74 protein-coding genes and 2 riboswitches are annotated in these 91,415 nt (G+C 71.5%); of the genes, 52 read left to right on the forward strand and 22 right to left on the reverse strand.

All coding sequences use genetic code 11. The annotated features are described in order from the left end of the window. Both AB0I73_RS19825 and AB0I73_RS19830 read right to left on the reverse strand, forming a co-directional pair. Window positions 1–651 (reverse strand): maltotransferase domain-containing protein (locus AB0I73_RS19825; protein WP_363039043.1); only part of this gene is annotated, 651 nt, incomplete at its 3' end. Between the two features lie 284 nt (window positions 652–935). After that, a complete protein-coding gene (locus AB0I73_RS19830) occupies window positions 936–2,207 on the reverse strand; it encodes a S8 family peptidase (RefSeq protein WP_363039045.1) in 1,272 nt (423 codons plus the stop codon). Window positions 2,208–2,513: 306 nt separating this feature from the next. On the opposite strand from AB0I73_RS19830, the gene AB0I73_RS19835 reads away from it, so the two are divergent. Continuing rightward, window positions 2,514–5,192, forward strand: coding sequence for a glycosyltransferase family 1 protein (locus AB0I73_RS19835; RefSeq protein WP_363039047.1), 2,679 nt, complete (start codon window positions 2,514–2,516; stop codon window positions 5,190–5,192). Between the two features lie 42 nt (window positions 5,193–5,234). Here the strand turns inward: AB0I73_RS19835 and AB0I73_RS19840 are convergent, their stop codons facing one another. The 4 genes from AB0I73_RS19840 to AB0I73_RS19855 all read right to left on the reverse strand — a co-directional run bounded on the left by AB0I73_RS19840 (window position 5,235) and on the right by AB0I73_RS19855 (window position 11,674). Next, window positions 5,235–5,756 carry a DUF1990 domain-containing protein gene (locus AB0I73_RS19840; RefSeq protein WP_109381237.1) on the reverse strand — a complete coding sequence of 174 codons (522 nt, stop codon included), beginning with the start codon at window positions 5,754–5,756 and terminating at the stop codon, window positions 5,235–5,237. Between the two features lie 135 nt (window positions 5,757–5,891). Beyond that, window positions 5,892–7,580 carry a M4 family metallopeptidase gene (locus tag AB0I73_RS19845; protein WP_363039050.1) on the reverse strand — a complete coding sequence of 563 codons (1,689 nt, stop codon included), beginning with the start codon at window positions 7,578–7,580 and terminating at the stop codon, window positions 5,892–5,894. Window positions 7,581–7,967: 387 nt separating this feature from the next. Beyond that, the gene (locus tag AB0I73_RS19850) at window positions 7,968–9,830 is read right to left on the reverse strand and encodes an ABC transporter ATP-binding protein (RefSeq protein WP_363039052.1); all 1,863 of its coding nucleotides are present in this window, start codon (window positions 9,828–9,830) and stop codon (window positions 7,968–7,970) included. Next, window positions 9,827–11,674, reverse strand: a complete 1,848-nt coding sequence (locus AB0I73_RS19855; protein WP_363039053.1) for an ABC transporter ATP-binding protein — start codon at window positions 11,672–11,674, stop codon at window positions 9,827–9,829. The genes AB0I73_RS19850 and AB0I73_RS19855 overlap by 4 nt, the downstream gene beginning before the upstream one ends. A gap of 205 nt (window positions 11,675–11,879) precedes the next feature. On the opposite strand from AB0I73_RS19855, the gene AB0I73_RS19860 reads away from it, so the two are divergent. The 4 genes from AB0I73_RS19860 to AB0I73_RS19875 are packed head-to-tail and all read left to right on the forward strand — an operon-like array spanning window position 11,880 to window position 15,663. Further along, window positions 11,880–12,821 carry an ABC transporter ATP-binding protein gene (locus tag AB0I73_RS19860; RefSeq protein WP_363039055.1) on the forward strand — a complete coding sequence of 314 codons (942 nt, stop codon included), beginning with the start codon at window positions 11,880–11,882 and terminating at the stop codon, window positions 12,819–12,821. After that, window positions 12,818–13,579, forward strand: a complete 762-nt coding sequence (locus tag AB0I73_RS19865) for an ABC transporter permease (protein WP_363039057.1) — start codon at window positions 12,818–12,820, stop codon at window positions 13,577–13,579. The genes AB0I73_RS19860 and AB0I73_RS19865 overlap by 4 nt, the downstream gene beginning before the upstream one ends. 16 nt (window positions 13,580–13,595) lie before the next feature. Beyond that, on the forward strand, window positions 13,596–15,008 hold the full coding sequence (locus AB0I73_RS19870; protein WP_363039059.1) for a sensor histidine kinase: 1,413 nt from the start codon (window positions 13,596–13,598) through the stop codon (window positions 15,006–15,008). Further along, entirely contained in the window at window positions 15,001–15,663 is a 663-nt protein-coding gene (locus tag AB0I73_RS19875; protein WP_363039061.1) for a response regulator transcription factor, read from the forward strand. Before AB0I73_RS19870 ends, AB0I73_RS19875 begins: the two co-directional genes overlap by 8 nt. A 41-nt stretch (window positions 15,664–15,704) precedes the next feature. Here AB0I73_RS19875 and glgX read toward each other — a convergent pair whose 3' ends face one another. Beyond that, window positions 15,705–17,987: a glycogen debranching protein GlgX gene (gene glgX, locus AB0I73_RS19880; protein ID WP_363039063.1), complete on the reverse strand. Its 2,283-nt coding sequence runs from the start codon at window positions 17,985–17,987 to the stop codon at window positions 15,705–15,707. A 254-nt stretch (window positions 17,988–18,241) separates the two neighbouring features. Between glgX and AB0I73_RS19885 the strand changes: the two genes are divergently transcribed. The 4 genes from AB0I73_RS19885 (at window position 18,242) to AB0I73_RS19900 (ending at window position 22,627) form a co-directional block, all read left to right on the forward strand. Next, window positions 18,242–19,477 (forward strand): Ig-like domain-containing protein, encoded by a 1,236-nt coding sequence (locus tag AB0I73_RS19885; protein ID WP_363039065.1) that lies wholly within the window; start codon window positions 18,242–18,244, stop codon window positions 19,475–19,477. A 314-nt stretch (window positions 19,478–19,791) separates the two neighbouring features. Then, a complete protein-coding gene (locus tag AB0I73_RS19890; RefSeq protein ID WP_363039067.1) occupies window positions 19,792–20,961 on the forward strand; it encodes an Ig-like domain-containing protein in 1,170 nt (389 codons plus the stop codon). A 121-nt stretch (window positions 20,962–21,082) separates the two neighbouring features. Then, window positions 21,083–21,850: an enoyl-CoA hydratase-related protein gene (locus AB0I73_RS19895; protein ID WP_363039069.1), complete on the forward strand. Its 768-nt coding sequence runs from the start codon at window positions 21,083–21,085 to the stop codon at window positions 21,848–21,850. Between the two features lie 273 nt (window positions 21,851–22,123). Then, window positions 22,124–22,627 carry an ATP-binding protein gene (locus tag AB0I73_RS19900; RefSeq protein ID WP_258308562.1) on the forward strand — a complete coding sequence of 168 codons (504 nt, stop codon included), beginning with the start codon at window positions 22,124–22,126 and terminating at the stop codon, window positions 22,625–22,627. A 23-nt stretch (window positions 22,628–22,650) separates the two neighbouring features. Here AB0I73_RS19900 and AB0I73_RS19905 read toward each other — a convergent pair whose 3' ends face one another. Both AB0I73_RS19905 and AB0I73_RS19910 read right to left on the reverse strand, forming a co-directional pair. Next, window positions 22,651–23,208, reverse strand: coding sequence for a glycoside hydrolase family 25 protein (locus AB0I73_RS19905; RefSeq protein ID WP_363039071.1), 558 nt, complete (start codon window positions 23,206–23,208; stop codon window positions 22,651–22,653). 174 nt (window positions 23,209–23,382) lie between these two features. Then, window positions 23,383–23,787: a cold shock domain-containing protein gene (locus tag AB0I73_RS19910; RefSeq protein ID WP_363039073.1), complete on the reverse strand. Its 405-nt coding sequence runs from the start codon at window positions 23,785–23,787 to the stop codon at window positions 23,383–23,385. 405 nt (window positions 23,788–24,192) lie between these two features. Between AB0I73_RS19910 and AB0I73_RS19915 the strand changes: the two genes are divergently transcribed. Beyond that, window positions 24,193–25,053 carry an SGNH/GDSL hydrolase family protein gene (locus AB0I73_RS19915; protein WP_363039075.1) on the forward strand — a complete coding sequence of 287 codons (861 nt, stop codon included), beginning with the start codon at window positions 24,193–24,195 and terminating at the stop codon, window positions 25,051–25,053. A gap of 37 nt (window positions 25,054–25,090) precedes the next feature. On the opposite strand, the gene AB0I73_RS19920 is transcribed toward AB0I73_RS19915, so the two are convergent. The 4 genes from AB0I73_RS19920 to gcvT form a co-directional block, all read right to left on the reverse strand. Beyond that, entirely contained in the window at window positions 25,091–26,458 is a 1,368-nt protein-coding gene (locus AB0I73_RS19920; RefSeq protein WP_363039077.1) for an L-serine ammonia-lyase, read from the reverse strand. A 176-nt stretch (window positions 26,459–26,634) separates the two neighbouring features. Beyond that, window positions 26,635–27,909: a serine hydroxymethyltransferase gene (glyA, locus tag AB0I73_RS19925; RefSeq protein ID WP_363039079.1), complete on the reverse strand. Its 1,275-nt coding sequence runs from the start codon at window positions 27,907–27,909 to the stop codon at window positions 26,635–26,637. Window positions 27,910–27,923: 14 nt separating this feature from the next. Then, on the reverse strand, window positions 27,924–28,301 hold the full coding sequence (gene gcvH, locus AB0I73_RS19930) for a glycine cleavage system protein GcvH (protein ID WP_363039081.1): 378 nt from the start codon (window positions 28,299–28,301) through the stop codon (window positions 27,924–27,926). A gap of 187 nt (window positions 28,302–28,488) precedes the next feature. Continuing rightward, window positions 28,489–29,616, reverse strand: a complete 1,128-nt coding sequence (gene gcvT, locus AB0I73_RS19935; RefSeq protein ID WP_363039083.1) for a glycine cleavage system aminomethyltransferase GcvT — start codon at window positions 29,614–29,616, stop codon at window positions 28,489–28,491. 189 nt (window positions 29,617–29,805) lie between these two features. Next, window positions 29,806–29,903: riboswitch (glycine riboswitch) on the reverse strand. A gap of 217 nt (window positions 29,904–30,120) precedes the next feature. Between gcvT and AB0I73_RS19940 the strand changes: the two genes are divergently transcribed. The 11 genes from AB0I73_RS19940 (at window position 30,121) to AB0I73_RS19990 (ending at window position 42,145) form a co-directional block, all read left to right on the forward strand. Next, window positions 30,121–30,786 carry an AAA family ATPase gene (locus AB0I73_RS19940; RefSeq protein ID WP_363039085.1) on the forward strand — a complete coding sequence of 222 codons (666 nt, stop codon included), beginning with the start codon at window positions 30,121–30,123 and terminating at the stop codon, window positions 30,784–30,786. Between the two features lie 82 nt (window positions 30,787–30,868). Beyond that, on the forward strand, window positions 30,869–31,660 hold the full coding sequence (locus AB0I73_RS19945) for an enhanced serine sensitivity protein SseB (RefSeq protein WP_363039087.1): 792 nt from the start codon (window positions 30,869–30,871) through the stop codon (window positions 31,658–31,660). A gap of 181 nt (window positions 31,661–31,841) precedes the next feature. Continuing rightward, window positions 31,842–32,591 carry an enhanced serine sensitivity protein SseB C-terminal domain-containing protein gene (locus AB0I73_RS19950; protein ID WP_109381241.1) on the forward strand — a complete coding sequence of 250 codons (750 nt, stop codon included), beginning with the start codon at window positions 31,842–31,844 and terminating at the stop codon, window positions 32,589–32,591. A gap of 418 nt (window positions 32,592–33,009) precedes the next feature. Continuing rightward, window positions 33,010–34,680, forward strand: coding sequence for an ABC transporter substrate-binding protein (locus tag AB0I73_RS19955; protein ID WP_363039089.1), 1,671 nt, complete (start codon window positions 33,010–33,012; stop codon window positions 34,678–34,680). A 108-nt stretch (window positions 34,681–34,788) separates the two neighbouring features. Further along, window positions 34,789–35,793 (forward strand): ABC transporter permease, encoded by a 1,005-nt coding sequence (locus tag AB0I73_RS19960; RefSeq protein WP_363039091.1) that lies wholly within the window; start codon window positions 34,789–34,791, stop codon window positions 35,791–35,793. A gap of 1 nt (window position 35,794) precedes the next feature. Further along, window positions 35,795–36,754 (forward strand): ABC transporter permease, encoded by a 960-nt coding sequence (locus tag AB0I73_RS19965; protein WP_363039093.1) that lies wholly within the window; start codon window positions 35,795–35,797, stop codon window positions 36,752–36,754. 6 nt (window positions 36,755–36,760) lie between these two features. After that, window positions 36,761–37,762 carry an ABC transporter ATP-binding protein gene (locus tag AB0I73_RS19970; RefSeq protein WP_363039094.1) on the forward strand — a complete coding sequence of 334 codons (1,002 nt, stop codon included), beginning with the start codon at window positions 36,761–36,763 and terminating at the stop codon, window positions 37,760–37,762. After that, a complete protein-coding gene (locus tag AB0I73_RS19975; protein ID WP_363039096.1) occupies window positions 37,759–39,066 on the forward strand; it encodes an oligopeptide/dipeptide ABC transporter ATP-binding protein in 1,308 nt (435 codons plus the stop codon). Before AB0I73_RS19970 ends, AB0I73_RS19975 begins: the two co-directional genes overlap by 4 nt. Window positions 39,067–39,151: 85 nt before the next feature. Beyond that, the gene (locus AB0I73_RS19980) at window positions 39,152–39,811 is read left to right on the forward strand and encodes a trimeric intracellular cation channel family protein (RefSeq protein ID WP_363039098.1); all 660 of its coding nucleotides are present in this window, start codon (window positions 39,152–39,154) and stop codon (window positions 39,809–39,811) included. A gap of 76 nt (window positions 39,812–39,887) precedes the next feature. Next, window positions 39,888–40,751: a thioesterase family protein gene (locus AB0I73_RS19985; RefSeq protein ID WP_363039100.1), complete on the forward strand. Its 864-nt coding sequence runs from the start codon at window positions 39,888–39,890 to the stop codon at window positions 40,749–40,751. A 224-nt stretch (window positions 40,752–40,975) separates the two neighbouring features. Continuing rightward, complete coding sequence (locus AB0I73_RS19990; RefSeq protein ID WP_363039102.1) at window positions 40,976–42,145, forward strand: cysteine desulfurase family protein; 1,170 nt, start codon at window positions 40,976–40,978, stop codon at window positions 42,143–42,145. A gap of 53 nt (window positions 42,146–42,198) precedes the next feature. After that, window positions 42,199–42,372, reverse strand: a riboswitch (TPP riboswitch). A gap of 84 nt (window positions 42,373–42,456) precedes the next feature. Here AB0I73_RS19990 and AB0I73_RS19995 read toward each other — a convergent pair. Continuing rightward, window positions 42,457–43,122 (reverse strand): peptidoglycan recognition family protein, encoded by a 666-nt coding sequence (locus AB0I73_RS19995; protein WP_363039104.1) that lies wholly within the window; start codon window positions 43,120–43,122, stop codon window positions 42,457–42,459. A gap of 59 nt (window positions 43,123–43,181) precedes the next feature. Between AB0I73_RS19995 and mnmA the strand changes: the two genes are divergently transcribed. Beyond that, window positions 43,182–44,330: a tRNA 2-thiouridine(34) synthase MnmA gene (gene mnmA / locus AB0I73_RS20000; RefSeq protein ID WP_363039106.1), complete on the forward strand. Its 1,149-nt coding sequence runs from the start codon at window positions 43,182–43,184 to the stop codon at window positions 44,328–44,330. A gap of 214 nt (window positions 44,331–44,544) precedes the next feature. Here the strand turns inward: mnmA and AB0I73_RS20005 are convergent, their stop codons facing one another. The 3 genes from AB0I73_RS20005 to AB0I73_RS20015 all read right to left on the reverse strand — a co-directional run bounded on the left by AB0I73_RS20005 (window position 44,545) and on the right by AB0I73_RS20015 (window position 46,332). Then, window positions 44,545–44,925: a hypothetical protein gene (locus tag AB0I73_RS20005; protein ID WP_363039108.1), complete on the reverse strand. Its 381-nt coding sequence runs from the start codon at window positions 44,923–44,925 to the stop codon at window positions 44,545–44,547. Window positions 44,926–45,148: 223 nt separating this feature from the next. After that, window positions 45,149–45,928, reverse strand: coding sequence for an alpha/beta fold hydrolase (locus AB0I73_RS20010; protein ID WP_363039110.1), 780 nt, complete (start codon window positions 45,926–45,928; stop codon window positions 45,149–45,151). Between the two features lie 80 nt (window positions 45,929–46,008). Beyond that, window positions 46,009–46,332: a DUF427 domain-containing protein gene (locus AB0I73_RS20015; protein ID WP_363039112.1), complete on the reverse strand. Its 324-nt coding sequence runs from the start codon at window positions 46,330–46,332 to the stop codon at window positions 46,009–46,011. Between the two features lie 76 nt (window positions 46,333–46,408). Here AB0I73_RS20015 and AB0I73_RS20020 point away from each other — a divergent pair, with 76 nt between their 5' ends. The 10 genes from AB0I73_RS20020 to gatB all read left to right on the forward strand — a co-directional run bounded on the left by AB0I73_RS20020 (window position 46,409) and on the right by gatB (window position 58,198). Continuing rightward, complete coding sequence (locus AB0I73_RS20020; RefSeq protein ID WP_363039114.1) at window positions 46,409–47,212, forward strand: class I SAM-dependent methyltransferase; 804 nt, start codon at window positions 46,409–46,411, stop codon at window positions 47,210–47,212. After that, complete coding sequence (locus AB0I73_RS20025; protein WP_363039116.1) at window positions 47,209–47,748, forward strand: TIGR00730 family Rossman fold protein; 540 nt, start codon at window positions 47,209–47,211, stop codon at window positions 47,746–47,748. Before AB0I73_RS20020 ends, AB0I73_RS20025 begins: the two co-directional genes overlap by 4 nt. A 26-nt stretch (window positions 47,749–47,774) precedes the next feature. After that, entirely contained in the window at window positions 47,775–48,464 is a 690-nt protein-coding gene (locus tag AB0I73_RS20030; protein ID WP_363039118.1) for an SDR family oxidoreductase, read from the forward strand. 58 nt (window positions 48,465–48,522) lie between these two features. Continuing rightward, window positions 48,523–49,530, forward strand: coding sequence for a methionine synthase (locus AB0I73_RS20035; protein WP_363039120.1), 1,008 nt, complete (start codon window positions 48,523–48,525; stop codon window positions 49,528–49,530). A gap of 14 nt (window positions 49,531–49,544) precedes the next feature. Further along, a complete protein-coding gene (gene ligA / locus AB0I73_RS20040; protein ID WP_363039122.1) occupies window positions 49,545–51,740 on the forward strand; it encodes an NAD-dependent DNA ligase LigA in 2,196 nt (731 codons plus the stop codon). A gap of 259 nt (window positions 51,741–51,999) precedes the next feature. Then, window positions 52,000–54,390: a bifunctional diguanylate cyclase/phosphodiesterase gene (locus AB0I73_RS20045; RefSeq protein WP_363039124.1), complete on the forward strand. Its 2,391-nt coding sequence runs from the start codon at window positions 52,000–52,002 to the stop codon at window positions 54,388–54,390. Between the two features lie 249 nt (window positions 54,391–54,639). Beyond that, window positions 54,640–54,936 (forward strand): Asp-tRNA(Asn)/Glu-tRNA(Gln) amidotransferase subunit GatC, encoded by a 297-nt coding sequence (gene gatC / locus AB0I73_RS20050; protein WP_031117542.1) that lies wholly within the window; start codon window positions 54,640–54,642, stop codon window positions 54,934–54,936. 5 nt (window positions 54,937–54,941) lie between these two features. Continuing rightward, entirely contained in the window at window positions 54,942–56,435 is a 1,494-nt protein-coding gene (gene gatA, locus AB0I73_RS20055) for an Asp-tRNA(Asn)/Glu-tRNA(Gln) amidotransferase subunit GatA (RefSeq protein WP_363039126.1), read from the forward strand. Continuing rightward, entirely contained in the window at window positions 56,432–56,671 is a 240-nt protein-coding gene (locus AB0I73_RS20060; protein ID WP_055628595.1) for a hypothetical protein, read from the forward strand. The genes gatA and AB0I73_RS20060 overlap by 4 nt, the downstream gene beginning before the upstream one ends. 15 nt (window positions 56,672–56,686) lie before the next feature. Further along, window positions 56,687–58,198 (forward strand): Asp-tRNA(Asn)/Glu-tRNA(Gln) amidotransferase subunit GatB, encoded by a 1,512-nt coding sequence (gatB, locus tag AB0I73_RS20065; RefSeq protein WP_363039128.1) that lies wholly within the window; start codon window positions 56,687–56,689, stop codon window positions 58,196–58,198. A gap of 70 nt (window positions 58,199–58,268) precedes the next feature. Here the strand turns inward: gatB and AB0I73_RS20070 are convergent, their stop codons facing one another. Continuing rightward, window positions 58,269–59,072, reverse strand: a complete 804-nt coding sequence (locus AB0I73_RS20070; RefSeq protein ID WP_363039130.1) for a methyltransferase domain-containing protein — start codon at window positions 59,070–59,072, stop codon at window positions 58,269–58,271. Between the two features lie 186 nt (window positions 59,073–59,258). On the opposite strand from AB0I73_RS20070, the gene AB0I73_RS20075 reads away from it, so the two are divergent. The 6 genes from AB0I73_RS20075 (at window position 59,259) to AB0I73_RS20100 (ending at window position 66,590) form a co-directional block, all read left to right on the forward strand. Continuing rightward, window positions 59,259–59,663, forward strand: a complete 405-nt coding sequence (locus tag AB0I73_RS20075) for a hypothetical protein (RefSeq protein ID WP_363039132.1) — start codon at window positions 59,259–59,261, stop codon at window positions 59,661–59,663. 279 nt (window positions 59,664–59,942) lie between these two features. Continuing rightward, window positions 59,943–62,198 carry an MMPL family transporter gene (locus tag AB0I73_RS20080; protein ID WP_363039134.1) on the forward strand — a complete coding sequence of 752 codons (2,256 nt, stop codon included), beginning with the start codon at window positions 59,943–59,945 and terminating at the stop codon, window positions 62,196–62,198. Further along, a complete protein-coding gene (locus AB0I73_RS20085) occupies window positions 62,176–62,742 on the forward strand; it encodes a GNAT family protein (RefSeq protein WP_363039136.1) in 567 nt (188 codons plus the stop codon). Before AB0I73_RS20080 ends, AB0I73_RS20085 begins: the two co-directional genes overlap by 23 nt. 230 nt (window positions 62,743–62,972) lie before the next feature. Further along, window positions 62,973–63,158 carry a hypothetical protein gene (locus AB0I73_RS20090; protein WP_363039138.1) on the forward strand — a complete coding sequence of 62 codons (186 nt, stop codon included), beginning with the start codon at window positions 62,973–62,975 and terminating at the stop codon, window positions 63,156–63,158. Window positions 63,159–63,265: 107 nt separating this feature from the next. Next, on the forward strand, window positions 63,266–66,355 hold the full coding sequence (locus AB0I73_RS20095; RefSeq protein ID WP_363039172.1) for an AAA family ATPase: 3,090 nt from the start codon (window positions 63,266–63,268) through the stop codon (window positions 66,353–66,355). Window positions 66,356–66,395: 40 nt separating this feature from the next. After that, window positions 66,396–66,590, forward strand: a complete 195-nt coding sequence (locus AB0I73_RS20100) for a DUF6191 domain-containing protein (protein WP_363039140.1) — start codon at window positions 66,396–66,398, stop codon at window positions 66,588–66,590. Between the two features lie 138 nt (window positions 66,591–66,728). On the opposite strand, the gene AB0I73_RS20105 is transcribed toward AB0I73_RS20100, so the two are convergent. Next, the gene (locus AB0I73_RS20105) at window positions 66,729–67,886 is read right to left on the reverse strand and encodes a PQQ-dependent sugar dehydrogenase (RefSeq protein ID WP_363039142.1); all 1,158 of its coding nucleotides are present in this window, start codon (window positions 67,884–67,886) and stop codon (window positions 66,729–66,731) included. A 140-nt stretch (window positions 67,887–68,026) separates the two neighbouring features. Further along, entirely contained in the window at window positions 68,027–69,025 is a 999-nt protein-coding gene (locus AB0I73_RS20110) for an aldo/keto reductase (RefSeq protein WP_363039144.1), read from the reverse strand. 75 nt (window positions 69,026–69,100) lie between these two features. On the opposite strand from AB0I73_RS20110, the gene AB0I73_RS20115 reads away from it, so the two are divergent. From AB0I73_RS20115 to serA, 6 genes are all read left to right on the forward strand, one after another. Beyond that, the gene (locus AB0I73_RS20115) at window positions 69,101–70,051 is read left to right on the forward strand and encodes a 2-hydroxyacid dehydrogenase (protein ID WP_363039146.1); all 951 of its coding nucleotides are present in this window, start codon (window positions 69,101–69,103) and stop codon (window positions 70,049–70,051) included. Between the two features lie 372 nt (window positions 70,052–70,423). Continuing rightward, window positions 70,424–73,453: an EAL domain-containing protein gene (locus AB0I73_RS20120; protein ID WP_363039148.1), complete on the forward strand. Its 3,030-nt coding sequence runs from the start codon at window positions 70,424–70,426 to the stop codon at window positions 73,451–73,453. Window positions 73,454–73,681: 228 nt separating this feature from the next. Continuing rightward, complete coding sequence (locus AB0I73_RS20125; RefSeq protein ID WP_363039150.1) at window positions 73,682–75,589, forward strand: acetolactate synthase large subunit; 1,908 nt, start codon at window positions 73,682–73,684, stop codon at window positions 75,587–75,589. A gap of 21 nt (window positions 75,590–75,610) precedes the next feature. Further along, on the forward strand, window positions 75,611–76,135 hold the full coding sequence (gene ilvN / locus AB0I73_RS20130; RefSeq protein ID WP_202276102.1) for an acetolactate synthase small subunit: 525 nt from the start codon (window positions 75,611–75,613) through the stop codon (window positions 76,133–76,135). A 119-nt stretch (window positions 76,136–76,254) separates the two neighbouring features. Further along, window positions 76,255–77,253, forward strand: a complete 999-nt coding sequence (ilvC, locus tag AB0I73_RS20135) for a ketol-acid reductoisomerase (RefSeq protein ID WP_202276104.1) — start codon at window positions 76,255–76,257, stop codon at window positions 77,251–77,253. Window positions 77,254–77,623: 370 nt separating this feature from the next. Further along, window positions 77,624–79,213, forward strand: coding sequence for a phosphoglycerate dehydrogenase (gene serA / locus AB0I73_RS20140; RefSeq protein ID WP_363039152.1), 1,590 nt, complete (start codon window positions 77,624–77,626; stop codon window positions 79,211–79,213). A gap of 144 nt (window positions 79,214–79,357) precedes the next feature. On the opposite strand, the gene AB0I73_RS20145 is transcribed toward serA, so the two are convergent. Next, window positions 79,358–80,593 (reverse strand): helix-turn-helix domain-containing protein, encoded by a 1,236-nt coding sequence (locus tag AB0I73_RS20145; RefSeq protein WP_363039154.1) that lies wholly within the window; start codon window positions 80,591–80,593, stop codon window positions 79,358–79,360. A 177-nt stretch (window positions 80,594–80,770) separates the two neighbouring features. Between AB0I73_RS20145 and AB0I73_RS20150 the strand changes: the two genes are divergently transcribed. From AB0I73_RS20150 to AB0I73_RS20180, 7 genes are all read left to right on the forward strand, one after another. Then, window positions 80,771–81,697 (forward strand): proline dehydrogenase family protein, encoded by a 927-nt coding sequence (locus AB0I73_RS20150; protein WP_363039156.1) that lies wholly within the window; start codon window positions 80,771–80,773, stop codon window positions 81,695–81,697. Between the two features lie 54 nt (window positions 81,698–81,751). Continuing rightward, window positions 81,752–83,392: an L-glutamate gamma-semialdehyde dehydrogenase gene (gene pruA / locus AB0I73_RS20155; RefSeq protein ID WP_109381182.1), complete on the forward strand. Its 1,641-nt coding sequence runs from the start codon at window positions 81,752–81,754 to the stop codon at window positions 83,390–83,392. A gap of 338 nt (window positions 83,393–83,730) precedes the next feature. Then, window positions 83,731–83,862, forward strand: coding sequence for a hypothetical protein (locus AB0I73_RS20160; protein WP_363039158.1), 132 nt, complete (start codon window positions 83,731–83,733; stop codon window positions 83,860–83,862). 97 nt (window positions 83,863–83,959) lie between these two features. Then, window positions 83,960–85,003 carry a 3-isopropylmalate dehydrogenase gene (locus AB0I73_RS20165; protein WP_363039160.1) on the forward strand — a complete coding sequence of 348 codons (1,044 nt, stop codon included), beginning with the start codon at window positions 83,960–83,962 and terminating at the stop codon, window positions 85,001–85,003. 250 nt (window positions 85,004–85,253) lie between these two features. Continuing rightward, complete coding sequence (locus AB0I73_RS20170; protein ID WP_363039162.1) at window positions 85,254–86,342, forward strand: branched-chain amino acid aminotransferase; 1,089 nt, start codon at window positions 85,254–85,256, stop codon at window positions 86,340–86,342. A 393-nt stretch (window positions 86,343–86,735) separates the two neighbouring features. Next, complete coding sequence (gene cimA, locus AB0I73_RS20175) at window positions 86,736–88,340, forward strand: citramalate synthase (protein ID WP_363039164.1); 1,605 nt, start codon at window positions 86,736–86,738, stop codon at window positions 88,338–88,340. A 92-nt stretch (window positions 88,341–88,432) separates the two neighbouring features. Beyond that, on the forward strand, window positions 88,433–89,773 hold the full coding sequence (locus tag AB0I73_RS20180; RefSeq protein WP_363039166.1) for a hypothetical protein: 1,341 nt from the start codon (window positions 88,433–88,435) through the stop codon (window positions 89,771–89,773). Window positions 89,774–89,924: 151 nt separating this feature from the next. Here AB0I73_RS20180 and AB0I73_RS20185 read toward each other — a convergent pair whose 3' ends face one another. Further along, window positions 89,925–90,527 (reverse strand): YceI family protein, encoded by a 603-nt coding sequence (locus AB0I73_RS20185; RefSeq protein WP_363039168.1) that lies wholly within the window; start codon window positions 90,525–90,527, stop codon window positions 89,925–89,927. 531 nt (window positions 90,528–91,058) lie between these two features. Between AB0I73_RS20185 and AB0I73_RS20190 the strand changes: the two genes are divergently transcribed. Beyond that, window positions 91,059–91,415, forward strand: a 357-nt coding sequence (locus AB0I73_RS20190) for a carboxyl transferase domain-containing protein (RefSeq protein ID WP_363039170.1), incomplete at its 3' end; no start/stop codon positions are given.

Here is a 91,415-nt window from a genome sequence, read left to right on the forward strand (position 1 = left end):
CAGGGGCATCGGGTCGCCGGGGGTGACCAGTTCCCGCAGCGGGTGGCGGGCCAGGACCGCGTCCACCTCCGGCGTCAACGCCGCCGCCAACCGGGAAGCCGTCGGCCGCCGTTCGTCGCGCAGCGCGTCCGCCGCGTCGAGGAGGACGCCCCGTTGGTCCGGCTCCGGTGCTTCGGCCGCCGCCCGTTCGTGGAGCAGGGCGCCCTCCTCCAGCACCAGCTCCGTGTCCGTACCCGCCGGGATCTTGATCCGCGCGTGGCGGCGCCAGGTCGTGATGGGGTCGCCCCACGCCTCCACGGTGTACGTCCAACGCCCCGTCGCGTCGGCGCGGACGGTCGCCCCCCACCGGTCCGTGCCCGGCGCCAGCTCCCGCATCGGGATGAACGGCCCGGGTCGGCCCTCGGGGTCCTTCAGGACGACGTTGGCGGCCACCGCCTCGTGCCCCTCACGGAACACGGTGGCCGTCACCTCGAACGTCTCACCGACGACGGCCTTCGCCGGCAGGCGTCCCTGACGGACCATCGGCCGGACGTCGAGGACGGGGATGCGCCCCAGGGAGGTCGAGTTCGCCGCGGCCGGTGGGGGCGTTCCGGCAGCGGGCTTCGGAGAAGGTGTCGGAGGGGCCGACGACGAATGATGCGTGGCGGGCATGACCGCTCCTGTCCGCGTCAACGTGGGTGGGCGGATGACTGTGGGGAGGTGGGTCCTGCTTGATGCTGCGTGGGGTTCCTGAGGGGTGTACCGCAGGAGCCTTCCCACACTGTTCGGGTGGGCAATCCGGCGCTTTGTTAACTACCCGCGCGTATGTCGACATACAAGAACCGGCCCCGTCCGCGCGGGACGGAGCCGGTCCTCGGGAGGCCCGCTCCCGGGCCCTCGCCCGCCTCCCCGCCGGTGCCCGGGTGGTCGTGGCGCGAGGGTCCGACAGGTACGCACTACCGAGTCGGCGTCCGGAGCAGCCGGTTCGGCGAGCCGAGCCCGCGGTCGCTCACCTTCCCGCCAGTCGCCTCCCTGACCAGTGCGTTCGCCACCTGCGCCGGGGTGACCCGCCGATGCTCGGCGAGGTACAGCGCCGCCGCGCCCGCCGCGTGCGGGGACGCCATCGACGTACCCGAGGCGGTGACTTGCCCGGTGTCGCTCACCGCCGACGCCGAGGTGATGGACACCCCCGGGGCGAACAGATCGAGGGCGGATCCGTGGTTGGAAAAGGCCGGTTTCTTGTCCTGCCGGTCGGTCGCGCCCACCGTGATCGCCTGCTTCACACCCGCGGGTGAGTACAGGGCCGCCGCTGTTCCCTCGTTTCCCGCGGCGACCGTGTAGCTGACGCCGGACGCGATGGACTTCCTTACGGCGTCGTTCAGTTGGGCGTTGTGGAAGCCGCCGAGGCTGAGATTGGCGACCGCGGGCCTGACCGCGTTCCGGGTCACCCAGTCGATGCCCGCGATCACCTGGGCCGTGGTGCCCGAGCCGTTGTCGTCGAGCACGCGGACGGAGACGATCCTGGCCCGCTTCGCGACGCCGTGGGTCTTCCCCGCGATGATGCCGGCCACATGGGTGCCGTGGCCGTTGCCGTCCTGGGCGGTCCGGTCGTTCTGGACGAAGTCCCAGCCGTGCCGGGCCCGGCCGCCGAAGTCGTGGTGCGATATTCGTACGCCGGTGTCGATGACGTAGACCGTCACCCCCGCGCCCGCCGTGGCCGGCGTGGTGTACCGCTCGTCCATCGGCAGGTCCCGCTGGTCCACGCGGTCCAGTCCCCAGGACGGCGGGTGCTGCTGCGTGTTGTTCGGTGTCTTCTGCGGTTCCTGCGGTTCCTGCGGTTTCTGCGGTTCCTTCGGCGTACCCGGCGTCCAGGCCGGCGTCACCCGGGTGTCCTGGGTGACCGAGGCGACCCGGGGGTCGGCCGCGAGCCGCGCGGCCTCTCTCGCGTCGGCCCGGATGGCGTAGCCGTTGAGCACGGTGCCGTAGGTATGGCTGATTCTCGCCCCGTGGCGCTGCACGAGATCCCTGCCGACGGCCGAGCGTGCCGCGGTCCCCTTCTCCAGTGTCACCAGGTAGCTGCCGGTCACGGAGCCGGGTGCCCCGGCGCCGGATATCCGCCCCTCAGGCGCGGCGTGCGCGGGCAGGGTCGCGGCCGAGACCGTCGCGGTACACAGGACCGCCGCCATGACCCCCGCCCGGCGCAGACGCCGCGTTCGCGTCCGTGCCATGGTCCGAGTTCCCCTCCTTGACTCCGCGAACGGCGAATCGGCGTACGGCGTCGCGGGCCGGGCGCACCCGGCCCGCGACGCCGTACGCCACCGTGGCAGCGTCTCGTGCGGAACGAAGTGCCACAAGGACGCCTGCGGGTGGGGAATCGGCCATATCCGTCATGAGGCGAATCGTTCGGGCCGGGGTACGGCGGGGCCGGATCGCCCGGCTTCCAGCGTGGAGGGCGTCCCCGCCGGTACTGTCGTGCGCGACGACCGGACGCACACAGCCGTCCTTCCGCACCGCGACTCGCGCCGAGGTGGAACTTGAAGGCGATCCGTCGATTCACCGTCCGACCCGTTCTCCCCGACCCCCTCCGGCCCCTCAGTGAACTGGCCCGGAACCTGCGCTGGTCCTGGCACACGCCGACCGGCGACCTGTTCCGCTCCGTCGACCCCGAACGCTGGGCCGCCTGCGGCCGGGACCCCGTACGGCTGCTGGGCAGTGTGCCGCCGGGCCGGCTCGTGGAACTGGCCGGGGACCGCCCGTTCCTGGACCGTCTCGACGCCGTCGCGGACGACCTGCACACGTACATGACCGGCGACCGCTGGTACCAGGACCAGTCCGGCTCCCGGTCGCAGGGTGACCGACTGCCCGCAGCCATCGCCTACTTCTCCCCGGAGTTCGGCATCACGGCCGCCCTTCCGCAGTACTCCGGCGGGCTCGGCATCCTCGCCGGCGACCACCTCAAGGCCGCCAGCGACCTCGGCGTCCCGCTGATCGGCGTCGGTCTGCTCTACCGGCACGGCTACTTCCGCCAGTCGCTGTCCCGGGACGGCTGGCAGCAGGAGCACTACCCCGTCCTCGACCCCCACGAGCTGCCCCTCGCCCAGCTCAAGGAACCCGACGGCACCCCCGCCCTGGTGATCCTCGCGCTGCCCGGCGGCCGCTCGCTGCGCGCCCGGATCTGGCTGGCCCAGGTGGGCAGGGTCCCGCTGCTCCTGCTGGACTCCGACGTCGAGGAGAACGACCTCGGCGAACGCGGCGTCACCGACCGGCTCTACGGCGGCGGCAGCGAGCACCGCCTGCTCCAGGAGATGCTGCTCGGCATAGGAGGGGTCAGGGCGGTGCGCGCGTACTGCAGGCTGACCGGGCACGCACCGCCCGAGGTGTTCCACACCAACGAGGGCCACGCCGGTTTCCTCGGCCTGGAGCGCATCGCCGAACTGCGCGCCGAAGGACTGGAGTTCGGTCCCGCGTTGGAGACGGTCCGGGCGGGGACCGTGTTCACCACGCACACCCCCGTACCGGCCGGCATCGACCGTTTCGACCGTGAGCTGGTCGCCCGCCACTTCGGCCCCGACGCCGAACTGCCGGGCATCGAGGTCGACCGCGTCCTCCGGCTCGGCATGGAGACGTACCCCGGCGGCGAGCACAACCTCTTCAACATGGCCCTCATGGGCCTGCGTCTGGCCCAGCGCGCCAACGGCGTCTCCCTGCTGCACGGCAGGGTCAGCCGCGAGATGTTCGCCGGGCTCTGGCCCGGATTCGATCCCGAGGAGGTGCCCATCACCTCCGTGACCAACGGGGTGCACGCGCCGACCTGGGTCGCCCCCGAGGTGCTCCGGCTCGGTGCCCGGCAGATCGGCGCCGAGCGAGCCGAGGAGGCGCTGACCGTCGGCGGCTCGGACCGCTCGGACCGCTGGAACTCCGTCGGCGACATCCCCGACGAGGACATCTGGGAGCTGCGCCGGTCCCTGCGCTCGCTGCTGGTGACGGAGGTGCGGGAGCGGCTGCGCGCCTCGTGGCGGCAGCGCGGCGCGGGGACGGCGGAGCTCGGCTGGATCGACCGGGTGCTCGACCCGGACGTGCTGACCATCGGCTTCGCCCGGCGGGTCCCCTCGTACAAGCGGCTGACGCTGATGCTGCAGGACCGGGACCGGCTGACGAACCTGCTGCTGCACCCCGAGCGGCCGGTGCAGATCGTGGTCGCGGGCAAGGCGCACCCGGCGGACGAGAGCGGCAAGCGGCTCATCCAGGAGCTGGTCCGGTTCGCCGACGACCCGCGGGTGCGGCACCGGATCGTCTTCCTGCCCGACTACGGCATGGCGATGGCGCAGAAGCTCTACCCCGGCTGCGACATCTGGCTGAACAACCCGCTGCGGCCGCTGGAGGCGTGCGGGACCAGCGGCATGAAGGCCGCCCTCAACGGCTGCCTCAACCTCTCGGTGCTGGACGGCTGGTGGGACGAGTGGTTCCAGCCCGACTTCGGCTGGGCCATCCCCACCGCGGACGGGTCGGGTGGGGGCGCCCCCACGCTTTCGGCAGCGGGGGACGACCCGGACCGGCGCGACGCCCTGGAGGCCGCCGCACTGTACGACCTGCTGGAGCAGCGGATCACGCCGCGCTTCTACGAGCGCGGTGAGAGCGGGTTGCCCGACCGGTGGCTGGAGATGGTCCGGCACACCCTGAGCCTGCTCGGCCCGAAGGTGCTGGCCGGCCGCATGGTCCGCGAGTACGTCGAGCGCCTGTACGCGCCCGCCGCGCGCGCCCACCGGGCGATGGGACCCGACCGTGCGCGCGACCTCGCCCGGTGGAAGACCCGGGTGCGCGCCGCCTGGCACGGCGTGAGCGTCGACCACGTCGAGACGTCCGGGACGACGACGGCCACCGCGGAACTCGGCACCACCCTCGCGCTGCGGGTGCGCGTCGGTCTCGGCGACCTCGATCCGGACGACGTCGAGGTCCAGGCGGTCTCCGGGCGGGTGGACGAGGAGGACCGCATCACCGGCGCGACGCCCGTCCCGCTGAAACCGGTGGGGGCCGCCGACCTGGAGGGCCGCTGGGTGTACGAGGGTCCGCTCTGCCTGGACCGCACCGGGCCCTTCGGCTACACGGTCCGTGTCCTGCCCAGCCATCCGCTGCTGGCGTACGGCACGGAGATGGGTCTGGTCGCGGCCCCCTCGGAGGACGTCCTGGGGGCGGCGGGGCTGCTGATGCGGTAGGCCGCCGGCCCGGCGGACGGACGTCGGGTGAGGCGAAGGGCCTCAGAACTCCTCGAGGCCCTTCGTGGCCAGGCGCCGCAGCACCGTGCCGCAGCGGCGGGCGTAGGCGTGCTGCATTCCGCGGACCGCCGGGCCGGCCGCCCGGGCGTACCAGCGGGCCGCCTTGCTGAACGCGGAGACGGTCAGCCACACCGTTCCGTCACCGGTGCGGTGCACGACGAAGGCCTCCTCGCCGCACTCCGGGTGACCGGGCAGGGTGCCGTACGCCCAGCCGGCCCTGCGGGGTTCCTCCAGCGTCCAGACCACCCGGCACGGCGCCCTGACCACCCCGGCGAGCGTGACGGTGACGTCGACACCGGGCGCAGCGCGGTCGGCGGTGGTGTCGATGCCGACGCCCAGGGCCCGGTGCAGCTCCCAGGTGAGCACCGCCTCCGCGCCCTGGCGGAAGACCGCCTCGCCCTCGCCGAGGCGGGTGCGCACGTGCAGGGGGTGGAACCCGGGAGGGCAGAAACCCGGTTCACGGGTCGCGCCGACGTGGTCGTAGGTGAAGTCCGCCGAAGACATGGGACCCAAGGGTAGGACGGCCCCGCACACCCGGTGGCACGGGGGCGCCCGCACCGGAAGATTCGACTCCGGTGCGGGCGCCCCCGTGCCGCGCACGGCGGGCCCGCGGCCTGCCGGCCGCCCGGCCCCGCGTCCTCAGCCGCCGGCGCGGGCACCGACGTTGACGGCGGCCCAGGCGTTCTGCACCGCCTTGTACTCGGCGCTGTTCGTGCCGTACAGCTCACCGGTCGCCGCCAGGGTGCCGGTGCGGGCGCCGGCGTAGTTGGTGGTCGAGGTGAACTTGGTGGTCAGCGCGCGGAACCAGATCTTCTCCGCCTTGGCACGGCCGATGCCGGTGACCGGCAGCCCGTCCGAGGTGGGCGAGTTGTAGCTGACGCCGTTGATGGTCTTGGCTCCGCTGCCCTCGCTCAGCAGGTAGAAGAAGTGGTTCGCGGGACCCGAGGAGTAGTGCACGTCGATCGAGCCGAGCCCGGAGTACCAGGAGTCCTTGGACGAGCCGTCCTTGCTCGGCCTGTCCATGTAGCGCAGCGGGGTGCCGTCGCCGCGGATGTTGATCTCCTCGCCTATGAGGTAGTCACCGACGTCCGAGGAGTTGCCGGCGTAGAACTCCACCGTCGCGCCGAAGATGTCGCTGGTCGCCTCGTTGAGGCCGCCGGACTCCCCGCTGTAGCGCAGGCCGGCGGTGTTCGAGGTGAGGCCGTGGGTCATCTCGTGGGCCGCCACGTCGATCGAGGTCAGCGGGTTGGCGTTGCCCGATCCGTCGCCGTAGGTCATGCAGAAGCAGCTGTCCGACCAGAAGGCGTTGACGTAGTTGTTGCCGTAGTGGACCCGGGAGTAGGCGCCCGTGCCGTTTCCGCGGATGCCGTTGCGGCCGTGCACGTTCTTGTAGTAGTCCCAGGTCAGCGCGGCCCCGTAGTGGGCGTCAGCGGCGGCCGACTCCGCGTTGGACGGGCTGCCGTTGCCCCAGACGTCGTCGGAGCCGGAGAACAGCGTGCCGGTGCCGGAGGTGCCGCGGTTCAGGTTGTACGTCCTGTGGTTGCCGCGCGCCCCGTCGGTGAGGTTGTACGACGATCCGGACCGGGTGGTGGTCAGGTCGACGGTGCCGCTGTAGACGGTGTGGCCGGTTCCGTTCTGGACTGCCTGCCACTCGTACAGCTTCTCGCCCGTGGTGGCGTCGGTGACGACGTGCAGTTCCTGCGGGGTGCCGTCGTGCTGGAGCCCGCCGACGACGGTCTCGTACGCGAGGGTCGGGGTACCGTCCGCGGCCCAGACGACCTTGCGCGGGGCGCCCTCGACGCCGGGGCTCTTGGCGTTCTCGGCCTTCGCGGCGCCGAGGGCCTGCTGCTCCGCCTTGGCGGCGGGCACCGCGGCCTTGGTGGTGGCGGGCTTCACCGAGGCCCGGGTGGCCTTGACCACGGACTCGGCCGTGCCGGCCCGTTCGCCCTGGACGACCAGGTCGCCGCCGAGGACGGGCAGGCCGTCGTAGGTGCGCTCGTAGCGGACGTGGACGGTGCCGTCGCGGTCCTTGAGGACGTCACGGACGACGAGCTGCTCCTTCGCGCCCAGGCCGAGGTCCGCGGCGGTGTCCGCCTTGGTGGCGTTCGCCTCGCGGATCAGCTCGGCGCGCTGGGCGGGGGTGAGCCGGACCGACTCGGCGCCCGGGTTCGCCCGGCTCGCGGCCGAGGGGGTGTCGTCCGGGGCGGCGGTGGCGCTGCCGGACTGCACGGCCGTGGCGACCAGGGCGGCGACCCCGGCGAGGGCGAGGGCGGCGGTGCGGCGGCGGGCGGTGTGGGGGGTGCGTCCGTGGGAGGACCTGCTTCTCAACACTGACTCCTTCTGCGCGGCCGCGGGTTGTGCGGCCAGGGGAGACCGGCCGACTGGTGAGCCGGCCGGGCAGAACAGGGCGGTACGCGGTACCACGTGCTGCTGTGCTGGAGCGATGGCCGGGGCACGACGGTTCGGTGGCGCTGTGGGGTTGTCGCGCGGTGGCCGTGGGAAGAGTCGCAGGAGACCGCACTCCTTGTCAGGAGCGCGTCATAACATTGGCCGGAAACAGTCCGTTGTCCGAGAGTTCGGGTTCGATAAACGGAGCGTTTCGCCGGTGTGGCGCCGGTGCGGCCGGCGACGGCAGCGGTCCCGCGCCTGCCCGCTTCTTCACGTACGTCTACTTCACGTGCGTCTGCGCTTACTTCACGTGCGTCTGCGCTCCCGTTACGCCAGGCTGTCCCGCCAGGCGCGGTGGAGGTCCGCGAAGCGGCCGGTGCCCGCGATGAGTTCGGCCGGGGCGCCGTCCTCCACGATGCGGCCGTGTTCCATCACCAGGACGCGGTCCGCGATCTCCACGGTGGACAGGCGGTGGGCGATCACCACCGCCGTACGCCCCCGCAGGACCGTCGCCATCGCCCGCTGCACCGCCCGCTCGCCGGGGATGTCCAGGGAGCTGGTCGCCTCGTCCAGGATCAGTACGGCCGGGTCGGCGAGCAGGGCCCGGGCGAAGGCGACGAGTTGGCGCTGGCCGGCCGAGATGCGGCCGCCGCGCTTGCGCACGTCGGTGTCGTAGCCGTCGGGCAGGGCGGCGATGAAGTCGTGCGCGCCGATCTCCTTCGCGGCCCGCTCGATCTCCGCACGGGTGGCGTCCGGGCGGCCGATGGCGATGTTCTCGGCGACCGTGCCGGAGAACAGGAACGCCTCCTGCGTCACCATGACCACTCCGCGACGCAGTTCGGGTCCCGCGAGGTCGCGCAGGTCGACGCCGTCCAGCAGGACCCGGCCGTCGGTGGGGTCGTAGAAGCGGGCGAGCAGTTTGGCCAGCGTCGACTTGCCCGCGCCGGTCGAGCCGACGACGGCGACGGTCTGCCCGGCCGGGAGGGTGAGGTCGAAGCGTGGCAGCACCTCGCCGCCGGTGCGGTACGCGAAACGGACCGAGTCGAAGACGACCTCGCGCCCCGGGTGCCGCGACGGCGCCTCCGGAAGCCCCTGGGGGTCCGCGGGCTCCGGCACGGACGGGACCTGCGCCAGGAGTCCGGCGATCTTCTCCAGCGAGGCGGCCGCCGACTGGTACGCGTTGAGGAACATGCCCAGCCGGTCGATCGGGTCGTACAGCCGCCGCAGGTACAGCACCGCCGCCGCCAGCACACCGAGCGCGAGCGTCCCGTCCGCGACCCGGTAGGCACCCCACAGCACGATCAGCGCGACCGTCGTGTTGGCGACCACCCGGGAACCGACGACATAGCGGGCCATCTCCAGCAGGGCGTCCCCGTTGGTCCGCTCGTGCCGCCGGTTCAGTGCGCGGAAGTCGGCGTCGTTGGCGGCCTCGCGGCGGAAGGCGCGCACCGGGCGGATGCCGTTCATCGTCTCGACGAACTTCACGATCACCGCGGCGATCGCCGTCGACCGCTGCCGGTACACCTCCGTGACGCGCCGCCGGTACGACCGTACGAGTGCGTACAGCGGGACGAAGGACGCCGCCGCCATCGCGCCGAGCCCGAGGTCCAGCCAGAGCAGCAGCACCGAGACGTAGACGCAGGACACGACGACCGTGACCAGCTCCTGTAGGCCCTCCTCCAGCAGCTCCCGCAGCGACTCGACGTCCGTGGTGGAGCGGGAGATGAGCCGGCCCGAGGTGTAGCGCTCGTGGAAGTCGACGCTGAGCGCCTGCGCGTGCCGGAAGATCCGGCCGCGCAGATCCAGCAGCACGTCCTGGCTGACCCGGGCGGCGGTGGCGATGAACGCGTACTGCAGCACACCGCCCGACGCCGCACACAGCAGATAGCCCACCGCGACCGCGATCAGCGGCCCGTGGTCGGCGGACCGGAACGCGGGCACGCCCCGGTCGATCGCGTACGCCACCAGCAGCGGGCCCGCCTGCACCGCCGTCTGCTGGAGCAGCAGCAGGAGCGCGGTGAGGGCGACCCTGCCCCGCATCGGGGCCAGCAGGGAGCGCAGCAGGACGCCGGTGGCGCCCGGGGGAGCGGGCAGTACGTCCTGGTCGAAGGGGTCGCCGGCCTGCGGGGGGCGTGACTCGCCGTTCTTGCCGTCCTCGTCCCGAGCGGGCGCGGTGGGGGCCGCCGTCATCGCTGGTTCTCCTGTTCCCCCGCCGGGTCGCCGGCCATGAGGTGGGCGTACTCGGGGTGGGTGCGCAGCAGTTCGTGGTGGGTGCCGACCGCCGTGATCCGGCCGCCGGAGAGCAGGGCGACGCGGTCGGCCAACAGCACCGTGGACGGGCGGTGCGCCACGATCAGCGCGGTGGTGTCGGCGAGCACCCGGCGCAGGGCGGCCTCGACCGCGGCCTCCGTGTGCACGTCGAGCGCGGACAGCGGATCGTCCAGCACCAGGAACTCGGGCTGCCCGACCACCGCGCGGGCCAGCGCGAGACGCTGCCGCTGCCCGCCGGAGAGACTGAGCCCCTGCTCGCCGACCTGGGTGTCGGCGCCCTGGGGCAGCGCGTCCACGAAGTCGGCCTGCGCCACGCCCAGCGCCCGCTCCAGCTCGGCCTTCCCGGCCCCGGGCCCCGCGCCCATCAGCACGTTCTCCCCGACCGCGGCCGAGAACAGGGTGGGCTCCTCGAAGGCGACGGAGACCCTGCTGCGCAGTTCCTCGCGGGAGAGCGCGGTGATGTCCGTGCCGTTCAGGGTGATCCGCCCCGAGGTCGCCTCGTGCAGCCGCGGGACCAGGGCGGTGAGCGTGGTCTTGCCGCTGCCGGTCGCACCGACCAGGGCCATCGACTCACCGGGCCGGATGTGCAGGTCGACACGGTCGAGGACGGGCGGGGAGCCGGAGGGGGCGTCGGGGTAGCGGAAGGTGACGTCGTGGAAGCGCAGCCCGCCGTCACCGCCCTCGGGAGTGACCGATGTCCGTGCGCCGTCGGGGCCCGGGGACTCCTCCTCGGCGTCCATCACCTCGAAGTACCGCTCGGTCGCGGTCGCCGCCTCCTGGCTCATCGCCAGCAGGAAGCCGATCGAGTCCACGGGCCAGCGCAGCGCCAGGGCCGTCGACAGGAACGCCACCAGGGTGCCCGCGGACAGGTCCCCGTCGGCCACCCGCATGGTCCCCAGCACCAGTGTCGTGCCGATGGCCAGCTCAGGGAGCGTCACGATGACGCTCATGATGGAGGCCAGCAGCCGGGCCTTGTGCAGCTCCGTCCCGCGCAGCTCCTTCGCCAGCTCCCGGAACGCCCGCGCCTGGCTGCGGTGCCGTCCGAACCCCTTGATGACGCGGATGCCGAGCACGCTCTCCTCGACGACCGTCGTCAGGTCGCCGACCTGGTCCTGGGCGAGCCGGGACGCCTTGGAGTACCGCTTCTCGAAGGCCACGCAGATGACCATCACCGGCACGGCCGGCACCAGGACCACCAGTCCCAGAGCCCAGTCCTGGATCAGCATGATGATCACACCGACAAGGATCGTCACCCCGTTGACCAGAAGGAACGTCAGCGGGAAGGCCAGGAACATGCGCAGCAGCATCAGGTCCGTGGTCCCCCGGGACAACAACTGCCCCGACGGCCACCGGTCGTGGAACGCCACCGGCAGCCGCTGCAGACGCCGGTACAGGTCCGCCCGCATCCCCGCCTCGACCCCCGACAGCGGGCGCGCCACCAGCCACCGCCGGAACCCGAACAGCAGGGCCTCCGCGAGCCCGAGCAGCAGCAGGTACAGCGCGCCGAGCCACACACCCGCCGGGTCCCGGTCGGCGATCGGACCGTCCACCATCCACTTCAGGACCAGCGGGATGACCAGGCCGATGCACGAGGCGAGGATCGCGATGAAGGCGGCGGTGAACAGCCGCGCCCGCACGGGCCGTACGTACGGCCACAGGCGCAGCAGCGTACGGACGGTGGATCGTGCTTCGGGTGCTTCGGGTGCTTCGGGCGCTTCGCGCGTTTCGAGAGGCGGGGGCGCGGGTGGGGATGTCGTGGCCATCAGCAGTGAGCCTACGGAACGCAACTGACACTGCCCACCGAGTTTTGACCGGGCCGGACTCGGTCTTCGGACCTACGACCTGCGGCTCCGGTCGCCCGTACGGGGAGACCGGGGGAGTCGTACCACCCCATCAGCCGATCGGTCGATGCGTCTCGAGCGTGACGGCCGATGTACGGGCACCCCACTCACCGGGACGCTTGGTGCCATGCCCGTCATAGAAGTCACCGATCTGCGCAAGTCCTACGGGGGCCGGCCCGCCGTGGACGGCGTCTCCTTCACGGTCGAGGAGGGCGAGATCTTCGGCGTCCTCGGCCCCAACGGCGCCGGCAAGACGACCACCGTCGAATGCGTCGAGGGCCTGCGCGTCCCCGACGCGGGCCGCGTCCGCGTCACCGGCCTCGACCCGGTCGCCGACCACGGGCAGGTCGCCCAGGTCCTCGGCGCCCAGCTCCAGCAGAGCCGGCTCCAGGCCAAGATCACCGTCCGCGAGGCCCTGGAGCTGTACGCCGCCTTCCATCCGCGGCCCGCCGACTGGCGGCCCCTGGCCGAACGCCTCGGCCTGACCCCCCACCTGAACAGCCGCTTCGGCAAGCTCTCCGGCGGGCAGCAGCAACGCCTGTCCATCGCGCTCGCCCTCATCGGCGACCCCCGGATCGTCGTCCTCGACGAACTCACCACCGGACTGGACCCCCGAGCCCGCCGCGACACCTGGCAGCTCATCGAGGACATCCGTGCGAACGGCGTCACCGTCCTGCTCGTCACCCACTTCATGGAGGAGGCCCAGCGCCTCTGCGACCGGATCGCGGTGATCGACAAGGGCAGGGTGGCCGCCCTGGACACCCCGGCCGGGCTGATCCGCCGCTCGGCGGGCGCCACCGCCATCAGCTTCACGCCCTCCGCGCCCCTGGACGAACACGAGCTGAACGGCCTGCCCGGCCTCGCCTCGATCGAGCACCAAAGCGGTCGCGTCACCCTGTCCGGCACGGACGAGACCGTCAACGCCGTCATCACCCTCCTCGCCCGCACCCGTGTCACCGCCCACCAGCTCCGGGTCACCGACGCCACCCTGGACGACGCGTTCCTGGACCTGACCGGGCAGACCGACACCACGCCCGAGCCCGCCGCCACCGAGGAGGTCCAGGCATGACCGCTTCCGTCCCCACCCCTGTCCTCAACGCAGCCGTCCTGCGCAGCGAGATCCGCCTCTTCCGCCGTGAGCCCGGCGGGATCTTCTGGGTCCTGCTCTTCCCCACCCTCCTGCTGGCGATCCTCGGCTCCATCCCGTCCTTCCGCGAGGCCGACCCGTCCTTCGGCGGACTGCGCCCGGTGGACGCGTACGTCCCGGTCGCCGTGCTGCTCGGCCTGCTCGTCGGCGGTCTGCAGGGCATGCCGCAGACCCTCACCGGCTACCGCGAACACGGCATCCTGCGCCGGATGGCCACCACCCCGGTACGGGCCACGGCCCTGCTCGGCGCGCAGATGCTGGTGCACGGCGGGGCCGCCCTGCTCTCGGCGCTGCTCTCGCTCACCGTCGGCCGGCTGGCCTTCGGCGTGCGGCTGCCCCGCCAGCCCCTCGGCTATCTCCTCGCGCTGCTCCTCGCCGTGCTCGTCGCCCTCGCCCTGGGCGCCGTGCTCTCCGCGCTGTCCCGCACGACGAAGATCGCGGGCGCGGTGGGCTCCGCCGCGCTGTTCCCGGCGATGTTCTGCGCGGGGGTGTGGCTGCCGGTGCAGGCCATGCCGGACCTGCTCGCCGACATCGTCGGCTGGACCCCGTTCGGCGCCGCCGCCGAGGCGCTGAACCAGGCCGCCGCCGGCACCTGGCCCGGCTGGACCCACCTGGCCGTCCTGGTGGCCTGGACCCTGCTGCTGACGGCCGCCGCCGCACGCTGGTTCCGCTGGGAGTGAGCGGATGGCCGGGCGGGTGGCCGAGTACACAGAGCACACCGAGCACACCGAGCACACCGAGAACGCCGAGAATGGAGCCATGTCGGACGGGGCGGGGACAAGCGGGCACCGGTCTGAGGGCGGGGTGTCCGCGTGGGGGATCAAGCCCCGGGCGTCCGCGCGGGTGACCGGGAAGGGTGCCGTGCCGGACGGGGCGGTCGAGCAGCGCTGGGCGGTGTTCCACCGCTGGGGGCCGTACGTGCTGCTCGCGGCCGGCACCCTGCTGTCGGTGGCGGCCGCCGACGGTGGCGGCATGACCGGCGGTGAGCGGTGGGCGAGCGGTGTGCTGGTCGTCGTGGCCGCCGCCCTGCAACTGGCCTGGGGCAGCGCGGAGCGCCGACGCCCCGGGCCGTCCACCGAGAGCGCCTGCTACTACGCCGTCCGCTGGGCCGTCGGGTTCGCGCTCACCTGGCTGAACCCGCTGTTCGCCTTCTACGCGGCCATCGGCTACTTCGGCGTCGGGCGCCAGCTGCCGAGACGACTGGTCCGGTGGGGCCTGCTCGCCACCGCGGTGACCACGGCGGGCTCACAGTCCGGCGGGCTGCCGCCGCGCGGGGGACTGGGCTGGGTGTTCTTCGGGGCGGTCCTCCTGGTCAACGTCCTGCTGGTGGCCCTGTTCGCCCACTTCGGCGAACTGGAGGAGGACCGCACCCGCGCGCAGGCCACCACCATCGCCGAACTGGAGCGCACCAACGCCGCGTTGCAGCAGGCCCTCGACGAGAACGCCGCCCTGCACACCCAACTCCTCGTCCAGGCACGGGAGGCGGGGGTCGCCGACGAACGCAGGCGGCTGGCCGCCGAGATCCACGACACCCTCGCCCAGGGCCTGACCGGCATCATCGCCCAGCTCCAGGTCGTCGCGAACACCCGCGACCCCGAACTGGCGCGCGTCCACGTGGTGCGGGCCACCGACCTGGCCCGCGAGAGCCTCGGCGAGGCCCGCCGCTCCGTGCACAACCTCGCCCCGGTCGCCCTCGACCGGGACGGACTGCCGCAGGCCCTGGAGAAGACGGTCGCGGAATGGGGCGAACGCACCGGGGCCCGCGCCGACTGCACGGTCACCGGCACCGCCGAGCCCCTCCACGAGGAGGTCGCCGCCACCCTGCTGCGGATCGCCCAGGAAGCCCTGTCCAACGCCTCCCGGCACGCCCGCGCCACCCGGGTCGGCGTCACGCTCTCCTACATCGGCGAGGAGGTCACCCTGGACATCCGCGACGACGGCCGGGGCTTCGACCCGCGGGTGCGCCCCGCCCGCACCGGCAGCGGCGGCTTCGGCCTCGACGGGATGCGCGCCCGCGCGGAGCGCATCGCGGGCTCCCTCACCGTGGAGTCCGAGCCCGGCCACGGGACGGCGGTGTCGGCTCGCGTACCGTTGGTCCGCCATGACTGACACCCCGGCCACGACGGACCCCCCGGCCGTCTCCGTACTGATCGTCGACGACCACCCCGTCGTACGGGACGGCCTGCGCGGCATGTTCGAGTCCGCGCCCGGCTTCCGCGTCCTCGGCGAGGCGGCGAACGGCGTCGAGGCACTGGAACGGGCCGCCGCCCTGGACCCGGACGTCGTGCTCATGGACCTGCGCATGCCGGGCGGTTCGGGCGTGGACGCCATCCGGGAACTGTCCCGCCGGGGCGCACGGGCCAAGGTGCTCGTCCTGACCACCTACGACACCGACTCCGACACCCTGCCCGCGATCGAGGCGGGCGCGACCGGCTATCTGCTGAAGGACGCGCCGCGCGAGGAACTGTTCACGGCCGTGCGGGCGGCGGCCGAGGGACGTACGGTCCTCTCCCCGGCGGTGGCCTCCCGTCTGGTCTCCGCGGTCCGCTCCCCCCGCGCCTCCGGCGGCGAACCGCTGTCCGCGCGGGAGCGCGAGGTCCTCGGCCTGGTCGCCCGGGGCACCTCCAACCGTGAGATCGCCCGCGAACTCTTCATCAGCGAGGCGACCGTGAAGACCCACCTCACCCACCTGTACGCCAAACTGGGTGCCAAGGACCGCGCCGCGGCCGTGGCGGCCGCCTACGACCGCGGCATCCTCGGCTGACCGCGCCGCCCCGTTCCCCTCCCCGCGGCCTGCCGCTCCCCTCACCGCACCCGCAGCAGCAGCACCGTCCGTCCCGGCACCGTGATCGTCGTGTCCGCCGGGTGGGCCGTGCCCGGCGCGTCCGCCTGGTCCTCCCGGCCGGTGTCCAGGACCACCTCGTAGCGCCGCGCCCACGGCGACCCCGGCAGCAGGACGTCCACCGGTGCGTCACCGGCGTGCAGCACGACGAGGAAGCTGTCGTCGCGTATCGGCTCCCCGCGCTCGTCGTGGTCCGGGATGTCCCGCCCGGAGAGATACATGCCGAGCGTGGCGGCGGGCGCGTACCAGTCCTCCTCGGTCATCTCCGTGCCCCGCGCGGTGAACCAGGCCAGGTCGCGCAGGCCGTCGGGGGAGTGCGCCCGCCCGGAGAAGAACGCCCGGCGGCGCAGCACCGGATGGCGGCGGCGCAGGGCGATCAGCCGGGACGTGAGGTCGAACAGGGCCTTCCACCCCGGCTCCGCCAGCAGCTCCCAGTCCACCCAGCCGATCTCGTTGTCCTGGCAGTAGGCGTTGTTGTTGCCGCGCTGGGTGCGCCCCATCTCGTCACCGGCGACCAGCATCGGCACGCCCGTCGACAGCAGCAGCGTGGCCAGCAGGTTGCGCAGCTGCCGCCGCCGCAGCGCCAGGACGTCCGGGTCGTCGGTCCCGCCCTCGGTGCCGCAGTTCCAGGAACGGTTGTCGTCGGTGCCGTCCCGGTTGCCCTCGCCGTTGGCCTCGTTGTGCTTGCGGTCGTACGACACGAGGTCGCGCAGCGTGAACCCGTCGTGCGCGGTGACGTGGTTGACCGAGGCGTACGGGCGCCGCCCGCCCCAGTCGTAGAGGTCGCTCGAACCGGAGAGCCGGTAGCCGATCTCCCTCAGGTCCGCCGCCGCGGGCCGCCAGAAGTCCCGCACGGCGTCGCGGTACCGGTCGTTCCACTCCGACCACAGCGGAGGGAACGCCCCCACCTGGTAGCCCCCGGGACCCACGTCCCACGGCTCGGCGATCAGTTTCACCCCGCGCAGCACCGGGTCCTGGGCGATCACCGAGAGGAACGGGGAGTTCATGTCGACGTCGTGCGCGGAGCGGGCCAGCGCCGCCGCCAGGTCGAAGCGGAAGCCGTCGACGCCCATCTCGGTCACCCAGTAGCGCAGCGAGTCCATGATCAGGCGCAGCACGTGCGGCCGGCCGGCGTCCAGGGTGTTCCCGCAGCCGGTGTAGTCGGCGTACCGGCGGGCGTCGGCCTGGAGCCGGTAGTGGCCGCGGTTGTCGACGCCCTTCAGGGACAGTGTGGGGCCCAGCTCGTTCGACTCGGCGGTGTGGTTGTAGACCACGTCGAGGACGACCTCGATGCCCGCCGCGTGCAGGGCGCGCACCATCCGTTTGAACTCGCCGACCTGCTGCCCGGCCGTCCCGGAGGCCGCGTAGCCGGCGTGCGGGGCGAAGTAGCCGATGGTGTTGTACCCCCAGTGGTTGCGCAGCCCGCGCCGCAGCAGATGGTCCTCGTGCGCGAACTGATGCACCGGCAGCAGCTCCACGGCCGTCACGCCCAGCTTCACCAGGTGCTCGATCGCCGCGGGGTGCGCGAGCCCCGCGTAGGTGCCGCGCAGCTCCTCGGGGACGCCGGGGTGGCGTCGGGTGAACCCCTTGACGTGCAGTTCGTAGAGGACCGTGTCCGCCCACGGGGTGCGGGGCCGGTGGTCGGCCGCCGCGCCGTCGGTGCCGACTGTGCCGTTGTCGGGCTCGTGGACGACGACGGCCTTCGGCACGTACGGGGCGGAGTCCCGGTCGTCGCGCACGGTGTCCGCGACGCGCTGCTCCGGCCAGTCCCGGACGTGCCCGTACACCTCGGGCGACAGCCCGTGCGTGGCGTAGTCGCCGTCCACCGCGCGTGCGTACGGGTCGAGCAGCAGCTTCGCCGGGTTCCAGCGGGCGCCGGTCCACGGGTCCCAGCGGCCGTGCACCCGGTAGCCGTAGCGCCGGCCGGGCAGGACGCCGGGTACGAAGCCGTGCCAGACGCCGTTCGTCAGCTCGGTGAGCCGGGCCCGGACCTCCCCGCCGCCCTCGTCGAACAGGCACACCTCGACCCCCTCCGCGCCGCCCGCCCACAGGGCGAAGTCGGTCCCCGCCACCCCGTCCGGGCCGACCCGGAAGCGGGCGCCCAGCGGTGTCGGTGGGCCGGGCCGCACGGGCACGGTCGTCGGCGGCGGTGGCGCCGCCCGCACGCCGTTCACGGCGACGGCCGGGCGCCCGTCGCCGGTGGCCCGTCCCCCGGCCACCGCCTCCTGCTCGGCTGCGCTGGACACCTGTCCGCCTCCCGCGGCTCGTGGGACGACGGCGGGCGGGGAAAATGGCCGCGGCTCCCCGGCGCGTCGTCCTCCCCACAGTTCTGCCCAGAGGGTGCCGCGCACTCACGTGTCGCCGAGAGCACGACCTGTCCGCGGGACAGCACACCTGGAGCGGGGGCGCATCCGCGGGTTCCCCCGGAGGGCGTACCCTCGCGTGCCCCGAGGGGGCGCATGGTCGTTTCCCGACGGCGCGGACCGTCGTTGGGTACCGCGTGAGCCACGTACAAGGGCGCGCACGGCGCGCGAGGGCCGCACTGGCCGCCGTACTGACATGGACAGGGTTGCTGGCCGGAGCCGTCGGCTGCACCTCGGACGGCGCGATCGGAGGGGCGTTCGGCCCTCCGGCGCCCGAGGAGGTCATCCGGGTCGCGCCCGCCGACGGCAGCAAGGAGGTGCGCCCCGGCAGCACGCTGCGGGTACGGGCGCCCGAGGGGCGGCTGGAGTCGGTGAAGGTCGTCAGATCGCAGGACGCGCGGGAGTCCCCGGTTCCCGGGCGCATCTCCGCCGACGGGCGGAGCTGGAAGCCCGAGGACGAACGGCTGGCGCTCGCCGCGAGGTACACGGTCGACGCCGTGGCCCTGGACGGCGCCGGCCGCCGCTCCTCCCGCCGCACCACGTTCACCACGTACGTCCCCGAGGAACGCTTCATCGGCTACGTCGCCCCGGAACACCGCTCCGTGGTCGGCACCGGGATGATCGTCTCCCTGGCGTTCAACCGTGAGGTCGTCCACCGCGCGGCGGTCGAACGGGCCGTCCGGGTCACCTCCCGCCCGGCCGTCGACATCCGCCCGCACTGGTTCGGCAAGGACCGGCTCGACTTCCGGCCCGAGAAGTACTGGCAGCCCGGCACCGAGGTCACCGTCGAGCTGGACCTGCGGGACGTCGAGGGCGCGCCCGGCGTGTACGGACTCCAGCACCGCACGTTCTCCTTCACCGTCGGCCGCAGCCAGATCTCGGTGGTCGACGCGGGCCGGCACACCATGAAGGTGAGCCGGGACGGTGAGGAGCTCGCCACGGTGCCGATCACGGCCGGGGCGACGAAGACCCCCACGTACAACGGGAAGATGGTGATCACCGAGATGCTCGAGGTCACCCGGATGAACGGCGCGACCGTCGGCTTCACCGACGCCGACGGCAAGGGCGAGTACGACATCCCCGACGTCCCGCACGCCATCCGCCTGACCGAATCCGGCACCTTCCTGCACGGCAACTACTGGGCCGGGGAGGACGTCTTCGGCGACACCAACGTCAGCCACGGGTGCGTGGGACTGCACGACGTGAAGGGCGGTGGCGCGGACACCCCGGCCGGCTGGTTCTTCGACCGCAGCCTCATCGGTGACGTCGTCGAGGTGGTCAACAGCAAGGACACGACGGTCGCCCCGGACAACGGCCTCGGCGGCTGGAACATGGACTGGGAGGAGTGGACGAAGGGCAGCGCCGTGAAGTGACCCCGCGCGGCGTCTCCTTGAGGCGACTCGTCGAGGTGGCTCCTCGCAGCGCCCCCGCGCGGACCGCCGGGAGGGCGCCCTGGTTGTGCGCCGCAGGCCATTGAATTTGGAACGGAACGGTGACAAACCTGCCGCGTCCAACGCCCCTGGCCTGTGGTTACTATGCGCCGAAGCGCGCGAGGGGCGTGCGGGGGCGCGGGTCCGGCCAGGCCCGCCGAGGGGAGAAACAAGTGAACGTGGGGCCGGTTCCGGGGGCGTCGGTTGACGCGCGGAGGCATGGTGGCAGGAAGCTGGCGGCGCTGGCACTCGGAGTGATGCTGGCGGTCACCGCGTGCGGCGGTGGGGAGGCGGGCCCGGCGGCCGAGGGCAAGGGCAAGGACAAGGACTCCACCGCGGCGCAGAGCAAGCAGTCCGAGGCGGTCATCGGCATAGCGCCCGAGGACGGCGCCGAGTCCGTGAAGACCAGCGGCGTGCTGAAGGTCGACGCGACCAAGGGAAAGCTGACCGAGGTCGTCGTCAAGGCCCCGGACGGCAAGGAGGTCGACGGGGAGATATCCGGTGACGGCGCCAGTTGGACGCCGTCGACCCACCTGGCCGCCGCCACCAGGTACACGGTGCACGCGGTCGCCGAGGATTCCGCCGACCGCACCGCAGCCGAGGACTCCAGCTTCACCACCCTGACGCCGAAGAACACCTTCGTCGGCACCTTCACGCCCGAGGACGGCTCCGAGGTCGGCGTCGGCATGCCGTTCTCGCTCCGCTTCACCCGGGGCATCACCAATCCTGACGACGTCGAGAAGGCCATCCGCATCAAGACCGAACCGCCCGTCGAGGTCGAGGGCCACTGGTTCGGCAACGACCGGCTCGACTTCCGGCCCGAGAAGTACTGGAAGTCCGGTACCAAGGTCACCGTCGACCTCGACCTCGACGGCGTCGAGGGCCGCCCCGGCGTCTACGGCAAGCAGTCCAGGACCGTCTCCTTCACCATCGGCCGCAGCCAGGTCTCCGTCGTCGACGCCAAGAAGCACACCATGAAGGTCGAGCGGGACGGCAAGGTCATCAAGACCATCCCGATCACCGCCGGTGCCCCCGGCACCGAGACCTGGAACGGCAAGATGGTCGTCAGCGAGCGGCTCAAGGTCACCCGGATGAACGGCGCGACCGTCGGCTTCACCGACGCCGACGGCAAGGGCGAGTACGACATCAAGGACGTCCCGCACGCCATGCGTCTGAGCACCTCCGGCACCTTCATCCACGGCAACTACTGGGGCGGCGGCGCCTTCGGCAACTACAACGCCAGCCACGGCTGCATCGGGCTGCGCGACACCCGGGGCGGCTGGGACAAGAAGGCCCCGGGCGCCTGGTTCTACGAGAACACCATGATCGGCGACGTGGTCGTCGTGAAGAACTCCAACGACGCCACCATCGCCCCGGACAACGGCCTCAACGGCTGGAACATGTCCTGGGAGGAGTGGAAGGCCTAGGCCCGGTCCGTCACGGCGTACGCGGCCCCGGTGCCCGCCGAGGCACCGGGGCCGCTGCCGTCGGACGGGTGTGATCTACCGCACCAGCCTCGTTGCCGTTAGTCGCCGTTAACCTGCTGGCATGACCGTACATCTCGAAGTCGCCGAGGGCGTCGGCACGCTGCGCCTGGACCGCCCGCCCATGAACGCGCTGGACGTCGCCACGCAGGACCGGCTGAAGGAACTCGCCGAGGAGGTCACGCGTCGCGAGGACGTACGCGCCGTCGTGATCCACGGCGGCGAGAAGGTGTTCGCGGCGGGCGCGGACATCAAGGAGATGCAGGCCATGGACCACACCGCGATGGTCCTGCGCGCCCGCGCCCTGCAGGACTCCTTCACGGCCGTGGCCCGCATCCCCAAGCCGGTGGTGGCCGCGGTGACCGGTTACGCGCTCGGCGGCGGCTGCGAACTCGCGCTCTGCGCCGACTTCCGCATCGCCGGGGAGAACGCCAAGCTGGGCCAGCCGGAGATCCTGCTCGGGCTGATCCCGGGGGCCGGCGGCACGCAGCGCCTGGCCCGCCTCATCGGCCCGTCGAAGGCGAAGGACCTCATCTTCACGGGCCGCCAGGTGAAGGCCGACGAGGCGCTCGCGCTGGGCCTGGTGGACCGTGTGGTCCCCGCCGCCGAGGTCTACGAGCAGGCGCACGCGTGGGCCGCGCGGCTCGCCAAGGGGCCGACGATCGCGCTGCGCGCGGCCAAGGAGTCGATCGACACCGGTCTGGAGACCGACATCGACACCGGCCTCGCCGTCGAGCGCAACTGGTTCGCGGGCCTGTTCGCCACCGAGGACCGTGAACGGGGGATGCGCAGCTTCGTGGAGGACGGCCCCGGTAAGGCAAAGTTCCTCTGAATCCTCCTCCGAGGGCTTGCAATTGACGCGATGTCTGATCCGGGCCCCTCGACGGGGCGGTTTATGGGAGCCTTAACGGGCCCTTAAGTCTGCCGCGTCGAGGGAGCCTGTCGATTGCCGCACAGCGAGCCGTTGTCGCAGGTCGCAGAGGTCGCTGACGGCACCGACGTGCCGAAGGCATATGTCGGCGGCCCAGCCCGGCGCGGGGGCGTGCAGGGGGCGCATTCCCCCGGAACGACCCCGGACGCCCCACCGGACGGCCATGATGGGGCCATGACGGGGCTGGATGGCATGGAACAGCCGCGGGGAGACGGACGTGCGACCGCGTCGCGCTGGTCGCCGACGGTCGAGGACGAACACGCCCAGAAGGCGCTGGAGTTGTTCGGCAACCCGACGGAGGCAGAGGTTCCGCTGCCGTCCCGCCCCGAGTCCGCCGCCACCGCACGCCGGCTCACCCAGATCGTGCTCCTGCGCCAGTGGGGCCTCACCGCCGCGACCACCGAGGACGCCGTTCTGCTCGTCTCCGAACTCGTCGGCAACGCGGTACGCCACACCGGTGCCCGCGTCTTCGGCCTCCGGCTGCGCCGCCGCCCCCGCTGGATCCGCGTCGAGGTCCGGGACCCGTCCCGCGGCCTGCCCTGTCTCATGCCGGTCCAGGAACTGGACGTCAGCGGGCGCGGCCTCTTCCTCGTCGACACCCTCGCCGACCGCTGGGGCGTCGACCTGCTCCCACGGGGCAAGACGACCTGGTTCGAGATGCGCGTCACCGACCGCTGAACCGCGGCCGTCGCCGGCTCCCCTCACATGCCGTCGGCCCACTCCTTCAGGGCCGCGCGGTCGGGGAAGTCGGCGACGTTCTTGTCCAGGGGGTCGTCGGTGTACTGGTGGAAGCGCCACTCCGCCTTGATGCGGGGCTTGCCCGCGGTGACGTAGTCGGCGATCCAGAGGCCGTCTCCGGCGTAGGAGGTGGTGTCGACGTCGAGCCAGAAATGCCTGTTCGCGTACAGGACCACCCTGTTGTGCGGCCGCAGTTCCTTCACCTTGCGGATGAAGCGGTCCTTCTCCGCGTTGCTCGCGCGGGTGCCCTCGCCGGTCGTCTCCCAGTCGACGGCGAGGATGTCGCCCCGCCGCCCGGCAGCCTCGGAGACGAAGTGCTCCGCCTGCGCGGCCAGGTTGCCCGGCCAGAGGAAGTGGTAGAAGCCGACGACCAGTCCGGCCTCGCGGGCGTTCTCCGTCTGGGCGGAGAGTCCGGGGCTGACATAGGAACGGCCTTCCGTCGCCTTGATGAAGACGAAGGAGAGGCCGTCGGTGTCGAACGACGAGGACTGGTACGAACTCACATCGATGCCGCGCAGCATGAGGCTCCCTGCGGTGCTGGTGGGGGGAGGGGAGTCGAATGGCTCACTGCCCTCACGGTGGCACGGGAGCCCCGTATAAGTGGTGGAAACGTCAACTTCTCCCCGTAAGGGGTGACCGAAGGGCCGCGACTCCCGCCCCGCCGGCGGACCCGCCCCCAGGGGCCTGGACCGGTCTCAGCCCTCGCACCAGCCGTGGGTCTTGCCGAACTGCAGCAGCCCTCGGCGCGCCTGGAGGATCTGCTCGCCGGTGAGCGTGGGCGCGGCGGACAGCAGGACCTCCGTGACCTCCTGGAGGTACTCCTCGGCGGTCAGCACGTCGCACAGCGAGTCGTCGCCGTCCGGATGCCTGCCCACGGCGGAGGACACCCCGCCGGCTCCCTGGGCCAGCCGTACGCCCGAGGCCTTGAGACCCCGGTCGCCCTCCTCGATCTCGAACTCCACGGCGATCCCGGGACGCAACTGGTGCTCCGGGATCCGTACGTCGTTGACGTGGAGGAAGACGTCCTCCCCGCCGTGCTCGGGAGCGATGAACCCGTAACCCCGCACGGCGTCGAACCGCACCACACGACCAGCAACCATGATTCCAACCCCCAGCAGAACACCGGACCCCATGCGCGGACCCCGTGCCCGAGCCCCGTGTCCGGGCCCCATGCCCGGACCAGAGTCCCAGCGGACAAGAATACGCCGCCGCCCGGCCTGCCGTCAGCTGTGGGCCGGAGACCTGAACGGGCACACCCGCCGGGAGCGAAGGGAGGCGGTACGCCGAACGGGCAGCGGCCGAACAGGTGAATCTGAGGCATTGCCCCCGCCCTGGCCGGCTGACCGGAACCTCCTGCACGGCGGGGAAGTCCGGCGGGCGGTGGTCCGGTGGCGTCTGCTCCGGAGGAACGGGTTCCCGCAGGCCGCCGTGCGGCGGCGCCCGCGCTCGAGCAAGCTCATGGCACAGCGGGACCACGTCCGCGCATGTGCCGAATGGAGGCGTCCTTGAAAACAGCCCTGCGCCTGGCCCTGGCCACCGTTCTGTCCACCGGGGCCGTGTGGGTCACGACATCGGTCCCGGCTGCGTCGGCCGCGGCCGAACCACTGCGGTACGTCGCGCTCGGTGATTCCTTCGCGGCCGCACCCCTGGTGCCGCCCGTCGACCCGGCCGACCTGAAGTGCCTGCGTTCCCTGGCCGACTATCCCCACGTCGCGGCCGAGGCCCTCGGTGCGAAACTCACCGACGTCAGCTGCTCCGGCGCCACCAGCGGCCATCTGAGCACCGCCCAGCACTCGGGAACCGCGCCCCAGTACGACGCACTCACGCCCGACACCGACCTCGTCAGCGTCACCATCGGCGGCAACGACACCGGCCTGTTCAACGAGGTGCTCGGCTGCGTCAACATCCTGCCCCAGCCTCACGGCACCAGTTGCGCGGCAAAGAACACCGCCGGCGGCACCGACAAGGTCAGGGCCCGCATCGACGCCTGGGCGCCGACCTTCGCCGCAGTCCTGGACGGCATCGCCCGACGGGCCCCGCATGCCGAGGTCTTCGTCGTCGGCTACGGCAACTACTTCCGCACCGACGGCTGCCACCCCGCCCAGCCCTTCTGGAAGCAGGACGCCAACCACCTCCAAGGCGCGGTCAACCACCTCAACACCGTGCTGAGGCGGACGGCCGAAAAGCACGGCGCCGCCTTCGTCGACACCTACGCCCCGAGCACCGGACACGACGTCTGCGCCGCCCCCGCCGACCGCTACATCGAGGGCCTGATCCCCACCCGTGCGGCCGCGCCGCTGCACCCCAACGCTTCGGGAGCCCGGGCCGTCGGCAAGGCCCTCGCCGCGGCCGTTCGCGCGACGTAGGCGCCGTCCCGCGGCCTTCGGCTCAGGGCCTGTTCCCTCAGCACTCGATGATGTTGACCGCCAGCCCGCCCCGCGCCGTCTCCTTGTACTTGACGGACATGTCCGCGCCGGTGTCCTTCATCGTCTTGATGACCTTGTCGAGGGACACCTTGTGCGAGCCGTCGCCGCGCAGGGCCATGCGCGCGGCGGTGACCGCCTTCACCGCCGCCATGCCGTTGCGCTCGATGCACGGGATCTGGACGAGGCCGCCGACCGGGTCGCAGGTCAGGCCGAGGTTGTGCTCCATGCCGATCTCCGCGGCGTTCTCGACCTGCTCCGGCGAGCCGCCCATCACCTCGGCGAGGGCGCCCGCCGCCATCGAGCAGGCGGAGCCGACCTCGCCCTGGCAGCCCACCTCGGCGCCGGAGATGGAGGCGTTCTCCTTGAAGAGCATGCCGATCGCGCCGGCCGCGAGCAGGAAGCGGACCACACCCTCCTCGTCGGCACCGGGGACGAAGTTCATGTAGTAGTGCAGGACGGCGGGGATGATGCCGGCCGCACCGTTGGTCGGGGCGGTGACGACGCGGCCGCCGTCGGCGTTCTCCTCGTTCACGGCCATGGCGTAGAGCGTGATCCACTCCATGGCGAGGGCCTTCGGGTCGCCCTCGGAGCGCAGCTTGCGCGCCGTGTTCGCGGCGCGGCGGCGCACCTTCAGTCCGCCCGGCAGGATGCCCTCGCGGGACATGCCGCGCGCCACGCACGCCTGCATCACCCGCCAGATCTCCAGCAGGTCCTGGCGGACCTCCTCCTCGGTCCGCCAGGAGCACTCGTTCTCCAGCATCAGCGCGGAGATGGACAGGCCCGTCTCCCGGGTCAGGCGCAGCAGCTCGTCGCCGGTGCGGAAGGGGTACTTCAGGACCGTGTCGTTGAGCTTGATGCGGTCCGCGCCCACCGCCTCCTCGTCGACGACGAAGCCGCCGCCCACCGAGTAGTACGTCTTCGACAGCACCTCGGCGCCGGACGCGTCGAAGGCCTGGAGGGTCATGCCGTTCGCGTGGTACGGGAGCGCCTTGCGGCGGTGCAGCACCAGGTCGTCGTCGAAGGAGAACGCGATCTCGTGGTCGTCGAGCAGCCGCAGGCGGCCCGACTCCTTGATCTTCTCCACCCGCTCGTCGGCCGTCTCCACGTCCACCGTGCGGGGCGAGTCGCCCTCCAGGCCGAGCAGCACCGCCTTGGGAGTGCCGTGGCCGTGGCCGGTGGCGCCCAGCGAGCCGTACAGCTCCGCCCGGACCGAGGCGACCGAGTCCAGCAGACCCTCGTTGTCCAGCCGCCGGGCGAACATGCGGGCGGCCCGCATCGGGCCGACCGTGTGCGAGCTGGACGGGCCGATGCCGATCGAGAAGAGGTCGAAGACCGAGAGGGCCACGGGAGGACTCCTAGGGGTTCGGTGGACGGCGCTGTCCGCCGGGGTAAGGCCGGGGAAGGGAGATTCGGCACTGGATGCGTGCGGGGCATGGTGCGGGGCACCGCGCCCACCGATCCAGTGTGCGCGATGCCCCGCCCGTACGAACAAAAGCGTACGAAATTGCGAAAACTGCGAAACTACTTCAGACCCGGGTACAGCGGGTACTTCTCGGCGAGCGCGGTCACCCGGGCCCGGAGCGCCTCGACGGCGGCGGCCCCGAAGGGGGAGGACGCCTTGAGCGTCTCGGCGATCACGTCCGCCACCTCGGCGAAGTCCTCGGCCGTGAAGCCGCGGGTGGCCAGGGCGGGCGTGCCGATCCGCAGACCCGAGGTGACCATCGGGGGGCGCGGGTCGTTCGGGATCGCGTTGCGGTTGACGGTGATGCCGACCTCGTGGAGACGGTCCTCGGCCTGCTGCCCGTCCAGCTCGGAGTCGCGCAGGTCGACCAGGACCAGGTGCACGTCCGTGCCGCCGGACAGCACGTCCACGCCCACGGCCTTGACGTCGTCCCTGACCAGGCGCTCGGCCAGGATGCGGGCGCCTTCCAGGGTGCGGCGCTGCCGGTCCTTGAAGTCCTCGGACGCGGCGACCTTGAAGGCGACCGCCTTGGCCGCGATCACGTGTTCCAGCGGACCGCCCTGCTGGCCGGGGAAGACCGCGGAGTTGATCTTCTTGGCCAGTTCGGCCGTGGAGAGGATCACGCCGCCGCGCGGACCGCCGAGGGTCTTGTGCGTGGTCGTGGTGACGACGTGGGCGTGCGGGACCGGGTTCGGGTGCAGGCCCGCCGCGACCAGACCGGCGAAGTGCGCCATGTCGACCATGAGGTAGGCGCCGACCTCGTCCGCGATCCGGCGGAACGCGGCGAAGTCCAGCTGACGCGGGTACGCCGACCAGCCGGCGACGATCAGCTTCGGCTTGCTCTCCTTGGCCAGCCGCTCGACCTCGGCCATGTCGACCTGGCCGTCGTCGCCGACGTGGTACGCGACCACGTCGTAGAGCTTGCCGGAGAAGTTGATCTTCATGCCGTGGGTCAGGTGCCCGCCGTGCGCGAGGTTCAGACCCATGATCGTGTCACCGGGCTTGAGCAGCGCGAACATCGCGGCGGCGTTGGCCTGCGCACCCGAGTGCGGCTGCACGTTCGCGTGCTCGGCGCCGAAGAGTTCCTTGACCCGGTCGATGGCGATCTGCTCGATCACGTCGACGTGCTCGCAGCCGCCGTAGTAGCGGCGGCCGGGGTAGCCTTCGGCGTACTTGTTGGTGAGGACCGTGCCCTGGGCCTCCATGACCGCGACCGGGGCGAAGTTCTCCGAGGCGATCATCTCGAGGGTGGACTGCTGACGGTGCAGCTCGGCGTCGACCGCCGCCGCGACGGCCGGGTCGAGCTCGTGCAGCGGGGTGTTCAGGAGCGACATGGGGTGCGGCCTCCTCAGCCCTGGATGAAGGCGTCGTACTCGGCGGCCGAGAGCAGGTCGGCCGGCTCGTCGCTCACCCGCACCTTGAACAGCCAGCCGCCCTCGAAGGGGGCCGAGTTCACCAGCGACGGGTCGTTCACCACGTCCTCGTTGACCTCGGTGACCTCGCCGGTGACCGGGCAGTACAGGTCGCTGACCGACTTGGTCGATTCCAGCTCGCCGCAGGTCTCACCCGCGGTCACGGTGTCGCCGACCTCGGGGAGCTGGACGAACACGATGTCGCCGAGCGCGTTGGCCGCGTGCTCCGTGATGCCGATCGCCGACACGCCGTCCTCGGCGGCCGTCAGCCACTCGTGTTCCTTGCTGTAGCGGAGCTGCTGGGGGTTGCTCATGATCTGGATCCTCCTGTGTGCGAGGGACCGCCGGGATCGACGGCGACGAAAGGGGGTGAAAGAGGGGCGAAGGAGCCCGGGGGCCACGGGACCGGCCCGGCTGATGGCGGAAGCACGGGTGAGCGGGTGCGCCGCGCCCGGCCTCGGCCGGTACGGCCGGACGCGCGGCCCACGTCCTACGACGTCGTCACTTCTGCCGCTTGTAGAACGGCAGAGCCACGACCTCGTACGGCTCGTGGCTGCCACGGATGTCCACGCCCACGCCCGGGGTACCCGGCTCCGAGTGCGCCACGTCGACGTACGCCATCGCGATCGGCTTGCCCAGCGTCGGTGCGGGCGCGCCGGAGGTGACCTCGCCGATCACCTCGCCGCCGGCCACCACCGGGTACCCGGCGCGCGGGACCCGGCGGCCCTCGGCGACCAGGCCCACCAGGGCGCGGGGCGGGGTCCGCTCGGCACGGGCGGCGGCCTCGGCCAGGGCGGCGCGGCCCACGAAGTCGCCCTCCTTCTCGAACTTCACGACCCGGCCGAACCCGGCGTCGAACGGCGTCAGCGAGGCGCTCAGCTCATTGCCGTACAGCGGCATGCCGGCCTCCAGGCGCAGCGTGTCCCGGCAGGCCAGCCCGCACGGGACCAGCCCCACGGCCTCGCCCGCCCCGGTCAGCGCCTGCCACACCTCGACCGCGTGCTCCGGCGCGACGAACAGCTCGAAGCCGTCCTCGCCGGTGTAGCCGGTACGGGCGATGAGCGCGGGGACGCCGGCGACCGTGCCGGGCAGACCGGCGTAGTACTTCAGGCCGTCCAGGTCGGCATCGGTGAGGCCCTTGAGGATGCCGGCGGCCTCGGGGCCCTGCACGGCGATCAGCGCGTACGCGTCGCGGTCGTCGCGGACCTCGGCGTCGAAGCCCGCCGACCGCTCCACGAGGGCGTCCAGCACCACCTGGGCGTTGGAGGCGTTGGCGACGACCAGGTACTCGGGGGTCTCGGTCTCGCCGAGGCGGTAGACGATCAGGTCGTCCAGGATGCCGCCGTCCTCGCTGCAGATCATGGTGTAGCGGGCGCGGCCGGGCTTGACGGTCCCGATGTTGCCGATCAGGGCGTAGTCCAGGAACCGCGCCGCCTGCGGGCCGGTGACGGTGATCTCGCCCATGTGCGAGAGGTCGAAGAGGCCCGCCTTCGTGCGCACGGCGTTGTGCTCGTCGCGCTCGGAGCCGTAGCGCAGGGGCATGTCCCAGCCGGCGAAGTCGGTCATCGTGGCGCCGAGCGAACGATGCAGGGCGTCGAGCGCTGTCCGGCGGAGTTCGGTACTGCTCATCGGTCGGTCTCCCAGGGCGATGGGGTCCCCGCCGGCCGGGGCCGAGCACGGGGAGGGTGAGGACGTTCCTCCCCATCTGTCATCGGAACCTGAGAGGTTCGCCATGACCGTCCGCGCAGGGGACGTCACGGCTTGCACCTTGGGTGGAGCCGCCGGAAACTCGCACGGCGGCCCGCTTTTCAGATGTGCCTGGCCCGCGCGGTAACGGTGCCTGAGAGATTCAAGGGAGGGACTTGCTCCTTCGGCGCCCCGGCGAAACGTGCCAGGGACTCTCCCGCGCGGATTCAAACGGCCGGTATGCAGTTGGCGCGCTCATCATTGCACGCATCGTGAGGCTTCGGCAGGGGGACCTTTCCTTCGTACGCACAGGGTGTTCATGCCTGTACGGACGGCTGTGACAGGTCTGTATCGGGAAACGGACGGAATGAGGAGGCTCCGCCGTTACCGTCTCTTTACACTCGGCGGGGACGGTGCTCAGGCGCCTGCCCCAGGGGAGGACTCACGGTGAACAGGACCACGGCGTACGCCACCACGGGTGTCGCGCCGCCCGAGCAGCAGGCCCCTTCGGCCCGGGAGGCCCGCGGCGCGCGGCCGTCGCCCGTCGTCCGCGACCTGCGCGGGTGCGCCGGCCGCGGTCCGCACGCCCTGGTCTTCGGCCCCCGCGACCTCGTCGTGGTCACCGGACTGCCCGGCAGCGGCAAATCCACACTGATGCGGCGCGCGGTGCGCGGCACCCGTATCGACTCCCAGGACACCCGCGACCGCTGGGACCGCCGCATGCCGCGCCTCCTGCCGTACGCGGTGTACCGGCCCCTGGTCCGCCTCGACCACTACGCCGGGCTGCGCCGCGCCCTGCGCACCGGCGAGGGGGCCGTCGTGCACGACTGCGGTACCCACGCCTGGGTGCGCCGCTGGCTGGCCCGCGAGGCCCGCCGCCGGGGCGCGGGGCTGCATCTGCTGCTGCTCGACGTCTCCCCGGGGCAGGCGCTGGACGGGCAGCGTGAGCGCGGCCGCGGCGTCTCCCGGTACGCCTTCCTGCGGCACCGCACCGCCGTCGGCCGGGTGCTGCGGTCCGCGGAGCGCGGCGACCCGCCCGCGGGCTGCGGCTCGGCGGTCCTGATCGACCGGGACGCGGCGAACGCGCTGCGCCGCATCGACTTCACGGGCTGACGGCTGCACGGGCTGACGGCCCCGGCGCGGCAGCGGTTAGCCTTTTCAGCCACAGCAGTGGTTCCAGGCAGGCGGTAGGCAGATGGACTTCCCGGCGGGCTTCTCCGCGGACTTCCCGGCACAGACTCACCCCCATCCGCACGGAGGATGGCCCGGCAACGAGTTGGAGGAGGTGCTCTCCGCCTCCCTCGGCGTCCCCTCGGCGGACGGCCGGATCATCGAGGTGCTGGGCAGGAGCTTCGTCTGGGTCCCGCTGCCGAACGGCGGCGGTCCGCACAGCGGCCCGCTGGACCTGCCCACCCTGGAGATCGAGGGGCAGGCGTACGTCCCGGTCTTCAGCTCCGAGGAACAGTTCCGCCAGGTCGTGGGCACCCCCATGTCGTTCACCGTCGCGCCCGCGGTGGAGTTCGCGCGGGGTCTGCCGCCGCAGGCCGGGATCGCGGTGAACCCCGGTGGCGTGGTCGGCGTCCCGCTGCCGCCGCCCGCCGTGGCCGAACTGTGCCTGGCCGGACGAGGCCCACTGGACGGTCCGGCGGGCGGCGGCCGGGTCAAGCTGTTCGAGCCCGACTGGCAGGACGATCCGGTGGACTTCCTTGCCGCCGCGGGCGCGGAGTTCGAGTCGACCGGTGTCGTGAGCACCGCCCGCCGCTGCCTCGCCGAGATAGAGACCGCGGACCCGGTGCTGTTCGTCGGGGTCGAACTGTCCCAGTGGGAGGGCGATCTGCGGGTCCTGCCCGGCGACGCCCTGGGCCGGGCGCTGGGCCGTCGGCCGGTGAAGTGGCCCGTCAACCTGGTCCTCCTGGACGTGGCCCAGGACCCGGTCGGCCAATGGATGCGCGACCGCGTTCGCCCGTTCTACCAGCGCGAGGGCTAGAGCCTGTCCGGCGGAGCGAGGGGGAGGCCCCCGCCCGGAGGCTCGCCGGTGCCCGGCGGACGGGCGGAGCCCCCGGGCCGCGGGCGGCTTAAGCTAGGTTCATTGGCTGGGGCGAGGGTGTTGTACGGAGGGGCGATACAAAGTGAGCGCTGGCACCGCGGCGGCCGGGCAGGTCGAGCACATGCTGCGCCAGGTGACCCCCGGGCGTTACGACGCCTATGAGGCGTTGCTTCGCGCGCTCGCGACCCCCTCCTCCGGTCATGTCTGGATGCTGCTGTGGCACGGTCAGGCCGGCTCCCCGGACGCCCAGTACGGGAACATGGAGGTCGGCGGCTTCGGCTACGCGCCCTGTGTGACCTCCGCCCAGGAGCTGTCCGCCAGTGGCTGGAACCGGTCGTACGAGGTCGTCGACGGCCTCGAGGCCGCCCGCGCCCTCTACCCCGACCGCTACGGCCTCTGGCTCAACCCGCACGCCCCCGGCGGCGGCCTCGGCATCCCGTGGCTCGATCTGCGCCGGCTCGCCACCGGCCTCGACCGGCAGCCCGCCGGACCCCTGCGGCTGTCCGAACCCGCCATCGAGATCCCCCAGTTCTACGCCCTGCTCACGCAGAACGCGCACCGTACGCCCGCCGTGCGCGCGTTGCGCCGCGCCTGGGTGCAGCCGGCGCTGGGCGCGCCGTATCTCGCCATCGGGCTGGACGTGTACGACACTTCGCCGCCGGCCGTCGACGCGGTGCGCGCGATGATGCAGCAGTCCATCGGTGCCGTCCCGGACGGGCTCCCGGTGTCGACCGTCGCGATGACCGACGAACACGACCCGGTCGCCATGTGGCTGCGGGCCAACGCCCGCCCGTTCTACGACCGTGAGGCCCACGGGGCCGTTCCGCCCCCCGTCGCCGGCTCCGGCTACCCGCCCGCGCACCAGCACTGACCGGGCCGTATCCGCCGGAGGCCGGGTCCGTCGTCCCCGCCGTCACTGACTCAGCGTGACGGTGTCCACATGGTGGACAGGGGTGCCGGCGGTGAACGTCCGCTCCGCCGACGAGACTGATGTCACGTCAGTTTTTCGGTCGTGTGCGCTCGGCCATGACCAGTTGACCGCCTGTCACCTGCGGTTTCACTCGTCCTTCACGCCGTTCGGCGCTTCCCGGACGGCCGTTGGGGGAGGCGCCGGAGGTCTCGGGACGGTCACTTCCCGGCGGAGGGGCGTCTGAAGCGTCCCTTATGTCAACTGTTCAGATCTCAGGTAGGTATCACCGGTATCCGGACTGTTCTCGACTCGCTGTGAACATCTGTAGTGTTCGGCCGGTCAAGATGCATCCACATAGCGGACCCGGAGTGGCCCCAATATGCGCATAACCAAGTCCCGAGCGGCTCGGGCGATCACGGCCGCGGTGGCGGTCGCTCTGATCGCCACGGGCTGCTCCAGCGAACGGGACAGTGACAACAAGAGCGACGGCAAGAAGGACACCTTCGTCTTCGCCGGCGCCGGTGACCCCGGCTCCCTGGACCCTGCCCTCGCCAGCGACGGTGAAACCTTCCGCGTGACGCGGCAGGCGTTCGAGGCTCTCATCGAGCACGAGTCCGGCGGCAGCGAGATGGTCGGCGGTCTCGCCGAGGACTGGTCCAGCAACGACAAGGGCACCGTCTGGACCTTCAACCTCCGCAAGGGCGTGAAGTTCCACGACGGCGAGGCGTTCAACGCCGAGGCCGTCTGCGCCAACTACGACCACTGGTTCAACTGGACGGGCACCTACCAGTCCAGCGCGGTCTCCTACTACTGGCAGACCATCATGGGCGGCTTCGCGAAGAACGAGGACAAGGAGACGCCCGAGGCGAACTACAAGTCCTGCACCGCGAAGGACGAGAACACCGCCGTCATCGAGGTCAAGGAGCCCTCCGCCAACCTCCCCGGCGGCTTCTCCCTCAACGCCCTGGCGATCCACTCGCCGAAGGCGATCGAGGAGTACAAGAAGCAGGACGCCTCCGCCAAGGGCGACGCCATCACGTACCCCAAGTACAGCCAGGAGGCCGGCACGGTCGCCGGTACCGGCCCGTACAAGATCACGAAGTGGAACAAGGGCAACAAGGAAGTCTCCCTCGAGCGCTTCGACGACTACTGGGGTGAGAAGGCCAAGGTCAAGAACCTGGTCTTCCGTACCATCGACACCGAGGAGGGCCGCCGCCAGGCGCTCCAGGCCGGTGACATCGACGGCTACGACCTGGTCGCGCCGGCCGACGTCAAGACCCTCGAGAAGGAGGGCTACGTCGTCCCGACCCGTGGCGTCTTCAACCTCTTCTACGTGGGCATGAGCCAGGAGGCCAACCCCGCGCTCAAGAAGAAGGAAGTCCGCCAGGCGATCGCGCAGTCGATCGACAAGGAGAACCTGGTCAAGACCCAGCTGCCCGAGGGCGGCAAGGTCGCCGACCAGTTCATGCCCGACACGATCGAGGGCTACTCCAAGGGCGTCAAGCAGTACCCCTTCGACACGGACGCCGCCAAGAAGCTCCTGAAGAAGGCCGGTCAGGAGAAGCTGAAGGTCGACTTCTGCTACCCGACCGAGGTCACCCGCCCGTACATGCCTGCCCCGCAGGACCTGTTCGAGCTGATGAAGGCCGACCTGGAGAAGTCCGGCATCACCGTCACGCCCAAGGCGATGAAGTGGGCCCCGGACTACCTGGACGCCACCGAGTCGGGCTCCTGCGACCTGCACATGCTCGGCTGGACCGGTGACTTCAACGACGGCTTCAACTTCATCGGCACCTGGTTCGCCGGGTACGACAAGCAGTGGGGCTTCAAGGACAAGAAGGTCTTCGACGCCGTGAACGCCGGCTCGAAGCTCGGCAAGCACGACGAGCGCATCGCCGCGTACACGAAGGCCAACGAGGTCGTCATGGACTACCTGCCGGGTGTCCCGATCTCGTCCTCCCCGCCGGCCATCGCCTTCGCCAAGAACGTGAACCCGCCGAACGTCTCCCCGCTGACGCAGGAAGTGTTCGCCGAGGCCTCGTTCAAGTAGGCAGCAGGCAGCAGGAAAAGATAAACGGGGGGTCCGCCCGGCCGTCGCAACTCGGCGGCCGGGCGGGTCCATTCATGTAAGACATCACGCAAGAAAGGGGCATGCGGGGTGCTGCGTCTCGTCGTACGAAGACTGCTCCAGCTCATACCCACGCTGCTCGGCCTGTCGGTTCTGCTCTTCCTGTGGCTCGACCGGCTGCCCGGCGGACCGGCCTCAGCGATCCTGGGGGAAAAGGCCACCGAGGCCGAGGTGGCGCGCATCAACCGTGCGCTCGGGCTGGACCAGCCCGTCCACGTCCAGTACTGGCGCTTCCTCAAGCGCATCGCCGAACTCGACCTGGGTACCAGCACCCAGACCGGACAGCCGGTGTGGGACGAGTTCGTCCTGCGCTTCCCCGCCACCGTGGAACTGGCCCTCCTCGGGATCCTCATCGCCGTGGCCGTCGGCATCCCGCTCGGCTACCTCGCCGCCCGCCACCGCGGCGGCTGGCTCGACGTCACCGCGGTCTCCGGATCGCTCGTCGGCATCTGTATCCCGGTCTTCTTCCTGGCCCTGATCCTCAAGCAGCTCTTCGCCGTCGAACTCGGGATCTTCCCCAGCTACGGACGCCAGGACACCGGCATCGACGCCACCAGCGTGACCGGCTTCGCGGTCCTGGACGGTGTTCTCACCGGGGAGTTCGACGCCGCCTGGGACGCGATCATGCACTTGATCCTGCCTTCCCTCGCCCTGTCCTCCATCCCGCTCGCCGTCATCGTGCGCATGACCCGCGCCAGCGTCCTCGAGGTGCAGGACGAGGACTACGTCCGCACCGCCGAGGCCAAGGGCCTCAAGCGGAGCGTCGTCCGCGGCCGGCACGTGCTGCGCAACGCGATGCTCCCCGTGGTGACCGCGGTCGGCCTGCTCACCGGCTCCCTGCTGTCCGGCGCCGTCCTCACCGAGTCCGTGTTCTCCTTCGGCGGCATCGGTTCCTTCATCCGGACCGCGATCAACGGCCGCGACTACCCCGTGCTCGTCGGGTTCATCATGTTCATCGCGCTGGTGTATGTCCTGATCAACCTGCTGGTGGACGTGGCGTACAGCCTCATCGACCCGAGAGTGCGGGTGTACTGACATGAGTGTCGCCACCAAGACCGAGAAGATCCAGCGGCTCGCGGAACTGACCGCGACCAAGGAGACCGGCACCGGCGCCAGCCTGTGGAAGGAAGCCTTCCGCCGCCTCCGGCGCAGCAAGATGGCGATCATCGGCGCGGTCGTCATCGCCCTGTTCATCGTCCTCGCGATCGTCGGCCCCTACCTTGCGCCGTACGCAGCGACCGCCCAGACCTGGCGGGGCGAGGTCTTCCCCAACCAGGGCAAGTTCGTCGGCCCGCGCGGTGAGAACTGGTTCGGACTCGACCACCTCGGCCGGGACATGTTCTCCCGGATGCTGATCGGCGCCCGTCAGACGCTGCTCGTCGGCGTCGTCTCCACGCTGATCGGTCTGATCATCGGCTTCCTGATCGGCGGCCTCTCCGGAGCCGCGGCCACCCTCGGCGGCGACGCCGGGAAGCGCGTCGACTCCGTCATCATGCGCTTCATCGACATGATGCTGGCGCTGCCCTCGCTGCTGCTGGCCGCGTCCATCGCCGCGGTGATGGGCCAGTCGCTGACCACCGTGATGATCGCGGTGGGTGTCGTCCAGATCCCGGTGTTCGCCCGGCTCCTGCGCGGCTCCATGCTGGCGCAGGGCGGCGCGGACTACGTGCTCGCGGCCCAGTCCCTGGGCGTGCGCAAGCGGCGCATCGTCGTCTCGCAGATCATCCCCAACTCGCTCAGCCCGGTGATCGTGCAGGCCACGCTCTCCCTGGCCACCGCGATCATCGAGGCGGCCGCCCTGTCCTACCTGGGCCTGGGCAACCCCGACCCGGCGATCCCCGAGTGGGGCGTCATGCTCACCCAGGCGCAGCGCTTCTTCGACAACGCGCCGTTGATGTCGGTCTACCCCGCCGTCGGCATCATCATCACCGCCCTCGGCTTCACCCTCCTCGGCGAGGCCATGCGGGAAGCCCTCGACCCGAAGCTGAAGGGCTGAACCACCATGTCTCTGCTCACAGTCGACGAACTGACCGTCACCTTCGGCGGCCGCGGCCGCAAGGAGTCCCGAGCGGTCGACGGTGTCTCCTTCGAGGTCGACCAGGGCCAGGTCGTGGGCCTGGTCGGCGAGTCCGGCTGCGGAAAGTCCGTCACCTCCCTGGCCCTGATGGGCCTGCTCCCGGCCAAGGGCCTCAAGGTCGGCGGCCGCGCCGTGTTCGACGGCACGGACCTGTTCACCATGAACCCGTCCGCCCGCCGCAACCTGCGCGGCAGCGAAATGGCGATGATCTTCCAGGACCCGCTGTCCTCGCTCAACCCGGTCGTCCCGGTCGGCGTGCAGGTCACCGAGATCCTGGAGCGCCACCGCGGGATGAAGGGCGAGGCCGCCCGCAAGGAGGCCGCCCACCTGCTGGACCGGGTCGGCATCCCCGACCCGACCCGGCGGCTCAAGGAGTACCCGCACCAGCTCTCCGGCGGCATGCGCCAGCGCGCGCTGATCGCCATGGCGGTGGCCTGCGCCCCGCGCATGCTCATCGCCGACGAGCCCACCACGGCCCTCGACGTGACCATCCAGGCGCAGATCCTGGAGCTGCTCAAGGAACTCGTGGACCAGGAGGGCACCGCCCTGCTGATGATCACCCACGACCTCGGCGTGGTCGCCGGCCTCTGCGACCAGGTCAACGTGCTCTACGCGGGCAAGGTCGTGGAGTCCGCCGGGCGCCGCGAGCTGTTCGCCCACCCCACCCACCCCTACGCGCACGGACTGCTGGGCTCCATCCCGCGTCTGGACTCGCCCCGGGGAGAGTCCCTCAAGCCCATCCGCGGTTCCATCAACGACCGCATCGCCTGGGCCGACGGCTGCGCCTTCGCGCCCCGCTGCGACCGGTACGAGATGGACTGCCTGACCGGCACCCCGCAGCTCACCGAGCCGCGTGCCGCCGGTCACCAGGCGCGGTGCGTCAACCCCGTGCTCGACGACGCGAAGGCCGAGGAGGTCCCCGCATGAGCCTGCTCGAACTGGACGGCGTCAAGGTCCACTTCCCCATCAAGAAGGGCGTGCTGTTCGACCGTACGGTCGGCCACGTCTACGCCGTGGACGGGGTGTCCCTGAAGGTCGAGGCCGGCGAGACCTACGGCCTGGTCGGCGAGTCCGGCTGCGGCAAGACCACCCTCGGGCGGTCGGTGCTGCGGCTGGTGGACATCACCGAGGGGTCCGTCGTCCTCGACGGCACCGACCTGGCGAAGCTGCCCGGTGAGGAGATGCGCCGCTTCCGGCGCCGGCTCCAGATGGTCTTCCAGGACCCGCTGGGCTCGCTCAACCCCCGGCAGAACATCGAGTCGATCCTGTCCGAGGGCATGGTCGCCCACGGCATCGGCAAGGACCAGGAGGAGCGCCGGGAGAAGATCAAGTCGATCCTGGACAAGGTCGGCCTGCCCTCCAACGCGCTCGCCCGCTACCCGCACGAGTTCTCCGGCGGTCAGCGCCAGCGCATCGGCATCGCCCGCGCCCTCGTCCTCGAACCGGACGTGATCATCTGCGACGAGCCGGTCTCCGCGCTCGACGTGTCGGTCCAGGCCCAGGTCATCAACCTGCTGGAGGACCTCCAGGAGGAGCTCGGTCTGACCTACCTGGTGATCGCCCACGACCTCGCGGTGGTCCGGCACATCTCCGACACGATCGGCGTGATGTACCTCGGGTCGCTGGTCGAGGAGGCACCGAGCGACGCGCTGTACGCCGAGCCCAAGCACCCGTACACCAAGGCCCTGATGTCGGCGGTGCCGGTGCCGGACCCGGAGGTGGAGGACAAGCGCGAGCGCATCCTGCTCACCGGTGACCTGCCCTCCCCGGCGAACCCGCCCAGCGGCTGCCGCTTCCACACCCGCTGCCCCTGGGCGCAGGCCGAGCGGTGCGCGACCGAACGGCCGGAACTGAAGGACGTCGGCGGCGGTCACCGGGTGGCCTGCCACTACACCGCCGAGATCGCGGCCGGGACGCTGAAGCGGAGCCAGGGCGAGGTGGTGTCGGCGACCCGCGAGGGCGTCGAGGACGCCCCGCCGTCGGTGGGTTCCGATGACGTGACGGTGCCGGAGCAGTCCGGGGAGCCGGTGAAGGAGAGCGCGGCGGAGAAGCCCGAGACCTCGCCGGAGGAGGCCGAGCCGGAGTCCGCGGAGAAGGCGTCCGCGGAGGAGAACGAGTCCGCGGAGGAGAACGAGCCCGAGTCCGCGGAGAAGGCGTCCGCGGAGAACGAGTCCGCGGAGGAGCCGGAGGCCCCCGCGGAGGAGAAGGGCGCGGCGAAGAAGGCCGTTTAGCCTCTGCCGCGCGTTCGCCGATGTGCACCGAACCCCTCGCCTTGGTTTGTAAGGCGAGGGGTTCTTGCTGGGTCAGAATGTGAGGGTGCTCCAGCAACTCTTCAGCCCGTCCCTCCTGCACGCGCTCGACCTGATCGGCATCTTCGTCTTCGCGATCTCGGGCGCCCTGATGGCCGTTCGCAAGAACCTCGATGTCTTCGGCATCGCGGTCCTCGCGGAGGCCACCGCCCTCGGCGGCGGACTCTTCCGTGACGTGGTCATCGGCGCCGTGCCGCCCGCCGCCTTCACGGACCTGGGGTACTTCGTCACCCCGCTGCTCGCCGTGGCGCTGGTGTTCTTCCTGCATCCGCACGTGGAGCGCATCCAGAACGCCATCAGTTTCTTCGACGCCGCCGGGCTCGGTCTGTTCTGCGTCGTCGGCACCGCCAAGGCGTACGACTACGGGCTCAGCGCGACCTCCTCCGCCTGCCTCGGCCTGGTCACCGCGGTGGGCGGCGGCGTGGTGCGGGACGTGCTCGCCAACGAGGTGCCCTCGCTGCTGCGCTGGGACCGTGATCTCTACGCGGTACCGGCGATGGTCGGAGCGACCATGGCGGCGCTGTGCCTCCGCTTCGACGCGCTGAACGCGTTCACCAGCACCCTTGCCGTGCTCACGGCGTTCACGCTGCGGCTGCTGGCGCTGCGGTACCACTGGCGTGCGCCCCGCGCGTGGCAGCGGCGTTCGACGGCCCGCGAAGAGGAGTAGGAAGGGCCGGTGCGGGAGAGGGGGAGACCGTTCGACAAAGCTACCGCTTAGTAGCTACTTCTTGTACTCTTCATCCATGTCAGAAGCAGCCTCCGCCCAGGTCGCGACCCGGGCCACCGTCGGTGACAGCGAGTTCGACCGCGACACCGCGGTGGCGTTCCGCGAGCCGGGCGTCTACGACGTCGACCTCTCCGCCGGCTGGACGATCATCAACGCCGTCAACGGCGGCTATCTGCTGGCCGTCCTGGGCCGCGCCCTCGCCGACGCCCTGCCGCACCCGGACCCGTTCACCATCTCCGCGCACTACCTGACCGCCTCCCGGCCGGGTCCGGGGGTCGTCCGCACCGAGACCGTGCGCACCGGGCGCACCCTGTCGACCGGTCAGGCGTCCCTCCTGCAGTACGACGAGGAGGGCCGCGAGGTCGAACGCATCCGCGTACTGGCCTCCTACGGCGACCTGGACACCCTCCCCGATGACGTCCGCACGGCGGCCCGGCCGCCCGCGCTGCCGCCCGTGGAGCAGTGCTTCGGCCCCGAGGACGGTCCGACCCCCGTCGACGGCAGCTCCGCCATCACCGAGCGGCTGATGCTCAAGCTCGACCCGTCGACCCTCGGCTGGGCCCTCGGGCAGCCCTCCGGCAAGGGGGAGATGCGGGCCTGGTTCGGGCTCGCCGACGGCCGGGACGCCGACCCGTTCTCCCTGCTGCTCGCGGTGGACGCGCTGCCGCCCACCGCCTTCGAGCTCGGGCTCACCGGCTGGGTCCCCACGGTCGAGCTGACGGCGCACGTCCGCTCCCGCCCGGCGCCCGGCCCGCTGCGGGTGTCGATCACCACTCGCAACCTCGCCGGAGGCTTCCTGGAGGAGGACGCCGAGGTCTGGGACAGCGCGGACCGGCTGGTGGCCCAGTCCCGCCAGCTCGCCCGCGTGCGGCTGCCCTGAGGGGCCCGGCGGACACCGCGCCGGGGCTGCGGGGTCCGATTGTCCTCGACTCATCGATGTCACCCTCGGCCTCGGCGTCGCGGATCTGCCGGCCCGGTCGGTGTTCCCGCAGGTGAGCGACGCCGTTCGGAGGGGCCTCTGGGCCGGGGCGCTCGAGCCGGTGTCGTTTCCCGGTCGACCGCGCCCCGGGTCCGCCGGGCGAGGCCCGTAGAATCGGCCTCACCATGGCATACCTCGACCACGCCGCGACCACCCCGATGCTTCCCGAGGCAGTCGAGGCACTCACCGCGCACCTGAGCGTCACCGGCAACGCCTCCTCCCTGCACGCGGCCGGCCGGCGCGCCCGCCGGAGCGTCGAGGAGGCCCGCGAAACCCTCGCCGAAGCCCTCGGCGCCCGCCCCAGCGAGGTGGTGCTCACCTCCGGCGGGACCGAGGCCGACAACCTCGCGGTGAAGGGCCTGTACTGGGCCCGCCGTGACGCGGAGCCGGCCCGCACCCGCGTCCTCGCGAGCCCCGTCGAGCACCACGCCGTCCTCGACGCCGTGCACTGGCTCGGCGAGCACGAGGGCGCCACCGTCGAGTACCTGCCGGTCGACCCCTACGGCCGGGTCCACCCGGACGCGCTGCGCGAGGCGATCGCCCGCAACCCCGACGACGTGGCACTGGCCACCGTGATGTGGGCGAACAACGAGATCGGCACGCTGCTGCCGGTCCGTGAACTCGCCGAGGTCGCCGCTGAGTTCGGCGTTCCGCTGCACTCCGACGCGGTCCAGGCCTTCGGCCAGGTGCCCGTGGACTTCGCCTCCTCGGGGCTCGCCGCGATGACCGTGTCCGGCCACAAGATCGGCGGCCCGTACGGCATCGGGGCGCTGGTCCTGGGCCGCGAGCACACCCCCGTACCGGTGCTGCACGGCGGCGGTCAGGAGCGCCACGTGCGCTCCGGCACGCTCGACGTGCCCGCGGTCGCCTCCTTCGCGGTGGCCGGCCGACTGGCCGCCGAGCAGCAGGAGTGGTTCGCCCGCGAGATCGGAGCCCTCCGCGACGACCTGGTCGCCGCGGTCCGCGAGGCCGTCCCGGACGCCGTCCTCGGCGGCGACCCCTCGCCCGGGGGGCGGCTCCCGGCCAACGCCCATTTCACGTTCCCCGGCTGCGAGGGCGACTCCCTGCTGCTCCTGCTCGACGCCCAGGGCATCGAATGCTCCACCGGTTCCGCCTGCACGGCGGGCATCGCCCAGCCCAGCCACGTCCTCCTGGCCACCGGCACCGACCCGGACCTGGCCCGCGGCACCCTCCGCTTCTCCCTCGGCCACACCTCCACCCGGACCGACGTCGAAGCCCTGGCCAAGACCATCGGCCCGGTGGTGGAACGGGCCCGGGCGGCGGGGCTGACCTAGGGCCTGTCCGGCGGATCAGGCCGGACAGGCCCTAGGTCCCCCGGGCACGACAACGACCTACGAGGCGGGTTCCCTTCGCCGGTATGACCCGGATCAGGTGACTAGGGGTCGCCTTCCGGTCCTGGGACCTTCCGGCCTCTCAGCCCGACCGTCGATGTCGGCACCAGCGGAAGCCGCAACCTCACGCTGAAGTCGGCTACTCCGGTCGAACTCCCTCACTCGTCTCGTAGGCCTGTTCTCATAGTAGAACGTCCACCGCTGGAGGGAAGAGTCCGGAATGAGATTTTTTATCCTTTTTTCGGGCGGCGGGGTCAGGCCGTCGCCGTGCGCGCCTGACGTACGAGCTTCATGTAGCGGTCCCAGTCCCAGTGCGGGCCCGGGTCGGTGTGATCCGTCCCCGGCACCTCGATGTGGCCGATGATGTGCTTCCGGTCGACGGGTATGTCGTAGCGCGCGCAGATCCGGGCCGTGAGCCGGGCCGAGGCCTCGTACATCTCGTCCGTGAGGTCCTGCGGCCGGTCCACGAACCCCTCGTGCTCGATGCCGACGCTGCGCTCGTTGTAGTCGCGGTTTCCCGCGTGGTACGCCACGTCGAGCTCGCGGATCATCTGGGTGATCCGCCCGTCCTGCCCGACGATGTAGTGCGTGGCCGCCCGGTGCCCGGGATCCTGGAACGCCCGCACCGCGCTGTCGAAGCTGCCCTGGGTGACATGGACGATCACCATGTCGACGCCGTAGTCGTCGGGCCGGTCCGCGCGCCGCCAGTTGGCGTCCGAGGCCGCGACCCAGCGGGCGTCCGAGAAGTCGACCGCGCCCGGCTCGCGCGGCTTCTCGACCCCGGGCACGCGCCACCACAGGCGGCCCAGCTCGTCCCGCGCCAGCACGGCGGTGCCCGCGGCGGCCGCCACCCCGCCGACGATCAGAGCGCGCCGCCCGATGCGCCGGTCGCCGTCCTTGGAAGCTCTTCTCTCCCCCATGTCGGCAACAACGGATATCCGGTGGCCCCGGTTCCCGTGCCCCGTACCCTGGAGGGGTTATGACTGAGATCCCGCAGCCCTCCCGCTCCCGCCCCCGCCCCCTCCGGGTGCTGGCCGCCATGTCCGGCGGAGTCGACTCCGCCGTGGCCGCCGCCCGTGCCGCCGAAGCGGGACACGACGTGACCGGCGTCCACCTCGCGCTCTCCGCGAACCCCCAATCCTTCCGCACGGGCGCGCGGGGCTGTTGCACCATCGAGGACTCGCGCGACGCCCGCCGCGCCGCCGACGTGATCGGCATCCCGTTCTACGTGTGGGACCTCGCCGACCGCTTCCGTGAGGACGTGGTGGAGGACTTCGTCGCCGAGTACGAGGCGGGCCGCACCCCCAACCCGTGCCTGCGCTGCAACGAGAAGATCAAGTTCGCCGCGTTGCTGGACAAGGCCCTGGCCCTCGGCTTCGACGCCGTGGCCACCGGCCACTACGCGCGCGTGGTCACCCTGTCCGACGGCACGCGGGAGCTGCACCGCGCCTCCGACATGGCCAAGGACCAGTCGTACGTCCTGGGCGTGCTGGACGACCGGCAGCTCGCCCACGCCATGTTCCCGCTCGGCGACACGGTCACCACCAAGGAGGAGATCCGCGCGGAGGCCGAGCGGCGTGGACTCGCGGTCGCCAAGAAGCCCGACTCGCACGACATCTGCTTCATCGCCGACGGCGACACCCGGGGCTTCCTCGCGAACCGCCTGGGCCGGGCCGAGGGTGACATCGTCGACGAGTCCGGCAGCAAGGTCGGCACGCACGAGGGCGCGTACGGCTTCACCATCGGCCAGCGCAAGGGCCTGCGGATCGGCACCCCCGCCCCCGACGGCAAGCCCCGCTACGTCCTCGACATCTCCCCGGTGACCAACACCGTCACCGTCGGCCCCGCGGACGCCCTCGACGTCGGCGCCCTCACCGCGATCAACCCCCGCTGGTGCGGCACCGCCCCGACCGGCCCCGGCACCTACACCGCCCAGCTCCGCGCCCACGGCGACGAGACCGAGGTCACCGCCGAACTCGTCGACGGCACCCTGGAGGTGTCGTTCACGGATCCGGTGCGCGGCGTCGCCCCCGGCCAGGCCATCGTCCTCTACGCGGGCACCCGCGTCGTCGGCTCCGCCACCATCGCCACCACGTCCCGCACGACGAGGACCCCCACGGCGGTCTGACCCCGGGGCCTCCGACGGGGGCGGCACGGTGAGCCCGCCGAGAACCGCGAGCAGTCGGCGGCCGACTGTCGCTTCGATGCTCGAATGAGCGCCGAAGCGACAGTGAGGACCGAAGTGCTCACGTCTTTCGGGAAGAGCCGTCCTGCCGGCCGCAGGACCGTCGTCACGGCGGCTGCCCACGCGTGCACCCGCCCGTCACGGTCTCTTCGCCCCGTCAGTGGCTCTGCGCTGATGCGGCGAATTCGTGAAATTCGTGGACCAGTCGGATCTCACCGACGATGTGGGCGTTGAACTCGTCCAGTTCCTCGGCCGGAACCCACAGTTCGAGAATGGTCCGCCCACCCGCCTGCTGCACGGGATACCGGGCGAGGAACTCCGACTCGACCTCGAAGCGGGTGACGAAGCCGGCGCCGTCGTGCTTGACGTTCCAGTCCCTGGCGATCCTGATCGCGTAGTCCTCGTCGAGAACCGGATAGAAGATCGGCTGCTCGGGCAGACGCGGCGGCCAGGCACGCCAGTTCAGTTCCCGGACCAGCTCCAGTTCCTTCGGGCCCGTCGGGCGCCACAGGGTCGTCGTCGCCTGTCGGACGGTCATCGCCATCGCTCCCCGCATGTCGAGAGCCGCACAAACGGCTGATCGGAAGACCGGACGATACCGACCCACCGAACCCCGCGGCCACGCCGTTTTCCGCCGGTGCACGTCTCCGGACGAAGAGCGGGGGTGATCCTCCGTCAGGAGGCTGTGCGGCAGGCGGCGCCGGGCCCCGGCCGCCCGGGCTGCCCGTGCTCGCCGCCTGGCGGCAGTGCCGTTCGGGGCCTCAGCGGGCGAAGAAGTCCGCCAGGACCGGGGCCAGGACGTCCGGTTCGACCATGTGGGTCTGGCCGGCCAGGGTCCGGCAGGTGCCCCGGGGGGCGGCGTCCGCGATGGCCCGGGCGGCCTCGCGCATCCAGGCCGGGCTCGCGTCGCCCGCGATGGACAGCACCGGTACGGGGATCGACGCCAGCAGTTCCACGGGGACACCGCCGTCGCCCATGACGGCGTCGTCGTGGGCGAGGCTCGGCGCCATCGACTCCATCCCCGCCCACAGGGGGGACTGCCGGGCGCCCTGGATCACCGCCTCGCTCAGTCCGGTGAGACGGAGGAACAGCTCCACGGCGTCCCCGCGGCGCCCCTCGGCGAGTGCCTGCGTCAGGCGCTCGGTGTACTGGGCGCGCTCGCGCAGGTGCTCCTCGGACATCGCGTACGGCGTCTCGTACACGGCGACATGCCGCACCGGCAGCCCGCTCGCCGCCGCGCGCAGCGCCAGCGCGCCGCCTGAGGAGACGCCGTACAGCGATGCCTCCCCGCCCGTCGCCGCGATCAGCGCCGCCAGGTCCTCCACCTCGCGTTCCACCGCGTACGGCAGGGTGTCCCCACTCGCGCCGCGGCCCCGGCGGTCGTAGACGACGACCCGGAACCGCTCCGAGAGGGGTGCGGCGAGCGGCGCCACCGTGGCACCCGTCGACATCGCGCCGCTGACGAGGACGACCACGGAGCCCCGTCCGGCGCTCTCGTGGGCGATGAGGGTGCCGTCACGCGAAACGATGTTCTTGTCCATATCCCCGCAGACTGCCGCACCGCGGCCCGATCATGGGTGAGGCGGGCCGCGCGTCCGTCGATCGCAACCCTTCTATCCGATCATCGGACTTCCACGTCGTAGAAACACAGGTGGTCCTTGATGTCGCCGACGGCGGGCTGCGGGTCCGGGTAGGCCCAGACGAGATCGGCCGCGTCCGGGCGCGACCAGTAGGACGCGGTGCCCTTGAAGGGGCAGTGGGAGTGGGTCCCGGACGGGGTCAACAGGTCGAGCCGTACGTCCTCGGGCGGGATGTAGTACCGGGCGGGACAACCCGTCTCGCGCAGCACCAGTGCCCGGTCGCTCTCGGCCAGGACCTCCCCGCCGTGCACCACGCGCACGTGTCGGTCGCTCCGTTCGACGGTGATGCGGTGTCCACTGGTCACGGTCCGCGCTCCTCTCGGGTGGCCGGGTCGACGGATACAGCGCACGCTGAAGCCGACTTCTTCCCCAGGAGGCACCATGAGAGCCGAGGACGCCGGCCGCAACCGCAGCACCCTCGCCCACCAGGTCCGCTACGCCGTGCGGCATCCGCGGCGCGTCCCCCGCCACGTCCGGCGGCTGCTGCGCGACGCCCGGCTGCGGCTGCGGCACCGCGACCACATCTCCTACTACCGGGCCGTGATGGCCTCCGACGCGGCCCGCAGTGTCGAGGCGGCGGTGGGGCACAACCCCTCGAGGGAAAAATGGGCCCGCATCGGCCGGATGCAGTTCGACTACCTGGTCGGGCACGGCCTGAGCCCGCAGCACCGGATGCTGGAGATCGGCTGCGGCAACCTGCGCGCCGGGCGTCTTTTCATCGACCACCTCGAAACCGGCCACTACTACGGCATCGACATCTCGCCGCACATCCTGCTGGCCGCCCAGGACACCGTGGTGCGCGAGGGGCTCCAGGCGAAGCTGCCCCATCTGGCCCTCGCCGACGATCTGACCTTCGCCTTCCTGCCCGCCGGGCACTTCGACGTCGTGCACGCGCACAGTGTCTTCTCCCACTCGCCCCGGCACGTCATCGAGGAGTGCTTCGCGCACGTCGGCAGGGTGCTCGCCCCGGGCGGGTTCTTCGACTTCACGTTCGACCGCACGGAGGGCGAGGAGCACCACGTCCTGCACGAGGACTTCTACTACCGGACCGAGACGCTCGTCGGACTGGCCGCCGAGCACGGTCTGTCGGCACGGTTCATGGAGGACTGGGAGGAACTGCCGCACCGGCAGTCCAGGATGCGGCTCACCGCGGTGTCCGACCGGGCCCGTATCGTGGGTCCGTGAACATTTGCGTCTTCCTCTCCGCGGCCGACCTCGACGAGCGCTACACGGGCCCCGCGCGGGAGTTCGCCCGACTGCTGGGCAAGGGCGGCCACACCCTGGTGTGGGGCGGTTCCGACGTCGGCCTGATGAAGGTCGTCGCCGACGGGGTGCAGGAGGCGGGCGGGCGGCTCCTCGGCGTCTCGGTGGAGTTCCTGGCGGCGAAGGCGCGCCGGGGTGCCGACGAGATGGTGATCGCCCCCGACCTGGCGGAGCGCAAGCGCCTGCTCCTCGAGAAGGCCGACGCGGTGGTGATCATGGTGGGCGGTACCGGCACGCTGGACGAGGCCACCGAGATCCTGGAGCTGAAGAAGCACGGGCACACGGACAAGCCGGTGGTCCTGCTGAACACCGCGGGCTTCTACGACGGCCTCAAGACGCAGTTCCGCCGGATGGAGGACGAGGGCTTCCTGCCCCGCGCCCTCACCGACCTGGTGTTCTTCGCCGAAGACCCTGTGGGGGCGATGGCGTTCCTCGAGGAGAGCCGGGGCATCGAGTGACCCGCCGGTGATGCGAACATGGCGGCATGGCTACACATGTGATCACCGGAGCGGGCTCCGGCATCGGCGCGGCCGTCGCCCGCAGGCTGCACGCGAGGGGGGACGAACTCGTACTGCACGCGCGTGAGGCGGGGCGGGCGAAGGAGCTGGCGGCCGCGTTCCCCGGGGCGCGGACCCTCGTCGGCGACCTGGCGGAACCCGAGAGGCTCAGCTGGGCCTTCTCCCACCAGTCGCTCCCGGACCGGGTGGACTCCCTGCTGCACATCGCCGGCGTCGTCGACCTCGGCACGGTCGGCGAGCTGACCCCGAAGACCTGGCGGCACCAGCTCGACGTCAACCTCGTCGCCCCCGCCGAACTCACCCGTCACTTCCTGCCCCAGCTCCGCGCGAGCCGGGGCCACGTGGTCTTCGTCAACTCCGGCGCCGGGCTGAACGCCCACGCCCAGTGGTCCGCCTACGCGGCCTCCAAGCACGGCCTGAAGGCGCTCGCCGACTCGCTGCGCCACGAGGAGCACGACAACGGCGTCCGCGTCACCTCGGTCTACCCCGGCCGCACCGCCAGCCCCATGCAGGCCAAGGTCCACCAGCAGGAGGGCAAGGACTACGACCCCGGCCGGTGGATCGACCCCGAGTCGGTCGCCACGACCATCCTCATGGCCCTCGACCTGCCCGGGGACGCGGAGGTCAACGATCTGACGGTACGGCCGGGACGCTGACCCCACGGGCGTACGGACCGGGACGCGGGACCCCCGGACCGTTCCGTACGCTTCTCCGGTGAGCGATAACAGCCAGTTCAGGTTCGGGGCCGCGACCGGGATCGGGTCGATGCCGGGCGAGGACGCCCGCGAGGCCGTCAAGACCGTCACCGGAAGCTTCGAGAACTTTCCGTTCCTGCCCGAACTGCCCGCCCGGGGGCCCGGTGCGGACATGATCGGACGGACCGCCGGGATGCTCGTCGAGCTGTACGCACGCGTGGAGCCCAGCGGCTGGCGGATCGGGGACCGGCCGGGGCGGGACACCAAGCGGGCCCGCTCCTGGCTGGGTGAGGACCTCGACGCGCTGGAGGAGTTCACCCAGGGGTACGAGGGCCCGCTGAAGGTGCAGGCCGTGGGTCCGTGGACGCTCGCCGCCCAGGTGGAGCTGAGGAACGGGGAGGCCGCCCTCTCCGACCCCGGCGCCTGCCGTGACCTCACCGCATCGCTCGCCGAGGGGCTGCGTCTGCACCTCGACGAGCTGCGGCGCCGGGTGCCCGGCGCACGGCTCGTCCTCCAGCTCGACGAGCCGTCCCTCACCGACGTCCTGCGCGGCCGGGTGCGCAGCGCCAGCGGCTACCGCACCCACCGCGCGGTGGACCGGCAGCTGGTCGAGGCCGCGCTCCGGGACGTCGTCGGGGTGCACGACGGCGGGCCCGTCGTGGTCCACTCGTGCGCGCCGGACGTGCCGTTCGCCCTGCTGCGCCGGGCGGGCGCGCAGGCGATCTCCTTCGACTTCTCGCTTCTCACCGAGCGTGACGACGAAGTGATCGGGGAGGCGGTGGAGAGCGGCACCCGGCTGTTCACCGGGGTCGTGCCGGGCACGGACGGCCCATTGTCAGACCCTGCCGGTAGCGTCATGGGTGTCAGAACGCTGTGGCGCAGGCTGGGGCTGCGGCCGGGCCTTCTCCCGGAGGCGGTCACGGTCACTCCGGCGTGCGGACTCGCGGGGGCCTCCCCGGAGTACGCGCGCAGGGCCTACGCGCACTGCGTCCGGGCGGCGAGGTCCCTGGCGGACAACCCAGAGTAACGGGAGGACACACGGTGGCGGGTGACAAGCAGGCGGAGACGACGAGCGTGCCGGCCGAGGCACGGGAACAGCACGCCAGGCTCGCTGAGCAGATCGAGGAGCACCGCTTCCGGTACTACGTGAACGACGCGCCCGTCATCAGCGACGCCGAGTTCGACCGGCTGCTGCGGGAGTTGGAGGCACTGGAGGAGGAACATCCGGAGCTGCGCACGCCCGACTCCCCGACCCAGAAGGTCGCCGGGGCGTACGCGACGGAGTTCACCTCCGTGCAGCACGTCTCGCGCATGCTCTCCCTCGACAACACCTTCAACGACGACGACCTCGCCGCCTGGGTCGAGCGCATCCACAAGGAACTGGGCGAGCAGAAGTTCCACTTCCTGTGCGAGCTCAAGGTCGACGGCCTCGCCGTCAACCTCACCTATGAGCGCGGACGCCTGGTCCGCGCGGCGACCCGGGGCGACGGCCGCACCGGCGAGGACATCACGCCCAACGTGCGGACGATCGCCGAGATCCCGGACCGCCTGAAGGGCGCGGAGGTCCCCGACCTCGTGGAGGTCCGCGGCGAGGTCTTCTTCCCGATGGAGAAGTTCCAGGGGCTCAACGCCCGTCTGGTGGCGGCCGGTGACAAGCCCTTCGCCAACCCCCGGAACGCGGCGGCGGGTTCGCTGCGCCAGAAGGACCCGCGCGTCACCGCCGGCCGTCCGCTGCACATGGTCGTCCACGGCATCGGCGCCCTGGAGGGGTTCACCGGCCTGTCCCGGCTCTCCGAGGCGTACGACCTGCTGAAGACCTGGGGGCTGCCCACCTCCCCGCACAACAGGGTCGTCGACGGTCTCACCGGCGTACGGGAGTTCATCGCGCACTACGGCGAGAACCGGCACTCCGTGGCGCACGAGATCGACGGAGTGGTGGTCAAGCTCGACGAGATCCCGCTCCAGGGCCGCCTCGGCAGCACCTCGCGCGCCCCGCGCTGGGCCATCGCGTACAAGTACGCGCCCGAGGAGGTCAACACCAAACTGGTCAACATCCGTGTGGGCGTGGGCCGTACGGGCAGGGTCACGCCGTACGCGCAGGTCGAGCCGGTCACCGTGGCCGGTTCCGAGGTGGAGTTCGCCACGCTGCACAACCAGGACGTGGTCAAGGCCAAGGGCATCCTCATCGGTGACACGGTGGTGCTGCGCAAGGCCGGTGACGTCATCCCGGAGATCCTCGGCCCGGTCGCCGACCTGCGTGACGGCAGTGAGCGTGAGTTCGTGATGCCGGCCGAGTGCCCGGAGTGCGGTACGCCGCTGCGCGCGATGAAGGAGGGCGACGTCGACCTGCGTTGCCCCAACGCCCGTGCCTGCCCTGCCCAATTGAGGGAGCGGTTGTTCTACCTCGCGGGCCGCAAGGCGCTGGACATCGAGCACTTCGGCTATGTCGCCGCGGCGGCGCTCACCAGGCCGCTGGAACCGAAGGAGCCGCCACTGAGGGACGAGGGCGACCTGTTCGACCTCACCGTCGAGCAGTTGCTGCCCATCAAGGCGTACGTCCTCGACCAGGACAGCGGTCTGCCCAAGCGGGACCCGAAGACGGGCGAGGAGAAGATCGCCACGGTCTTCGCCAACCAGGAGGGCGAGCCGAGGAAGAACGCGGTCGCGATGCTGGCGAACATCGAGGCGGCCAAGGAACGTCCGCTCGCTCGGGTCCTCACCAGCCTGTCCATCCGGCACGTCGGTCCGGTCGCGGCCGAGGCACTGGCCCGGGAGTTCCGGTCCATCGACCGGATCGAGCAGGCCACCGAGGAGGAGCTGGCCGGTACCGAGGGCGTCGGCGGCATCATCGCGGCCTCCCTCAAGCAGTGGTTCGCCGAGGACTGGCACCGCGAGATCATCCGCAAGTGGCGGGCGGCCGGTGTCCGCATGGAGGACGAGGGGTCCGGCGAGGACGAGGGACCGCGTCCGCTGGCGGGACTGACGGTCGTGGTGACCGGAACCCTGGAGCACTACACCCGGGACGGCGCGAAGGAGGCGCTGCAGACCCGGGGAGCGAAGGTGACCGGTTCGGTCTCGAAGAAGACGTCCTTCGTCGTCGTGGGAGACAACCCCGGGTCGAAACACGACAAGGCGATGCAGCTCAAGGTGCCGGTTCTGAACGAGGAGGGCTTCACCGTTCTTCTCGACGAAGGGCCGGAAGCCGCCTCCGACATGGCACTCCAGGCCGAGGAGTAGCGGTGGGAGGCCACCCGATCGGCGCATACCAGATGCATACGGGTGGCTGGGGCGCATTCGGGCAACCGTCGGCGACCGGTGCCCCTGAAAGCCTTCTGCGGCCTACTGTTGGGATGTGCGCCTGCCGTGCCCAGCTGCGGTCGGGGCATCCCTGTGTTCGTGACGGGGCCGTGGAAGGGCTTTCTGCCACGGAGCCGCTGAGGGTAGTCGGGCATCGAGCCGTGTGGCGTGGGCACCGCCGGCTGTGAGAGGGACGGGAATGGAACCCACCGAGAGCGCCGCCCCGGGCTCACGGCTGCGCCTGGGCCTGCGCCGCGTGGCGGCCGTAGGACGACGCAGACGTGGGGGCGGACGGCCCGCGGGGCATCCGGGCAGCCAAGGACGCCCGGCGGCGTACACCGCGGACGCGCGCGCGGGGAACGCGCGAGGAGCCGGACCGCCGGTCGCCGGACAGGCGGCTGTCGGACGGCCTGCGGCCGGACACGCTCCCGGGCGGCCCCCGCACGGTCCAGGACGGTCGCCGCGCGGTCCCCGGGCGTCCTCGCCGGGCACCGGACTGCCCTCGCACCGCACCGGACTGTCCGGAGCGGACACCGAACGCCACCCGTCCTGGCCCGCGTTGCCCACCGCGGTCGTCGCGGCGGCCGCGTTCGTGCTGGGCATCGGCTTCCTGCGGGCGTTCACCGGCGGTCACGCGCTCTTCCCGTCCGGCCGGGTCGGCTGGTCGCTGGCCGTACTGACCGGGATCATCGTCGGTCACCTGGTGGTGCTGGGCCGCTCCCGCTGGTGGGGCGGCACCGGCTCGGGCAGCGCCGTCACCCTCGCGGTGCTGCTGCTCTACGGCTGGGTCCCGGCCGGCCTGGTCAGCCTCACCGTGGTCGTGCTGGTCGGCATAGCCAGGCGGGGCCGTTGGCGGCAGGGCGTCCTGCACGGCGCGGTGGACCTGCTCGGTATCAGCGCCGGCGCGCTGGTGCCGGTCCTCTTCGGGTCCGTACCGTCCGTCGAGTCCCCCTCGACCCCGGACACCTGGGGCCTGCACACCGCTGCCGAGGTGGTGCTGGCCGCCGCCGCGTATCTCCTGGTCACCCGCACCCTCCTCTGGTACCTGCACACCCCGCGCGCCGGACTGCCCACCGTCGCCCGCACCGCCCTGGTCAGACAGGGCCTGGTCGCGGTCGCGCTGCTCGGCATAGCGCCGCTGATCTGCGTGGTCGTGTACGCCCGGCCGATTCTGCTGCCCCTGTTCGCCATCCCGTTGATCGCGCTCGACTCCACCCTGTGGATAGCCAGGGCCCGGGCGGAGGAGCAGTTGCGCGATCCGCTGACCGGGCTGCCCAACCGCCAGTGGCTGCTGGAGCGCATCTGGACCGCGCTGGACGACGCCGAGCGCGTCGGCGCCCGCGCCGCCCTGATGTTGATCGACCTCGACCGTTTTCGATCGGTCAATGACACTCTCGGCCACCTTGCCGGTGACCGGCTGCTGCTGCAGATCGCCGACCGGCTGAGGCTGGCCCTGCCGCGCGGGGCGGAGGCCGCGCGGCTCGGTGGCGACGAGTTCGCCGTGTTACTGCCGGTCGCCGACTCCACGACGTCCGCGACCCGGGTCGCCCGCGGTCTGGTCTCCGCGCTCAGCTCGCCGCTCGACCTCGACGGGCTCACCCTCGTGCTGGAGGCCAGCGCGGGCGTCGCCGTCTTCCCCGACCACGCCCTCGACGCCGAGGGGCTGCTGCGGCGGGCGGACGTGGCGATGTACCAGGCCAAACGGGATCGCACCGGCGTCGAGGTCTACGAGTCCAAGCGGGACTCCAACACCCCCGACCGGCTGGGACTCCTGGGCGATCTGCGCCGGGCCCTGGACGCCCACGAGGTCCAGCTCCACTACCAGCCCAAGGTCCGTTTCGACGGACAGGTCGCGGGCATGGAGGCCCTGGTCCGCTGGGTGCACCCGGAGCGCGGCAGGGTCCCGCCGGACGAGTTCATAGCGATCGCCGAGTCCTCCGGCCTGATGCCGCACCTCACCGAGTACGTGCTGGAGACCGCCCTCGGACAGGTCGCCCGGTGGCGTTCCCAGGGCCTGTACGTGCCGGTCGCGGTCAACGTCTCCCCGCGCGACGTCCACAGCCCCGGCTTCGCCGGCTCCGTCGCGGCGCGCCTGGCCCGGCACGGCGTGCCGGCGGGAGCGCTCCAGCTCGAGATCACCGAGCACGTCCTCCTGGAGGACCCGCAGCGCGCCGCCGACACCCTCAACGCGCTGACCGGCCACGGCGTGAAGATGTCCCTGGACGACTTCGGCACCGGCTACTCCTCGCTCGTGCACCTGCGGCGGCTGCCCGTCAGCGAACTGAAGATCGACCGCTCCTTCGTGGCCCGGCTGGCCGTCGACCCCGAGGACGCCGAGATCGTGCGCTGCACCGTCGACCTCGCCCACTCGCTCGGCCTGCTCGTCGTCGCCGAGGGCGTCGAGGACGACGAGACCTGGGAACGCCTGCGCGACCTCGGCTGCGACGCCGTCCAGGGCTGGCTGGTCGCGGCCGCGATGCCGCCCGACGAGACCACGGCCTGGCTCCTCGCCCGCGGCTCCCGAGGCTGGGAGCGCCCGGCGGTGGCCCTCCCGGCGGCAGCATCCGACGACTCGACCCGCCCGGCCTGACACCGTCCTGCGCCGACCGGGCGAGTGCGACCGGGGGGTGTCGGGGGCGGTGTCGGTCCGGTTTCCGGCGTCCTGATCACGGCACCGGTGTGCCGTGATTCCGGGGGCGGGGGAAACCGTTTCACGGGTACGGGGCGGCGCCCCATAGGATTGGGGCCTGTCGTCACCTTCCCGCCCGCCGCTCCACGCCTGGCCCGGATCGCGACGGCCCTAGCCCCGAACCGCACACTCACCCCAGAGGATCGCTGCATGCCTGGCATTACGCGCGAGGAGGTCGCCCACCTCGCCCGGCTGGCGCGTCTGGAGCTGAAGCCCGAAGAACTCGACCACTTCGCAGGCCAGCTCGACGACATCATCGGCGCGGTGGCCCGCGTCAGCGAGGTCGCCGACCAAGACGTACCACCGACCTCGCACCCGCTGCCGCTGACGAACGTCATGCGCCCGGACGAGGTCCGTCCCTCGCTCACCCCCGAGCAGGCGCTCTCCGGCGCCCCGGCCCAGGAGCAGCAGCGTTTCAAGGTGCCGCAGATCCTGGGGGAGGACTGAATTCCATGACGGACATCATCAAGCTCACGGCCGCCGACACCGCCGCGAAGATCGCCTCCGGCGAGCTCACGGCCGTCCAGGTCACCGAGGCACACCTGACCCGGATCGAGGCCGTCGACGAGAAGGTGCACGCCTTCCTGCACGTCGACCGCGAGGGCGCCCTCGCGCAGGCCCGTGCCGTCGACGAGAAGCGCGCCAGGGGCGAGAAGCTCGGCCCGCTGGCCGGCGTGCCCCTCGCGCTCAAGGACATCTTCACCACCGAAGGCATCCCGACCACCGTCGGCTCCAAGCTCCTCGAGGGCTGGATCCCGCCGTACGACGCGACGCTCACCAAGCGGCTCAAGGCCGCCGACGTCGTCATCCTCGGCAAGACCAACATGGACGAGTTCGCCATGGGGTCGTCGACCGAGAACAGCGCCTACGGCCCGACCGGCAACCCCTGGGACCTCACCAAGATCCCCGGTGGCTCCGGCGGCGGGTCGAGCGCCGCGCTCGCCTCCTTCCAGGCCCCCCTCGCCATCGGCACCGACACCGGCGGCTCCATCCGCCAGCCGGCCGCCGTCACCGGAACGGTCGGTGTGAAGCCGACCTACGGCGCGGTCTCCCGCTACGGCATGGTGGCGTTCTCCTCCTCCCTCGACCAGGGCGGCCCCTGCGCCCGCACGGTCCTGGACGCGGCCCTGCTGCACGAGGCCATCGCCGGACACGACCCGCTCGACTCCACCTCCGTCGACGTTCCGGTCCCGCCGGTCGTCGAGGCCGCCCGCAACGGCTCGGTCCAGGGCATGCGCGTCGGCGTGGTCAAGCAGTTCCGCGGCGAGGGCTACCAGGCCGGCGTCATCCAGCGGTTCGACGAGTCGGTCGAGCTGCTCAAGGAGCTGGGTGCCGAGATCGTCGAGCTGGACTGCCCGTCCTTCGACCTCGCCCTGTCGGCGTACTACCTGATCGCCCCGTCCGAGTGCTCCTCCAACCTCGCCCGCTTCGACGGCCTGCGCTACGGCCTGCGGACCGGCGACGACGGCGCGCACTCCGCCGAGGAGGTCACCTCGCTGACCCGCGAGGCCGGCTTCGGCCCGGAGGTCAAGCGCCGCATCATGCTCGGCACGTACGCCCTGTCGAGCGGTTACTACGACGCGTACTACGGCAGCGCCCAGAAGGTCCGTACGCTCATCAAGCAGGACTTCGACAAGGCGTTCGAGCAGGTCGACGTGATCGTCTCCCCGACGACCCCCACCACCGCCTTCGCGATCGGCGAGCGCGCCGACGACCCGATGGCGATGTACCTCGCGGACCTGTGCACCATCCCGACCAACCTGGCGGGCAACGCGGCCATGTCGCTGCCCTGCGGCCTCGCGCCCGAGGACAACCTGCCGGTCGGACTGCAGATCATCGCCCCGGTCATGAAGGACGACCGCCTCTACAAGGTCGGCGCGGCCGTCGAGGCGGCCTTCGTGGAAAAGTGGGGCCACCCGCTGATCGAGGAGGCTCCGTCGCTGTGAGCGCACTGACCAAGGCCAAGGGCTTCAAGAAGTCCCGGTCCGGCACGTATCTGTCCATGGCCGCCACCGCGTTCGGCGCGGTCGGTGTCGCCAAGCGTGTCAAGAAGGCGCGGCACGAGAAGGACACCCTGGTCCTGATCGACGCCACCGTGTCCGCCGTCGCCATCGTCACCGGCCTCGCCATCCTCTACCGCGAGCTGAAGCGGCTGGGCGACGACGACGTCCTGCTGGGCTGAGAGGGAAGTTTCACCGTGACCACCACGACCGACCTGGTGTCGTACGAGGACGCACTCGCGTCGTACGACCCCGTCATGGGCCTCGAGGTCCATGTCGAGCTCGGCACCAGGACCAAGATGTTCTGCGGCTGCTCGACCACACTGGGCGCCGATCCGAACACCCAGACCTGTCCCACCTGTCTCGGCATGCCGGGCGCGCTCCCGGTCGTCAACGCGACCGGCGTCGAGTCCGCGATCAAGATCGGCCTCGCGCTGAACTGCGAGATCGCCGAGTGGTGCCGCTTCGCCCGGAAGAACTACTTCTATCCGGACATGCCGAAGAACTTCCAGACCTCCCAGTACGACGAGCCGATCGCCTTCAACGGCTACCTCGACGTGCAGCTGGAGGACGGCGAGACCTTCCGCGTGGACATCGAGCGCGCCCACATGGAGGAGGACACCGGCAAGTCGACGCACGTCGGCGGCGCCACCGGCCGTATCCACGGCGCGTCCCACTCCCTGCTCGACTACAACCGCGCCGGCATCCCGCTGATCGAGATCGTCACCAAGCCGATCACCGGTGCCGGTGAGCGTGCTCCCGAGGTCGCGCGCGCCTACGTGCGTGAGCTGCGCGAGCTCATCCGGGCGCTCGGCGTGTCCGAGGCCCGGATGGAGATGGGCCAGATGCGCTGCGACGTCAACCTGTCGCTGCGCCCGCACGGGCAGGAGAAGTTCGGCACCCGCTCGGAGACGAAGAACGTCAACTCGCTGCGGTCCGTGGAGCGTGCCGCCCGCTTCGAGATCCAGCGGCACGCCGCCGTGCTGGACGGCGGCGGGACGATCATCCAGGAGACCCGGCACTTCCACGAGGACACGGGGTCGACGACCTCCGGCCGCGTGAAGGAGGAGGCCGAGGACTACCGGTACTTCCCGGAGCCCGACCTGGTCCCGGTGGCGCCGTCCCGTGAGTGGGTCGAGGAACTGCGCGCCGGGCTGCCCGAGCTGCCGCTGGTGCGCCGCAACCGGCTCCGCGAGGAGTGGGGCGTGAGCGCCACCGACATGCAGGCGATCCTCAACGCGGGTGCGCTGGACCTGATCGTCGCCACGATCGACGCCGGCGCGGACGCCGCCTCCGCCCGCAAGTGGTGGATGGGCGAGCTGGCCCGCGCCGCCAACGAGTCCGGCAAGGCGCTCGACGAGCTGGCGATCACGCCGGAGCAGGTCGCCCGCGTCACCGAGCTGGTGAACGCCGGCGACCTGAACGACAAGCTGGCCCGTCAGGTCATCGAGGGCGTCCTCGCGGGCGAGGGCACGCCGGACGAGGTGGTCGAGAAGCGCGGACTGAAGGTCGTCTCCGACGACGGCGCGCTCACCGCCGCCGTGGAGGAGGCCATCGCCGGCAACCCGGGCGTCGCGGACAAGATCCGTGGCGGCAAGGTCGCGGCGGCCGGTGCGCTGGTCGGCGCGGTCATGAAGGCCACCCGCGGTCAGGCGGACGCGGCCCGCGTGAAGGAGCTGATCCTTCAGCAGCTGGGCGTCGAGGGCTGATCCGGCACAGTGGTCAGGGGGTGCACCGGTCTCCGGTGCACCCCCTCGGCATGCGGTCGGCGGCGACCGGTCAGGCGCGCCGGCCCACCACGCGGGCGAAGCCCAGCGTCTGCCCGCGGTCCGCGCGCACCATCTCCGCCGAGGCCCGTGCCATGCCCGCCATGAAGTCGCTGGAGCTCTCCTCGGCGCACACCTCGCTCCACAGCAGCCAGTCCCGCCAGCCGTCCGGCTGCCAGTCGGCCGCCTCGACCTCCACCGCCCCGCTGCGGGACCAGTGGCGGTGCCACCAGCCGGGGGCGTGGAAGGACCAGAAGGCGGGCTCCCAGAAGGGCTTCAGATGCTCCGGCGGCTCGGTGCCCTCGAGTTCCTCGCGCGTCGCCGGGACGACGACACCGATCCGTCCACCCGGCTTGAGCAGCCGGGTCAGCGTCGGCAGATACAGATCATCGGTGCCGAAGTAGTGGTACGCGTCGATGGAGACGATCGCGTCGAAGCTCTCCTCCCCGAAGGGCAGGTCGTGCGCCTCGGCGAGAACCGGCAGCACCCGGTCGGCGACGCCCGCCTCGGCGATGCGGCGCGCGTTCTCGTCGGGCTTGATCCACAGGTCGGCGGCGGTGACCTGAACGTCGTACTCCCTGGCCAGGAAGACGGACGTCATGGCGCGTCCGCAGCCCAGGTCGAGCACGCGGGCGCCGGGGCGCAGGGTGTCGAGGCCGAGGGCCGGGGCAAGCCACTCCAGCAGCCACAGCGCGTGCGGTCCCATCTGGTTCTCGATGGTCCAGCGGACGTCGTAGGCGCTGCTGCGGGGGTAGCGGGGGAGGGCCAGGCGGCTAGTGAGGTCGTCGTGCGGGGTGTTCGATGTGATGTCCGACATCGGTGAACGGGCTCCTCGAGGCCGTGTAGGGGGAAAGGACTGCGTCGGAAATCGGGCGGACAGTCATCAAAGCACCTGCTTCGGCCGGCGGCGGGCTGCCGAGGAACGTCGGACCGACGGACGCTAGCAGGTGGCCCCCGCCCCCGCATCCGGGTTTCCGAGCCCGAGGCGCTACGCTCCCGCGGCATGAGTGGACGCGCAGATTCCGACACACCCCCGGAGACTCGGGTGGAGCCGGCCGACGCGCCGCAGGACGCCGACGCAGACGAGGAGGCGGGCGTCGACGGGGCCGCCGAGGATGCCGAGACCGCCGAGGACGAGGACGCGGACGCCGGAACCGGCGAGCGGGAGGCGCGCAGGGCGCGGTGGACCGCGGTCTGCGCCGGAGTGGTGCTCGCCCTCGCGGGGCTGGCCGCCGCCCTGCTCCGTCTCACCGGCTCCGCTCCGCTCCTCGTCGCGGCGGCCTACGCCTGCGGGGCCGGCGGCTGCGCCCTCGCCGCCGTACTGGGCTCACACGGCCGGACCCGCAGGGCACTGTGGCTGTTGGTCGCGGGGCTGATGGTGATGGCGCTGGGGGATCAATTCGACTGATCCGACTGGTCCACTGATCCGACCGACTCGGCTGGCCCGCCCGGCTCGCGGGTCGGAACGGACGGGTGAAGGGTGAGCCGAGTCACATCCGGCGGCGGAAGCGGTGCGCTTGTCCGGTCAGTCGTTCCCATCGATGTGAATAAGCCCACGAACGCGACAATCGATCATTTTTGCCTGCAACAGTGGCATTGCATTGCTCATGCGTTCTTTGCTGGTTGTTCAGGTCATATCGGCTGCTCCCGGTCAAAGATCCACACCGTCACTCTGGGAGCACGTTTCGTGGCAGCCCTCGCACGCTGGTGTGTCCGACGCCGTCTGATCACGGTCCTGCTGTGGCTCCTCGCCCTCGGCGGGGTCGCGGCAGGGGCCTTCGCGACCGGATCCGCGTACTCGAACGACTACGACGTGCCCGGCACCGAGTCCGGACACGCCGCCGAGCTGCTGCACGAAGGGTTCCCGGCCCTCGGGGGCGACAGCGACACCCTCGTCTGGCACACCCCGTCCGGCAGTGTCCGGGACCCCGGCGTCGAACAGACCATGACCCGCACCCTGGACCGGATCGAGGAACTGCCCGGCGTCACCGCCGTGACCGGCCCGTACGACGCCCAGGGCCCCGGTCGGATCAGTGCGGACGGCCGCACCGCCTACGCCACCGTCACCTTCGACGACCCGGCCAAGGACATCGACCCGGCCGAGGCGGCGGCCGTGATCGAGGCGGCCCAGGCCGCGGAGACCGACGGACTCCGGGTCGAGGTGGGGGGCAGCGCCGCCGCACTGACCGAGGCCCCCGAAGGGCACCTCGCCGAGGTCATCGGTGTGGTCGTCGCCGCCGTCGTGCTCTTCCTCGCCTTCGGCTCGCTCGCGGCCTCGCTGCTCCCCATCGCCACCGCGCTGGTCGGGGTCGGCACCGCCTACGCCGGAATCGTGCTGCTCGGGCACGTGATGACCGTCGCCGACTTCGCGCCCATGCTCGGCATGCTGATCGGACTCGGCGTCGGCATCGACTACGCGCTGTTCATCGTGACCAGGCACCGGCGCGGACTGAAGCGCGGGCTGTCCGTCACCGAGGCCGCCACCGAAGCCGTCGCCACCACCGGACGCGCGGTCGTGTTCGCGGGTGCCACCGTGTGCATCGCCCTGCTGGGCATGCTGATCCTCCGGCTGAACTTCCTCAACGGCGTCGCCGTCGCGGCCTCACTCACCGTCGTGCTGACCGTGGCCGCCTCCATCACCCTGCTGCCCGCCCTGCTGTCGTTCATCGGCATGCGCGCGCTCAGCCGCCGCGAGCGGCGCCGACTGGCGGAACTCGGCCCCCAGCCCGAGCTGCCGACCGGCTTCGCCGCCCGCTGGTCGGCGTTGGTCGAGCGCCACCCCAGGCTGCTCGGCGCGCTCGCGCTGGTCGTGATGGCGGTGCTGGCGCTGCCCACCTTCTCCCTGCACCTCGGCACCTCCGACCAGGGCAACGCCCCCAGCACGTCCACCACCCGCCAGGCCTACGACCTCCTCGCCGACGGCTTCGGGCCCGGGGTCAACGGCCCCCTCACCCTCGTCACCGAGGTCGACGGCGCCGCCGACCGGCTCGCCCTGGACCGGCTCGGCCCCACGCTGAGCGCGACCGAGGGCGTCGCGTCCGTGGGACCGGTGGTCCACAGCTCCGGCGGTGACACCGCGTACCTCACCGTGGTACCCGAGTCCTCCCCGCAGTCGAAGCAGACCAGCGACCTCGTCGACCGGCTGCGCCAGGACGTGCTGCCGCGCGCCGAGGCCGGTACCACCCTCGACGTACGGGTCGGCGGGGTGACGGCCGGCTACGACGACTTCGCCGACGTCATCGTCGGCAAGCTGCCCGTGTTCGTGGGTGTCGTTGTCGGCCTGGGCTGTCTGCTGCTCCTGCTCGCCTTCCGGTCCGTCGCCATACCGCTCAAGGCCGCAGCGATGAACGTGGCCGCCGTCGCCGGTGCCTTCGGCGTGGTCGTGGCGATCTTCCAGTGGGGCTGGGGCAGCGAACTGCTCGGCCTCGGCAGCGCGGGCCCCATCGAGCCCTTCCTTCCCGTGATCATGGTGTCGGTCCTCTTCGGGCTCTCCATGGACTACCAGGTCTTCCTGATCAGCCGTATGTACGAGGAATGGCTGGAGACCGGTGACAACCGGCGCGCGGTACGGGTCGGCCTCGCGGAGACCAGCAGGGTGATCAACTCCGCGGCCGTCATCATGATCTCGGTCTTCCTCGCCTTCGTCCTGACCGGCGACCGCGTGATCGCCATGTTCGGCATCGCGCTCGCCGTGGCCGTCGCCCTCGACGCCTTCGTGCTGCGGACCCTGCTGGTCCCCGCGCTCATGCATATGCTCGGCGGGGCCAACTGGTGGCTGCCGCGCTCGCTGGACCGGATCCTGCCGCGCATCAGCATCGAGCCCCCCGAGGCCCGCGCCGCCCATGAAAGGCTGGTCACGGCCATGGCCACGGACGCCGGGGTGGCGACCGTGCCCGCACAGCAGGAGGGGCGGAAGCGGGATGTACGCGATACGACTGGGTGACGACGGAGCCGAACTGCGCCCCCTGGAGCCCTGGCACGCGGAGGAGTTCCTCGCCCATCTGGAGCGGGGCCGGGAGTTCATCAACCAGTACGTCCCCTTCGGCTCCCGGGCCACCGACGTGCCCACCGCGCGGGAGGCGCTCCAGCGGTACGCCGACCTCCGCGCCGCCGACACGGCCTCGCTGCACGGCCTGTGGCTGGACGGCAGGCTCGTGGGCGGGGTGCTCACCCTCCACTTCGACGCCGGGAACGGCACCTGTGAGGTGGGATGCTGGCTCGAGCCCGCCGCCACCGGGCGCGGGCTCGTCACCCGGGCGATGCGGGTGCTGATCGACTGGGCGGTCGAGCAGCGCGGCATCCACCGCGTGGAGTGGGTCGCCGCCGCCGGCAACGAGCCCAGCCTCAACACCGCCCGCCGGCTCGGCATGACCCGGGACGGGGTGCGGCGCGAGGCCCATCTCCACCACGGCGTACGGCACGACCTGGAGGTGTGGTCGGTCCTGGCCCCCGAATGGCGGCGGGCACGCGCGCGCGTGGACCGGTAGCGCCCGCGCTCCGGAGCCCTCCGGGGCGCCCCGAGATCACGGGGCCTCAGGCCGTCCACGAGCCTTTACGGACGGCCTAAGGCCCCTTACGCGTATCTCCCCACATGCCTGAGGCCCCGACGGCCACTGAAGATGCGGAACTCTTCCGATGTGGCCGGCCCGCCTGGGAGACGAAGGTGGAGACATCGCGGAAAGCGATGTCCGACCCCCACTCTCCGAGGGATCACACCATGTACGAGTACGAGATCCACAAGTACCGTTCCACCGAGCTCATCCGCGAGGCCGAGCAGGAGCATCAGGCCCGCGAGGCCGTCCGTCTCGGGCGCGCCGCCCGCCGCGGAGCCGCCGCGCGGGGCACCGAGCCCGAGAGTCATAGCCGCGGCCCACGCCGGCACCGGTTCGCCCGCGCCGTATGAACACCGGGGGGAGCAGAGGGCTCCGGCCCGCTCCCGTCGCCGACGGGCGCCGTCCGGTGGTGCTCCACGCGGTGAAAACCGGTGCCGCGATGTCGGACCCCCGTGCGATGCTCGGGGCCGTGGAGACCAGGTCCGTCAGTCCCGTGTTCGTCGGTCGTGCCGGTGAACTCGACGCGTTGAACACCGCGCTCGCCCGCGCCACCGAAGGCGCGGGCGATCCGCAGGCGTTGCTCATCGGGGGAGAGGCCGGTGTCGGGAAGACCCGCCTCGTCGAGGAGTTCGCCGCCGAGGCCCGTCGCCGGGGCGCGGTCGTCGTGCTCGGCGGCTGCGTCGAGATCGGCGCCGACGGACTGCCCTTCGCCCCCTTCTCCACCGCCCTACGGCAGCTGCGCCGCGAGCTGCCCGGCCAACTCGCCGCCGCGGCCGCCGGGCAGGAGGAGGAACTGGCCCGCCTGCTGCCCGAACTCGGCACCGTCGCCCCCGAAGCCCGGCGCGACGAACAGGGCATGGCCCGCCTCTTCGAACTCACCGCCCGCCTGCTGGAGCGCGTCGCCGCCGAGCACACCGTCGTCCTCGCCCTGGAGGACCTGCACTGGGCGGACGCCTCCACCCGGCATCTGCTCTCCTACCTCTTCCGCACCCTGCGCACCGGCCGCCTCGTCGTCCTCGCCACCTACCGCTCCGACGACATCCACCGCCGTCACCCACTGCGCCCCCTCCTCGCCGAACTCGACCGGCTCCGCACGGTCCACCGCATCGAACTCCGCCGTTTCAACCGCGAGGAGGTCGGCCGTCAGATCGCCGGCATCCTCGCCCGGGAACCCGAACCGGACCGCGTCGACGAGATCTTCGAACGCTCCGACGGCAACGCCTTCTTCGTCGAGGAGCTCGCCGTCGCCTCCCACGAGGGCTGCCGCACCGGTCTCACCGACTCCCTGCGCGATCTGCTCCTGGTCAGGGTCGAGCGGCTGCCGGAGAGCGCCCAGCAGGTGGTCCGGTTCGTCGCCGAGGGCGGCTCCACCGTCGAGTACCGGCTGCTGGCCGCCGTCGCCCGGCTCCCCGAGGACGACCTCCTCGACGCGCTGCGCTCGACGGTGAACGCCAGCATCCTCACGCCCGCGCCCGACCGCGACGGCTACCGTTTCCGTCACTCCCTGGTCCGCGAGGCCGTCAGCGACGACCTGCTGCCCGGCGAACGCTCCCGCCTCAACCGCCGCTACGCCGAGGCCCTGGAGGCCGACCCCACGCCCGTGCCCGCCGACGAGCGGGTGACGCGCCTGGCCAGCTACTGGTACCACGCCCACGACGCGGCCAAAGCACTGCCCGCCGTCCTCGACGCCTCCGTCGAGGCCCGTCGGCGCCACGCCTACTCCGAGCAACTGGGCCTGCTGGAAAGGGCAATGGAACTGTGGGACGCCGTCCCCGACGACCTGCGGGCCACCCTGCGCCCCGCCGACTACGCCGCGATCTACCCTTCCCCACTGCCTGAAGGGCGTGGGGGGACCCCCGGGGGCAGCGACCCCGAGACCACCCCCCTGCGCTACCTCGACCTGATGGCCGAGGCCGCCGTCGCCGGACGGCTCTGCGGGGAACGCGAACGTGCCATGAAGATCACCAAGCGGGCCCTGCGCGTCCTCGAGGAGGAACCGGACCCGCTGCGCGCCGCCTGGTTCTGGGTGCAGCGCTCCCGGCTGACCCAGTCCCTCGCCCGCGGCGACGGCTGGGCGGAACTCGGCACCGCACAGGACCTGGTGCGCGGCCTGCCGCCCTCCGAAGTCCATGCCGAGGTCCTCGCGGCGGCCGCCAACTGGTCGATGCTGCACGAACCGGGCCCGGAGGCCATGGCCGCAGCCGAACGGGCCGTTGAGTATGCGCGCATGGTCGGCGCCTCCGACATCGAGCTCAACGCCCGGCTCACCCTCGGTGGCCTCATGGTCGACGCCGGCGATATCGACCGGGGCCTCGCCGAGATGTACGAGGTCAAGGAGCGGGCAGCCGAACTGGGGGTGGACATGGTGGTGGGGCGCAGCCACATCAACCTGCCGTCCGTCCTGGAGGGCGTCGGCCGCTCGGAGGAGGCGGCGGAGCTGCTCCGCGAAGGCGTCGGGATCACCCGCAGGCTCGGACTGCTGGACACGGAGAGCTGGGTGTGGGGCAACCTCGCCGAATCCTTCCAGTCCCTCGGCCGCTGGGACGAGGCGGCCGAGGCCGCGGCCCATGCCCAGCAGCTGGAGGAGAGCGCCCGACCGCGGGCCGAGGCCTGGATGCGCCTGGCCCATCTCGCCCTCGATCGGGGGGACCTGGCCGCGGCGGACCGGCATCTCGTCGCCGCCCGCGCCTACTGCGGCACTCATGACTCCATGCCGCAGTACTCCCTGCCGATGGCGTCGGTCGCCATCGGGATCGCCGCCGCCGAGGACCGCCTTCCCGACGCCCGGGCCGAGCTGCTCACCGCTCTCGACACCGGTCTCCCACCCGGCACCCAGCGCTACGGCTGGCCGCTGCTGCTCGCCGCCGCGACCGCCGAGGCCGACGCCCACGGAGACCCGGCCACCGAACCGGACCGCCCGCGGATCATCGGACACCTCCGTGCGGCGGCCAAGACCCTGGCGACCGGCGTACCGCTGTGGCAGGCGTACGAGGTGTGGCTGCGTGCCGAACTGCTGCGCGCCGAGGGCCGGTCGGCGCCGGGGGAGTGGGCCGCCGCCGTCACCGCGCTGGAACCGCTGGAGCGGCCCTACGACCTCGCACGGGTCCGCTTCCGGCTCGCCGAGGCGCTGCTCGCCTCCGGGGCGGGCGAGGACGAGCGCGCCCGTGCCACGGAGCTGCTGCGGCTGTCCGGAGCCGTCGCCGAGCACCTCGGAGCCGCCCCGCTGGCCCGGGCGGTCGCCCTGCTGGCCCAGCGCGCCCGCCTCACACCGGTCCCCGCCGCCCGGGAGTCCGCCCCGGCGCCCACGGATCCGGCCGACGCCCTGGGCCTCACCGGCCGGGAACGCGACGTGCTGCGCCTGGTGGCTGCCGGCCACACCAACCGCCGCATCGCCGAGCAGCTGTTCATCTCACCGAAGACGGCCAGCGTCCACGTGTCCAACATCCTCGCCAAGCTGGGTGTCTCCGGCCGGGGCGAGGCGGCGGCACTGGCCCATCGCCTGGACCTCTTCCCGGCCGAGGCCGGGGACCGGCAGGCCGCGGGATAATCGGTGCCACGCCCACGCGGCCCTGAAAGGGGGGGGAGCGATGTTCAACTTCTTCGAGGAACTGTTCGCACCCGGCCGCAAACACACCCACGACGAGCAGAAGCGGCTGGAGCTGACCCGGGAGGACGTCGGCGACGCCGACCCCGGACGCGGCCCGATAGACCTCGCCTCCGGAAAGGTCGTCGTACGCCCGTCACCGGCTCGCCCCGAACCGGGACCGGACGAGGGGCCGTAGGGCCTGTCCGGCGGATCATGCCGCGGACGCGGGGCCCGGACGCCCTCCAAGCTCTTCGAGCAGGGGTCCCATCACCCCCGCTCACCCGCGCTGACAAGGCGCCGTCGATTTCCTGCTCCCTGATCCGCCGGACAGGCCCTAGCTCACCCGCACCTCCAGGATGCGGTCGTCGCCCTCCTTCGGGGTGAGGCGGCCGTCCGTGTTGCTGGTGACCAGCCACAGCTTGTCGCCGCCGGCCGACGCCACCGTGCGCAGCCGGCCGTACTCGCCCTTGAGGAAGGCCTGCGGTTCCGCCGAGACCTCCGTGCCCTTGAGCGGGATCCGCCACAGGCGCTCGCCGCGCAGGCCCGCCATCCAGATCGACCCCTCGGCGTACGCGATGCCGCTGGGGGAGGCCTCGTCCGTCCTCCACTGGGCTACCGGATTGTGGAAGCCGTCGTCGGACGAGCCCTCGGCCTCGGGCCAGCCGTAGTTGTCACCGGGCTTGATCGCGTTCAGTTCGTCCCAGGTGTTCTGGCCGAACTCCGAGGCGAACAGGCGGTGTTTGCCGTCCCAGGCCAGGCCCTGCACATTGCGGTGGCCGTACGAGTACACCGGGGAGTCGGGGAACGGGTTGCCCGGCGCCGGCTCACCTTCCGGGGTCAGCCGAAGGATCTTGCCGCCCAGGGATTCCTTGTCCTGGGAGAGTCCGGTGTCCCCGCTCTCGCCCGTGCCCACGTACAGCATCTTGTCCGGACCGAACGCGATCCGGCCGCCGTTGTGGACCATCCCCTTGGGGATGCCGCGGAAGACGGTGTCGGGTGCACCCAACTGCCGGCCCGCGGGCTTCTTCTCGTCGTAGATCATGCGGACGATGCGGTTGTCCGAGGCCGAGGTGAAGTAGGCGTAGACCATGTGGTCCGAGGCGAACTCCGGGGAGAGCGCGATGCCGAGCAGACCGCCCTCGCCGGACGGCGCCACCCCCGGCACCTCGCCCAGCTCGGACTTCTCGCCCGTCTTCGTGTCGACCCGGGTGATCGTCGCCTCGTCCCGGGAGGACACCAGCAGATCGCCGTCGGCCAGGGGCGCGAGACCCCAGGGGGTGTTCAGGTTCTCGGTGACCGTGCGGAGCACCTTCACCGAGCCCTTCGCCGGAGGTGTCTCCTCGGCGCCGCGCTCCGCGGGCGAGGACTGCCCCGTCACACGGCTCGACGGGGTGTCGCCTCCACCCGGCGCTCCTCCGTCGTCGGAGGAACAGCCGGCCGTCAGCAGGAGCGCGGCGGCGGCCAGGACGGCCGTAACGGCTCGATGGTGCACGATCTTGTCCCTTCGACGCGGCAGGTCCTACCTGTCATACCCCGCTCGCGCCTCACAGGTTCCCGATCACGCGGGTCCGAATCGTCGATCACCGCGCAGCCCCGCCTCAGCCCCGGCGCCCGGCCCGGCCCCGTCCCGCCTCAGTCCCACGACCCCTGTGCCGCCGGCAGCGCCGCGATCTCCGCCAGGTCCGTCTCCGTCAGGCGCAGCTCCGCCGCCCCGGCGTTCTCGGCGACCCACCGCTCCCGCTTGGCGCCCGGCACCGGGACCACCTGCCCGCCCAGGGACAACACCCAGGCCAGAGCCACCTGCGCCGGGGTGACGTCCTCACCGTGCCGACGGGCGATACGGCGCAGGCCGACCACGATCGGCTGGTTCGCGGCCATCATCTCGGCCGTGAAGCGCGGGTGCCGGGCGCGCAGATCGTCCGCCTCGAATCCCTCCCCCGGTGTCAGCGTGCCGGTCAGGAAGCCGTTGCCGAGCGGCATCGCGGCCAGGAAGCCCACGCCGCGTGCCCCGCACCACGGCAGCAGCGCCTCCACCGCCTCCGGCGACCACACGGACAGCTCCGCCTGCACCGCGCTCACCGGGAAGACCTGCTGCACCCGCTCCAGCTGCCGGATCGTCGTGTCGTGCAGCCGTGCCCCCGGCCGCCGCGCCGACCGCGCGCCGACCGCGCAGAGCCCCAGCGCCCGTACCTTTCCGGCCCGGACGAGATCGGCCATCGCGCCCCAGGTCTCCTCGACCGGCACCTCCGGGTCCGCGCGGTGCAGCTGGTAGAGATCGATGACGTCCGTCTGGAGCCGCCGCAGGGACGCGTCACAGGCTCTTCTCACGTACCCGGGGCGGCCGTTGGCCACGATGTGCTGCTCGCCCACCAGCAGACCGACCTTCGTCGACACGAAGGCGTCGGCACGCCGCTCCTTCAACACCCGCCCCAACAGCAGCTCGTTGGTGAACGGGCCGTACATGTCGGCCGTGTCCAGCAGCGTCGAGCCCAGGTCGAGTGCCCGGTGCACCGCCCTGAGCGAGTCCTCGCCGCGCTGCCGCGAGGTGCTGTAGGCCCAGCTCATCGGCATGCATCCGAGTCCGACGGCCCCCACCGCGAGCGCCGTCGCGCCGATCGTCCTGCGCTCCACCTGGTCGTGACCCTCCCTCTCCCGGCCACCAACCTAACCTTTGTTGCCGTACGTCCCTGACATAGCCTCCTGGCCATGACTGCTGAGGTATGGCTCCCCCTCCCGCCGGACGAGATCGAGGGCCTTCCCGAGGGGCCCGGATACCGCTTCTGGGACGGCGCCGAGGACTTCCCCGCCGACCCGGCCGACTGCGTGTTCTACGTCGTGCCGTACATGAAGCCCAGCGAGGTCGGGGTGCGCCCGCTGCCGCTGATGAGCTCCGTCCGGGTCGTGCAGACCCTGTCCGCCGGCATCGACCACGTGCAGCCGGGTCTGCGGCACCTGCGCCCCGGCGTGCGGCTGTGCAACGCGCGCGGCGTGCACGAGGCGAGCACGGCGGAGCTGACGCTCGCCCTGATCCTGGCCTCGCTGCGCGGCCTGCCCGATTTCGTGCGGGCGCAGGACAAGGGGGAGTGGCTCGGGGGATTCCGGCCCGCGCTCGCCGACCGGAACGTGCTCATCGTGGGGTACGGATCGATCGGCGCGGCGATCGAGGACCGGCTCGCCCCGTTCGAGCTCGCGCGGGTGGCGCGCGTTGCGCGCTCCGAGCGCACCACGGTGCGCGGCCCGGTGCATCCGTTCACCGAACTGCCCTCGATGCTGCCGGAGGCGGACGTCGTCGTCCTCGCCACCCCGCTGACCGAGTCCACCCGACACCTCGTGGACGCCGGCTTCCTGGCCCGGATGAAGGACGGCGCCCTGCTCGTGAATGTGGCGCGGGGGCCCGTCGTCGACACCTCGGCCCTGCTCACCGAGGTGGAGAGCGGCCGTATCACCGCGGCCCTCGACGTCACCGATCCCGAACCCCTTCCCGCGGAACATCCCCTGTGGCGGGCGCCGGGCGTCCTCATCAGCCCGCACGCAGGCGGACCCACCTCCGCCTTCCGGCCGCGTGCCGAGCGGTTGCTGGTGGACCAGTTGAACCGTTTCCTGAACCAGGAGGAGCTCCGCAACGTGATCCTGGTGACGGGGGCGGCAAGCGCGTAGTCCGCTTCGAGCACGGTCCGCGACCGTTCGGGTGCGACGGGTGCTCACGCGCCAGATGGTCGTTACGGAGAGTAGAGGAGCTATGTCCCTGAGTGACGAGACTGGTGTATCGTCCCGACAGGGGCTGCGCCGCTGACCGGTCGGCGCGGGGGATTGGCATTGCGGACTGTGAGGGGGGCGACGAGCGATGCACGGCCTATGGACGAGCGATCCGACGCGACGGAGCCGCCGGCGGCGACCCTGGCGCACGACTGCGCGCAGCTGGGGTCACCGCGGCGAGTGGCCGCCCCGCCCCGCGCCCCGGAACCCGGAGGGCGCGGAGGCGTCGCGGCATCCGAAGGACGTGGAGGCAGTGCGGCCCGGGAGGGACCGGTGAGCGCGCCGGCCTCCCCGTCCACGCTCGAGGGGGCGGCGCGGACACAGCCCGCCCCGGGAGTGACGCCGGCCCGCCCGACGGCCGTGGACCGCCGGGCGGGCCTGGCCCCGCAACTCGTCCTGGCCTTCGTCTGCGCGGTCTATGCCCTCGGGGCCGCGCTCGGTTGGGGCTCGGACCGACTCGCTCTGATCATGGGTGACTTCGGGCTGGGCGCCGCCGCGGCCGCGGCGGCCGTGTCCTGCTTCCTCTACGCGCGCGACCGCCGCGTCAGCTTCCGGCCCGCCTGGCTTCTGTTCGGCATCTCCTCCGCCATGGCGTCCCTGGGCAACCTGGTCTGGGGGTGGTACGAGGTCGTTCTCGGGCTTCCCGTACCCAGTCCCAGCTACGCGGACCTGTTCTTCCTGTGCTTCGCGCCTCCCGCCATCGTCGGGCTGCTGGTACTCGCCAAACGGCCCGTGACCAAGGCCGGCTGGGTCTGTCTGGGGCTGGACGCCTGGCTGATCGGCGGCTCCCTGCTCACCCTCGCCTGGAGCCTCGCGCTCGCCCGGACCGCGCAGGCCGGCGGTGAGCACGTGGCGCACACCGCGCTGTCGCTGGCCTATCCGCTGCTGGACATCGCCCTGGTCAGCATGGTGCTCGCCCTGCACTTCCGGCGGTCGGCGGTGAACCGCTCCGCGGTCAACACCGCGATCGGCGCACTCGCGCTCACCGTGATGTGCGACGCCGTGTTCACCTCTCCGCTGCTGCACGACACCTACCGCTCGGGACAGCTGCTCGACGCGGGCTGGTTCGCCGGCTCGCTGCTCCTGGCGTACGCACCCTGGACCGGACCGAGGGGCGACCGGTCCGAGGACGAGGGGCACACGCACGTGGTGCGCGAGCACCTGCCCGGACAGCGCGGCGGACCCGGCCACCACCATCTCCCCGGACCCGGCGGTGAGCGCGGCCGTTATCCGGTCTCCCGGCCCATCGCCGGTTCCCTCGCCGCGCTCACCCCGTACCTCGCCGCTGCGGTGTGCACCCTGGGCATCCTCTACACCGTCCTCAACGGTCGCAGCGTCGACCGCGTGGTCCTGCTCACCGGTGGCACCGTGGTGCTCGCACTCGTCGTGCGCCAGGGCATCATGCTGCTCGACAACATCACCCTCACCCAGGAACTGGCGCACAAGGAGAACCACTTCCGCTCCCTGGTGCAGGGCTCCAGCGACGTCATCATGATCGCCGCCCCCAGCGGCATGCTCCGCTACGTCTCCCCGGCCGCCGCCGGGGTGTACGGCCGTCCCGCGGAGGAGCTGGTGGGTACGGAACTGGCCCAGCTCATCCACCCGGAGGACCTGGGCTGCGTCGTGCACGAGGTGCGCCGCTTCCTCGCCGCCAACCCCGTCGAGGAACCCACCACGCGCATCGAATGCCGTTTCCGCTCCGGCGGTGGGGGCGCCTCCCGCTCGAGCGAGGCCGAGAGCGGGGGAGGCTGGCTGAACGTGGAGTCGACCGTCAACCGGCACCACGGCGGCCTCATCTTCAACAGCCGGGACGTCACCGAGAGAGTGCGCCTGCAGGCGCAGCTCCAGCACAACGCCGAACACGACCCGCTGACCGACCTGCCCAACCGCGCCCTGTTCACCCGACGCGTCCAGCAGGCCCTCTCCGGCCGCCGCGCCGCCGACCGGGGTGCCGCCCTCAGGGGCACGGCCGTGCTCTTCATCGACCTCGACGGCTTCAAGGCCGTCAACGACACCATCGGCCACCAGGCCGGGGACGAACTGCTCATCCACGCCGCCCGCAGACTCCGGGACGCGGTCCGCAAGGGCGACACCGCCTCCCGGCTGGGCGGCGACGAGTTCGCCGCCCTGATCGTGGGCGACGGAGCCCGTGACCGGGAGGCCCGCGAGCGGCACATCCTGGAGCTCGCCGACCGTCTCAGAGTGACCCTGTCCCAGCCCTACCTCATCGACGGCAACGATGTCCGGGTCAACGCCTCCATCGGTGTCGCCTTCGCCGAACCGGCCCTCGGCGCGGGTGAACTGCTGCGCAACGCGGACCTCGCCATGTACCGGGCCAAGGCCGCCGGCAAGGGCCGGGTGGAGCTGTACCGGCCGCAGATGCAGCAGGACGTCGTCCGCAGGGCGGAGCTGGCCACCCGGCTGCGCGCCGCGCTGCACGACGGGGAGTTCGCGCTGCTGCACCAGCCGGTGGTGTCCCTGGAGGACGGCAGGATCACCTCGGTCTGCGCGCAGGCGCGCTGGCGTTCCGCGCAGGGGGTGCTGTTCACCCCCGCGGAGTTCCTGCGCGTCGCCGAGGACAGCGAGAAGACCGCCGAGCTGGGCCGCTGGCTGCTGGAGGAAGCGGTCGAGCAGGCCGCCGAACGGCAGGCGACGGGGGTGTCGGTGCCCGTGGCCGTCCGGCTCGGCGCCCGCAGGCTGCTGGACCGCTCACTGCCGCTCAGCTCGATCGAGGCCCTGCTCACCCGGCACGGACTGCCCTCCGGCTCGCTGGTCGTCGAGGTGGCCGAAACCGACCCGCGGGTCTGCCTGGACGAGCTGGAGCGCCGCCTGACCGCCCTCAGGCGCGTCGGCGTCCGTATCGCCCTGGACGGCTTCGGCGACGGCTACGCGGCGATCACCGCCCTCAGGCGGCTCCCCGTCGACGTGCTCAAACTCGACCGCAGCCTGGTCGAGGGCGTGGTCGAGTCCGCACGGTTGCACAAGATCACCAGCGGCCTGCTGCGGATCGCCGGCGACCTCGGGATGCAGTCCGTGGCCGACGGGGTGGACCTGCCCGAGCAGGTCGTCGCCCTCCGCGCGATGGGGTGCACGCACGGGCAGGGCATGGCCTTCTCCGGACCCCTGGACGAGTACCGGCTGCGCAGGGCGCTCGGCGCCGGTCACTGTCCGATGCCGCACGGACCGGCCGAACCCGCGTTCGCGGGCGGCGGCTCCGGCGGGTACACGGCGGGGGTGGCCACCATGCTCAGGGGTGGCACGACACTGCGCTCACATGATGAGACGCCTGTCCCACCCACTTGACAGTCGGTGCACGTCGGGGGGAGGGTCAATGCCATGCGCACCCGAATTCTCGTACTTGGAAAGCGCGTCGGCTGACGCTGAGCATCGCCTGCTCGGCGCCCCCGCCCGGCGCGCTCCCCTCGATTGCCTTTTGGCACGAGGGGTTTTTTGTTGCACCAGCACCTGCCGCACCGCCCGCACACACCGCACAAACCTCGCAAGAACCCTCAGCATCGAGAAGAGAAGCCGATGACCGAGCAGGCCACCGGGGCCCATCCGCAGCCGCGGCCCCGATCCGGAGGACAGCAGTCCGCCCCCGAGAGCGTCACGGGCGCGCAGTCCCTCATTCGCTCTCTCGAGGAGGTCGGCGCCGACACGGTATTCGGCATCCCCGGCGGTGCGATCCTTCCCGCCTACGACCCGCTGATGGACTCCACCCGGGTGCGTCACGTCCTGGTCCGCCACGAGCAGGGCGCCGGCCACGCGGCCACGGGGTACGCGCAGGCCACCGGCAAGGTGGGCGTCTGCATGGCGACCTCGGGCCCCGGCGCCACCAACCTGGTCACCCCGATCGCCGACGCGCACATGGACTCCGTGCCGCTGGTCGCGATCACCGGCCAGGTCGCCTCCAAGGCGATCGGCACGGACGCCTTCCAGGAAGCGGACATCGTCGGCATCACCATGCCGATCACCAAGCACAACTTCCTGGTCACCAAGGCCGAGGACATCCCCCGGGTGATCGCGCAGGCCTTCCACATCGCCGCCACCGGCCGCCCCGGACCGGTGCTGGTGGACATCGCCAAGGACGCCCTCCAGGCGCGCACCACCTTCTCCTGGCCGCCCACCATGGACCTGCCCGGCTACCGGCCCGTCACCAAGCCGCACGCCAAGCAGATCCGCGAAGCGGCCAAGCTGATCACCTCCGCGAAGCGGCCGGTCCTCTACGTCGGCGGCGGTGTCATCAAGGCCCGCGCCACGGCCGAGTTGAAGGTCCTCGCGGAACTCACCGGTGCTCCCGTCACCACCACCCTGATGGGACTCGGCGCATTCCCCGACAGCCACCCGCTGCACGTGGGAATGCCGGGCATGCACGGTGCGGTCACCGCCGTCACCGCGCTGCAGAAGGCAGACCTGATCGTCGCCCTCGGAGCCCGCTTCGACGACCGCGTCACCGGCAAGCTGGACAGTTTCGCCCCGTACGCCAAGATCGTCCACGCCGACATCGACCCGGCCGAGATCGGCAAGAACCGCGCCGCCGACGTGCCGATCGTCGGTGACGCCCGCGAGGTCCTCGCCGACCTCGTCCAGGCCGTCCAGAAGGAGCACGCCGAGGGCCACTGGGGCGAGGCCGCCAGGTCGCGGTACGCGGCCTGGTGGAAGGACCTGAGCCGCTGGCGCGACACCTACCCCCTGGGCTACGACCAGCCCGAGGACGGTTCGCTCTCCCCGCAGCAGGTCATCGAGCGCATCGGACAGCTGGCGCCCGAGGACACGATCTTCGCCGCGGGCGTCGGCCAGCACCAGATGTGGGCCGCGCACTTCATCCAGTACGAGAAGCCCGCCACCTGGCTGAACTCCGGCGGTGCCGGGACCATGGGCTACGCCGTCCCGGCGGCCATGGGCGCCAAGGCCGGACAGCCCGGCCGGGCCGTCTGGGCGATCGACGGCGACGGCTGCTTCCAGATGACCAACCAGGAACTCACCACCTGCGCCCTGAACAACATCCCGATCAAGGTCGCCATCATCAACAACGGCGCTCTCGGGATGGTCCGCCAGTGGCAGACCCTGTTCTACAACCAGCGGTACTCCAACACCGTGCTGGGCTCCGGCCCCGTCGAGACGGACAACGCCCCCACCGACCTGAACGGCGGCTCCGCCGTGGGGCCGGCCACGCAGCGGAGCGCGGGCACCCGAGTCCCCGACTTCGTCAAGCTGTCGGAGGCCATGGGCTGCCACGCGATCCGCTGCGAGGACCCGGCGGACCTCGACAAGGTCATCGAGGAGGCGAACTCGATCAACGACCGCCCGGTCGTCGTCGACTTCATCGTCCACCAGGACGCCATGGTGTGGCCGATGGTCGCCGCCGGCACCTCCAACGACGAGATCATGGCCGCCCGCGACGTCCGCCCCGACTTCGGCGACAACGAAGACGACTGAGCGAGAGAGACCCAAGAGATCATGTCCAAGCACACGCTCTCCGTCCTGGTGGAGAACACCCCCGGCATCCTGGCCCGGATCGCCGCGCTGTTCTCCCGCCGCGGCTTCAACATCGACTCGCTCGCCGTCGGCGTCACCGAGCACCCCGACATCTCCCGTATCACCATCGTGGTGAGCGTCGAGGAGTTCCCGCTGGAGCAGGTGACCAAGCAGCTCAACAAGCTCGTCAACGTTCTGAAGATCGTCGAACTCGAGCCGTCGCAGGCCGTTCAGCGCGAACTCGTCCTGGTGAAGGTGCGCGCCGACAACGAGACGCGTTCCCAGATCGTCGAGATCGTCCAGCTGTTCCGCGCCAAGACCGTGGACGTCTCCCCGGAGGCCGTCACCATCGAGGCCACCGGCAGCAGCGACAAGCTGTCCGCCATGCTCAAGATGCTGGAACCGTTCGGCATCAAGGAACTGGTCCAGTCCGGGACGATCGCGATCGGACGCGGTGCCCGTTCGATCACCGACCGGTCGCTGCGCGCTCTCGACCGGTCGGCGTAAGACGGAACGGGGCGGTCGGCGACACTCCCGGCCGCCCGTATTCCGAGACTCCAAAACTTCCCGTCCCCTCACCGTCATACGGTGGGACGTGACACCTGCACACAAGGAGAGAACCCAAAGTGGCCGAGCTGTTCTACGACGCCGACGCCGACCTGTCCATCATCCAGGGCCGCAAGGTCGCGGTCATCGGTTACGGCAGCCAGGGCCACGCCCACGCCCTGTCGCTCCGTGACTCGGGTGTCGACGTGCGCGTCGGTCTGCACGAGGGCTCCAAGTCCAAGGCCAAGGCCGAGGAGCAGGGCCTGCGCGTGGTGACCCCGTCCGAGGCCGCCGCCGAGGCCGACGTCATCATGATCCTGGTCCCGGACCCGATCCAGGCCCAGGTCTACGAGGAGCACATCAAGGACAACCTGAAGGACGGCGACGCCCTGTTCTTCGGTCACGGCCTGAACATCCGCTACGGCTTCATCAAGCCCCCGGCCGGCGTGGACGTCTGCATGGTCGCCCCCAAGGGCCCGGGCCACCTGGTGCGCCGCCAGTACGAGGAGGGCCGCGGCGTTCCCTGCATCGCCGCCGTCGAGCAGGACGCCACGGGCAACGCCTTCGCGCTGGCCCTGTCGTACGCCAAGGGCATCGGCGGCACCCGCGCCGGCGTCATCAAGACCACCTTCACCGAGGAGACCGAGACCGACCTGTTCGGTGAGCAGGCCGTCCTCTGCGGTGGCACCGCGGCACTGGTCAAGGCGGGCTTCGAGACGCTGACCGAGGCGGGCTACCAGCCGGAGATCGCCTACTTCGAGTGCCTGCACGAGCTGAAGCTGATCGTCGACCTCATGTACGAGGGCGGCCTGGAGAAGATGCGCTGGTCGATCTCCGAGACCGCCGAGTGGGGCGACTACGTCACCGGCCCGCGGATCATCACCGACGCCACCAAGGCCGAGATGAAGAAGGTCCTCGCCGAGATCCAGGACGGCTCCTTCGCCCAGCAGTGGATGGACGAGTACCACGGCGGTCTGAAGAAGTACAACGAGTACAAGAAGCAGGACTCCGAGCACCTCCTGGAGACCACCGGCAAGGAGCTGCGCAAGCTGATGAGCTGGGTCAACGAAGACGCGTGAGCCGAGCACTCCGCGACGGCGCCGTGTCCGGGCCGCCCCGGCCCCGTCGGCGCCGTCGTGGAGGCTTCGCCCCACACCCCCGTATCTCCAATGCCACAGGGGCTGGATTCTTCGTTGGCAGGCCCGCCCGGCCACTTCCGGATGATCCTTCCGCAGTGACGCAGGACGACGCCCCGGCGCCACTACACTGCTGAGACATACGCGTCAGGCCCACAGCGTCGTGCGTCTTCCACGCGGCTAAGCGACACCGAGGAATGCAGGCCACCCCGGCGCCGCTCCCCTCCACCGCATGCGGCCGTCGGGACGGCCGTCCTCCCCCGTAGCGCCACCCGCGCACGGGCGGTGCCCCCATGGACATGTGAGGACTCACGTGAGCTCGAAACCTGTCGTACTCATCGCCGAAGAGCTGTCGCCCGCGACCGTGGACGCGCTCGGCCCGGACTTCGAGATCCGCCACTGCAACGGCGCGGACCGGGCGGAGCTCCTGTCCGCCATCGCCCCCGTGGACGCGATCCTGATCCGTTCCGCCACCAAGGTCGACGCCGAAGCCATTGCCGCCGCGAAGAAGCTCAAGGTCGTCGCGAGGGCCGGTGTCGGCCTGGACAACGTCGACGTCTCCGCCGCCACCAAGGCGGGCGTGATGGTGGTCAACGCCCCCACCTCGAACATCGTGACCGCCGCGGAACTCGCCTGCGGTCTGATCATCGCCACCGCGCGCAACATCCCGCAGGCCAACGCCGCGCTGAAGAACCACGAGTGGAAGCGCAGCAAGTACACGGGCGTCGAGCTCGCCGAGAAGACCCTCGGAGTCGTGGGACTGGGGCGGATCGGCGCCCTCGTCGCGCAGCGCATGTCCGCCTTCGGCATGAAGATCGTCGCCTACGACCCCTACGTGCAGCCCGCGCGGGCCGCGCAGATGGGCGTGAAGGTGCTGTCGCTGGACGAGCTGCTCGAGGTCTCCGACTTCATCACCGTCCACCTGCCCAGGACCCCCGAGACGCTCGGCCTGATCGGCGACGAGGCGCTGCGCAAGGTCAAGCCGGGCGTGCGCGTCATCAACGCCGCGCGCGGCGGCATCGTCGACGAGGAGGCCCTGTACGCGGCGCTCAAGGAGGGCCGCGTCGCCGGCGCCGGCCTCGACGTGTACGCCAAGGAGCCGTGCACGGACTCCCCGCTCTTCGAGTTCGACCAGGTCGTGTGCACCCCGCACCTCGGTGCCTCCACCGACGAGGCGCAGGAGAAGGCCGGCATCGCCGTCGCCCGCTCGGTGCGCCTCGCGCTCGCCGGTGAGCTGGTCCCGGACGCGGTGAACGTGCAGGGCGGGGTCATCGCCGAGGACGTCAAGCCGGGCCTGCCGCTCGCCGAGCGCCTCGGCCGGATCTTCACCGCGCTCGCCGGCGAGGTCGCGGTCCGCCTCGACGTCGAGGTGTACGGCGAGATCACCCAGCACGACGTGAAGGTACTGGAGCTCTCCGCGCTCAAGGGCGTCTTCGAGGACGTCGTCGACGAGACGGTGTCCTATGTGAACGCGCCCCTGTTCGCCCAGGAGCGGGGCGTCGAGGTGCGGCTGACCACCAGCTCCGAGTCGGCCGACCACCGCAACGTGGTCACCGTGCGCGGCACCCTCGCCGACGGCGAGGAGATCGCGGTCTCCGGCACGCTGGCCGGACACAAGAACGTCCAGAAGATCGTCGCGGTCGGCGACTACGACGTGGACCTCGCGCTCGCGGACCACATGGCCGTGCTCCGCTACGAGGACCGCCCGGGCGTCGTCGGCACCGTGGGCCGGATCTTCGGCGAGGCGGGCATCAACATCGCCGGCATGCAGGTCGCGCGCGCGGCGGTCGGCGGCGAGGCCCTCGCGGTCCTGACGGTCGACGACACGGTCCCCTCCGCGGTGCTGGCCGAGGTCGCGGCGGAGATCGGCGCGACGTCCGCCCGCTCGGTGGAGCTGGTCTGATCCCGCCGTCCCGGGCGCCCCGCCCCCGGGCCCCGTCCGGACTGAAAGGCGCCGGGCGGCCGAGAGGGTTCTCGGCCGCCCGGCGCCTTTCCCGTCGGCCGGGTGAACGAGACCGTCACCCGGCGCCGACGCACCTCCTGGTGATCACAGGCGGTGCGCCTTCAGCGCCATGTGCAGCAGGAGCCGGTCCTCGCCGTCGTCCAGGTCGAGGCCGGTGAGCTGCTCGACGCGGGACAGGCGGTAGTACAGGGTCTGACGGTGGACGCCCAGTTCGGCGGCCGTGCGGCCGGCCTGGCCCGCGCAGTCGAGATAGGTCTCGGCGGTGCGGGCGAGTTCCCGGTGCGCCGGGGCGAGCAGCGGGCCGACGACGGGGTCGTGGGCGGCCCACGCGGGGAGCGCGGTCAGGAGCCGGTAGGGGCCGATCGAGGTCCACCGGGCCGCCGGGCCGAGCCGGGGCTCGGCCAGGGCGGCGCGGGCCGCCGCCGACGCCTCGCCCCAGGCGACGTCGAGTTCGGCGAGGCCGGAGCGGGGCGCGGCGATCCCGGCGGCCACGGCGGGACCGGAACGGCCGCCTCGGCCCTCCCGCGCGCCGACCGCCCCGTCCCGGTGTCCGGCGCCGCTCCCGTGCGCCCGTTCCAGGAGCCGCGAGGCGGCGGTCGTCGCCGGGGTCAGCACGTCGGACGCGCGCAGCCGCAGCAGCAGCGCCAGCGACACGTCCGCGGCCCCCCACGGCAGGGTGCACAGCGCCGTCGCGCCCGGCACCGTACGGACCGACGGGGCGTCCTCGGGGTCGGCGGAGGGCCACGGGGCCACACAGACCATGGTGTGCGGGCCGTCGGCGCGGCCACCGAGGGCGGTACGGAGTTCGGCGACCGCCATGTCGCGCTGCCAGTCGCGGTCCGCACTGAGGACGGCCCGCAGCTCGCGGGTCAGGTCCGCGCCGTGCTGCGCCTCGTCGGCGAGCAGCGCCCCGATCCGGGCCGCCACGCCCATGGCCGCGCTCAGCTGCCCCTCGGAGGGGCCCGGGTCGTAGTCCAGCAGCCAGACGTAGCCGAGGACGACACCCTTGTGGCGTACCGGCAGGCAGATACGGCCCCGGTGCACGCCCGCCTCCGGGGTTCTCGGGACCCGGACCGGACCGGTCGCGCGGGCGATGCCGAAACCCTCGAACCAGGCCCGGACGGCGGCCGTCGAGCGACGGGTGAGGATCGAGCGGGTCCGCACCGGGTCCAGCACGGACGGATCGAGGTCGCCCTCGCTGTCGTACGCGCCGAAGGCGATCAGCTCGAAGTCACGGTTCTCCAGGGTCGCCGGAGCGCCGAGCAGCTCCGAGATCTCGTCCACCAGCTCCTGGTATTCGCCCCTGCGTTCCGACGTCACCCCCGCATTGTCCCGCAGAACCGCGCGGCCTTCATACAACTGTCTGAGATCGACGGCACGGATGCGTGACAGCTGTCGATGGCCCACGCTCGAAGGAATCCCTAGGTTTCACGGTGGTTCTCCGTGCCGTACCCGAAACGTCGGGCAGCGGCCGTTTCGCAGCTTGTGGAGGTGCCCGTGCTGGGTCCCGTGATTCTCGCCGCGTCGCGCAGCGACCGGATGCGACGTCTGGTCTCGGCGGCCCCGGTGACCAAGCAGGTCGTCGACCGCTTCATCCCCGGGGAGACCGTCGACGAGATCCTGCCCGTCATCCAGGGGCTCACCGGCAACGGTCTCGAACTGACCATGGACGTCGTCGGCGAGGACATCACGACCCCCGGCCAGGCATCCGCCGCCCGCGACGCCTACCTGGAACTGGTCCGCATGCTCGCGCCGCTGGAGCTCGGCACCCGTGCCGAGATGTCGGTGAAGCTGTCGATGTTCGGCCAGGCGCTCCCCGGCGGCCATGAACTGGCGCTCGCCAACGTCCGCCCGGTCGTCGAGGCCGCCGCCGCGATCGGCACCACCGTCACCCTCGATGCCGAGGACCACACCACCCTCGACTCGATGTTCGCCATCCACGAGGAGCTGCGGAAGGACTTCCCGCAGACCGGCTGCGTCATCCAGGCCTACCTCTTCCGCACCGAGGCCGACGCGCGCCGCCTCGCCGCCGACGGCAGTCGCGTACGGTTGGTGAAGGGCGCCTACAAGGAGCCCGCCGAGGTCGCCTACCAGCAGAAACACGAGATCGACAAGGCGTACGTGCGCGTCCTGCGGACCCTGATGGAGGGCGAGGGGTACCCGATGATCGGGTCCCACGACCCGCGTCTGATCTCCATCGCCCAGGAGCTGGCGCGCGGCGCCGGACGCAAGATCGACGAGTACGAGTTCCAGATGCTCTACGGCATCCGCGGCGACGAGCACCTGCGCCTGGCCGCCGAAGGCCACCGCATGCGGGTCTACACGGCCTACGGCACCGACTGGTACGGCTACTTCATGCGCCGTCTGGCGGAGAAGCCGGCGAACCTGCGCTTCTTCCTGCGCTCGATGGTCAGCAAGGGCTGAGCCCGAGCACCACCGCTCACCCACTCACCGCTCAAGTCAAGGAGTACGGAAACAATGGACGCTGTGACCCAGGTCCCCACGCCCGTCAACGAGCCGGTGCACGGCTACGCCCCCGGCTCGGCCGAACGCGCCCGGCTGGAGGCCAAGCTCAAGGAACTGGCCGACAACCCGGTCGACCTTCCCTGCACCATCGGCGGCGAGAAGCGGATGGGCGGCGGCGAGCGCTTCGACGTCGTGCAGCCGCACAACCACAAGGCACGCCTGGGCACCTACGCCAACGCCACCCGGCAGGACGCCCAGGACGCGATCGACGCCGCCCTGGCCGCCGCCCCCGCCTGGCGCGCGATGTCCTTCGACGACCGCGCGGCGATCATCCTGCGCGCCGCCGAACTGCTCTCGGGCCCCTGGCGCGAGACCATCGCCGCCTCCACCATGCTGGGCCAGTCCAAGACCGCCCAGCAGGCCGAGATCGACAGCCCCTGCGAGCTGATCGACTTCTGGCGGTTCAACGTCCACTACGCGCGCGGCATCCTGGCCGAGCAGCCCCCGGCCAACTCGCCGGGCGTGTGGAACCGCATGGACCACCGCCCGCTGGAGGGCTTCGTCTACGCGATCACGCCGTTCAACTTCAGCGCGATCGCCGCCAACCTGCCCACCGCGCCCGCGCTGATGGGCAACGTCGTGGTCTGGAAGCCCTCCCCGACCCAGACCCACGCCGCCGTGCTCCTGATGCGGCTGCTGGAGGAGGCCGGACTGCCCAAGGGCGTCATCAACCTCGTCACCGGTGACGGCATCGAGGTCTCCGAGGTCGCGCTCGAGCACCGGGACCTGGCGGGCATCCACTTCACGGGTTCGACCAAGACCTTCCAGCACCTGTGGAAGACGGTCGGCAACAACATCGAGAAGTACCGCACCTACCCGCGGCTGGTCGGGGAGACCGGCGGCAAGGACTTCGTCGTCGCCCACCCGTCGGCCGACCGCGCGATCCTCAAGACGGCGCTGACCCGCGGTGCCTTCGAGTACCAGGGCCAGAAGTGCTCGGCGACCTCCCGCGCGTACATCCCGGCGTCCATCTGGAACTCCGGGTTCAAGGAGGAGTTCGCGGCCGAGGTCGACGGCATCAAGATGGGTGACGTCACCGACCTGTCCAACTTCATCGGCGCCGTCATCGACGAGCGGTCCTTCGCCAAGAACAAGGCCGCGATCGACCGCGCCCACGAGGACCCGTCCTGCACGATCGTCGCGGGCGGCAGCTACGACGACTCCGTCGGCTACTTCGTCCGTCCGACCGTCGTCGAGTGCGACGACCCGGACAACGAGGTCTTCCGCACCGAGTACTTCGGTCCGTTCCTCGCCGTGCACGTCTACGACGACAGCTCCGCCGAGAAGTACGACGAGATGCTGACCCAGATGGAGGCGGTGTCCGACTACGCGCTGACCGGCTCGGTCATCGCGAACGACCGCGCGGCCGCCGCGTACACGATGGAGAAGCTGCGCTACGCGGCCGGAAACTTCTACATCAACGACAAGTCGACCGGTGCCGTCGTCGGCCAGCAGCCCTTCGGCGGCGGTCGCGCCTCCGGCACCAACGACAAGGCCGGCGCCCCGCAGAACCTGATGCGCTGGACCCTGACCCGTGCCATCAAGGAGACGCTGGTCCCGCCGACCGACTACACGTACCCGCACATGGGCTGACGCCCCCCCCGGCACGGGGCCTTCGTACCCGCTGCCGCCGCCCCGTCGGACGGGCCAGGTCGTACGGACCTGGCCCGTCCGACGTTTTCGCAGGTCGCGGGGGTGTGACGCGGTCCACTGTCTCAGATAGTAGGAAGTCCGAGTAATTGTGCAGACAGATGCTCCGCGCGCCTTTAGTTTTGTAGGAGCCGAACGTCTCGCTCGACCAAGCGAACGGCGGTCGTGAGCCGGGCCCCGTGCAGGCAATCCCTGCGGCCTCCGCTCCCCGCCCCTTCCGGTGACGCGTTTCCCCCTCCGCATTCCCGTCTCACCAGGCTTGTCGAAGGAGTCGATTCCCCATGCCCGAGACCGCTGTCCGCCGCCGCGTCCGCCACGTCTCCCGTACGAGCGAGTCCGACCGCAAGAACGCCGCGGCCGCCCTCCAGCGTGCCCTCGACCGCCGGGACAACGGCGGTTCGACCGGCCACTGAGCCGCTCCGGGCGGTCCCGGTCGGCGATCCCCTCATGCGGGTGTCCGCATCCCGGACGGCTCGTGTCAGAGCATGGGACGAGGAGTAGGGTGCCCGCATGTCTCGCAGCATCAATCTCGCAGTGATTCCCGGTGACGGCATCGGCCAGGAGGTCGTGACCGAAGGTCTCAAGGTCCTCTCCGCCGTCCTTCCGCAGGATGTGAAGCTGGAGACCAGGGAGTACGACTTCGGCGCGCGGCGCTACCACGCCACCGGGGAGACCCTCACCGACGCCGACCTCGACGCGCTGAAGCAGCACGACGCCATCCTGCTCGGTGCCATCGGCGATCCGAGCGTCCCCTCCGGGGTCCTGGAGCGCGGCTTCCTGCTCAAGCTCCGCTTCGCCTTCGACCACCACGTCAACCTGCGGCCGTCGAAGCTCCTGCCGGGTGTGTCCACGCCGCTCGCGGGGCAGCCGGAGATCGACTTCGTCGTGGTCCGGGAGGGCACCGAGGGCCCGTACACCGGCAACGGCGGCACCATCCGCAAGGGCACCGAGCACGAGGTCGCCACCGAGGTCTCCGTCAACACGGCCTACGGTGTCGAGCGTGTCGTGCGCGACGCCTTCGCCCGCGCCCAGGACCGCCCGCGCAAGAAGCTCACGCTGGTCCACAAGAACAACGTGCTGACCTTCGCCGGCCACCTGTGGACGAATGTCTTCAACAAGGTGGCCGCGGAGTACCCCGAGGTCACCACCGACTACATCCACGTCGACGCCGCGACGATCTACCTCGTCACCCAGCCCGAGCGTTTCGACGTGATCGTCACCGACAACCTCTTCGGTGACATCATCACCGACCTCGCCGCGGCCGTCTCCGGCGGCATCGGCGTCGCCGCGAGCGGGAACATCAACCCGTCCGGCGAGTTCCCGTCGATGTTCGAGCCCGTGCACGGCTCGGCCCCGGACATCGCCGGCCAGGGCAAGGCGGACCCGAGCGCCACGGTCCTCTCCGTCGCCCTCCTCCTGCGCCACCTCGGCCACGACGCCGAGGCGGCCCGCATCGAGGAAGCCGTCTCCGCCGACCTCGCGGAGCGCGGGGACCTGCCCGCGCGCAGCACCTCCGAGATCGGCGACGCGCTCGCCGTACGCGTAGCCGGCTGACCGGGCGCGCACACTCGACACCATGAGAAGCCGCCGGTCGCAACCGCCCGGCGGCTTCCCCATGTCCCCGCCGGGTGCCACCATCGACCACCGGGCCGCATTCACCCCGTGTTCCCTCCGCCTCAGCCCCCGGGCGATAATCGAACGCGGAGCCGCGGAATGAGGGAATGCTCGGACGTCCTACCACTGGCCACCGGCCGTACGGGCGTGAGCGCGGCCCGTCACTACAACCGGTGAAGGACAACCATTCATGACGACGCCCACGATCGAGCTCAAGCCCTCCGCCCACCCCCTCTCGGACGCCGAGCGAGAGGCGATCCTGGCCCACCCGGGGTTCGGCCGCCACTTCACCGACCACATGGTGACGATCAAGTGGACCGAGGGCCGGGGCTGGCACGACGGACAGCTCGTCCCCTACGCGCCGATCCCCCTCGACCCGGCGACCCACGTCCTGCACTACGCGCAGGAGATCTTCGAGGGCCTGAAGGCCTACCGCAGGCCCGACGGGTCCGTCGCCACCTTCCGTCCCGAGAAGAACGCCGAGCGTTTCCAGCGCTCCGCCCGCCGCCTCGCGATGCCCGAGCTGCCGGTCGAGACGTTCATCGAGGCGTGCGACGTGCTGGTCGGGCAGGACAAGGCGTGGGTGCCGGCGCACGGCGGTGAGGAATCCCTCTACCTGCGCCCCTTCATGATCGCCACCGAGGTCGGACTGGGCGTCAAGCCGGCCAACGAGTACCTGTTCCTGGTGATCGCCTCCCCGGCCGGCGCCTACTTCCCCGGTGGTGTGAAGCCGGTCTCCATCTGGGTCTCCGAGGACCGCGTCCGCGCCGTCCCCGGCGGCATGGGCGACGCGAAGACCGGCGGCAACTACGCCGCCTCGCTGCTCGCCCAGGCCGAGGCCGCGGCCAAGGGCTGCGACCAGGTCTGCTACCTCGACGCCGTGGAGCACACCTGGGTCGAGGAGCTCGGCGGCATGAACCTGTACTTCGTGTACGGCAACAAGATCGTCACACCGGCCCTCACCGGTTCCATCCTGGAGGGCGTCACCCGTGACTCCCTGCTGAGCGTCGCCCGCGACCTCGGCTACGAGGCCGTCGAGGAGCGGGTCTCGGTCGACCAGTGGCAGCGCGACTCCGAGAACGGCACCCTCACCGAGGTGTTCGCCTGCGGCACCGCGGCCGTCATCACCCCCGTCGGCACCGTCAAGCGGGCCGGTGGCGAGTGGCAGCAGAGCGGCGGCGAGCCCGGCGAGGTCACCCTGCGCCTGCGCCAGGCACTGCTCGACATCCAGCGCGGCACGGCCGAGGACAAGCAGGGCTGGATGCGCCCCCTGGGCTGACTCCCGCCCGCCCCGGCAGGGCCGCCCGGACCTCACCCGTCCGCGGCGGCCCGTTCGGCGGGGCGGTTCGTCCGATCGCTGAAGGGCGGACACCCAGTGCCCGTATCCTGAGACGGACGATGATCGTCGAGCCGGGTTGTGCCACACTTCCCCCGTGCTCTCGTTCGCCATGATTATTGGCAGCAGGCGCGCCGGTCCGCAGTGACCGCCCTTACGACAACGTACAGGCGGACATCGTCGTCCTCGACCCGCGCGCAGACCTCTCGCACCCGCGAGGGGTTTTTCTGTTTCCTGGCCCACCAGAAGCCGGGGAGCCGGCGCGAGGGACCATGGGGGGACGGTGGAACCGGTCATTCCGGTAGACCGAGATCCAACATCAGGAGCCTTCAGACCATGACCGCAACCAGCGAGCCCGACGACTCGTTCCACGTCTTCGACACCACCCTGCGCGACGGCGCCCAGCGCGAGGGCATCAACCTCACGGTCGCCGACAAGCTGGCCATCGCACGGCACCTGGACGACTTCGGTGTGGGCTTCATCGAGGGCGGCTGGCCGGGCGCGAACCCGAGGGACACCGAGTTCTTCGCCCGTGCCCAGCAGGAGATCGAGTTCCGGCACGCCCAGTTGGTCGCCTTCGGTGCCACCCGCCGCGCCGGCACCACCGCCGCCGAGGACCCGCAGGTCAGGGCGCTCCTCGCCTCCGGCGCGCAGGTGATCACGCTGGTCGCCAAGTCCCACGACCGCCATGTCGAGCTCGCCCTGCGCACCACCCTGGACGAGAACCTGGAGATGGTCCGCGACACCGTCGCCTTCCTCAAGGCCGAGGGCCGCCGGGTGTTCGTCGACTGCGAGCACTTCTTCGACGGCTACCGCGCCAACCCCGAGTACGCCAAGTCGGTCGTCCGCACGGCCGCGGAGGCCGGTGCCGACGTCGTCGTCCTGTGCGACACCAACGGCGGCATGCTCCCCGCCCAGGTCCAGGCCGTGGTCTCGACGGTGCTCGCCGACACCGGCGCCCGGCTCGGCATCCACGCCCAGGACGACACCGGGTGCGCGGTCGCCAACACCCTCGCCGCCGTCGACGCGGGCGCCACCCACGTCCAGTGCACGGCCAACGGCTACGGCGAGCGCGTCGGCAACTCCAACCTGTTCCCGGTGGTGGCGGCGCTGGAGCTCAAGTACGCCAAGAAGGTCCTGCCCGAGGGCCGGCTCCGGGAGATGACGCGCATCTCGCACGCCATCGCCGAGGTGGTCAACCTGACCCCGTCCACCCACCAGCCCTACGTGGGTGTCTCCGCCTTCGCCCACAAGGCGGGGCTGCACGCCTCCGCCATCAAGGTCGACCCGGACCTGTACCAGCACATCGACCCCGAGCGGGTCGGCAACACCATGCGGATGCTGGTGTCCGACATGGCAGGCCGCGCCTCCATCGAGCTCAAGGGCAGGGAACTCGGCATCGACCTGGGAGACGACCGCGAACTGGTCGGCCGGGTCGTGGAGCGGGTCAAGGAACGCGAGCTCAAGGGCTACACGTACGAGGCCGCCGACGCCAGCTTCGAACTGCTGCTGCGCGCGGAGGTCGAGGGCAGACAGCTGAAGTACTTCGACGTCGAGTCCTGGCGCGCGATCGTCGAGGACCGCCCCGACGGCACCCACGCCAACGAGGCCACGGTGAAACTGTGGGCCAAGAGCGAGCGCATCGTCGCCACGGCGGAGGGCAACGGTCCGGTCAACGCCCTGGACCGGGCCCTGCGCGTCGCCCTGGAGCGGATCTACCCGCAGCTCGCCAAGCTGGAGCTGGTCGACTACAAGGTCCGCATCCTCGAGGGCAAGCACGGCACGCACTCCACCACCCGGGTCCTGATCTCCACGTCCGACGGCGCGGGGGAGTGGTCGACGCTGGGTGTCGGGGACAACGTCATCGCCGCGTCCTGGCAGGCGCTGGAGGACGCGTACACCTACGGCCTGCTGCGGGCCGGGGTCGAACCGGCGGCCTGAGGGGACCGGGCCCGGCAGGGGTCCCCGCGACGGCGCGGGGCCCTGCCGGGCCCGATGCCCGTTTCCGGCCCGGTTCGGGTAGCTTCGAACACATGAAGGACGCGCTGACGCGTACCCTCGTACGCCTGCTGATCGTGCCCGTGGCCGCCGCGCTGGCGGTTCTGACGGCCGGGGCGCCGGGCGCGCACGCGGCCACCGACCTCTCGGCCGTGGCCCAGGCCCTGCGCGAGAGTCCCGTCTACGTCGATCCCGAGGCGAGGAACATCCTGTCCGAGTCGGACGCCGAGGCCCTCGCGAACAAGATCGAGGACGCGGACAAACCCGTCCTCGTGGCGGTCCTCCCGGCCGGTTACCCCACCGAGAACCTCTTCCGGAACCTGCGCACCGAGACCGGCGTCACCGGTCTGTACGGCATCCGTCTCGGCGACCGGTTCGACGCGCGCGCCGACAGCAGCGTGCTGAGTCGCCAGGGCGTGCAGAACCTGGTCACGGCCGTGCAGGGCGCGGGGGACGCCAAGGCCCAGCTGAACGACTTCGTCGACGACGCGCTGCGCAACACCGGCGGTTCGGCGCCGAGTTCCTGGAGCGGCGGGTCCGACGGCGTCCCCGTCGGCGGACTGATCACCGTCGGCACCCTGCTGGTCGCCGGCGGCGCGGGCGCGTACGCGGTGTCCCGGCGCAACCGGCGTCGGACCATGGAGCACGCGGCGGAGCAGCGGGCCGCGCTGGAGAAGCTGCGGGTGGTGGTCGACGAGGACATCACCGCGTTCGGCGAGGAACTCGACCGGCTCGACTTCCACCCCGGTGAGCCCGGCGCCGACGACGCCATGCGCGCCGACTACGAGCGTGCGCTGGATTCCTACGAGCAGTCCAAGCGGTTGATGGACGCGGCCGGCAGGCCGGAGGACGTCCGCGCGGTCACCCGGGCCGTGGAGGAGGGCCGCTTCGCGCTGGCGCGGCTCGACGCCCGCCGTGCGGGCCGGTCGCTGCCGGAGCGCAGGCCGCCCTGCTTCTTCGACCCGCGCCACGGCCCCTCGGTCGCCGACGCCCTCTGGACACCCCCCGGTGGCACCGAGCGGGAGGTCCCGGTCTGTGCGGCGGACCGGACCCGCCTGGCCGACGGCCACGACCCGGCCGTCCGCGAGGTCGACACCGACCGGGGCCGCCGCCCCTACTGGGAGGCGGGACCGGCCTACGGCCCCTGGGCGGGCGGCTACTTCGGCGGCGGTCTGCTGCCCGGTCTGCTCGTCGGCACGGTGCTCGGCGGCATGATGGCAGGCCCCTCCTACGCGGCCGACTACGGCTCCGGCTACGGAGACTTCGGCGGCTACACGGGCGGAGACGTCTCCGGCGCCGACTTCGACAGCGGGGACTTCGGCGGCGGCTTCGGCGGGGGAGACTTCGGCGGCGGGGACTTCGGCGGAGGGTTCTGAGTGCCGGGCCACGGGGAGACGCCGGACACCGGGTCCGCGCCCGGTTCCGGGGTCAGGTCCAAAGATGCCGAGCGCCCGCCCTCCCGTACGGGGGTACCGGGGGGCGGGCGCGCTCAGGGGTGGCGGCGGTCAGGGCCGCGCCGTCGGCGGATCAGGCGTTGCGGATCGCCGAGATGTCGAAGTTCAGCTTGATCTTGTCGGAGACCAGGACGCCGCCCGTCTCCAGTGCCGCGTTCCAGGTCAGGCCCCACTCGGAGCGCAGGATCTCGGCCTTGCCCTCGAAGCCGACGCGCTGGTTGCCGAACGGGTCGGTGGCGGAGCCGTTGAACTCCAGGTCGATGGTGAGCGGCTTGGTGGTGCCGAGGATCGTCAGGTCACCGGTGATGCGGTAGTCGTCCCCACCGAGGGCTTCGGCCTTGGTGGAGCGGAACGTCATCGTCGGGAACTCGTCGGTCTTGAAGAAGTCCGAGCTCTTCAGGTGACCGTCACGGTCGGCGTTGCCCGTCTCGATGCTCTCCATCACCACGTCGAGGGTGGCGGTGGAGTTGGACGGGTCGGAGCCGTCCAGGTGGAGCGTGCCGGTGAAGTCCTGGAAGCTGCCCTTGACGTTGGTGACCATCGCGTGCCGGGCGACGAAACCGAGGGTGGTGTGCGCCGGGTCGATCGTGTAGTCGCCGGTCAGGGCGGCCAGGGCCGGGTTCACGGCGGCCGGGGCGGTCGCGGTCTCGTTGCTCTTGCGGCTGAAGATGCCCATGGTGTGTTCCTCCTGGGGACGGGGGATCGGATGATCCCGTTGAACGTTCAATCACTTTCAACGGGGCCTACTGTAGACACATTCCCTTTAAAGTTCAACATCTTTCGGGGGGTGCTTTCGAGGGTGCCGGAGGCGAGTCCCCTCCGGCCCCGTCCTTCATGTCCCGTACCGGTCCGTTCTCTCGAGCCGCTACTCTTTGCGGGGCAGGTCGACCCGAACGGGTGAACCCCGGACGAACATCCGTGAACGCCCTGGAGTGCGGGCGGAAAGTCGCCGAGGGTCCGGCGAATTCCCGGGCGCAGGGCGCCCGGCCGGGGTCGGGCCGCACCCTTCGCGAGGTCTGCGCCGCGCGGGGGTGTGAGGGGTGCCCCGGTCTCTGATTTTATTGGAACCCTACAAGCGGCAGGCCCTTCAAACAGTCGGAACGCCTGCATGTCGTCTCGGTTCTGTTCAGTGGCACCAGGAAAACGCCTCGGAGACTGTGAGGAGTCGACGGCTCGCATTCCCGGGTGAGCTTCGTAAGGTCACTACATGACCGTTTTGGATGAGGCGCCGGGTGAGCCGGCCGACGCGCGCGGACGCGTGGCCGAACTGCACGAGATTCGCGCGCAGGCGCTGGCCGGCCCGAGCGAGAAGGCGACCCGGGCGCAGCACGCCAAGGGCAAGCTGACCGCGCGGGAGCGCATCGAACTGCTGCTCGACCCGGGCTCCTTCCGTGAGGTCGAGCAGCTGCGCCGGCACCGGGCGACCGGCTTCGGCCTGGAGGCCAAGAAGCCGTACTCCGACGGTGTGATCACCGGCTGGGGCACGGTGGAGGACCGTACGGTCTTCGTCTACGCCCATGACTTCCGGATCTTCGGCGGTGCGCTGGGCGAGGCCCACGCCACC

The sequence above is a fragment of the Streptomyces sp. NPDC050388 genome, from assembly GCF_040655635.1.
GTDB lineage: Bacteria > Actinomycetota > Actinomycetes > Streptomycetales > Streptomycetaceae > Streptomyces.

Coding starts and splice junctions, on each gene's coding strand:
- AB0I73_RS19830 (WP_363039045.1), bottom strand. CDS start 2,207: ATGGCACGGACGCGAACGCGGCGTCTGCGCCGGGCGGGGGTCATGGCG.
- AB0I73_RS19840 (WP_109381237.1), bottom strand. CDS start 5,756: ATGTCTTCGGCGGACTTCACCTACGACCACGTCGGCGCGACCCGTGAA.
- AB0I73_RS19850 (WP_363039052.1), bottom strand. CDS start 9,830: ATGACGGCGGCCCCCACCGCGCCCGCTCGGGACGAGGACGGCAAGAAC.
- AB0I73_RS19855 (WP_363039053.1), bottom strand. CDS start 11,674: ATGGCCACGACATCCCCACCCGCGCCCCCGCCTCTCGAAACGCGCGAA.
- AB0I73_RS19860 (WP_363039055.1), top strand. CDS start 11,880: ATGCCCGTCATAGAAGTCACCGATCTGCGCAAGTCCTACGGGGGCCGG.
- AB0I73_RS19865 (WP_363039057.1), top strand. CDS start 12,818: ATGACCGCTTCCGTCCCCACCCCTGTCCTCAACGCAGCCGTCCTGCGC.
- AB0I73_RS19875 (WP_363039061.1), top strand. CDS start 15,001: ATGACTGACACCCCGGCCACGACGGACCCCCCGGCCGTCTCCGTACTG.
- AB0I73_RS19890 (WP_363039067.1), top strand. CDS start 19,792: ATGCTGGCGGTCACCGCGTGCGGCGGTGGGGAGGCGGGCCCGGCGGCC.
- AB0I73_RS19895 (WP_363039069.1), top strand. CDS start 21,083: ATGACCGTACATCTCGAAGTCGCCGAGGGCGTCGGCACGCTGCGCCTG.
- AB0I73_RS19900 (WP_258308562.1), top strand. CDS start 22,124: ATGACGGGGCTGGATGGCATGGAACAGCCGCGGGGAGACGGACGTGCG.
- AB0I73_RS19905 (WP_363039071.1), bottom strand. CDS start 23,208: ATGCTGCGCGGCATCGATGTGAGTTCGTACCAGTCCTCGTCGTTCGAC.
- AB0I73_RS19910 (WP_363039073.1), bottom strand. CDS start 23,787: ATGGTTGCTGGTCGTGTGGTGCGGTTCGACGCCGTGCGGGGTTACGGG.
- glyA (WP_363039079.1), bottom strand. CDS start 27,909: ATGTCGCTCCTGAACACCCCGCTGCACGAGCTCGACCCGGCCGTCGCG.
- gcvH (WP_363039081.1), bottom strand. CDS start 28,301: ATGAGCAACCCCCAGCAGCTCCGCTACAGCAAGGAACACGAGTGGCTG.
- gcvT (WP_363039083.1), bottom strand. CDS start 29,616: ATGAGCAGTACCGAACTCCGCCGGACAGCGCTCGACGCCCTGCATCGT.
- AB0I73_RS19945 (WP_363039087.1), top strand. CDS start 30,869: ATGGACTTCCCGGCGGGCTTCTCCGCGGACTTCCCGGCACAGACTCAC.
- AB0I73_RS19950 (WP_109381241.1), top strand. CDS start 31,842: ATGCTGCGCCAGGTGACCCCCGGGCGTTACGACGCCTATGAGGCGTTG.
- AB0I73_RS19955 (WP_363039089.1), top strand. CDS start 33,010: ATGCGCATAACCAAGTCCCGAGCGGCTCGGGCGATCACGGCCGCGGTG.
- AB0I73_RS19965 (WP_363039093.1), top strand. CDS start 35,795: ATGAGTGTCGCCACCAAGACCGAGAAGATCCAGCGGCTCGCGGAACTG.
- AB0I73_RS19970 (WP_363039094.1), top strand. CDS start 36,761: ATGTCTCTGCTCACAGTCGACGAACTGACCGTCACCTTCGGCGGCCGC.
- AB0I73_RS19975 (WP_363039096.1), top strand. CDS start 37,759: ATGAGCCTGCTCGAACTGGACGGCGTCAAGGTCCACTTCCCCATCAAG.
- AB0I73_RS19985 (WP_363039100.1), top strand. CDS start 39,888: ATGTCAGAAGCAGCCTCCGCCCAGGTCGCGACCCGGGCCACCGTCGGT.
- AB0I73_RS19990 (WP_363039102.1), top strand. CDS start 40,976: ATGGCATACCTCGACCACGCCGCGACCACCCCGATGCTTCCCGAGGCA.
- AB0I73_RS19995 (WP_363039104.1), bottom strand. CDS start 43,122: ATGGGGGAGAGAAGAGCTTCCAAGGACGGCGACCGGCGCATCGGGCGG.
- mnmA (WP_363039106.1), top strand. CDS start 43,182: ATGACTGAGATCCCGCAGCCCTCCCGCTCCCGCCCCCGCCCCCTCCGG.
- AB0I73_RS20005 (WP_363039108.1), bottom strand. CDS start 44,925: ATGACCGTCCGACAGGCGACGACGACCCTGTGGCGCCCGACGGGCCCG.
- AB0I73_RS20010 (WP_363039110.1), bottom strand. CDS start 45,928: ATGGACAAGAACATCGTTTCGCGTGACGGCACCCTCATCGCCCACGAG.
- AB0I73_RS20020 (WP_363039114.1), top strand. CDS start 46,409: ATGAGAGCCGAGGACGCCGGCCGCAACCGCAGCACCCTCGCCCACCAG.
- AB0I73_RS20030 (WP_363039118.1), top strand. CDS start 47,775: ATGGCTACACATGTGATCACCGGAGCGGGCTCCGGCATCGGCGCGGCC.
- AB0I73_RS20045 (WP_363039124.1), top strand. CDS start 52,000: ATGGAACCCACCGAGAGCGCCGCCCCGGGCTCACGGCTGCGCCTGGGC.
- gatC (WP_031117542.1), top strand. CDS start 54,640: ATGCCTGGCATTACGCGCGAGGAGGTCGCCCACCTCGCCCGGCTGGCG.
- gatA (WP_363039126.1), top strand. CDS start 54,942: ATGACGGACATCATCAAGCTCACGGCCGCCGACACCGCCGCGAAGATC.
- AB0I73_RS20070 (WP_363039130.1), bottom strand. CDS start 59,072: ATGTCGGACATCACATCGAACACCCCGCACGACGACCTCACTAGCCGC.
- AB0I73_RS20075 (WP_363039132.1), top strand. CDS start 59,259: ATGAGTGGACGCGCAGATTCCGACACACCCCCGGAGACTCGGGTGGAG.
- AB0I73_RS20085 (WP_363039136.1), top strand. CDS start 62,176: ATGTACGCGATACGACTGGGTGACGACGGAGCCGAACTGCGCCCCCTG.
- AB0I73_RS20090 (WP_363039138.1), top strand. CDS start 62,973: ATGTACGAGTACGAGATCCACAAGTACCGTTCCACCGAGCTCATCCGC.
- AB0I73_RS20095 (WP_363039172.1), top strand. CDS start 63,266: ATGCTCGGGGCCGTGGAGACCAGGTCCGTCAGTCCCGTGTTCGTCGGT.
- AB0I73_RS20100 (WP_363039140.1), top strand. CDS start 66,396: ATGTTCAACTTCTTCGAGGAACTGTTCGCACCCGGCCGCAAACACACC.
- AB0I73_RS20115 (WP_363039146.1), top strand. CDS start 69,101: ATGACTGCTGAGGTATGGCTCCCCCTCCCGCCGGACGAGATCGAGGGC.
- AB0I73_RS20125 (WP_363039150.1), top strand. CDS start 73,682: ATGACCGAGCAGGCCACCGGGGCCCATCCGCAGCCGCGGCCCCGATCC.
- ilvN (WP_202276102.1), top strand. CDS start 75,611: ATGTCCAAGCACACGCTCTCCGTCCTGGTGGAGAACACCCCCGGCATC.
- pruA (WP_109381182.1), top strand. CDS start 81,752: ATGGACGCTGTGACCCAGGTCCCCACGCCCGTCAACGAGCCGGTGCAC.
- AB0I73_RS20160 (WP_363039158.1), top strand. CDS start 83,731: ATGCCCGAGACCGCTGTCCGCCGCCGCGTCCGCCACGTCTCCCGTACG.
- AB0I73_RS20165 (WP_363039160.1), top strand. CDS start 83,960: ATGTCTCGCAGCATCAATCTCGCAGTGATTCCCGGTGACGGCATCGGC.
- AB0I73_RS20170 (WP_363039162.1), top strand. CDS start 85,254: ATGACGACGCCCACGATCGAGCTCAAGCCCTCCGCCCACCCCCTCTCG.
- cimA (WP_363039164.1), top strand. CDS start 86,736: ATGACCGCAACCAGCGAGCCCGACGACTCGTTCCACGTCTTCGACACC.
- AB0I73_RS20180 (WP_363039166.1), top strand. CDS start 88,433: ATGAAGGACGCGCTGACGCGTACCCTCGTACGCCTGCTGATCGTGCCC.
- AB0I73_RS20185 (WP_363039168.1), bottom strand. CDS start 90,527: ATGGGCATCTTCAGCCGCAAGAGCAACGAGACCGCGACCGCCCCGGCC.